Origin of the sequence: Neisseria maigaei (assembly GCF_958267405.1) — a bacterium.
Taxonomy (GTDB): Bacteria; Pseudomonadota; Gammaproteobacteria; order Burkholderiales; family Neisseriaceae; genus Neisseria; species Neisseria bergeri.
On the sequence record NZ_CATQFT010000001.1, the window covers coordinates 55,398 to 170,740 of the forward strand.

General features: G+C 53.0%; 93 protein-coding genes and 3 tRNA genes (2 of these 96 cut by a window edge). 32 read left to right on the top strand and 64 right to left on the bottom strand.

The window, feature by feature from the left end; all coding sequences use genetic code 11:
• The 9 genes from Q3O06_RS00320 to Q3O06_RS00360 form a co-directional block, all read left to right on the top strand.
• A protein-coding gene (locus tag Q3O06_RS00320) for a lysophospholipid acyltransferase family protein (RefSeq protein WP_301816943.1) crosses the window boundary here: on the top strand, positions 1 to 388 show its end. The gene continues 545 nt to the left of window position 1, outside the view; 388 of the gene's 933 nt are visible here — the last part of the coding sequence; its start codon lies beyond the left edge, outside the window; the stop codon is at positions 386 to 388.
• On the top strand, positions 385 to 825 hold the full coding sequence (locus Q3O06_RS00325; RefSeq protein ID WP_301816944.1) for an acyl-CoA thioesterase: 441 nt from the start codon (positions 385 to 387) through the stop codon (positions 823 to 825). The genes Q3O06_RS00320 and Q3O06_RS00325 overlap by 4 nt, the downstream gene beginning before the upstream one ends.
• Before the next feature lie 58 nt (positions 826 to 883).
• On the top strand, positions 884 to 1,477 hold the full coding sequence (locus tag Q3O06_RS00330; RefSeq protein WP_301816946.1) for an outer membrane lipoprotein carrier protein LolA: 594 nt from the start codon (positions 884 to 886) through the stop codon (positions 1,475 to 1,477).
• A gap of 16 nt (positions 1,478 to 1,493) precedes the next feature.
• Positions 1,494 to 3,833 (top strand): MMPL family transporter, encoded by a 2,340-nt coding sequence (locus Q3O06_RS00335; RefSeq protein WP_301817121.1) that lies wholly within the window; start codon positions 1,494 to 1,496, stop codon positions 3,831 to 3,833.
• 9 nt (positions 3,834 to 3,842) lie between these two features.
• Positions 3,843 to 4,367, top strand: coding sequence for a hypothetical protein (locus tag Q3O06_RS00340; protein ID WP_301816947.1), 525 nt, complete (start codon positions 3,843 to 3,845; stop codon positions 4,365 to 4,367).
• On the top strand, positions 4,364 to 5,566 hold the full coding sequence (locus tag Q3O06_RS00345) for a beta-ketoacyl-ACP synthase (RefSeq protein ID WP_301816949.1): 1,203 nt from the start codon (positions 4,364 to 4,366) through the stop codon (positions 5,564 to 5,566). The genes Q3O06_RS00340 and Q3O06_RS00345 overlap by 4 nt, the downstream gene beginning before the upstream one ends.
• 53 nt (positions 5,567 to 5,619) lie before the next feature.
• Positions 5,620 to 5,695, top strand: a tRNA-Ile gene (locus tag Q3O06_RS00350).
• Between the two features lie 113 nt (positions 5,696 to 5,808).
• Complete coding sequence (locus tag Q3O06_RS00355) at positions 5,809 to 7,362, top strand: glycosyltransferase family 2 protein (RefSeq protein ID WP_301816950.1); 1,554 nt, start codon at positions 5,809 to 5,811, stop codon at positions 7,360 to 7,362.
• Between the two features lie 556 nt (positions 7,363 to 7,918).
• Positions 7,919 to 9,256, top strand: a complete 1,338-nt coding sequence (locus tag Q3O06_RS00360) for a sodium-dependent transporter (protein WP_301816952.1) — start codon at positions 7,919 to 7,921, stop codon at positions 9,254 to 9,256.
• A gap of 62 nt (positions 9,257 to 9,318) precedes the next feature.
• Here the strand turns inward: Q3O06_RS00360 and Q3O06_RS00365 are convergent, their stop codons facing one another.
• Both Q3O06_RS00365 and Q3O06_RS00370 read right to left on the bottom strand, forming a co-directional pair.
• Entirely contained in the window at positions 9,319 to 10,344 is a 1,026-nt protein-coding gene (locus tag Q3O06_RS00365) for an FAD:protein FMN transferase (RefSeq protein WP_301816954.1), read from the bottom strand.
• 8 nt (positions 10,345 to 10,352) lie between these two features.
• Positions 10,353 to 11,147: a thymidylate synthase gene (locus Q3O06_RS00370; RefSeq protein ID WP_301817122.1), complete on the bottom strand. Its 795-nt coding sequence runs from the start codon at positions 11,145 to 11,147 to the stop codon at positions 10,353 to 10,355.
• Positions 11,148 to 11,530: 383 nt separating this feature from the next.
• On the opposite strand from Q3O06_RS00370, the gene gdhA reads away from it, so the two are divergent.
• Positions 11,531 to 12,865: an NADP-specific glutamate dehydrogenase gene (gene gdhA, locus Q3O06_RS00375; RefSeq protein ID WP_301816956.1), complete on the top strand. Its 1,335-nt coding sequence runs from the start codon at positions 11,531 to 11,533 to the stop codon at positions 12,863 to 12,865.
• Positions 12,866 to 13,001: 136 nt separating this feature from the next.
• Here gdhA and Q3O06_RS00380 read toward each other — a convergent pair whose 3' ends face one another.
• Positions 13,002 to 13,781: a FadR/GntR family transcriptional regulator gene (locus tag Q3O06_RS00380; RefSeq protein ID WP_301816957.1), complete on the bottom strand. Its 780-nt coding sequence runs from the start codon at positions 13,779 to 13,781 to the stop codon at positions 13,002 to 13,004.
• 345 nt (positions 13,782 to 14,126) lie between these two features.
• Between Q3O06_RS00380 and Q3O06_RS00385 the strand changes: the two genes are divergently transcribed.
• From Q3O06_RS00385 to Q3O06_RS00395, 3 genes are all read left to right on the top strand, one after another.
• Positions 14,127 to 15,770, top strand: coding sequence for a lactate permease LctP family transporter (locus Q3O06_RS00385; protein WP_301816959.1), 1,644 nt, complete (start codon positions 14,127 to 14,129; stop codon positions 15,768 to 15,770).
• 179 nt (positions 15,771 to 15,949) lie between these two features.
• Positions 15,950 to 17,917, top strand: coding sequence for a TonB-dependent copper receptor (locus Q3O06_RS00390; protein WP_301816960.1), 1,968 nt, complete (start codon positions 15,950 to 15,952; stop codon positions 17,915 to 17,917).
• A gap of 461 nt (positions 17,918 to 18,378) precedes the next feature.
• Positions 18,379 to 20,487 carry a TonB-dependent siderophore receptor gene (locus Q3O06_RS00395; protein ID WP_373323472.1) on the top strand — a complete coding sequence of 703 codons (2,109 nt, stop codon included), beginning with the start codon at positions 18,379 to 18,381 and terminating at the stop codon, positions 20,485 to 20,487.
• 111 nt (positions 20,488 to 20,598) lie between these two features.
• On the opposite strand, the gene mtrE is transcribed toward Q3O06_RS00395, so the two are convergent.
• Genes mtrE through mtrC form a run of 3 tightly spaced genes read right to left on the bottom strand, consistent with a single transcriptional unit; the run spans position 20,599 to position 26,510 of the window.
• Positions 20,599 to 22,002, bottom strand: a complete 1,404-nt coding sequence (gene mtrE, locus Q3O06_RS00400; RefSeq protein ID WP_301817124.1) for a multidrug efflux transporter outer membrane subunit MtrE — start codon at positions 22,000 to 22,002, stop codon at positions 20,599 to 20,601.
• 54 nt (positions 22,003 to 22,056) lie between these two features.
• On the bottom strand, positions 22,057 to 25,260 hold the full coding sequence (gene mtrD, locus Q3O06_RS00405) for a multidrug efflux RND transporter permease subunit MtrD (RefSeq protein ID WP_301816962.1): 3,204 nt from the start codon (positions 25,258 to 25,260) through the stop codon (positions 22,057 to 22,059).
• Positions 25,261 to 25,271: 11 nt separating this feature from the next.
• Complete coding sequence (gene mtrC, locus Q3O06_RS00410; RefSeq protein ID WP_301816963.1) at positions 25,272 to 26,510, bottom strand: multidrug efflux RND transporter periplasmic adaptor subunit MtrC; 1,239 nt, start codon at positions 26,508 to 26,510, stop codon at positions 25,272 to 25,274.
• A 247-nt stretch (positions 26,511 to 26,757) separates the two neighbouring features.
• Here mtrC and mtrR point away from each other — a divergent pair, with 247 nt between their 5' ends.
• Positions 26,758 to 27,390, top strand: a complete 633-nt coding sequence (mtrR, locus tag Q3O06_RS00415; protein ID WP_301816965.1) for a multidrug efflux system transcriptional repressor MtrR — start codon at positions 26,758 to 26,760, stop codon at positions 27,388 to 27,390.
• Positions 27,391 to 27,460: 70 nt separating this feature from the next.
• Here the strand turns inward: mtrR and recC are convergent, their stop codons facing one another.
• From recC to ccoN, 6 genes are all read right to left on the bottom strand, one after another.
• Positions 27,461 to 30,670, bottom strand: a complete 3,210-nt coding sequence (recC, locus tag Q3O06_RS00420) for an exodeoxyribonuclease V subunit gamma (RefSeq protein WP_301816967.1) — start codon at positions 30,668 to 30,670, stop codon at positions 27,461 to 27,463.
• 101 nt (positions 30,671 to 30,771) lie between these two features.
• The gene (locus Q3O06_RS00425; RefSeq protein WP_301816969.1) at positions 30,772 to 32,181 is read right to left on the bottom strand and encodes a PepSY-associated TM helix domain-containing protein; all 1,410 of its coding nucleotides are present in this window, start codon (positions 32,179 to 32,181) and stop codon (positions 30,772 to 30,774) included.
• 343 nt (positions 32,182 to 32,524) lie between these two features.
• On the bottom strand, positions 32,525 to 33,856 hold the full coding sequence (gene ccoP, locus Q3O06_RS00430) for a cytochrome-c oxidase, cbb3-type subunit III (protein WP_301816971.1): 1,332 nt from the start codon (positions 33,854 to 33,856) through the stop codon (positions 32,525 to 32,527).
• Between the two features lie 23 nt (positions 33,857 to 33,879).
• Positions 33,880 to 34,050: a CcoQ/FixQ family Cbb3-type cytochrome c oxidase assembly chaperone gene (locus Q3O06_RS00435; protein ID WP_003752303.1), complete on the bottom strand. Its 171-nt coding sequence runs from the start codon at positions 34,048 to 34,050 to the stop codon at positions 33,880 to 33,882.
• Between the two features lie 4 nt (positions 34,051 to 34,054).
• Positions 34,055 to 34,666, bottom strand: coding sequence for a cytochrome-c oxidase, cbb3-type subunit II (ccoO, locus tag Q3O06_RS00440; RefSeq protein WP_002212596.1), 612 nt, complete (start codon positions 34,664 to 34,666; stop codon positions 34,055 to 34,057).
• Between the two features lie 26 nt (positions 34,667 to 34,692).
• Complete coding sequence (gene ccoN, locus Q3O06_RS00445; RefSeq protein WP_301816974.1) at positions 34,693 to 36,126, bottom strand: cytochrome-c oxidase, cbb3-type subunit I; 1,434 nt, start codon at positions 36,124 to 36,126, stop codon at positions 34,693 to 34,695.
• 326 nt (positions 36,127 to 36,452) lie between these two features.
• Here ccoN and Q3O06_RS00450 point away from each other — a divergent pair, with 326 nt between their 5' ends.
• Both Q3O06_RS00450 and Q3O06_RS00455 read left to right on the top strand, forming a co-directional pair.
• On the top strand, positions 36,453 to 38,207 hold the full coding sequence (locus tag Q3O06_RS00450) for a M61 family metallopeptidase (protein WP_301816976.1): 1,755 nt from the start codon (positions 36,453 to 36,455) through the stop codon (positions 38,205 to 38,207).
• Positions 38,208 to 38,276: 69 nt separating this feature from the next.
• Entirely contained in the window at positions 38,277 to 38,711 is a 435-nt protein-coding gene (locus tag Q3O06_RS00455; protein WP_301816978.1) for a TIGR01244 family sulfur transferase, read from the top strand.
• Positions 38,712 to 38,775: 64 nt separating this feature from the next.
• Here the strand turns inward: Q3O06_RS00455 and Q3O06_RS00460 are convergent, their stop codons facing one another.
• From Q3O06_RS00460 to Q3O06_RS00470, 3 genes are all read right to left on the bottom strand, one after another.
• Entirely contained in the window at positions 38,776 to 39,210 is a 435-nt protein-coding gene (locus Q3O06_RS00460; RefSeq protein WP_107860225.1) for an ExbD/TolR family protein, read from the bottom strand.
• Between the two features lie 4 nt (positions 39,211 to 39,214).
• Complete coding sequence (locus Q3O06_RS00465; protein ID WP_301816981.1) at positions 39,215 to 39,874, bottom strand: MotA/TolQ/ExbB proton channel family protein; 660 nt, start codon at positions 39,872 to 39,874, stop codon at positions 39,215 to 39,217.
• A gap of 66 nt (positions 39,875 to 39,940) precedes the next feature.
• The gene (locus Q3O06_RS00470) at positions 39,941 to 40,792 is read right to left on the bottom strand and encodes an energy transducer TonB (RefSeq protein ID WP_301816983.1); all 852 of its coding nucleotides are present in this window, start codon (positions 40,790 to 40,792) and stop codon (positions 39,941 to 39,943) included.
• A 252-nt stretch (positions 40,793 to 41,044) separates the two neighbouring features.
• Between Q3O06_RS00470 and Q3O06_RS00475 the strand changes: the two genes are divergently transcribed.
• Positions 41,045 to 41,683: a site-2 protease family protein gene (locus Q3O06_RS00475; RefSeq protein ID WP_301816984.1), complete on the top strand. Its 639-nt coding sequence runs from the start codon at positions 41,045 to 41,047 to the stop codon at positions 41,681 to 41,683.
• Positions 41,684 to 41,753: 70 nt separating this feature from the next.
• On the opposite strand, the gene Q3O06_RS00480 is transcribed toward Q3O06_RS00475, so the two are convergent.
• Positions 41,754 to 42,395, bottom strand: a complete 642-nt coding sequence (locus Q3O06_RS00480; protein WP_301816986.1) for a GrxB family glutaredoxin — start codon at positions 42,393 to 42,395, stop codon at positions 41,754 to 41,756.
• A gap of 142 nt (positions 42,396 to 42,537) precedes the next feature.
• On the opposite strand from Q3O06_RS00480, the gene Q3O06_RS00485 reads away from it, so the two are divergent.
• Positions 42,538 to 44,751, top strand: a complete 2,214-nt coding sequence (locus tag Q3O06_RS00485) for a RelA/SpoT family protein (protein ID WP_301816988.1) — start codon at positions 42,538 to 42,540, stop codon at positions 44,749 to 44,751.
• Between the two features lie 88 nt (positions 44,752 to 44,839).
• Here the strand turns inward: Q3O06_RS00485 and Q3O06_RS00490 are convergent, their stop codons facing one another.
• The 6 genes from Q3O06_RS00490 to Q3O06_RS00515 form a co-directional block, all read right to left on the bottom strand.
• A complete protein-coding gene (locus Q3O06_RS00490; protein ID WP_301816990.1) occupies positions 44,840 to 45,241 on the bottom strand; it encodes a hypothetical protein in 402 nt (133 codons plus the stop codon).
• 309 nt (positions 45,242 to 45,550) lie between these two features.
• Complete coding sequence (locus tag Q3O06_RS00495) at positions 45,551 to 46,093, bottom strand: suppressor of fused domain protein (RefSeq protein ID WP_301816992.1); 543 nt, start codon at positions 46,091 to 46,093, stop codon at positions 45,551 to 45,553.
• Between the two features lie 126 nt (positions 46,094 to 46,219).
• Positions 46,220 to 46,447 (bottom strand): hypothetical protein, encoded by a 228-nt coding sequence (locus Q3O06_RS00500; protein ID WP_301817126.1) that lies wholly within the window; start codon positions 46,445 to 46,447, stop codon positions 46,220 to 46,222.
• Between the two features lie 58 nt (positions 46,448 to 46,505).
• Complete coding sequence (locus tag Q3O06_RS00505; protein ID WP_002231823.1) at positions 46,506 to 46,829, bottom strand: ribonuclease E inhibitor RraB; 324 nt, start codon at positions 46,827 to 46,829, stop codon at positions 46,506 to 46,508.
• Positions 46,830 to 46,831: 2 nt separating this feature from the next.
• Positions 46,832 to 48,481: a polymorphic toxin MafB class 1 gene (locus Q3O06_RS00510; RefSeq protein ID WP_301816996.1), complete on the bottom strand. Its 1,650-nt coding sequence runs from the start codon at positions 48,479 to 48,481 to the stop codon at positions 46,832 to 46,834.
• Positions 48,482 to 48,683: 202 nt separating this feature from the next.
• Entirely contained in the window at positions 48,684 to 48,845 is a 162-nt protein-coding gene (locus Q3O06_RS00515; RefSeq protein ID WP_301817128.1) for a DUF805 domain-containing protein, read from the bottom strand.
• A 7-nt stretch (positions 48,846 to 48,852) separates the two neighbouring features.
• On the opposite strand from Q3O06_RS00515, the gene Q3O06_RS00520 reads away from it, so the two are divergent.
• Positions 48,853 to 49,191, top strand: coding sequence for a helix-turn-helix domain-containing protein (locus Q3O06_RS00520; protein WP_118997635.1), 339 nt, complete (start codon positions 48,853 to 48,855; stop codon positions 49,189 to 49,191).
• A gap of 93 nt (positions 49,192 to 49,284) precedes the next feature.
• On the opposite strand, the gene pepN is transcribed toward Q3O06_RS00520, so the two are convergent.
• From pepN to dusB, 7 genes are all read right to left on the bottom strand, one after another.
• Entirely contained in the window at positions 49,285 to 51,888 is a 2,604-nt protein-coding gene (gene pepN / locus Q3O06_RS00525) for an aminopeptidase N (protein WP_301816999.1), read from the bottom strand.
• 210 nt (positions 51,889 to 52,098) lie between these two features.
• Positions 52,099 to 52,893, bottom strand: coding sequence for a 3'-5' exonuclease (locus tag Q3O06_RS00530; RefSeq protein WP_301817001.1), 795 nt, complete (start codon positions 52,891 to 52,893; stop codon positions 52,099 to 52,101).
• A gap of 116 nt (positions 52,894 to 53,009) precedes the next feature.
• Positions 53,010 to 53,144: a hypothetical protein gene (locus Q3O06_RS00535; RefSeq protein ID WP_301817003.1), complete on the bottom strand. Its 135-nt coding sequence runs from the start codon at positions 53,142 to 53,144 to the stop codon at positions 53,010 to 53,012.
• A 498-nt stretch (positions 53,145 to 53,642) separates the two neighbouring features.
• Positions 53,643 to 54,512, bottom strand: coding sequence for a lipid A biosynthesis lauroyl acyltransferase (locus Q3O06_RS00540; protein WP_301817129.1), 870 nt, complete (start codon positions 54,510 to 54,512; stop codon positions 53,643 to 53,645).
• 50 nt (positions 54,513 to 54,562) lie between these two features.
• On the bottom strand, positions 54,563 to 55,099 hold the full coding sequence (ruvC, locus tag Q3O06_RS00545) for a crossover junction endodeoxyribonuclease RuvC (protein WP_013448539.1): 537 nt from the start codon (positions 55,097 to 55,099) through the stop codon (positions 54,563 to 54,565).
• Between the two features lie 2 nt (positions 55,100 to 55,101).
• Positions 55,102 to 55,341 carry a Fis family transcriptional regulator gene (locus tag Q3O06_RS00550; RefSeq protein ID WP_002213092.1) on the bottom strand — a complete coding sequence of 80 codons (240 nt, stop codon included), beginning with the start codon at positions 55,339 to 55,341 and terminating at the stop codon, positions 55,102 to 55,104.
• Positions 55,342 to 55,370: 29 nt separating this feature from the next.
• Positions 55,371 to 56,381 (bottom strand): tRNA dihydrouridine synthase DusB, encoded by a 1,011-nt coding sequence (dusB, locus tag Q3O06_RS00555; protein WP_301817130.1) that lies wholly within the window; start codon positions 56,379 to 56,381, stop codon positions 55,371 to 55,373.
• A gap of 214 nt (positions 56,382 to 56,595) precedes the next feature.
• Between dusB and Q3O06_RS00560 the strand changes: the two genes are divergently transcribed.
• Positions 56,596 to 57,969: a DEAD/DEAH box helicase gene (locus tag Q3O06_RS00560; protein WP_301817006.1), complete on the top strand. Its 1,374-nt coding sequence runs from the start codon at positions 56,596 to 56,598 to the stop codon at positions 57,967 to 57,969.
• Between the two features lie 178 nt (positions 57,970 to 58,147).
• On the top strand, positions 58,148 to 59,386 hold the full coding sequence (locus tag Q3O06_RS00565) for an NAD(P)/FAD-dependent oxidoreductase (protein ID WP_301817008.1): 1,239 nt from the start codon (positions 58,148 to 58,150) through the stop codon (positions 59,384 to 59,386).
• 76 nt (positions 59,387 to 59,462) lie between these two features.
• Here the strand turns inward: Q3O06_RS00565 and lysS are convergent, their stop codons facing one another.
• Both lysS and Q3O06_RS00575 read right to left on the bottom strand, forming a co-directional pair.
• Complete coding sequence (gene lysS, locus Q3O06_RS00570; protein WP_301817010.1) at positions 59,463 to 60,974, bottom strand: lysine--tRNA ligase; 1,512 nt, start codon at positions 60,972 to 60,974, stop codon at positions 59,463 to 59,465.
• Positions 60,975 to 61,128: 154 nt separating this feature from the next.
• Complete coding sequence (locus tag Q3O06_RS00575; RefSeq protein ID WP_301817012.1) at positions 61,129 to 62,382, bottom strand: NRAMP family divalent metal transporter; 1,254 nt, start codon at positions 62,380 to 62,382, stop codon at positions 61,129 to 61,131.
• 316 nt (positions 62,383 to 62,698) lie between these two features.
• On the opposite strand from Q3O06_RS00575, the gene Q3O06_RS00580 reads away from it, so the two are divergent.
• Both Q3O06_RS00580 and Q3O06_RS00585 read left to right on the top strand, forming a co-directional pair.
• Positions 62,699 to 64,495 carry an aminopeptidase P family protein gene (locus Q3O06_RS00580; RefSeq protein ID WP_301817014.1) on the top strand — a complete coding sequence of 599 codons (1,797 nt, stop codon included), beginning with the start codon at positions 62,699 to 62,701 and terminating at the stop codon, positions 64,493 to 64,495.
• Between the two features lie 17 nt (positions 64,496 to 64,512).
• Complete coding sequence (locus Q3O06_RS00585; RefSeq protein ID WP_301817016.1) at positions 64,513 to 64,839, top strand: hypothetical protein; 327 nt, start codon at positions 64,513 to 64,515, stop codon at positions 64,837 to 64,839.
• Positions 64,840 to 65,189: 350 nt separating this feature from the next.
• On the opposite strand, the gene pntB is transcribed toward Q3O06_RS00585, so the two are convergent.
• The 3 genes from pntB to Q3O06_RS00600 form a co-directional block, all read right to left on the bottom strand.
• A complete protein-coding gene (gene pntB / locus Q3O06_RS00590; protein ID WP_127254470.1) occupies positions 65,190 to 66,575 on the bottom strand; it encodes a Re/Si-specific NAD(P)(+) transhydrogenase subunit beta in 1,386 nt (461 codons plus the stop codon).
• Positions 66,576 to 66,654: 79 nt separating this feature from the next.
• A complete protein-coding gene (locus Q3O06_RS00595) occupies positions 66,655 to 67,038 on the bottom strand; it encodes an MAPEG family protein (RefSeq protein ID WP_301817022.1) in 384 nt (127 codons plus the stop codon).
• Between the two features lie 3 nt (positions 67,039 to 67,041).
• Positions 67,042 to 68,583, bottom strand: coding sequence for a Re/Si-specific NAD(P)(+) transhydrogenase subunit alpha (locus Q3O06_RS00600; protein ID WP_301817023.1), 1,542 nt, complete (start codon positions 68,581 to 68,583; stop codon positions 67,042 to 67,044).
• A gap of 289 nt (positions 68,584 to 68,872) precedes the next feature.
• Between Q3O06_RS00600 and serB the strand changes: the two genes are divergently transcribed.
• The 3 genes from serB to purH all read left to right on the top strand — a co-directional run bounded on the left by serB (position 68,873) and on the right by purH (position 72,734).
• Positions 68,873 to 69,706, top strand: a complete 834-nt coding sequence (gene serB / locus Q3O06_RS00605; protein WP_301817025.1) for a phosphoserine phosphatase SerB — start codon at positions 68,873 to 68,875, stop codon at positions 69,704 to 69,706.
• 63 nt (positions 69,707 to 69,769) lie between these two features.
• Complete coding sequence (locus tag Q3O06_RS00610) at positions 69,770 to 70,993, top strand: chloride channel protein (RefSeq protein WP_301817026.1); 1,224 nt, start codon at positions 69,770 to 69,772, stop codon at positions 70,991 to 70,993.
• Positions 70,994 to 71,153: 160 nt separating this feature from the next.
• Complete coding sequence (gene purH, locus Q3O06_RS00615) at positions 71,154 to 72,734, top strand: bifunctional phosphoribosylaminoimidazolecarboxamide formyltransferase/IMP cyclohydrolase (protein WP_301817027.1); 1,581 nt, start codon at positions 71,154 to 71,156, stop codon at positions 72,732 to 72,734.
• A gap of 182 nt (positions 72,735 to 72,916) precedes the next feature.
• On the opposite strand, the gene Q3O06_RS00620 is transcribed toward purH, so the two are convergent.
• Positions 72,917 to 73,537 (bottom strand): L-threonylcarbamoyladenylate synthase, encoded by a 621-nt coding sequence (locus tag Q3O06_RS00620; RefSeq protein WP_301817028.1) that lies wholly within the window; start codon positions 73,535 to 73,537, stop codon positions 72,917 to 72,919.
• Between the two features lie 186 nt (positions 73,538 to 73,723).
• Here Q3O06_RS00620 and Q3O06_RS00625 point away from each other — a divergent pair, with 186 nt between their 5' ends.
• Entirely contained in the window at positions 73,724 to 74,113 is a 390-nt protein-coding gene (locus Q3O06_RS00625) for a UCP019853 family protein (protein ID WP_301817029.1), read from the top strand.
• A gap of 96 nt (positions 74,114 to 74,209) precedes the next feature.
• Here the strand turns inward: Q3O06_RS00625 and Q3O06_RS00630 are convergent, their stop codons facing one another.
• From Q3O06_RS00630 to mraZ, 18 genes are all read right to left on the bottom strand, one after another.
• The gene (locus tag Q3O06_RS00630) at positions 74,210 to 75,520 is read right to left on the bottom strand and encodes an NCS2 family permease (protein ID WP_301817030.1); all 1,311 of its coding nucleotides are present in this window, start codon (positions 75,518 to 75,520) and stop codon (positions 74,210 to 74,212) included.
• Positions 75,521 to 75,657: 137 nt separating this feature from the next.
• Positions 75,658 to 76,836, bottom strand: coding sequence for a cell division protein FtsZ (gene ftsZ, locus Q3O06_RS00635; protein ID WP_107819919.1), 1,179 nt, complete (start codon positions 76,834 to 76,836; stop codon positions 75,658 to 75,660).
• A 118-nt stretch (positions 76,837 to 76,954) separates the two neighbouring features.
• Positions 76,955 to 78,199: a cell division protein FtsA gene (gene ftsA, locus Q3O06_RS00640; protein ID WP_301817031.1), complete on the bottom strand. Its 1,245-nt coding sequence runs from the start codon at positions 78,197 to 78,199 to the stop codon at positions 76,955 to 76,957.
• Between the two features lie 85 nt (positions 78,200 to 78,284).
• Positions 78,285 to 79,013, bottom strand: coding sequence for a cell division protein FtsQ/DivIB (locus tag Q3O06_RS00645; protein ID WP_301817032.1), 729 nt, complete (start codon positions 79,011 to 79,013; stop codon positions 78,285 to 78,287).
• A complete protein-coding gene (locus Q3O06_RS00650; RefSeq protein ID WP_301817034.1) occupies positions 79,003 to 79,917 on the bottom strand; it encodes a D-alanine--D-alanine ligase in 915 nt (304 codons plus the stop codon). Before Q3O06_RS00650 ends, Q3O06_RS00645 begins: the two co-directional genes overlap by 11 nt.
• 112 nt (positions 79,918 to 80,029) lie before the next feature.
• On the bottom strand, positions 80,030 to 81,439 hold the full coding sequence (gene murC / locus Q3O06_RS00655) for a UDP-N-acetylmuramate--L-alanine ligase (protein ID WP_301817035.1): 1,410 nt from the start codon (positions 81,437 to 81,439) through the stop codon (positions 80,030 to 80,032).
• A 153-nt stretch (positions 81,440 to 81,592) separates the two neighbouring features.
• Positions 81,593 to 82,660: an undecaprenyldiphospho-muramoylpentapeptide beta-N-acetylglucosaminyltransferase gene (gene murG, locus Q3O06_RS00660; protein ID WP_301817036.1), complete on the bottom strand. Its 1,068-nt coding sequence runs from the start codon at positions 82,658 to 82,660 to the stop codon at positions 81,593 to 81,595.
• A 3-nt stretch (positions 82,661 to 82,663) separates the two neighbouring features.
• Positions 82,664 to 83,989, bottom strand: coding sequence for an FtsW/RodA/SpoVE family cell cycle protein (locus tag Q3O06_RS00665; RefSeq protein WP_301817131.1), 1,326 nt, complete (start codon positions 83,987 to 83,989; stop codon positions 82,664 to 82,666).
• Between the two features lie 125 nt (positions 83,990 to 84,114).
• Positions 84,115 to 85,452 (bottom strand): UDP-N-acetylmuramoyl-L-alanine--D-glutamate ligase, encoded by a 1,338-nt coding sequence (gene murD, locus Q3O06_RS00670; RefSeq protein WP_301817037.1) that lies wholly within the window; start codon positions 85,450 to 85,452, stop codon positions 84,115 to 84,117.
• 85 nt (positions 85,453 to 85,537) lie between these two features.
• Positions 85,538 to 86,242 carry a tetratricopeptide repeat protein gene (locus Q3O06_RS00675; protein WP_301817038.1) on the bottom strand — a complete coding sequence of 235 codons (705 nt, stop codon included), beginning with the start codon at positions 86,240 to 86,242 and terminating at the stop codon, positions 85,538 to 85,540.
• A 126-nt stretch (positions 86,243 to 86,368) separates the two neighbouring features.
• Positions 86,369 to 87,451, bottom strand: a complete 1,083-nt coding sequence (gene mraY, locus Q3O06_RS00680; protein WP_013448496.1) for a phospho-N-acetylmuramoyl-pentapeptide-transferase — start codon at positions 87,449 to 87,451, stop codon at positions 86,369 to 86,371.
• 93 nt (positions 87,452 to 87,544) lie between these two features.
• Positions 87,545 to 87,721, bottom strand: a complete 177-nt coding sequence (locus Q3O06_RS00685) for a hypothetical protein (RefSeq protein WP_301817039.1) — start codon at positions 87,719 to 87,721, stop codon at positions 87,545 to 87,547.
• A gap of 2 nt (positions 87,722 to 87,723) precedes the next feature.
• Positions 87,724 to 89,082: a UDP-N-acetylmuramoyl-tripeptide--D-alanyl-D-alanine ligase gene (locus Q3O06_RS00690; RefSeq protein WP_301817040.1), complete on the bottom strand. Its 1,359-nt coding sequence runs from the start codon at positions 89,080 to 89,082 to the stop codon at positions 87,724 to 87,726.
• A 64-nt stretch (positions 89,083 to 89,146) separates the two neighbouring features.
• On the bottom strand, positions 89,147 to 90,625 hold the full coding sequence (locus tag Q3O06_RS00695; RefSeq protein WP_301817041.1) for a UDP-N-acetylmuramoyl-L-alanyl-D-glutamate--2,6-diaminopimelate ligase: 1,479 nt from the start codon (positions 90,623 to 90,625) through the stop codon (positions 89,147 to 89,149).
• A gap of 24 nt (positions 90,626 to 90,649) precedes the next feature.
• A complete protein-coding gene (penA, locus tag Q3O06_RS00700; RefSeq protein WP_301817042.1) occupies positions 90,650 to 92,398 on the bottom strand; it encodes a peptidoglycan D,D-transpeptidase PBP2 in 1,749 nt (582 codons plus the stop codon).
• Positions 92,399 to 92,459: 61 nt separating this feature from the next.
• Positions 92,460 to 92,723, bottom strand: coding sequence for a cell division protein FtsL (ftsL, locus tag Q3O06_RS00705; RefSeq protein WP_082300428.1), 264 nt, complete (start codon positions 92,721 to 92,723; stop codon positions 92,460 to 92,462).
• Positions 92,724 to 92,746: 23 nt separating this feature from the next.
• Positions 92,747 to 93,706 carry a 16S rRNA (cytosine(1402)-N(4))-methyltransferase RsmH gene (rsmH, locus tag Q3O06_RS00710; protein ID WP_301817043.1) on the bottom strand — a complete coding sequence of 320 codons (960 nt, stop codon included), beginning with the start codon at positions 93,704 to 93,706 and terminating at the stop codon, positions 92,747 to 92,749.
• Complete coding sequence (gene mraZ, locus Q3O06_RS00715; protein WP_002222027.1) at positions 93,703 to 94,158, bottom strand: division/cell wall cluster transcriptional repressor MraZ; 456 nt, start codon at positions 94,156 to 94,158, stop codon at positions 93,703 to 93,705. The genes rsmH and mraZ overlap by 4 nt, the downstream gene beginning before the upstream one ends.
• 278 nt (positions 94,159 to 94,436) lie before the next feature.
• On the opposite strand from mraZ, the gene Q3O06_RS00720 reads away from it, so the two are divergent.
• The 3 genes from Q3O06_RS00720 to Q3O06_RS00730 all read left to right on the top strand — a co-directional run bounded on the left by Q3O06_RS00720 (position 94,437) and on the right by Q3O06_RS00730 (position 95,945).
• The gene (locus Q3O06_RS00720) at positions 94,437 to 95,654 is read left to right on the top strand and encodes a class I SAM-dependent methyltransferase (RefSeq protein WP_301817045.1); all 1,218 of its coding nucleotides are present in this window, start codon (positions 94,437 to 94,439) and stop codon (positions 95,652 to 95,654) included.
• A 131-nt stretch (positions 95,655 to 95,785) separates the two neighbouring features.
• Positions 95,786 to 95,862 (top strand) — tRNA-Met (locus tag Q3O06_RS00725).
• A 7-nt stretch (positions 95,863 to 95,869) separates the two neighbouring features.
• Positions 95,870 to 95,945 (top strand) — tRNA-Ala (locus Q3O06_RS00730).
• Between the two features lie 185 nt (positions 95,946 to 96,130).
• Here Q3O06_RS00730 and Q3O06_RS00735 read toward each other — a convergent pair.
• The 5 genes from Q3O06_RS00735 to Q3O06_RS00755 form a co-directional block, all read right to left on the bottom strand.
• The gene (locus Q3O06_RS00735; RefSeq protein ID WP_301817046.1) at positions 96,131 to 96,952 is read right to left on the bottom strand and encodes an undecaprenyl-diphosphate phosphatase; all 822 of its coding nucleotides are present in this window, start codon (positions 96,950 to 96,952) and stop codon (positions 96,131 to 96,133) included.
• 32 nt (positions 96,953 to 96,984) lie between these two features.
• Positions 96,985 to 97,629, bottom strand: coding sequence for a thiol:disulfide interchange protein DsbA/DsbL (locus tag Q3O06_RS00740; RefSeq protein ID WP_301817048.1), 645 nt, complete (start codon positions 97,627 to 97,629; stop codon positions 96,985 to 96,987).
• Positions 97,630 to 97,631: 2 nt separating this feature from the next.
• Positions 97,632 to 98,495 carry a cell division protein FtsN gene (gene ftsN, locus Q3O06_RS00745; RefSeq protein ID WP_301817050.1) on the bottom strand — a complete coding sequence of 288 codons (864 nt, stop codon included), beginning with the start codon at positions 98,493 to 98,495 and terminating at the stop codon, positions 97,632 to 97,634.
• A gap of 112 nt (positions 98,496 to 98,607) precedes the next feature.
• Positions 98,608 to 100,104, bottom strand: coding sequence for a YifB family Mg chelatase-like AAA ATPase (locus Q3O06_RS00750; protein WP_301817051.1), 1,497 nt, complete (start codon positions 100,102 to 100,104; stop codon positions 98,608 to 98,610).
• Between the two features lie 13 nt (positions 100,105 to 100,117).
• Positions 100,118 to 100,438, bottom strand: coding sequence for an accessory factor UbiK family protein (locus tag Q3O06_RS00755; RefSeq protein WP_003750274.1), 321 nt, complete (start codon positions 100,436 to 100,438; stop codon positions 100,118 to 100,120).
• 482 nt (positions 100,439 to 100,920) lie between these two features.
• Here Q3O06_RS00755 and putP point away from each other — a divergent pair, with 482 nt between their 5' ends.
• On the top strand, positions 100,921 to 102,447 hold the full coding sequence (gene putP, locus Q3O06_RS00760) for a sodium/proline symporter PutP (RefSeq protein ID WP_301817053.1): 1,527 nt from the start codon (positions 100,921 to 100,923) through the stop codon (positions 102,445 to 102,447).
• Between the two features lie 251 nt (positions 102,448 to 102,698).
• The gene (gene putA / locus Q3O06_RS00765) at positions 102,699 to 106,304 is read left to right on the top strand and encodes a bifunctional proline dehydrogenase/L-glutamate gamma-semialdehyde dehydrogenase PutA (protein WP_301817055.1); all 3,606 of its coding nucleotides are present in this window, start codon (positions 102,699 to 102,701) and stop codon (positions 106,302 to 106,304) included.
• 1,220 nt (positions 106,305 to 107,524) lie between these two features.
• On the opposite strand, the gene porB is transcribed toward putA, so the two are convergent.
• The 6 genes from porB to Q3O06_RS00795 all read right to left on the bottom strand — a co-directional run.
• A complete protein-coding gene (gene porB, locus Q3O06_RS00770) occupies positions 107,525 to 108,541 on the bottom strand; it encodes a trimeric porin PorB (RefSeq protein WP_301817057.1) in 1,017 nt (338 codons plus the stop codon).
• A gap of 516 nt (positions 108,542 to 109,057) precedes the next feature.
• The gene (gene truA, locus Q3O06_RS00775) at positions 109,058 to 109,855 is read right to left on the bottom strand and encodes a tRNA pseudouridine(38-40) synthase TruA (RefSeq protein ID WP_301817060.1); all 798 of its coding nucleotides are present in this window, start codon (positions 109,853 to 109,855) and stop codon (positions 109,058 to 109,060) included.
• Positions 109,856 to 110,248: 393 nt separating this feature from the next.
• Positions 110,249 to 111,544: a tyrosine--tRNA ligase gene (gene tyrS / locus Q3O06_RS00780; RefSeq protein ID WP_301817063.1), complete on the bottom strand. Its 1,296-nt coding sequence runs from the start codon at positions 111,542 to 111,544 to the stop codon at positions 110,249 to 110,251.
• Positions 111,545 to 111,605: 61 nt separating this feature from the next.
• Positions 111,606 to 113,483, bottom strand: a complete 1,878-nt coding sequence (locus Q3O06_RS00785; RefSeq protein WP_301817065.1) for an acyltransferase family protein — start codon at positions 113,481 to 113,483, stop codon at positions 111,606 to 111,608.
• A gap of 369 nt (positions 113,484 to 113,852) precedes the next feature.
• Positions 113,853 to 114,944: a redox-regulated ATPase YchF gene (ychF, locus tag Q3O06_RS00790; protein ID WP_301817067.1), complete on the bottom strand. Its 1,092-nt coding sequence runs from the start codon at positions 114,942 to 114,944 to the stop codon at positions 113,853 to 113,855.
• Positions 114,945 to 115,058: 114 nt separating this feature from the next.
• A protein-coding gene (locus tag Q3O06_RS00795; RefSeq protein WP_301817069.1) for a formate--tetrahydrofolate ligase crosses the window boundary here: on the bottom strand, positions 115,059 to 115,343 show its 3' portion. It continues 1,392 nt past the right edge of the window; 285 of the gene's 1,677 nt are visible here — the last part of the coding sequence; its start codon lies off the right edge, out of view; the stop codon is at positions 115,059 to 115,061.

The following is a 115,343-nucleotide window of genomic DNA, read 5'->3' on the forward strand; positions in this document are numbered from 1 at the left end:
CGCATCGCTGATGATGACGCTCAGCCGGCGCATTGAAGCAGGGGAATGGCTGGCAATCGCCGCCGACCGTATCCCCGTCCGGGGCGAAAAAACCGTAACCGTCGATTTTTTGCAACACCGTACCGAAATACCGCAAGGGGCGTGGATTCTGGCATCGCTGCTGAAAACCAAGGTCAACGCGCTGTTTTGCATCAAACAGGACGGACGCTACCGCCTGAAACTTCGCCCTATGACCGACACATCGGATTGGACGCGGGTGGAACGCACGCAAAAAATCAAAGAATCCGCGCAACATTTCGCCCGCATTTTAGAAGAAGAATGCCGTCTGAATCCGCTGCAATGGTTCAATTTTTACGACTTTTGGCACACGGAGCACCATCCCCGATGAACAAAAAACACATTTTCTGCCGCCACAGCCACACCGTCAGAGTCCCGTTTTTCGATGTCGATCCGATGCAGATCGTCTGGCACGGCAACTACGTCAAATACCTCGAAGTCGCACGCTGCGCCTTCCTTGAAAGCATAGGCTACGGCTACGGTGAAATGGGCAGGCGGGGCTTCAGTTGGCCCATCGTCAAAATGGACTTGAAATACATACGCCCCGCACGGTTCGGACAAACCATCCGCATCGATATGGCAATCGTCGAAATCGACACTTGCCTGCGTATCGACTACACTTTGTCCGATGAGCAAACCGGCGAAAAACTGACCCGCGCATCGACCACGCAGGCGGCAGTATCCTTGAAAACCGGAGAAACACAGTTCCAAACGCCGGAAAGCTGGCTCGAAGCCGTACGGAGTCATCCGACTTTTCAAGCCGCATAAGCCACCGTCCGCTTTCAGACGGCATTTTTACCCATTATTGCCACACCGACAGACAACCATGAAAAAATACCTGCTTGCCGCACTCCTTGCCGCAACCGCCCTTTCCGCCTCGGCATTTTCCACTGCCGAACTGACCCGGATACTGCAAAAACCCGACAACATCCAAGGCAGCTTTATCCAATACCGCCATCTGAAATCCCTATCCAAACCGATGGCTGCAACCGGAAAATTCGTACTGATGCCCAAACGCGGTCTGCTCTGGCAGATGCAAAAACCGTTTGCCGCCACCCTACGCGTCCGTTCAGACGGCATCAGCCAATGGAACGGCAAAGGCTGGATAATGCCCGATACTGGAAAATTTTCCGGGCAAAGCAGGCAAATCAAACTCTTTCTCGACCTGCTCGGCGGCGATACGCAAGGGCTGGAAAAACAGTTTGACCTAAAACTCGAAGGGTCGGCACAAAAATGGACGCTACAACTCACACCGAAAACCCTGCTGATGAAACAAATCTTCAACCATATCGACATCAGCGGGGACAGCGTCGTGCGCCGTATCGAACTGCATGAAAAACAAGGCGACAAAACCGATATGCAGTTTGACGGCATCACCGTCGGCAACCCGCCGGACAAGTTTGCCGAACAATCACTCTGACACCGTCCGAACCGCTATGATCCGCCTGATTTACACCCTGCTGATGTCGGTACTCTCCGCCTTTGCCTGTTACAACATCACAACGCGCGATTGGCTGCAAACCGATTTAACCGAGCTGCTGCCCCAAAGCAGCCAAGATGCCGTTTTGCAGGCGGCGGAACGCGCCGGCGACGCGCAAATCAACAGCCAAATCATCCTGCTTGCCGGCAGCCCCCGACCCGAAACCGCTTTTCAGACGGCATCGGAAATTGCCGCCTTATGGCGGCAAAGCGGACTGTTTTCCGAAGTAAACAGCCAAATCAGCCCCGACCTTGCACAAATCCGCCAAGACATCGGCAGAATCAGTTTGGCCGTCTTACCCGAAGCCCAACGGCGTTTGCTGACCGAAAAACCCGCCGACTATTTCCGCCAACGCGCCGAAGATGCCGCCAATCCGTTTGCCGTATCCCCCCTGCCCTTAGACGAGGACTGGCTGGGTTTCGGACGTTTCGTTGCCGACAAAATCAATCCCCAAACCCGTCTGCAATGGCATCCCGAAAACGGTATGCTGTTCAACGAAGACAACGGGAAAACCTGGGTTTGGATACGCGCCAAGCTGCCCGACAACGCCCTGCCTCAAGATGCCTTGGGTCATTTGTTCCAAAAAACACAGACATTGGCATCCGACAGGCACACCGAAATCCTGACCGGGGGAGGCGCACTTTTTGCAGCAGCCGCCAAAGCCGATGCAGAAAAAGAAAGCCGGATAATGGGTTTTGCCGGAATAACCCTGACCGTAACCCTCATATTGTGGGTTTTCCGCAGCGCGCGCACTTTCTGGCTGCTGCTGCCGTCTGCCGCAGGCATGCTGGCGGGTTTGGCGGCGACGCTGGCGGTATTTGGGCATATCCACGCCCTGACGCTGGTTATCGGTACGAGCCTGATCGGGATGCTGGTCGATTTCCCGCTGCACTGGCTGACCCCGTCGGTATTCTCATCATGGCAGGCGAAACCGGCGATGAGGCAGGTATTGCCCACCTTTGCCGTCAGTCTGCTGATTACCGTTTCGGGATACGCGCTGCTCTGGTTCACACCTTTGCCGGTTTTACAGCAAACTGCCGTTTTCTCCGGATTTTCACTACTTGGCGCATTCGGCGCGACTGTCTGCCTGCTGCCGCCCCTGTTTGCCCGTTATCAGGCAAAACCCGTACCTTTTGCCGCCTTAAGTGCCGCGCTCGGCAAACACATCCAAAAACAACTTCCCCCGTCCTTCACTTATCCCGCAGCAGTTTTCCTGATGGTTTTCGCCGCCGTCGGACTGTGGCGCAGCAACTGGCATGACGACATCCGCCAATGGGTGAATATGCCGCCCGGACTGTTGTCGCAAATACAAAAAATCGGCACATTGGGCGGAACCGATTTCAGCGGTCAATATCTGGTTGCCGAAGCCGCAAGCGAAGACGCGCTGCTGTTAAAAAATGCCGAACTGCGCCGCACCCTCGATCCCCTGATCAAACAAGGCAAACTGAAAGGCATCCAATCGCTAGATCAATTTATTCTGCCGACAGCCGAACAAAACCGCCTGAAACAATATTTGCGCGCGATTGCAGACAAACCTGGCAATTACCGCGCCCTGCACGAACTGGGCATTCCCGAAGACACGCTGAAATCCGCCCTGCTGCAAGCGGCCGACACGCCCGCCCTCACGCTTTCAGACGGCATCACCCTGCCTCTGGCACAGGCTTGGAAACCCCTGTATCTCGGCGAAGCCGCACCGCACCGTTATGCCTCCGTTATCCGCCTGAACGGCTTGACCGATCCGGAAACCGTCCGCAAAACGGCGGAAACCGTCCCGGGAATCAAATGGGCGGACAAGCGCGGCAGGCTCAACGAACTGTTCCGCCATACGCGCAATCAGGCGGCTTGGCTGAAATTATCGTCTTACCTGCTGGCATGGCTGCTGCTGTGGCGACTGTTTGGCGCGCGGCAGGGTGGGAAAATCCTCGCCGTACCCGTCGCTGCCGCCATCGGCACTGTTGCCGTATTGGGTTGGCTGGGCATTCCCGTCAGCCTGTTTGCCATGTTCGGATTGCTGTTGGTTTCCGCCATCGGCATCGATTATGCCGTTTACGCGCTCAATGCCGGACACAGCACCGATGCGCGGCTGGGCGGTATGCTGCTTGCCGCGCTCACGACCGGCATCTCCTTCGTCCTGCTTGCCTTCAGCGGCACACCGGCCGTCGCCGCATTCGGCATGACCGTCGGCATCGGGGTCATATTGAACCTGTGGCTGGCGGCACTGCTGATGTACTCCGTCCCCGATACGCAGCATCCCAACCGTCAGCCGCCCTGCCGCCGCTTCAGACGGCATTTTTGAAAGGAACTTATGCGCCCGACCACGACCCTGCTTGCCCTATTGACCGCAAAACTGCTCGCCGCCTGCGCCCCATATGCCCTGCCCCTGCCCCAAACCCAACCACGCCTTACCCAAGACGTACAATGGTTCAAATGGGAACGCTACAATAAGGGGCAAGAACCGGTACAAACCGGCATACTGGCGGCCGAACAGCTTGAAGACGGCATCCGGTTTGTACAAACCGACATATTGGGCGCACCGGTTTCACGCCAGACCATCAGCAGCGGCGGCTGGAAAAACGACGGGTTCGTGATGCCCAATATGCCGTCCCGCCGCCTGTTTGCCGCACTGCTCCCGCTGATAACCGCCGAAAATGCCGCGCCCCCCTATCCCGACCTCAAACAGGCAGGCGGCGGCGCGTCCTTCTGCAAAGAAGGAACATTGTTCCGCTACCGCAATCGGGACATATGGTGCGTCAACCATATTGGCGGACAGTTTCTGATTACCCTTCCCGACCAAACCCGCTGGTCGGTTACACCGATTGAAACATTATGAACACACCCGTTTACCTCGGCAGACCCGCCATCACCGGCGCGTTGGGCAGCGGGCTGCACACCCACATCGATGCCCTGCTGTCCCCTTCTTCCAAACCGGCACTGACATTTTCATCCGACCTGGTTGGCGGCAAAAACCTTGCCTTCGGTATGGTAAAAGAAACCCTGCGCCCCTTTTCAGACGGCACGCCCGCACACTGCCGCAGCCGCACCAACCGGCTGCTCTGGCACACGCTCGAACAAATCGAACCGCAAATTGATGCCGCCATACGGCGGTACGGCGCAAACAGGATTGCCGTCGTTATCGGCACATCCACCGGCGGCGCGGACGAAAACATCCCGATGTTCCGACAGGCAGTGCAGGGAAAAGCCTGGCAAGATCTCACGTTCAACCAATGCCAACACCTTATGAGCGCGCCCGCCGATTTCATTGCCGACGCTTATGGGCTGAACGGCCTGCGTTACGTCGTTTCCACCGCCTGCACTTCCGGCGCGCGCGCATTAATCAGTGCCGCCCGCCTGCTTCGCGCCGGTATGTGCGATGCCGTCATCTGCGGCGGCGCGGACACACTCTCGCCGCTGACCGTCAACGGATTCGCCTCACTGGAAGTCTTGTCCCCAAACATTGCCAACCCTTTCTCCGCCAACCGCGACGGCATCAATATCGGCGAAGGCGCAGCCGTATTCATCATGACGCGCGATGCGGATTTTTCCGGCGGTATGCAGCTTCTGGGTTATGGTTCAAGCAGCGATGCCTACCATATTTCCACGCCCCGCCCCGACGCGCAAGGCGCAATCCTTGCCTTTCAGACGGCATTGCAACACGCAGGTCTTGCGCCCGAAGACATCGGCTGGATTAATCTGCACGGCACCGGGACGCACCACAACGACAGTATGGAAAGCCGCGCCGTTGCAGCAGTTTTCGGCAACAATACGCCCTGCACGTCCACCAAGCCGCAAACCGGGCATACTTTAGGCGCGGCGGGCGCAATCGAAGCCGCGTTCGCGTGGGGCATTGCCGACCGGCAAAGCAATCCCGAAGGAAAATTTCCGCCCCAGCTTTGGGACGGGCAGAACGACCCCGACCTGCCCGCCATCAACCTGACCGGCAGCAGCAGCCGCTGGGAAACCGAAAAACGCATTGCCGCCAGCTCATCGTTTGCCTTCGGAGGAAGCAACTGCGTTTTACTCATCGGATGAAATAAGTTTGTCAATCCCACCGCTATGCTATACAATACGCGCCTACTCTTGACGGGTCTGTAGCTCAGGGGTTAGAGCAGGGGACTCATAATCCCTTGGTCGTGGGTTCGAACCCCACCGGACCCACCAATTCCCAAGCCCGGACGTATGTTTGGGCTTTTTTGCCATTTATGGCGGCACATTCAGACCGGACAGGCAACACGGCTTTTCCCTGCATCTACCTTTTGTCGGACGACCTCATTATGAACCCGAAAATTCCCGCCACAGCGGCTATATTGGTCAAAAACTCGGAACGTTATCTGACCGAAGTATTGACCGCGCTTCAAGACTTCGACGAAGTTTTGCTGCTCGACAACGGCTCGACCGACCGCACCTTTGAAATCGCCGAACGCTTCACCAACATCAGTTATCACAAACATAACTTCATCGGCTTCGGCCCGATGAAAAACCTTGCCGCCCGCCTCGCGCAAAACAATTGGATATTCAGCATAGACAGCGACGAAGTGGCAGACGGAGAACTGATTGCTGCCATCCGTAAAGCCGTGGCGGAAAACAAAGAACAAAACATCTTCTCGCTCTCGCGCCTGAACCACTACAACGGCCGCCTGATCAAAGCCTGCGGCTGGTATCCCGACATTATCCCGCGCCTTTACCACCGCCGCTTTACCCGTTTTTCCGACCGTCAGGTACATGAATCGCTGATCTTGCCGCCCGATGCAAACGTCCGTCCGCTCGAAGGTCGTCTGAAACACTATTCCTTCGAAAACGCCGAAGGGCTGATTCAAAAAATGCAGCAATACAGCTCGCTCTACGCCGAAGAAAACCGCTACAAAAAAGACAGCTCACCCTTCAAAGCCCTGTTGCACGGCAGCGTATCGTTTGTCAAAAACTACCTGCTCAAACGCGGTTGCGCCTACGGCGCGGACGGCTTGACCATTTCCATCGCCAATGCGCAAGGTTCGTACTACAAATATGTCAAACTTTACGAGCGCAACCGCAATATCAGCGTCGCCTTGATTATTACCACCTACAACCGTCCCGACGCGCTGGAGCTGGTTTTAAAATCCGCACTCGCGCAAACCCGCCTGCCCGACGAAATCATCGTCGCGGACGACGGTTCGCGCCAAGACACCGCCGAAGTCGTCGAGTTCATCCGCAGCCATACCGACATCCCCGTCAAACATTCTTGGCGGCCGGACGACGGCTTCCGCGCCGCCGAATCGCGCAACCGCGCGCTGGCGCAGGCAAAAAGCGACTACATCATCCTTATCGACGGCGACATGATACTCGACCCGTCCTTCGTCGCCGACCACCTCAAGCTCGCACGTAAAGGCAGGCTGATACAGGGTTCGCGCGTCATCCTGACCCAAGGGCGCACCCAAGAAATTTTAGATTCCGGCGAATTGCCCGATTTGTCCGTGTTCAGCCAAGGCATAGAAAAACGCCTGTCCGCCCTGCGCTGCCGCAGCCTGTCCGCCCTGATCGGCAGACAAAGCAGCCGCAAATACAAAGGCATCAAAACCTGCAATATGGGCTTTTTCCGCAGCGATACTCTGGCTGTAAACGGCTTCGACAACCGCTTTGTCGGCTGGGGACGCGAAGACAGCGAGTTCGTCGCCCGCCTCTTCCATAACGGCATAAAACGCCACAACCTTAAATTTGCCGGCATTGCCTACCATCTTTGGCACAATGAAGCCGAACGCAATGCCTTACCGCAAAACGACGCACTGTTCAAAGCCACGTTGTCCGAACAAAAAATCCGCTGCGAAGACGGTTTGGACCGCTTCTTACCATAAATTCAAATAAAAGCACCTATATCCTTATTTCTGCCATCACTCCTGAGCAGGCAGGAATCCGGTTTTTTGAATTTCGGTTATTTTAAATAAATCCTGAAACTTTAATCTCGTCATTCCCGCGAAAGCGGGAATCCAGTCCCTTCGGTTTCAGTTTTTTGTGTTTCGGATAACTTCCTATGATTTTTCGTTACCAGATTCCCACTTGCGTGGGAATGACGGCGAAAAGACGGTCGTTGTTTCGGACAAATCACCGTAGCGTTAAAATTCTGTATTCCCACTCTCGCGAAAATGACGATATGCGTATTCTCTATTTAATCCACGATAAAAACTTCAGACGGCCTATGCCGTCTGAAAGCCTTTGATGCAACAAACCGCCAAATTATATTCGTTCATTGGAAAGAAACACCCCGAATTCATCCCTCAAAATAAGAAAATCCCAATATCCCCCGATATTACGCAGCCTATTGGCAAAGTTTTGCAGCGTCTTCCCCGGCTTGTGCCGCCGCGTCAAGTGCTTTGTTACAATGCACTACCTTCACATTTCTTAATAAATTTTATGAGTAACCATACTTCTTGGTCATCCAAAATCGGTTTCGTCCTTGCTGCGGCAGGTTCGGCCATCGGTTTGGGCGCGATTTGGAAATTTCCTTATACGGCAGGCACCAACGGCGGCGCGGTGTTTTTCCTGCTGTTTTTGATATTTACCGTCTTGGTCGCCCTACCTGTCCAGCTTGCCGAATTTTATATCGGGCGCACGGGCGGTAAAAATGCCGTCGATTCCTTCAGGGTTCTGCGTCCGGGTACGCAATGGCTTTGGGTCGGGCGCATGGGCGTTGCCGCCTGCTTTGTTTTGCTGTCGTTTTACAGCGTGGTCGGCGGATGGGTATTGAATTATGTCGTCCACAGTTTTACGGGGGCAATCCATGCGGGAGCGGACTTTGAAGCCCTGTTCGGCACAACGATTTCCAATCCGGCAGGTTCGCTGTCCTATCAGGCACTGTTTATGCTGATTACGGTTTGGGTGGTCAAAGGCGGCATTTCAGACGGCATTGAAAAGGCAAACCGTTATCTGATGCCGGGGCTGTTTATCCTCTTTATTGCGCTGGCAATCCGTTCGCTGACGCTGCCGGGTGCAATGGAGGGCGTGTCTTTCCTGCTCAAACCGAATTGGTCGTACTTTAAAGCCGATACGATGATTACGGCTTTGGGACAGGCGTTTTTTGCCTTGAGCATCGGCGTTTCCGCTATGATTACCTACGCTTCGTATTTGGGAAAAGATCAGGATATGTTCCGTTCCGGCCATACGATTATGTGGATGAACCTCTTGGTTTCGCTGCTTGCCGGCCTGGTGATTTTCCCGGCGGTATTCGCCTTCGGTTTTGAACCGAGCCAGGGCCCGGGATTGATTTTTATCGTATTGCCCGCAGTGTTTATGAAGATGCCGTTCGGTACGGTTTTGTTTGCGGTATTTATGCTGCTGGTCGTTTTCGCCACGCTGACTTCGGCATTTTCGATGTTGGAAACGGTCATCGCCGCAACCATCCGCCAAGACGAGCGCAAACGCAAAAAACATACCTGGCTTATCGGCACGGCTATTTTCATTATCGGCATCCCGTCCGCGCTGTCTTTCGGCGTATGGGGTGAGTTTAAGGTTTTCGGCAAAACCATTTTTGATTTGTGGGACTATGTTATTTCCGCCGTCATTATGCCGATTGGTGCTTTGAGTGTTTCCATCTTTACCGCCTGGATTCAGGACAAGCAGTCTGTGTTAAAAGATGCCGGATCGGGCAGCACCGTACCACGGGCAGTGCTGCTGCTGTGGCTGAATACCTTGCGCTACCTCGCCCCGATTGCCATTATTATTGTTTTCATCAATTCTTTGGGCATCCTTTAAAAGCCATCCAAACAGCAAAAATGCCGTCTGAAAGCCTTTCAGACGGCATTTTTGCTTCAGGTTCAGCCTATTTCGTTCAAAGTATTGTCCGGCATCAGCAGCCAAACCTTAAGCCGCCTGCTTTCGGCAACCGACCGTATCAAAGGCAAATCCATAATGGAAAACGCCGTCGACAAGGCATCGGCAACCGCCGCATCATCCGCCATTACGCTCATGCTTTTATAACGCGGCGTACTCACGCCGGTTCGCGGATCGAACAAATGGGTAAACCTGCCCGCTTTGTCCATCACCGTCCCATAGCCGCCCGAAGTGGCAAACGCTTTGTCTTTCATCGTGATATTTGCCAACACGCCTTCTTCGTCATCCGGATTGCGGATGCCGACATTCCAAGTCCGCCTGCCATTTGTATCAAACCCCCTGATTTCGCCCATATCGACCAGCGCGGCAGGCACGCCGTTTGCTTTAAGCAGCGCAACAACCTTGTCCGTGATATAGCCTTGCGCGATGCCGTTCAAGGACAAACCCATACCCTTTTCGGCAAAACGGATTTCACGGTCGTCAAACGAGACTTTGCCGAAGCCGACCCGCTTCAAGGCTTCCTTCACGCTATTCTCCGGCGGCGGCGTTTCCGCATCGGGACGGGCGGAAAAATAATCGGCATACAGTTTCCACAACACCTGAACCGTCGGATCGAACGCACCTTCCGTCAGTGCGTGAATATCGCGGCACAGGCTCAACAGTTCCAAGAAATCCGCCGGAGGCGAAGCCAGATAACCGTCGCGGTTCAGACGGCTGATCAGACTGTCTTCACGGTAAAGGCTGAACATTTTTTCCAAACGCGCCACTTCCGCCAAAACCTTGTTGACCAAATCCGCCGCACGCCTGTCGTCCACACCGAACAGGCGCAGCTCCGCGCCGGAACCCAGCGCGACACCTTTCCAGAAAAACACATTTTCATCGCGTTTTTCATCCCTGTTGCGTTTTTCGCCGCCGGCGGCAAAAGGATTCGGCAAAAAAGAAACCGCCGCGCCCGCCGCCGCAACGGCGGCAACCGTCAAAAAACGCCTGCGCCCGAAATGCCTGCCCATACCGCCTCCTAAACCGACACTGCCGCCTTGATGTGCGGATGCGGATCGTAGCCTTCCAACTCGAAATCTTCAAATTTGAAGGCAAACAAATCTTTGACTTCAGGATTGATTTTCATCACAGGCAAGGCGCGCGGTTCGCGTTCCAACTGCAATGCGGCCTGCTCGAAATGGTTGCGGTACAAATGCGCGTCGCCAAACGTATGGACAAACTCGCCCGCCTCCAGCCCGCACACTTGCGCCATCATCATCGTCAACAGCGCGTAACTGGCAATATTAAAAGGTACACCGAGGAAAATATCCGCGCTGCGCTGGTAAAGCTGGCAGGACAGTTTGCCGTTGGCAACGTAAAACTGAAACAGCGCGTGGCAAGGCGGCAAGGCCATTTCGTCGACCAAAGCCGGATTCCATGCCGATACAATCAGACGGCGCGAGTCGGGATTTTTCTTGATTTGTTCCACCACATTGGCAATTTGGTCGATATGGCGGCCGTCAGGTGCGGGCCAGCTGCGCCATTGATAGCCGTAAACCGGGCCCAAATCGCCGTTTTCGTCCGCCCATTCGTCCCAAATGGAAACATTATTGTCCTTCAGGTATTTGATATTGGTATCGCCTTTGAGAAACCACAGCAGCTCGTGGATTATCGAGCGCAAATGCAGCTTTTTGGTCGTCAGCAGCGGAAAGCCCCTGCCCAAGTCAAAACGCATCTGATAACCGAATACGGAGCGCGTACCCGTACCGGTGCGGTCTGATTTGTCCGTACCGTTGTCGAGGACGTGGCGCATCAAGTCCAAATAGGCCTTCATCATCATCTTTCATCAAATTAAACGGAGCATATTATAACATTTCCGGATAATGCCCAAAACACAGGTTCAGGCAGGCAGGATTGTTGACAATCTCAATCCTTTTCCACAGTAAAATCAGGCGTGAAAACAAAATTACCTTGATTGGAATCAAAAAATCCAGTTTAATTACTTGAAATAAAATTCCAATAATATTTTTATTTTCAAAATTAATTTATGATTATTGATTAATTATTGGCAATAAACATCAAATATCAAAAATATGGAAAAAATAATGTCAACAATTTGTGCAAAATCAGACTTGGCATCAGAAAAAAATAGGTTTATATTGCTACCTACAAATTTGTTTTCCCATTAGTACAATATCAACCAAAAGGAGTATCCAAATGACTGACTTGAACACCTTGTTTGCCAACCTCAAACAACGCAACCCCAATCAAGAACCGTTCCATCAGGCGGTTGAAGAAGTCTTCATGAGCCTCGATCCGTTTTTGGCACAAAATCCGAAATACACCCAGCAAAGCCTACTGGAACGCATCGTCGAACCCGAACGCGTCGTGATGTTCCGCGTAACCTGGCAGGACGATAAAGGTCAGGTTCAAGTCAACCGCGGCTACCGCGTGCAAATGAGCTCCGCCATCGGCCCTTACAAAGGCGGTCTGCGCTTCCATCCGACCGTCGATTTGGGCGTGTTGAAATTCCTCGCTTTTGAACAAGTCTTCAAAAACGCGCTGACCACCCTGCCTATGGGCGGCGGCAAAGGCGGTTCGGATTTCGACCCCAAAGGCAAATCCGATGCCGAAGTGATGCGCTTCTGCCAAGCCTTTATGACCGAACTCTACCGCCACATCGGCGCGGACACCGATGTTCCGGCCGGCGACATCGGCGTAGGCGGGCGCGAAATCGGCTATCTGTTCGGACAATACAAAAAAATCCGCAACGAGTTTTCTTCCGTCCTGACCGGCAAAGGTTTGGAATGGGGCGGCAGCCTCATCCGCCCCGAAGCAACCGGCTACGGCTGCGTCTATTTCGCCCAAGCGATGCTGCAAACCCGCAACGATAGTTTTGAAGGCAAACGCGTACTGATTTCCGGCTCCGGCAACGTGGCGCAATACGCTGCCGAAAAAGCCATCCAACTGGGCGCGAAAGTGCTGACCGTTTCCGACTCCAACGGCTTCGTCCTCTTCCCCGACAGCGGTATGACCGAAGCACAACTCGCCGCCTTGATCGAATTGAAAGAAGTCCGCCGCGAACGGGTTGCCACCTACGCCAAAGAGCAAGGTTTGCAATACTTTGAAAACCAAAAACCGTGGGGCGTTGCCGCCGAAATCGCCCTGCCCTGCGCGACCCAGAACGAATTGGACGAAGAAGCCGCCAAAACCCTGTTGGCAAACGGTTGCTATGTGGTTGCCGAAGGCGCGAATATGCCTTCGACTTTGGGCGCAGTCGAACAATTTATCAAAGCGGGCATCCTCTACGCCCCGGGAAAAGCCTCCAATGCCGGCGGCGTGGCAACTTCGGGCTTGGAAATGAGCCAAAACGCCATCCGCCTGTCTTGGACTCGTGAAGAAGTCGACCAACGCCTGTTCGGCATTATGCAAAGCATCCACGAATCCTGCCTGAAATACGGCAAAGTCGGCGACACAGTAAACTACGTCAATGGTGCGAACATTGCCGGTTTCGTCAAAGTTGCCGATGCGATGTTGGCGCAAGGCTTCTAAGCAAACGCCGCCGACCCGCAAACAAAATGCCGTCTGAACCGCAAATACTGTTCAGACGGCATTTCCTTATCCGCCCGTTCGAATCGGGTGATACTACCGATACATCCGAATATGCCAGACCGTCTCTAAACGGCATTCACACCGCCCAATCCTGCACGCGCTTCAAATCGTTTTGCGCCAAAGTATCCGCATGGCGGTTACGGCTTTGATACTCCCTGTCTTTCATGATGCTGCTTGCCACATAATTCAAATGAACCTTTGCCGCTTCTGAAGCTTCGCCCGGCCGACGGTTTGATATTGCCTCATACAATACACGGTGCTGCGCCATCAGTTTCGGACGCGGATCCTCTTCCTGATTCAAATAGATGATACTGCTGCGCGTCTGCCGGTACAGCATTTTCAACAAACCGCCTGACAAATGGCTGAACAGCAGGTTGTGCGCCGCATCGGCAATCGTCTGATGGAAGCTGACATCGGCTTCGCTCTGATGTTCCAAATTGCCGCTTTCGCACGCTTCCTCAAACTTTTCAAGCCAAAACCGAATCCGCTTCAAATCGGCATCCGTCCGGCGTTCTGCCGCCAATGCCGCCATACAGCCCTCGATGTGGCAGCTGAAATCAAAAACATCCTGTTCCCAATTGGAATGTTTGCCCAAAAGCTCCTGCCAACTTTGCAAAAAATCCTGCTGCGGCTTGACCGAAACATAATAACCGTCGCCCTGCCTCGCTTCCAAAACCTGACGGGCAACCAAAACATTCAATGCCGACCTGACCGACGGGCGCGAAACGCCAAACTCTTCCGCCAAAACGCGTTCGGGCGGAATCTTGCCCCCTTCCGCGTAAACCCCTTCCACGATGCGGCCTTCCAATACCGACAATACCTGATCACTGATTTTCTGAGGCCTTATCAATTTCATAATCGCATTCTCCTTCTATCGGTTTTCTGCCAAACTTTCTCCGAAATATAAATAAAATTGGACTGACCAACAAACATAAATTCTAATAATACAACACTCCCACCGTCAACCGCATTACAGGCCCAACATGGCAACCCCCTTCAGAACTACATTCAATTACATTTTTAAATAAAATACTATCTTGATTATTAAGGAATAAAATTAATATTCTTTTAAAAATCATCATTTGTATTGAAAAATATATTGACTGGTATATTAAAGTTTCGTAAAGTAGCGTCGTATTATCTTAATTGGTTTGACCAATTTTATTATTAATCATAAAAATATTTTCGGAGATGCTCAATTATGGAAACTTGGGTTCAAAACTACACGGCAATCGGCGGCAGCCTGTATCTGACTGCCGCCGCCGCACTCTTACCCATCGTCTTTTTCTTTGCCGCGCTGACCGTCCTGAAGCTGAAAGGCTATCAGGCGGGGCTTTATACGCTGCTGATTGCGCTTGCCGTTGCCGTATTCGGCTTCGGGATGCCGGCAGGTATGGCGGTTTCTTCCGCGCTGTATGGCTTCGCTTACGGTTTGTGGCCGATTGCATGGATTATCATTACCGCCGTATTCCTGTATAAAATTACCGTAAAAACAGGGCAGTTCGACATTATCCGCGCTTCCGTGGTTTCGATTACCGAAGACCAACGCCTGCAAATGCTGCTGGTCGGCTTCTCCTTCGGCGCATTCCTCGAAGGCGCGGCAGGCTTCGGCGCGCCGGTGGCGATTACCGCCGCTTTGCTGGTGGGCTTGGGCTTCAATCCGCTCTACGCCGCCGGTTTGTGTTTGATTGCCAACACCGCGCCCGTGGCTTTCGGCGCGATGGGTATTCCAATCTTGGTTGCCGGTCAAGTGTCCAATCTCGATCCTTACCACATCGGTCAGGTCGCCGGCCGCCAACTGCCGATCCTGTCGGTTATCGTACCCTTCTGGTTGGTCGCTATGATGGACGGTATGCGCGGCATACGCCAAACTTGGCCTGCCGTATTGGTGGCGGGCGTATCTTTCGCCGTTACCCAATTCATTACCGCCAACTTCATCGGCCCGGAATTGCCCGACGTTACTTCCGCTCTGGTCAGCCTGATTTGCCTGTCCGCCTTCCTGAAAAAATGGCAGCCTAAAGAAATCTTTACATTCAACGGCATGAAAAAACCGTCCGAACGCAAAGCGGGCGAATACACTGCCGGACAAATCATCAAAGCTTGGTCGCCCTTTGCCATTCTGACCGTTTTCGTCAGCGTGTGGACGATTAAGGGCGTAAAAGAGGCTTTGGGCGTTGCCACCATCAAATTCGACTGGCCGATGCTGCACAACTTGGTACAAAAAGCCGCGCCTATCGTCAGCGAACCTACCCCATACGCCGCCGTATTCAAAATTGACTTCCTCGGCGCAGTCGGTACGGCAATCCTGTTTGCTTCCATCGTTTCCGCAATCCTGCTGAAAATGAAGCCTTCCGAAGCCGTCGGCACTTTCTTTGAAACGCTCAAAGAATTGCGCCTGTCCATCCTGTCTATCGGTTTGGTACTCGGCTTCGCATTCGTGGCAAACTATTCAGGACTGTCATCTACATTGGCACTCGTCCTTGCCGCTACCGGTGCCGTGTTCCCGTTCTTCTCGCCGTTCCTCGGCTGGTTGGGCGTATTCCTGACCGGTTCGGACACTTCCGCAAACGCCTTATTCGGTTCTTTGCAGGCAAGCACGGCGCATCAAATCGGTGTTACCCCCGAGCTGACCGTTGCCGCCAATACGACCGGCGGTGTAACCGGCAAAATGATTTCGCCGCAATCCATCGCCATCGCCTGTGCGGCAGTAGGCTTAGAGGGCAAGGAATCCAACCTGTTCCGCTTTACCGTGAAACACAGCCTGATTTTCTGTACCTTTGTCGGTCTTCTCACCCTCCTACAGGCATATGTTTTGCCGTGGACGCTGATTTTCTTTAATAAATAACCCGTCTCTCAAAATGCCGTCTGAAGCCTTTTCCGCTTCAGACGGCATTTTTTTATCGGGCCGGTACATTCATTATTGATGTATGTTAAACAAAGTACATTTTTTGATACATCGTTCAGTTTAGTTTTATATACTACTTTAGAACTAACACAACAACCCTCCATTTAAGTAGATTAAATATGAAAACTACCCACTTCTTACTCCTCCCCCTTGCAGCCGCGCTAAGCCAAGCATGGGCAGCCCCCGTTGCAGAAGAAACCGCCGAACTCTCGCCCGTTACCGTTACCGGAACACAGCAGCAGAAAGCCAACACCGTCAAATTCAACCCCAAAGCCACCCTCCAGCCCCTACCGGCAGGCGACGGCGCGGATTTGCTGCAATCCGTCCCCAATATGAGCATCATCCGCAAAGGCGGCAGCTCGGGCGATCCATTGTTCCGAGGTTTGGGCGGCTCGCGCCTTGCCATCAACGCAGACGACCAGTTCGTTTACGGCGGCTGTTCCAACCGCATGGACCCGCCAACTTCTTATATCCACCCCAGCACCTTTGACGAAGTTGTCGTAACCAAAGGTCCGCAAACCGTTACCCAAGGCATGGGTTTGATCAGCGGTTCGGTACATTTCGTCCGTAAAGATCCGACCTTCCACGAACAACCCTACTCCTTCAACGGCAGCACCACATTAGGCAACAGCGGCAGACGCGATGCCTTCTTTGAAGCAGGTGCGGGCGGCAAATACGGTTATGCCCGCCTCAATGTCTCACACAACGAATCCGACGACTATAAAGACGGAGCAGGCAACCGCGTACATTCCAACTTCAAACGCGACAGCCAAATGGTTCAGTTGGGCGTTACCCCGACCGAAAACACCACCATCGCCGGTACATACGAACGCAGCCGCGGTAAGGCCGCCTACGCCGACCGCATGATGGACGGCAGCAAATTCGACCGCGACGCGTGGAATGTCCGCATCAGCCAGCGCAATATCACACCCTGGTTGAGCGAAATCGAGGCACGCTACGGATCCAGCGAAATCGACCACGTTATGGACACCTACAGCCTGCGCCCCGTCGGTATGATGGGCAAACGTGCCATGAATCCCAAACGCCGCACCGATACCGGCAATCTGAAAGCCACTTTCGATTGGGACAACGTCAACCTTCAAACCGGCATCGACTATATGCGCGACCGCCATACCGAACGGTCAGGCGATGAAAAATTCACCGAAAAAGCATATGCTCCGACACAAAGTTTTAACCAACTGGGCGGTTTTGCCGAACTTGCATGGCAACGTACCGACAAGCAAAAACTAATTGCCGGTTTGCGGCACGATAAAGTTACTGCCGTTTACGAAACTTATCCGAACAGCGACCCCAACAGAACCATCAAATATCCTTTGACTTCCGGCTTCTTCCGTTTCGAGCAAACTGCGGGAAATACCAAATATTATGCAGGTTTGGGCGTTGCCCAGCGTTCGCCTGACTACTGGGAGCGCAATCGGGATGAAGACCTGAAAAAAGAAACCAACCGCCAAATCGATGCAGGCATGATTTGGAACAAGGGCAACCTCCACCTTGCCGCCTCACTCTTTGCCGGTAAAATCCGCGACTATATCCTGATTGAACAGCACATGATGCACCACGGCGGACATGTCATGACCATGGCGCGCAACATCGATGCCACCCGTTTCGGCGGCGAACTTGAAGCCAAATGGCAGTTTGCACCAAGCTGGAGCATCAGCAGCAACCTTGCCTACACGCGCGGTAAAAACATGACCGACAATCTGCCGCTTGCACAAACACCTCCGCTTGAATGGAACAACACCCTTGCCTTCGACAACGGCAAATTCAGCGCGGGCGCATTGTGGAAAGTCGTTGCCAAACAAAACCGCTACGCCAAAGGACAGGGCAACATCATCGGTCAGGACATCGGCGCATCCGCAGGCTTCGGCGTGCTTTCCGTCAATGCAGGTTGGAAATTCAACAAATACGCCACCCTGCAAGCTGGTGTGGACAATGTGTTCAACAAAACCTATGCCGAATTTGTCAGCAGAAGCGGAGGATTTGTCGATCCTGCCGCCGGCATCAAAACCACCCGCGTCAACGAACCCGGCCGCACCGCTTGGTTAAGGCTGCAAGCCAAGTTCTAAACGCTTGCATTTTAAAATGCCGTCTGAAACAGAGTCCGTTTCAGACGGCATTTTTTGTAAGGTGCGACAATCCGACAGCACGCCAGCATTTCCTTTTTCCCCTCCTATAATGGGTTATAGTGGATTAACAAAAACCAGTACGGCGTTGCCTCGCCTTAGCTCAAAGAGAACGATTCTCTAAGGTGCTGAAGCACCAAGTGAATCGGTTCCGTACTATTTGTACTGTCTGCGGCTTCGTCGCCTTGTCCTGATTTTTGTTAATCCACTATAATATAAATACTTATAACTAGATAACTATATATATTTTGACAACAGTCAAACTAATCCTAAATAATATTTACACTAACTAGTATAATTACAACATTTTGCTAAAATCCCGCCGCCAAACCACTATAAAAGGAAAAATCATGCATACCCCCCCCCGCCCTTCACGCACTGCGCTTGCCGTATCATCCGCACTCATGCTGTTATGCGCCGCGCACGCCTCCGCCGCAGACCTTGCCGCCCTTCCGGAAATACACGTCAAAGAACTGGGAAAACAAACGGCTTCCAACTACACCATCCCAGCTTCCTCCGCCGCGACAGGCATCAGACTGACCCAGCGTGAAACACCGCAATCCCTGTCTGTCGTAACGGCAAAACAAATCGACGACCAAGGCTTGGATACCTTGCAGGACGTATTGAAACAAACACCGGGCGTGTTCCACAGCAAAATGGGCAACAACGTATCCGGCCACAGCCAGTTTATTTCGCGCAGTCAGGCGATTGACAGCATTTCCGTAGATGGCGCGCCCAAATTCCTTTACGAGGGTAAAGCCATCCGCCGCAGTACCAACAATCTGGACAGCACGTTGTACGACCAAGTCGTCGTCGTGCGCGGCGCAAGCGGTTTGTCCAACGGCGGTATGGGCGAGCCGGGCGGTACGGTTGCTTTGGAACGTAAAAAACCGACTGCCAAGCCAGCCATCAGCGTAGAAGCCGGAGTTGGTTCGTGGAACCACTACCGCTTTGTCCTTGATGCCAATCAGCCTTTGAATGCAGACAATACCTTGCGCGGCCGCACTATTTTGGTCAGCGACCACGGCGGCGATTACTTGCCGAATACATCGCGCCACAATCATACGTTCTACGGCATTCTCTCCTACGACATTGCCCCTCAGACTCAGTGGAATATCGGTACGGAAATCCACCGTTTCCGCAATAAAGGTAGCTCGCGTTTCAGCTATCTGACGGCAGCAGGCAATAAGAAAGACGGATTCATACCGTTTGAGGCTTCGCCGCGCAGCAATTCCTCGGCAAAATGGGCTTACGGCAAAGACACCAGTGCTGAAGTATTCACTTCCCTCAGCCATGAATTTGACAACGGCTGGAAACTGACAGGCAATTACAGCTATCTGGCAGGTAAAAGCGACATCGTTTCAGGCATTGCCGGTACATACGAAATCGATACCGACTACTCCGCGCTTTTCACTTCAGACCGCGACCGCAGCAAATACCGCGACCAGAATTTTTCCCTGATTTTGGACGGCGACTATCCGGCATTGGGCCGCTCGCATGAATTTAATGCAGGCATCAGCTATCAGGACAACAAAGAAAACCTGTCTTTTTATGAAGAAGGCGAGTCGAAAATTCCTGATTTGCGCCTCTTTAACGGCAACATTGCCAAACCCGATATGCCGTATTCGCGCGATGGTTTTACCGATATGAAAAACCTGTCGGTTTACGGCTCGACCCGTTTCAAACTGACCGATAAACTCGCCTTTATCGGTGGCAGCCGTTTTGTGAATTGGCGATACCGTTACAGCACTGAGCGCAACAAATTCGCTTACAGCAGCCACAAACAAAACGTTTTCATTCCTTATTTGGGTGTAACTTATGATCTAGACGACAACCTGACTGCCTACACCTCCTATACCACCATATTCCGCCCGCAAGTGCGCTATTTGGATCAAAACGGCAAACCGCTCGAACCGCAACGCGGCAAAACATATGAACTCGGCTTAAAAGCCTCGTGGTTTGAAGGCCGTTTGAACGCTTCCGCATCCGCCTTTATGAACAAACGCGACCATTTGGGCGTGGTTGCAGGCAAATTCGCGAATGGTAAGGACAAATACTACCGTGCAGCCGACAACACTACAACAAAAGGCGTGGAACTCTCTATCGGCGGCCGCCTGAGCGACAAATGGCTGCTGAATGCGTCTTATGCACGTTCCAAAATCAAAAACAGCGAAGGCAAGCAACTGCATCCGTCTTATCCGGTTCATTTGTTCAAACTCTTTACCGCGTATGACCTAACCGACCGTTTGAACCTGGGCGCAAACGTCAACTGGCAAAGCCGCAGCCACACGCTGGACGAATATCCCGCAGATATCAACCCGGCTGCCGCCGCTGCATTGACCCAACGCCCATACGCTACGCTGGATTTGACCGCGCATTACAAAATCGGCAAATCCACCCGCATCGGTTTGGACTTTGAAAACGTGTTCAACAAACGCTACCGCACGATGCCGGATATTCACGTTTACGGCACGCCGCGTAGCCTGACCGCAACCGTCAAACATACCTTCTAAACGGATACGGCCTGCCGTCTTAAAAGGCAGGCAGGTACCGGAAACCGTTTTAAAGAAAGAAATGCCGTCTGAAACCTTATCGTTTCAGACGGCATTTGGTTGCCCGGGCGGTTATTTACCGGTTGGGGTATCCCGTTTCAATCCGCCGCCGAGCGCCTTGTACAAATCGGCAAGGTTTTCGGCGCGGGTCAGTTGTGCCGACAAAGCCGCACCCTCCGCCGAATAGCTGCTGCGTTCCGCATCGAGCAAGTCGAGCGCGCCGGATACGCCGTGTTTGTAACGCAGGCCGACCAAGCGCAACGCTTCTTTAGAGGCGCGGCTTTGTTTGCTTAAAGCGTCATAGGCTTTATCCAGCTGCTCGCGCGCCGCCAATGCGTTTGCCACATCTTGAAAGGCGGATTGGACGGCGGATTCATAGGCAACGATTTGTGCCTGTTGGCGCAGTTTCGCCACATCGAGGTTCGCCTTGTTCGTACCCCAGGTAAAAATCGGCAGGGTAATGGAAGGCGCGAACGACCAAACGCCTGTGCCGCTTTTGAACAGCCCGCCCAATTCGGCAGAACCCGTACCGACGCTTCCGGTCAGGCGGATGGATGGGAAAAAGGCGGCGCGTGCCGCACCGATATTGGCGTTTGCCTGTTTAAGCGCGTGTTCGGCGGCACGGATGTCGGGACGGTCGAGCAATACTTCGGAACTCAAACCGGCCGGCAGTTTTTCAACAAAAAACTGCTTGTCCAACGGCAAACCGGCGGGCAAGTCATTGGGTATCGGTTGGTTAATCAAGGTTGCCAAGGCATTGCGCGCCTGCTCGCGGCTGCGCGCGGCATGGGCATAATCGGCTTTGGCAGATTCAATCAAGGCTTCCTGCTGACGTAGGGCGACGGCGGAAATCACGCCTGCCTTGTACCGCATTTCGGACAGCTTGTAGGTTGCTTCGCGCGTTTTCAAAACACGCTGCGCCAAAGACATCGCTTCTTCGGCATAACGTTCGTTGAAATAGGCTTTGGCAACGGTGGCAATCAGGCTCAAATGTGCCGCATCGCGGTTGGCGACACTGGCAAAATAGCCTTGCAGTGCTGCTTCGCTGCTGCTGCGTACACGCCCGAACAGGTCGAGTTCGTAAGATGCCGCACCCAGTCCGACATTGTAGCTGCTGCTGACATTGCCGCCGCTCAAACTGCCTTGGCGCGAGCCGTTCGCATTGGCAGCAAGCGTGGGCAGGAGGTTGTTGCGCTCGATCATGTATTGTTTACGGTAGATTTCGCTGTTCAATACGGCGGTACGCAAACTGGTATTGCGCTCGAGTGCGATGTCGATCAGCTTTTGCAGGCGCGGGTCGGCAAAATAGTCGTGCCAACCCAAATCGACCGCACGGATGCCGCTGTCGGCAGTATCGTTTTTAAACGTTTCCGCAACTTCGACTTTAGGCTGCTCGTATTGGGGAATCATGGTACAGGCAGACAATGCGAAGGCTGCTGCAACAGAAGTCAAGGTAGTTTTCAATGTAGTATCCATAAAAAAGTCCTGATGCCGTCTGAAAACCCGTGGGCGTTCAGACGGCATGGTTGCTTAATGTTGGCTGTCGTCCGAACCGGTGATGCCCGCCTCGGCGGCGTGTTTCACCGCCATTTCGTGCTCGTGCGCGGTTTCTTTGAAGAATTTGCGTACCACCACATAGAAAAGCGGAACAAGGAACACGGACAAGAGCGTACCGACCAGCATCCCCCAGAACACGGTCGTGCCGATGGCGCGCTGGCTGGCAGAACTTGCACCGCCGGCAATATACAGGGGAACCACGCCCAAAATAAAGGCGAACGAGGTCATGATAATCGGACGGAAACGCAGGCGGGCGGCTTCCAAAGCGGCTTCAACCGCGCTTTTCCCTTGCGCTTGAAGGTCTTTGGCAAACTCGATAATCAGAATCGCGTTTTTCGCACTCAAGCCCATCACGGTAACGAAACCGACTTGGAAGTAGATGTCGTTGGCGAACGAGGGAACGCTGCCCAACAGTCCTTCAAACAGGTTGCGCCCGGTTACACCTGCCGCCGCCCCTGCCAAGCCTAAAGGCATCACCAGTAGGACCGCCAGCGGAATAGACCAGCTTTCATAAAGTGCGGCAAGCACGAGGAAAACGGCGGCGGCGGCAAGCGCGTAAAGGGCAACGGTTTGCGAACTGCCTTTTGCCTCTTCGCGCGACTGTCCGCCCCATTCGAGGCTGTAACCGCCGCCCATTTCGTCAACCATTTTTTGAACTGCCTCCATGGCCTGACCGGTAGAAACACCTGTTGCGGGCGAAGCGGACAGATCCATCGAGGGATAACCGTTGAAGCGTACGCTCTGTTCCGTACCCATCTGCCACGAAACGGTGGCAATCGAAGAAAGCGGAACGGCAATGCCCGAGCTGTTCGGCACAGTCAGATTCAAGATGTCGGCAGGCTGCATGCGTGCCGAAGCATCCGCCTGAACCATCACGCGCTGCAAACGGCCTTGGTTCGGAAAATCGTTGACGTAAGACGAACCCAGCGCATTTGCCAGTGCGGTACGGATGCTGGCAAAAGAAATACCTTGTGCCGCCGCTGCGGCACGGTTGATGTCGATTTTCAACTGCGGCGCGTCTTCCAAACCGCCTGCACGGACGGTGCTGGGGTTAAACAAACCGCTGGTACGCATTTTCTGAATCAACTCGTTGCGTTTGGCCAGCAATGCGGTATGGCCGGTGTTGTTGCGGTCTTGCAGGTTGATGGTCAGGCCCGAACCGTTGCCCAACTCCATAATCGGAGGCGGGACGATGGCGATGCCGAAACCGTCTTTCAGCGTCCCCATCATCATACCCGTCAGCTTGCCGGCAATCGCAACGGCATCGCTGCCCGGGGCGGTACGTTCGTTCCAATCCTTAAGCATCGCAAAACCCATCGCCATATTCTGACCGCTGCCCGAAAAGCTGAAGCCGGAAACGGTGATGATGTTTTCTATTTCAGGAATGCTTTTCGCCAATTGGGTAACTTGCGCCAAAGTCGCATCGGTGCGCTCTTTGGTCGCACCCGCAGGCAGTTGCACGCTGACCATAACGAAGCCTTGGTCTTCGGTCGGCAAGAACGAAGTCGGCAGGCGCATAAACAGGAATACGCCGACAACCGCCAAGCCGATGTAAACCACCATCATGCGCAAAGTCTTACGCAGCACTTTGGCAACCCAGCCTTCGTAGCCGTGTGTCCAGTTGTCGAATTTTTTGTTAAACCAACCGAAGAAACCTTTTTTCTCTTCGTGATGCCCTTTCGGGATGGCCTTCAACATTGTGGCACACAAAGCAGGTGTGAGTGTCAGCGCAAGGAAGGCGGAGAAGGCTATCGATGCCGCCATAGTCAGTGCAAACTGTTTATAGATATTGCCCGTCGCCCCGCTGAACATAGCCAGAGGAACGAATACCGACATCAAAACAGCAGTAATACCGACCACCGCGCCGGAAATCTGACCCATTGCTTTTTTGGTTGCAGCCTTAGGCGGCAGGCCTTCACCCGCCATAATGCGCTCGACGTTTTCAACCACCACAATCGCGTCATCGACCACGATACCGATGACCAAAACCATCGCAAACATGGTCAGTACGTTAATCGACATGCCCATATAAGAGATGAAGGCGAAACCGCCCAACAGGGAAATCGGTACGACGATGGTCGGAATCAGCGTATAACGGATGTTTTGCAGGAAGAGGTACATTACGACAAACACCAGCACCATTGCTTCGATTAAAGTGTGAATCACTTTTTCAATCGAAATTTCAACGAATTTGGAAGTATCGTAAGGGGTTTTCCAGCTCATACCCTGAGGAAAGTATTTTTCCAACGTCGCCATGCGTTCTTTAACCGCCTTTGCCGTCGCCATCGCATTGCCGCTGTTGGACAGCATCACCGCCATACCGGTGGTATTTACACCGTTCAGACGGGTTGAGGAAGAATAGTCTTCCATACCCAATCCGACTTTCGCCACATCCTTCAGGTAAACATTAGAACCATCAGTATTGGCGCGGAGGATGACGTTGCCGAATTCTTCGGCCGTACTCAACTGCCCTTGCGCCGTTACGGTAGCCGTAACAGTCTGCCCCTGAACAGCAGGAAGCGAACCGATGGAACCTGCGGAAATTTGGATATTCTGTGCCGACAGCGCACTGCCGATATCGGCAAACGACAAATTGTAGTTTTGCAGTTTCTTAGGATCGACCCAAATGCGCATAGCACGTTGCGCACCAAACAGGCGTACCTGCCCCACGCCTTCGATACGTTGCAGTTCTGGCACAATATTGCGCTGCGCGTAGTCGTTCATCTCTTCGGTTGACTGCACATCCGACGACAGCATCACAATCATCAGGAAATTGGAACGCGCCTTGGATACGGTTACGCCGTATTGCTGGACGGTTGCCGGCAGCGTGCTCAATACTTCGGAAAGCTTGTTCTGCACCTCCACCTGCGCCAAATCTTCATTGGTTTCAGGCGTAAAGGTCAGGCTCACGCTGCCGCTACCGCTCGAATCGGCGGAAGTGGACATATAATCCAAACCTTCCACGCCGTTCATATTCCGCTCGATAACGGAAAGTACGCTGTCTTCCATCACTTGTGCGGATGCACCCGGATAAGTAGCCCTCAGGGTAATATTCGGTGCGGCAACAGACGGATATTGCGAAACAGGCAGGCTTTTAATGCCGAAAATACCCGCCGCAATAATGAAAATCGAAATAACCCACGCAAAAATGGGGCGGTCGATAAAGAATTTAGCCATCGATGCCTTCCTTATTCCGCTTCAGAAGCAGTTTTGGCTTCAGATGCCGTCTGAACGGCGGATTGAGGCGCGGCGGCTTGGTTTTCAGACGGCATCCATTCTTTAGGCGTTACTTTTTTCGCACCCGTCATACCGGCGATACTGATTCCTTCCACAACCACCTTGTCCCCGTCCTTCAGACCTGACGTAACAATCCAATTCGCACCCTGCTGTTGTGCAACCGTTACCTCTCGGGGTTCCATACCACCTTGGGCATTCACAATCATCACAGTATCTTTCACACCGCGCGTTACCGCCTGCTGCGGCACAACAAATGCATTATCCACCGCCACTTGATCCATCAGCACGCGCACATACAGGCCGGGCATCAGGATATTCTGATCGTTCGGCACGGCGGCACGCAGGGTAATCTGACCGGTCGATTCGTTGACGGTCGGATCGGCAAACAGCAGGCGGCCTTTTTCAGGATAAACCGTACCGTCGTCAAATTTGATGCCGACCGCTATCGCACCGTCTGCCGCCAGCAGCTTGCCCTCTGCAACCTGTTGGCGCAGCTTCATCACTTCGGATGCAGACTGGGTAACGTTCACATACATCGGATTGGTTTGACGGATGGTCGCCAGTACGGTCGCATCGCCAGCGTTCAGCAACGTACCTTCGGAAACTTTGGACTGACCGATAAAGCCCGAAATCGGCGCGGTGATGCGCGAACGGTTCAGATTGATGCCGGCGGATTTGATTGCCGCCTGTGCCGCTTTAACGCCTGCCTCGGCAGAACGTTTCGCCGTTACCGCAGCATCGTACTCTTGTTTACTGATGGCATCGGCGGCAACCAGCGGTTTGTAACGCGTCAAGTCGGCATTGGCTTTAGCGAGGGTCGCCTGCGCGCTGGCTAATTGGGCGCGCGCGCTTTCCAGACCTGCTTCATAAGTGGAACTGTCGATCTGATACAGCGGCTGTCCGGCACGGACATAACTGCCTTCTTGGAACAGGCGTTTTTGGATGATGCCGCCAACTTGGGCGCGGACATCGGCAGTACGCAGCGATTCCAAACGCCCCGGCAACTCGACGGTCAACGCAACGGTTTGCGGATGGACGGTTACGACACCGACGACGGGTGCAGGGGCTTCCCGACCCGCAGGCTGCCCGCCCTGCGCCGCGTCTCCGCCTTTACCGCAAGACGACAGTGCCAATGCAACGGCGGCAGCCAACGCGGCCGCACACATCGCCTTAGAAGCATAAAAAGCCATTGTTTATCCTATCTGTATGATTTTATTAAAGGATTTTAGATTTAACAGAAATTCCCGTTTCAAAATACAAAACCGCCTGCTTCGGCATCCCTGTATTCAAACGGGTTGCAAAGCAGGTGGGTTCGGCACTTCGGCACTGGGAAACTGTCTCAATTTCAGGGGCGTTATTATACATACACGATTGCACGGATACAAAGTCTTTTTTATAATCCCAACCGTCAAACCGCGCCGGAACGAAAACGCCATTATGAGAAAAACCAAAACCGAAGCCTTAAAAACCAAAGAACACCTGATGCTTGCCGCCTTGGAAACCTTTTACCGAAAAGGGATTGCGCGCACCTCGCTCAACGAAATCTCCCAAGCCGCCGGTGTAACGCGCGGCGCGCTCTATTGGCATTTCAAAAATAAGGAAGACTTGTTCGACGCATTGTTCCAACGTATCTGCGACGACATCGAAAACTGCATCGCGCAAGATGCCGCAAATGCCGAAGGAGGTTCTTGGACGGTATTCCGCCACACGCTGCTGCACTTTTTCGAGCGGCTGCAAAGCAACGACATCCACTACAAATTCCACAACATCCTGTTTTTAAAATGCGAACACACGGAGCAAAACGCCGCCGTTATCGCCATTGCCCGCAAGCATCAGGCAATCTGGCGCGAGAAAATTACCGCCGTTTTGACCGAAGCGGTGGAAAATCAGGATTTGGCAGACGATTTGGACAAAGAAACGGCGGTCATCTTCATCAAATCAACCTTGGACGGGCTGATTTGGCGTTGGCTCTCTTCCGGAGAAAATTTCGATTTGGGTAAAACTGCCCCGCGCATCATCGGGATAATGATGGACAACTTGGAAAACCATCCCTGCCTGCGCCGGAAATAATCAGGCCTTGGTAAAAATGCCGTCTGAAAACCTTTTGCTGTTTTCAGACGGCATTTGCCGTACCATCCCGTCAGGCTTCTCCGTCCTCTTCCTTTTTTTCCGCTGCGGCAAGCGTATCGGCGAGCAGGCGGACGAGGTTTTCAAACAGGGGCTGTTCGAGCGGGTTTTGGCTTGCGTTGCCGAAAACGAGGGCGACTTCGGTATAGTCTTTCTGCCCTTTGCTGACTTTGTTGCCGTGGTAGGCGGTTTGGGCTTTTTTCAGGGCGGCTTCCCAATCTTGTTTTTGAGCAAATGCTTCGGCGGCGGCAAGCGAGGTTTTGGCAAAAAACGGCAAGGGGCGGTTTTGCCCGATATTGAAAAACGCCATCCATTCCGACAACAGCCGCAATGCCCTGCCTTGCGCGATTTCCGCCAATATTTCGGTTTCTCCGGATTGGACGATAAAGGTTTGCCGCGTTTCGGCTTCAGACGGCATGACGGCGCAAAATATCAGGTGTTCCAACAAAAAAGCCACACGTTGCGGCGCGTTGGGTTTGCCGTAGGCGTAAAACACTTGTCCGCATTGGTATAAATTGCCCAAGCTGCCTTTCAGGATTTGCCCGTCCGACGGTATGGCGTATGGGAACGGGGGCAGTTTTGGGCTGTTTAAAACCGCCGTGTCGATTTGTTTGGCGGCGGTTTGGAAGTCCTGCTGCCAAAGTCTGCCCAACTCTCCCGACGGCAGGAGGCTTTCCGCAACGATGCGGGCGGCGGTTTGGGCAAAATCCCGTCCTTCGCGCCGTGCTTCGATGTAGGTTTCGGCGATTTGCTCCGCGTGTTGCGGCTCGAAGGGTTCGGCAGGCTCCCAGGCTTCGCCGATATGGGGTTCGCTCCACGCAAGCTGCTGCTGAAGCCATACTTTGACGGGGTTGCGCCAGAATCGGATAAATTCGTCCTGTCCGATTTCGGCAACGGGTTCGCGGCTGTCGATGGGTGTGTCGAAAAAGGGTTGTGGCGGTTCGGGCGTTTGTCCGAGCGCGGCGGCGTAGTCGGTACGCGTGCCGAATATGCCGTCTGAACGTCCGCCTTCTTGGAAATATCGGCGCGAGAAGGCTTGCAGCGGATGCTGTTCTATCCAATTTTGTGCAAGTTGGCGGCTGTTTGTGCCGGTCATGGCGGCAACGGTATCGATAAGTTCGCCCAACAGGGAAGACGGGGCAAGCTCTTCGTCTTTGCGGATGTCGCGCCCGATGTAGGACAAATACAGGATTTCGCGCGCGCTGATGAGGGCTTCGAGGAAGAGGTAGCGGTCGTCGTCGCGGCGGGCGCGGTCGCCTTTGGCGGGATGTTTGGCAATCAGGTCGAATACGGCGGCTTTGGTATTACGGGGAAAATCTCCGTCGTTCAAACCCAACAGGCAGATGACTTTAAAGGGCAGGCTGCGCATCGGTACCATACTGCAAAAAGTGATGCCGCTGCGTAAAAAGCCCGCCTCGCTTTCACTGTCGAGGAAACGGCGGATATGGCGGATGACGGTTTGTTGCGGCAACTGTCCGGAAAATTGCGCCAATTCGGTTTCCGCCTGCCATTTGACCCATTCGTTTTCAAGATTTTGGACTGCCTTTTGGTCATCGGCTTCGGCTTGGAACAATGTTTTAAGCAAACCTCGGCAACGTCCTACCCATTCATCAACCGTCGCAGGTTGCCGCCATATCCGTACAATATCCGTCAGGGACTCGATAAAGGCGGCAAAACGTCCGAACAGGGCGGTTTGGTTCACGTCGGCATACCACGCGCTGACCCCCTGCCACATCGGGTTGCCGCCTTCAGGCAGCATCCAGCCCAATACCATACGGTCTGCCGCCTGCTTCCAGGTAAACAGTTGATCCGTGCCGCCGCGCATTGCGCCGTCCAATCCCCAATGGACATTCAAATCGGCAACCATATCGTGCAAAAGCGGCAAATCGTCCTCAGTCAGTCCGAAACGGCGCAACACGGGCGCGGTTTCCAAAAGCGCGAGCACTTTGCCGACTTCAAAACGGCTTTCCAGCAAGTCGGACACGCATTCCAACGCGTAAAAAAACGGTTGTCGGCGGCTGATTTTCACGTCCGAAACGGAATACGGCAATGCCTGCGCGCCGGGCTGCGCCTGTCCAAACACGGCTTCGATAAAAGGCGTATAGGATTCGATGTTCGGGGTTAATACGGCGATATCATGCGGCTGCCAATCGGGATGTTCATGCAGAATTTTCAACAGTTTGTCTTTGAGTATCTGCAATTCGCGCAAAGGGCTGTGTGCCGATACGATGCGTATCGAGCCGTCATCCGTACCGACGCTTCCCACATTTTCAGACGGCATTTTCAGGTTTTGAATATCGGTTTGCAGGGCGTGCAAAAGCGTATCGTGCCCGCCTTCTTCAAATACCGGCGTTTCGCCTTCTATTTCCATTTCGTTCAAAAAGTCGAAAAAGTCCCGCCCCTGCTTGCCCAATGAGGCGAGCAACGGATGCCCTGCCTGAGTTAAATCGGGATCGCCGCCGCCTTTGAGGATTTGCACCGCTTCGATGACGTTGCCCCAATACATCCCGCTCGGATTGAGTGCAAACACAAACACGTCGCAATGTTCGGACAGCTTGTGCAAAAGCTGCAAATACATCGGCGCCATCGTGGAAATGCCGAACACGAAATAGCGTTCGGGCAGCTTGTCGCTGCTCAAAGAAGCCAACAGCTTTTCCCACAACGCAACCCGGTGCGGCGCGCTCTGCCTGCCGTCGTCGAGGTAACGCCACAGTTTGGACTGCCAGATTTCGTCGTCGCCTAAACCGAGTATCCTGCCCTGCTGCCACGCGTCAATCCACTGCGGGCGATAGACGAGGTATTGGTCGAATATGTCCGCCAGTTGTCCCGCAAGCTGGTAATCCGCCGATTCGCCGCTGCCCAAATAGTTTTGCAGCACATGCCTTACGTCTTCAAATTCCGCTCCGTTTTGAAACGCTGCGCTGCGGAACAAATCCAGCAGCCGCCAGCGCATCACTTCGGGTGCAAACGGGCTGAGTTCCGGAATGCCGGGAATCAGTTTTTTCATCAGCTTCCACGTCAGACCGGCGGGCAGGCTGAACGACAAATTCGCCGCCACGCCCAAATCACGGGCGAGGCAGGTGTCGAGGTAGCGGCGCATCCCCTGACTCTGCACAACAATCTGTTCGGGCTGCAAGGCAGATTTCAGCGGTTTGACTTTTTGAATGCGGGCAAACAGTGCAGCGAGCGTTTCGAGGCGGTTGGATTGATACAGATAAAACATGATTTCAAACAGAAGCTGTGGTTAAGTATTCGGGATTATATAGCCTTTCCCCCGCCCGCCTTCAAACAAAATGCCGTCTGAACGCTTCAGACGGCATCGGGTCATTTAAACCATCTCCTCAAAACAGGAATCCGCGACAGCAGCAAGGTATCCAGCAGGCAAATCACGGCAATGGCAACCAGCGCGGTCGGGAAAAGCAATGCAATCAGCAGCAGCGGCACCGCCATCATCCACCAAACCGGCAGCTTGATTTTCTGCGCCGGAGGAACCATGCCCACCGCTCCGGCCGGACGGCGTTTCCACCACATCACGCAGCCGCTGATACCGATAAAAATGACGGCAAGGCAGAACAAGACGTTCGCCAACACGCTCCACCAGCCCAGAGTACCCATATGCAGCGCAATGCTTGCCGCCATAAATTTGCCGAACGGGTTGTAATCGTCAAAGCGGATGTCGGCAAGGATTTTGCCGCTGTATTGGTCGATATGTACCGTGCGGTCGGCAAACGGGCTGATCATGTCGTAACTCATAGAGTCTTGCGACAAAGTCCATACCCCGTCCTCGCCTTTGGGCAAATTCAACTGATAACGCCCTTTGAAACCGATTTCCCGCGCAAAACGGTCGACGGTTTCCAATGTCATCGGCTCGCTGGGGTTAATGCCGTTTTCACCCACAGTCGTCCCTGAAACAGGCATGGGCGTAAGCTCCAAAATCCACGGTACTTCTTTAACCTTGCCGTCATTCAATACCTCACCGTGGGTCGGCACGACTGAAACAGGGTTCGGTTCGACACCCCATTTGCCTGCCGGAAACTGACTCCAAGCCTGCACGAACTTGCCGCCCCAAATACCTGCCCAAGCAATACCCGACAGGCAGAACAACAGTAAAATCAACGATACCCAAGTTCCAAACGCGCCGTGCAGATTCCGCCACCAAGAACGCGCCCTGCCTTTTGGCGGCAGCAGCATCGCCTTGATGCCGCGCCATTTCACCCACCAAAGGTACAAACCGCTGATTATCATGATAATCGTCAGCGATGCAGCCGTTTCCAAAAGATAATCGCCTGCCGCACCGAGCATCATATCGCTGTGGATTTCATCCATCGTGTGATACCAACCCTGATTGCGCGGCATGGTACTGACCACTTTTGCCGTATAAGGATCGACCGCAACCATCGTTGCCTTGCCCTCATTGTTAACACGGAACACGGCAACCATATCATCGGCACGCGGTGCAATATATTGGACGACGGACGAAGTCTCCGTATTAACGGCACTGCGTGCCGCTTCTGCCTGAACAGACAGAGGTTGTACCGTTGCCTGCGGCACAACATGAATCCGCTCGCCCTCCTTGCCGGTAATATTGGCAAACAACAGCATACCCAAACCTGTAACGGCAAGCAGGGTCAAGAAGGGCATAACCAACAAACCGGCATAAAAATGCCACCGCCAAACGGTCAGATAACACCGGTTATTCTGCTGACCGGCTTCAGTTTTGATTTGTGTATCCATTAATCGTCCTGTTGAAATTAGGGCTATTGTGTTGATGCGCGATTATAAACAATAAAGACTAATTCTTTATGACTAAAATCAATATTTTTTACAACATATGAAAAAAGATTCAATTTTGAAGAAACAAACCCATATGCCGTCTGAAAGCATCAAACAATGCTGTCCGACACCCAGTTGCACCATTCTTTAAACCATACAAAAATATCAGTCGGTCTGACTGTTTAAGCATCAAAATCCCACTTTCAGACGGCATAAATCAAAAACAGGATTTCCGTTCAAAATAAAAAATCCGGATTCGATATGAATCCGGATTCCTGCGTCCGACAAAGTCGGAAAACAACGGTTAGAATTTGCCGCCTGACTGGTTGACCATATAGTCAACCGCAGCTTTAACCTCATCATCGCTCAAATCGCCGCGACCGCCTTTTGCGGGCATCGTATTGAAACCTTCGATTGCGTGTTTGTGCAACGTGTCCTTGCCTTTTTTGATGCGGTCGGCCCAGTCGGCTTTGGTGCCTACATGGGGAATACCTGGAATTGCATTGCCGTGGCAGGCGGCACAAACGGTTTCATAAACCTGTTTGCCGTCCACTTTGGCAGCAGGTGCGGCTTTTTCCTCGGCTTTAGGTTCTGCTGCGGCAGGTTTGGCTTCAGAAGCGGCTTGTGCTGCTTCTGCAGGAGCAGATGCTGCGGGTTCTGCCGCCGGTGCGGGAGTCGGTGCAGGCTCGGCTTTTTTCACAGGTGCTTTGCCGTCTTTATTGGAAAGACCCCATACATAAGCAGTCATGATATGCAGTTTGTCTTTATCCAAGAAACGTCCCCACGCGGGCATTTGGCTGCTGCGTCCGTTGGTAATGGTTTCGATAATGGATTTTTGCGTACCACCCCACAACCATACGTCATCAGTCAGGTTCGGACCCAAACCTTGAATACCTTGACCTTTGTCGCCGTGGCAGGTGAAACAGTTGGCAGGCGGACCGCTGAACAAGGCTTGTCCGCGTGCGGCACGTTCCTCATCATACTGACCTTTGGGTTTTGAAAGGGACATCACATAATGAGCAACGTCTTTCACGCCTTCTTCGCCCAAAGCGGGACCCCAGGCAGGCATAGTCGCAACACGGCCTTTTTCAATGGTCTCGTGGATTTTATCGGGATCGCCACCCCACAGCCAATCGCTGTCAGTCAGGTTGGGGAAACCTTTAGAGCCTTTGGCATCAGAACCGTGACACTGGATACAATAAGTGTTAAACAGGTTTTGGGCGATTTGCTTGGCCTGTGGGTCTTTTGCCACTTTTTCAATCGGCATATCCGCAAACTTGGCATACAGTTTGCCGTATTGCTCATCGGCTTTTTTGACCTCTTTTTCATATTGGTTATGGCTGGTCCATTTCAGCAGACCTTTGTAGTCGCCGACACCCGGATACATAACCAGATAACCGATACCGAACAGCCATGTCAAAACATACAGCCAAAACCACCAGCGCGGCAGCGGGTTGTCGTATTCGGCAATACCGTCCCACTCGTGACCTGTGGTTTGTACTTCTTCGCCTTTTTTCGGGCGTTTGACAACATTTTGAGACAGCAGCAGCCAAGCCAAAGCGATAAAGCTCAGTAAGACAATGACTGCAATATATATATTCCAGAAGTTACTGGTAAATTGGGATGTTGTGTTCATTGTTTTGCTCCGTTATCACAATATTAACGGTTTTCGCTTTTCTTATCTTGCGCATCTTGGTTTTCATCAAAAATGCTGTTTGCGGCATCATCGTAATTTTTCTTATTCCGCCTGTTGAAGACGATATAGAGTACCAACAGGAAACAGATAAAGATCCATACCGTGAAAAGAGCGCGAATACCGTTAATATCCATGATGTTACCTTACGTTTTTCAAAGCCAGACCCAATCCTTGCAGATAGGCGACTACAGCATCCAGCTCGGATTTGTTTGCCAAAGCCTCAGGCGCTTTCGCAATTTCCTCATCACTGTAAGGAGTACCTACTTTACGCAAAGCCTTCATGTTGGCAACGGTTGCATCGACATCGACTTTATTGCGTGCAAGCCACGGGAATGCCGGCATATTGGACTCAGGCACGACATCACGGGGATTCAGCAGGTGGATGCGGTGCCATTCGTCGGAATAGCGGCCGCCCACACGTGCCAAATCAGGACCGGTACGTTTGGAACCCCATTGGAACGGATGATCGTAAACCGACTCCCCGGCAACAGAGTAATGACCGTAACGCTCGGTTTCCGCACGGAACGGACGAATCATTTGCGAGTGGCAGTTGTAACAGCCCTCACGGATGTAAATATCGCGTCCGGCAACCTGCAAGGCATTGTAAGGCTTCACGCCCGGCGCCGGCTGTGTTGCCGCCTTGGTAAAGGCCAAGGGCACAACTTCAATCAACAAACCGACACTGACTACAAGCAGCGTGAACACAATCAGAACGCCGATTTTTTCTTCAGCCAATTGTTGTAATTTCATTTTGGTAGCCTATCTTTCTTAGTATTTTAGTGGTGCTGTGTTTGGGAAACCGCAGGGATTTCGGCATCGACTGCTTTACCACCGATGGCTGTGCGGTACACGTTGTACGCCATAATGCACATACCACTCAGATACAATAAACCACCTGCAAAACGGATCATGTAGTAAGGCATGGTGCGTTTTACGGATTCGACAAACGAGTAGGTCAGCGTACCGTCATCATTCAAAGAACCCCACATCAAACCCTGCATCACGCCGGCAATCCACATCGCGGCGATATACAGAACCACGCCGATGGTCGCAATCCAAAAATGCGCTTCCACCAGCTTAGTGCTGTGCATCTGTTCTTTACCGAAGAGGCGGGGAATCATGTAATAGACAGAACCGATGGTTACAAAGCCTACCCAACCCAATGCGCCCGCATGAACGTGCGCAACGGTCCAGTCCGTATAGTGGCTCAATGCGTTGACCGTTTTAATCGACATCATCGGACCTTCAAAGGTAGACATACCGTAGAAGGACAGGGAAACAATCAGGAATTTCAGAATCGGGTCAGTACGCAGTTTGTCCCACGCGCCGGACAAGGTCATAATACCGTTAATCATACCGCCCCAAGAGGGTGCGAACAGAATCAAGGACAAAACCATACCCAAAGATTGCGTCCAGTCAGGCAGCGCAGTGTAGTGGAGATGGTGCGGACCTGCCCACATATAGGTAAAAATTAACGCCCAGAAGTGAACGACGGACAGACGGTAGGAATAAACGGGGCGGCCTGCTTGTTTGGGTACGAAATAGTACATCATACCCAAGAAGCCGGCAGTCAGGAAGAAGCCCACAGCGTTATGCCCGTACCACCATTGAACCATGGCATCGATTGCACCTGAATAAACAGGATACGATTTCATCAACCCTGCCGGGATGCTGATATTGTTGACGATGTGCAAAAGTGCGACCGCCAAAATAAAGCCGCCGTAGAACCAGTTGGCAACGTAAATGTGTTTCACCTTGCGTTTGGCAATCGTACCGAAGAATACAATGGCGTATGCAACCCAAACCAAAGTAATCAGAATGTCGATCGGCCATTCCAGTTCGGCATATTCCTTCCCTTGGGTCCAACCCATAGGGAAGCTGACGGCGGCGGCAACGATTACCGCCTGCCAGCCCCAAAAGGTAAATGCCGGCAGCCAGTCGCCGAAAAGACGGGTATTACAAGTACGTTGGACAACGTAGTATGATGTGCCGATCAGACCGCAGCCGCCAAATGCGAAAATAACCGCATTGGTGTGCAGCGGACGCAGGCGGCCGAAGTGGAACCAAGGTCCGATATTAGACAAATCGAGGGCGGGAGCAAACAGTTGGGCTGCGACGATAACGCCGACCAACATGCCCACGATACCCCAAACTACAGTCATGATGGCGAACTGGCGCACCACTTTGTAGTTGTAAGTTTGTGTGTCCATGAGAGTCTCCATGAATTATGGGAATAAAAATTTTTTATCCTGCCCATCTTTTCGACCTCTTAAGGTACAACTTGGGCAAGCGTAATTTTTTCTAAATTTAACATATCTGCCTTATTACGCCAAGCGGAATTACATTTGCAACATAAAGGAAAATTTTTCTTAAATTCATTCTTATTATATATAAATCATATTGTTATAATAAATTGCAACCAGTTTGACATTGCTTTGTTTTTCAAGCCTCCTTTTTTATAACACTTTATTGATGTAGATTAAGCTGCATTTTAAAGACATTTTATCAATAATATTTAACGATATATTTAATAGCCATGATTAATTATGAAATTGCCCCCTCACCTCTAGACCATGAGTGGCACATCCTGCTGACATTCACACAAGATAATGATTTTCCTATAGAAATAAGCCTGCCAAACTGGGTTCCGGGCAGCTATCTGATTCGGGATTTTTCCCGCCACATCACTTCTATCCATGCATCCTGTAACGGCACGTCCATGCCGCTCGAACAAATTGCAAAAAACCGCTGGCACGCTGCCGCCGTACGCGGCGAGTGGCAAATCCGCTACACCGTATATGCATTCGATTTGTCGGTTCGAGGTTCTTTCCTGTCGACGGAACGAGGTTTTTTTGACGGATCGTGCCTGTTTTTGAAAGTCGAAGGAACGGAAACGCTGCCGCACCGCTTGGAATTGACGGGCATTCCACCCGAATGGCGTATTGCCACAACGCTGCCGGAAACAGGGAGGTTTGTCTTTCAGACGGCATCTTATACCGAATTGATCGATCGACCTGTCGAGATGGGCTTGATTGAATTTTTAGATTTTAAGGCGGCAGGCATTCCGCACACGATTGCCCTAAGCGGCATCTATCCCGACTTCGACCGCAACAGGCTGATTTCAGACCTCAAGAGAATCTGCGAAACTGAATTGGCAATGTTTTCCTCCCCTGCCCCATTTGAGAAATATTTGTTCCTGCTCCACGTCGGCGACCATATTTACGGCGGTTTGGAACACGCCGACAGCACCGCCCTGCTCGCCGACCGCCACAGCCTTCCGCCGTACCCGTACCGTATAACCGATGCCGACGATGCCTACACCACATTGCTCGGACTTTTCTCCCACGAATATTTTCACGCGTGGAACGTCAAATCCATCAAACCTGCCGCGTTCGCCCCTTATGACCTCGACAAAGAAAACTATACCGAACAACTATGGGCGTTCGAAGGCATTACATCCTATTACGACGATTTGTTTTTGGCACGCAGCCGCACCATCTCGCCCGAATCTTATTTAAACCTGCTGGCACAAGGCATTACGCGCGTACAACAAACCCGCGGCCGTTTGAGGCAGACCTTGGCGGAATCGAGTTTTACCGCGTGGAACAAATTTTACAAACCGGATGAAAACAGTCCCAATGCCATCGTCAGCTACTACCAGAAAGGCGCGCTTGCCGCATTGTGCCTTGATTTGCTGATACGGAACAAAAGCGGCGGCAGACATTCTCTCGATACGGTAATGGACAAACTCTATCGGGAGTGGGTGGATACGCGCGCGGGCATTCCGGAAAAACACTGGCAAATCCGCTGTCAGGAAATAACCGGCTTGGATTTGGAAGATTTTTTCCAAAAAGCGTTATACAGTACCGAAGATTTGCCGCTTGCCGAATGCCTGGCAACCGCAGGCGTGGGACTGACCTTCCTGCCTCTTCCCCGACAACACGGCGGCGGATATGCGGAACACATCTGCCCCGTCCCGCCGGCAGGCGATTTCGGCGCACGTTTCAAACAAAACGCCGACCACATCGTCCTGACCCATGTCTTCAACGGCGGCAGCGCGGAATCTGCGGCACTGTGCCCGCAAGACAAAATCATTGCTTTAGACGGTTATGCCTGCACCGACTTTGCCGCACAATGGGCCCGATACCACGTCAATGCAAAAATCAATATCCACTTCTTCCGTGCAGGCATATTGCGTCAAACCGTCTTGACGGTTCAGGCAGCGGCGGCGGATACTGCCATCCTGCATATCACAGACCGGAACCTGTTGGAAAACTGGTTGTTCGGTTAAACTTTCAGACGGCATTGCACACAAAATGCCGTCTGAAAAACAACCGCAAGGCAAAGCAAAGGAAACAAAATGGCCATTCTGAAACTTGACGAACATCTCTATATCTCCCCACAACTGACCAAAGCCGATGCGGAACAAATCGCGCAACTGGGCATCAAAACCGTCGTCTGCAACCGCCCCGACCGCGAAGAAGAATCGCAACCCGACTTCGCCCAAATCAAACAGTGGTTGGAACAAGCAGGCATTACCGGATTCCATCACCAACCCGTTACCGCCCGCGACATCCAAAAACACGATGTCGAAACCTTCCGACAACTCATCGGACAAGCCGAATATCCCGTCCTTGCCTATTGCCGAACCGGTACGCGCTGCTCCCTGCTGTGGGGCTTCCGCCGGGCGGCAGAAGGTATGCCGGTTGACGAAATCATCCGCCGCGCAGAAGCGGCAGGTGTGAATCTGGAGAACTTCAGAACCCGTTTGGAAGACGCAGCGGTCAAACCATAAAACCGACCGATACAAAAATGCCGTCTGAACAGATTTCAGACGGCATTCGTTCAAACGTCAAACTTTATTGCGCCTTGGTTTCCGTTACAAAACCGATTTTGGTAATCCCTGCCTGACGGGCAGCCTCCAACGCTTTGTTCACATAATCGTATTCCACCGCCTTATCTGCCGCAATGGCCACAATCACGTTTTCATTCTGATCCTTGGCGGCTTTCAGACGGCTTTCCACTTCCCCGATTTCCACTTTGCTTGCAGAATCTCCGCCGACATAATAACCACCGTTTGCATCAATCGTCAGGCGCAAGGGATCTTTAGGCTGTTTGTCCTGCTTGTTTGCCTGCTCGGACGCGGTTGGCAATTCCAAAGGAATGGAATGCGTCAGCACCGGCATGGTAATCATAAATACAATCAGCAAAACCAGCATCACGTCCACCAACGGCGTAACGTTGATATCGGACATCGGCGAGTCATCGCCGGAATTCATCGAACCGAATGCCATTTCATTAATCCTTTTGGTTCAACAGGCGGACATGCAAATCATGCGCCATCGCATCCAAATCCTGAGTCAGCGTCTTCGCACCGCGGTTGAGGAAGTTGTACGCCAACACAGCAGGAATCGCCACAAACAGACCCGCCGCAGTAGAAACCAATGCCTCGCCGATCGGACCGGCAACCGCCGCAATACTCATCTGTCCGCTTTGTCCGATATTGATCAGGGCATGGTAAATCCCCCAAACCGTACCAAACAGGCCGATAAACGGTGCGGTCGCACCGATGGAGGCAAGCGCGGTCATACCATAATCAAAGCGACGCATAATCTGAGCCATACTGTTGCGGATTTGAATGACCAAATACTCATTCAACGGCAGTGCCTGAGCCAATTTGGAAGCTTCATTTTGACGGTAGTTGCGGTACGACTGCAATGCCTCTTGCACCAGTTTGGACAGGGGAGCGTCAACGGCACGCACTTTTTCAAGCGCATCGTTCAAAGACAAAGTATTGCTCATATGCTGCTTAACAACCGTATTGCCTTTGCGAGCCTGATACAGCTTAATGCTGCGTAAGACAATCAGACACCATGTTACGATACTCATCAGCAACATCAACACAAACACACTGATCAGGACGACATCGCCTGATTCAAACACTAATTTCAAATCCATAATGATTCCAAAACTGATAAAAACAAATCAAAAATCCAAGCTGCCGCAAACTGCCGCGACAACAGCCTAATTCAATTCAAATTTAACGGGGACTTTAAACTCCGTCCAGGCATTGGCTTGAAAATGCCCGTTTTGCGCCGCCTTGCGTGCTGCATTGTCCAAACGGGAAAAACCGCTGCTTTTCACCACCTTGACGGACTCGACATGACCGCCCGGAGATACCATCACACTCAGGACAACCGTACCCTGTTCATCGTTTTCCATAGAAAGTGTAGGATAAGGCGGTCGCGGAATACTGCCGTTGGCACGCAGGGGATTGCCTTTACTGCTGCCGGCACCTGTTCCGCCGCCGCTGCCGCCGGTTCCTTCCCCATGCTCGCCTTTGGCTCCGCCGCTGCCTTTACCGCTGCCTTCTCCGCGCCCCGTTCCGTCACCTTTGGTACCGGTTCCCTTACCTTCTCCCCCGCTGTGCTCGCTGCCGGCTTTGGCGGAAGTATTGCCGGGATGTTCGGCAGGTTTTTCAGACGGCTTCTCTACCGTTTTCTCAACCGGTTTGGGAGTCGGCTTCACTTCCGGCTTAGGCTCTGGTTTCGGTTTTTCTTCGGGTTTCGGCTTTTCCTTGGGCTGCTGAATATCTGCATCCGCCTTTTTTGTAACCACCGGCTTCAAAACCGGTTTGGGCGGCTCGACAGGTTTGGGCTGCTCAGGCTCGGGTTGCGGTTCGGGCGCGGCAGGCGCGCCTGCGCCTTCGGGTGCGCCGTCCCCTCCGCCAAAGTCGCCCAAATCGACAAATTCAATAACATTGCCTGACTCTATCACGGGCAGCTTGTGCGCCTGCCAGAGCAATGCCACCATTGCCAAATGCAGCAGTGCGACGGAAAACACGACTGCGGGGGTTAAAATTCGTTCTTTATCCATAATTCGGGCATAATAATAGCAACAATTCCTATTTGCAACCTATTTTTATTATTTACCTTTATCTGAATACTGTTTTCATATTATTAAAATCCATATTAAAACAATATGTTATGACAAATTATCAGATACCGGCAGACAAACGGAGCGGATCTACCTGTTTTCCCATTCCAACAAAATCGGGTTAAATGATATATTGCCGCTTTCATCCGGCAGCCGGTTACGGCTGCGTACCACCTGTTTTAAAGGAAAATCATGTTTCGGAATTTTGACTTGGGCGTATTCTTGCTTGCCGTCCTGCCCGTACTGCTTGCCATTACCGTCAGGGAGGTGGCGCGCGGCTATACGGCGCGCTACTGGGGCGACAACACTGCCGAACAATACGGCAGGCTGACGCTGAACCCCCTACCCCATATCGATCCGGTCGGCACAATCATCGTGCCGCTGCTTACTTTGATGTTCACACCGTTTCTATTTGGTTGGGCGCGTCCGATTCCCATCGATTCGCGCAACTTCCGCAACCCGCGCCTTGCCTGGCGTTGCGTTGCCGCATCCGGCCCGCTGTCGAATCTGGCGATGGCGGTTCTGTGGGGCGTGGTTTTGGTGCTGACTCCGTATGTCGGCGGGGCGTATCAGATGCCGCTGGCTCAAATGGCAAACTACGGTATTCTGATCAATGCGATTCTGTTCGCGCTCAATATCATCCCCATCCTGCCTTGGGACGGCGGCATTTTTATCGATACCTTCCTGCCGGCGAAATATTCGCAAGCGTTCCGCAAAATCGAACCCTATGGGACGTGGATTATCCTGCTGCTGATGCTGACAGGCGTATTGGGTGCGTTTATTGCACCGATTGTGCGGCTGGTGATTGCGTTTGTGCAGATGTTCGTCTGACTGGTTTTCAGACGGCATAAACGTTCCAAAAAACGCGGCAGGATATATTTCCCTGCTGCGTTTTCCTGTTTTACAATGCCCTGTCAAAATAAAGCGGCACGCCTGATTTTTCACTCATCGTCATCAGATAACCCATCACCTTTTGAGGCCATTCGATTCCGCGCACCACGGTCAGATTCCTTAAAACGGGGAAAACCAAAATATCCTCCATGCCGATTCCGCCGTTGATGCCGTCTGAAGTACCGTCCATCAAATTCTCCAACTCTTGCAAATCTGCGTTTATCCGTTCGAGGTATCGGGCGGTTTTATTCAAATTGGCGGAAAAGCTGCCGATGCTTTTCTCTTTTTTGTCTGTGAAATATTTCACCGCTTCCGGCGTTGCAAATTCGGGCAGACCGATTTTAACAGTACGCGGCTGAACCAACTTGTTGTTGTAACTGCCGACTTTGTCCAGCCATGCCTGTATCTCGGGGCGGACTTCGTCTTTCAGACGGCCTTCGCGGTCGAAATGCCGCACAATGTCCAAACTCTCGCCCATAAACGAACCGTCCTCTTTTTGCAGGATGGGCACTTGTTTCGCGCCAATCATGCCAATCGGCGTTGCCTCGTCGTCGTTTGCCAGCACGGCTTCTTCAACGTCAGCACCAAACAGACCGGCAGCCATCCGCGCACGCACGCAAAACGGGCAATGGTCGTAAATATACAGTTTCATCAAAATATTCCTCGTCAACCTGTCGATACCGGCTACCTTAACACCCCGCGCCGCCCGAAACAAGTTTATCTTCCCGCCTATGCACCGTAAATAAATAAGCTGTTACAATAAACTCGTTTTTATCGGAACGGAAGACCCCATCATGACCGCCATCAGCCCGATTCAAGACACGCAAAGCGCGACCCCGCAAGAATTGCACGAATGGTTCGACAGCTACTGCGCCGCGCTGCCGGACAACGATAAAAAACTTGTCTTAGCCGCCCGTTCGCTGGCGGAAGCACATTACCCCGCCGATGCCGCCACGCCGTATGGCGAGCCGTTGTCCGACCACTTCCTCGGCGCGGCGCAGATGGTCCATGAACTCGACCTGCTCCCCGATGCCGTTGCCGCAACGCTGCTTGCCGACATCGGACGCTACGTCCCCGACTGGAACCTATTGGTTTCCGAACGCTGCAACAGCACCGTCGCCGAGCTGGTCAAAGGTGTGGACGAAGTGCAGAAACTCACCCACTTCGCCCGTGTGGACAGCCTCGCCACGCCGGAAGAGCGCGCCCAGCAGGCCGAAACTATGCGGAAAATGCTGCTGGCGATGGTTACCGACATCCGCGTCGTGTTAATCAAACTGGCGATGCGTACGCGCACCCTGCAATTTTTAAGCAACGCCCCCGACAGCCCCGAAAAACGCGCCGTTGCCAAAGAAACCCTCGACATCTTTGCCCCGCTCGCCAACCGCTTGGGCGTGTGGCAGCTCAAATGGCAGCTCGAAGATTTGGGCTTCCGCCATCAAGAACCCGAAAAATACCGCGAAATCGCCCTGCTTTTGGACGAAAAACGCACCGAACGCCTCGAATACATCGAAAACTTCCTCAATATCCTGCGCACGGAACTCAAAAAATACAACGTTCACTTCGAAGTCGCCGGCCGGCCGAAACACATCTACTCCATTTACAAAAAAATGGTGAAGAAAAAACTCAGCTTCGACGGTCTGTTCGACATCCGCGCCGTGCGGATTCTGGTTGATACCGTCCCCGAGTGTTACACCACGCTGGGCATCGTCCACAGCCTCTGGCAGCCCATCCCCGGCGAGTTCGACGACTACATCGCCAACCCGAAAGGCAACGGCTATAAAAGTTTGCACACCGTCATTGTCGGCCCCGAAGACAAAGGCGTGGAAGTGCAAATCCGCACCTTCGATATGCACCAATTCAACGAATTCGGTGTCGCCGCGCACTGGCGTTACAAAGAGGGCGGCAAAGGCGATTCCGCCTACGAACAAAAAATCGCCTGGTTGCGCCAACTCTTGGATTGGCGCGAAAACATGGCGGAAAGCGGCAAGGAAGACCTCGCCGCCGCCTTCAAAACCGAGCTTTTCAACGACACGATTTATGTCCTGACCCCGCACGGCAAAGTCCTCTCCCTGCCCACGGGTGCCACCCCCATCGACTTCGCCTACGCCCTGCACAGCAGCATCGGCGACCGCTGCCGCGGTGCGAAAGTCGAAGGGCAAATCGTGCCGCTGTCCACCCCGCTCGAAAACGGACAGCGCGTCGAAATCATTACCGCCAAAGAAGGGCATCCTTCCGTCAACTGGCTCTACGAAGGCTGGGTCAAATCCAGCAAGGCAATCAGCAAAATCCGCGCCTACATCCGCCAGCAAAACGCCGACACCGTGCGCGAAGAAGGGCGCGTCCAACTCGACAAGCAGCTTGCCAAACTCACGCCCAAGCCCAACCTGCAAGAGCTTGCAGAAAACCTCGGCTACAAAAAACCCGAAGACCTCTACACCGCCGTCGGACAGGGCGAAATTTCCAACCGCACCATCCAAAAAGCCTGTGGCACGCTGAACGAACCGCCGCCCGTACCCGTCAGCGAAACCACCATCGTCAAACAGTCCAAAATCAAAAAAGGCGGCAAAACCGGCGTGCTCATCGACGGCGAAGACGGACTGATGACTACCCTTGCCAAATGCTGCAAACCCGCGCCGCCCGACGACATTGTCGGCTTCGTTACCCGCGAGCGCGGCATTTCCGTCCACCGTAAAACCTGCCCCTCTTTCCGACACCTCGCCGAACACGCGCCCGAAAAGGTGCTGGACGCAGGTTGGGCGGCGTTGCAGGAAGGACAAGTATTCGCCGTCGATGTCGAAATCCGCGCCCAAGACCGCGCAGGGCTTTTACGCGACGTATCCGACGCGCTCGCCCGCCACAAACTCAACGTTACCGCCGTGCAAACCCAGTCCCGCGACTTGGAAGCCAGCATGAGGTTCACTCTCGAAGTCAAACAAGTCAACGACCTCCCGCGCGTCCTCGCCAGCCTCGGCGACGTCAAAGGCGTATTGAGCGTTACCCGGCTTTAAATACAAAAATGCTGTCTGAAGGTCGGATAACGCTTCAGACGGCATTTTGATTGTTGGGTTTTTAATCAGAGCTTTGTTTGATAATTTGTTATTTTGAATAAAATACAGGTTCTGTCGAGCTGATAACTTCTATTACAGAATCGCTAAAAAAGAAAATATAAGCCTTATAATATTTCTTTTCAAAAAAACCAAAACTTTCTTCTTTCAACCAGTCCATATAACTGTCATCTATTATCTCGAAAAAATAATTTGCAGTAGGATTCCCATCTGAATTATTTTCTTCTTTATTTTCAAATAAATATTCTGAAAATTTTACTTTATAAGATTCATCCGTTATTTGAAAATGAATTATATTGTCGATAAATATTTCAATATTTAATTCATAATTTCGGTCGGATGCCAAAATGTTCACATCTTGTTCGGTAACACAAATTTTATCCACATAAAATCTGTGATTATTGTTAGAAAATTGTAATGGTTTAATCTTCACAATCGTTTTCCATATCTAATTTTTGTTTTGGCAACACGACAATCGGGGTTTCAGCGACACCGAGGTATTTTACCGTCTAATCGTGGAGATTTTACCGATTTTCTTTCCTATTCCATCCGGTCTTTAAATGGTTGATGACAGTGTTTGCTTTTCAGCTACCTGCCGTTTTGACCAATGCACCGATGCCTAAGGGGTAAGGGTAGGATTTTTGAAGAACTTAGTTCTCAATATCCTGTTTCAAATGAAGGAAAGGTTGTCTGAAAGTTAAACACGGTTTCAGACGACCTTTAATCAAATTTAAGAAAGCCCTTACCAAACAAACGGTTTCCGATTCATATCCGAAAGGTTGCCAACTTCATTATCCAGCAAGAACCGTTCAAAAGCATTCCAACCTTTCTTTTCTACCAATTCTGCTTCCTGTTTATACAACGGGACAAGCAAAGGGAAAACGATATTGTAGTGTTCGCCATAACAGACCTGAAAATCATCATCGAAATAAAATGGGGCGGAAACATACAGTGCATCCATTTTTGTTGAATCAACAATGCTTCTAGGCAAATAAATAACCTGTCCTCGAAGAAGAATTTTTTTGTTCTCAATGATGGTTTCTGCCAACCATCTTAAAAATGGAAAAATCTGATTTTCATCATATTTTAAAGAACATACAAAAAGTATTTCAAATCTGCTTTTATAATTCAGATTATATTTGCTTAACCCTAAAGTAATATAAGTTTTTAAATCGCTGTCAGGGGAAGAGGGAATAGCTGCGATATTTAATTTGTACTGACTTCCCGAATCGCTTTTCGAGCCATGAGAAATAGTGCCTATATATTTTTCAATATGATTAATCATATTTTTCTTAGCTTCCCATCACTGTATCGGATAATTATAGGCCGGATTGAGACAAAACGCCTTGTTCCCATTGGTAGAAAGTCCGTCTGAAAAGTAAAAGCGTTTCAGACGGACTACGTTTGCCGACTATCCGGTCCACTTGATAATCCAATGAGATTCTTGCAGGTATTCTTTTAATATTTCTAAGTTTTCGACCCAGTCATCGTAACTGTCAAACGATGAAAATTTGTCATTTGAAGATAACAGTATCAGAAATCCCCCGGTATTTTCCCAATCGTCAATAATTTTTATGAATTTTTCTTCAGGATTGACCCCATTCAGGATAACCCCCAAAGTATTGAATTTTATTTCCATAGACATCCCCTAATCTTTAATGGGAATATGGTTATTTCAACCCAACCTACACTTTTTGTTAGTTCCCATACGAACCAAAACCTTCATAATTACAATCATTTTTTTGTGCAATACCAAATAACGTAGTTTCAATAGCTAAAATGTTTTCAAGGGAAGGGACGATATTGACGGAACAATAGCAAGTCCACATTTCTCCGAATTCATCTTGTTCAATACTGATTTGAAAATCTTGCCGATAAGAAATGAGTCGGCTTTCTATTGATTGCAGATTCTTTTGAGAACCTCCTATAAAAAACTCTATTATCATAGGTTTTGTCAAATCAAACCCTAGTTCTTGATATTGTTTCAGTACATCTGAAGTAGATTTTTCGTCAACAATCATTTTTAATCTCCATCTTGTTTTCGGTATTTTCTCCCCGGGCTTTCAATTCGATTGTAATTATTGGTACTTTTGGAACCACCGTGAGCGTCAATTCTTCTAGATTCATCTTTGAATGCCTCTCGATTATTTTTGGCAGGAGTAAAATCTGTAGCTATATGAGGGTCATTATTAACCCTAGCTTCTCTTGCTCCAGAGATTTGGGAATGTTGTCTTGTGCCCTTTCCAGAATAAGTTCGACCACTTTCATGAGTATTAGTATAAGAACCAACTTCTGTCCTATATTTTTCTCCATACGGACACGCATTATGAACCCAAACCCCTTCCGTTTCCGCCTGACTGCCCTTGACGAAGTAAGTATGCCAATCGGCAACGGTCAGGTTGTAGGCTTTGAGCGGTGTTAGTTTGACAACGATGTTGCGGACGGTTTGGGTTCTGCCGCTTTCGGCAAACAGCCTGCTTCCCGCTTTCAAATCTTCCGCCTTAATCCATTTGCCGTCCGAATAAAACGGGTGGATGCGGTTGGAAATCAGGGTTTGGTTGTTGCCGATGCCGTCTGAAACTTCAATGTAAACGGTTTCCTGGTACGGATTGCCGTATCGGGTGGTAACGGGTTTGTACCCTGTTTTCCCGCTTGCTTCGTCCTTGGAAAGGACGCTCTCGCCGGCCCGGATACGGGCGATGGCTTTGTAGCCGTCTGCCGTTTTGACCAAGGTGCTGCCGTGGAAGGAGCAGGTGTAGGATTTAGAAAAATCCCCGCTAACCGCAGCCTTCCCCGGTTTTGCCGCCTTTGCCAACTTCGCGGCTTTGGCTGCTTTTGCCACCTTTGTCAGGTTTTTGACTTTGGCAAACGGCAGGACGTTGACCAGGGCTTCGACGGTTTCGGCGGCATTGGGGTTTTCCTGCATCCACTGGTCAACGGCTTCGCCCGCGCTGAGAAAGGGGTTGAGCGCGCCGGCGGCGACGCCGTTGATAAACTCCATGCTGTTGCCCCAGCGGTCGAGCTTGGCATTGTGCCCGAACATTTTTCTGTTGGCTTCATCGGCGCGGTCGGAGAAATTGCTGCCGAGGTTGTTGTAGTTGTCGGATATGCGTTGCCGGATGCTGCGGGTGTCGGTCGGATTGAGTTTGATACTGCGGGCTGTGCCGTTGACGTGATAGGTGTATTCGTCTCGTGCGCCCGTAGGTTTGGGGTAATTGCCGCCCTTCGGGCCGTCGTAGGCATCGGCGGGATGATGTTCGTGTCCTTCCCAGTTGAGCCGGTATACGGTAAAGCCGTCGTCAACGTTGCCTTGTTCTTTGCTTGCGCTGTCGGCGGCGTGGTTGTCGAAGGGGGCGTGTTCTTCGTATCCGTGTCCGGAAAAGCGGACGGTGTAACCAAGATTGCCTTGGATTGCCGCCTGTTGGATGAGCAGGTTGCCCATCTGGTGGGTATAGTCTTGGATGACGTTGATTTGGCCGGTGCGGTCGGAAACGCTGCCGCGCGGGTCGCCGAAGAGGTGGTATTTGCCTCCGGGTTCGTAGTGCTGCCGTTGGGCGTTATCGGTAATGAACGGGTCTTGCGCCAAGTCCGCCGCGAGGGCGGGCTGTATGAGTGCGGCCGCCGCTACGGCGCAGGCGGCAAGGAGGTTTGTCAGTCTGCGCAGCGGTTTCACGGTTTATCCTCCTTTGCGGCGGTCATACCGATTGGTGTGTTTCAGGCGACGGTAATGATGGGGATGCTGTGTTTGCGACAAGATATTTGTTTGGTTTTGAATGGGTTTAAGTGTAAAGGGATTTTAAGGGTTTGTAAACGAAAGAGGCAAAAATGCCGTCTGAAAGACGAATATCGTTTCAGACGGCATTTTGATGAAAGATTTAGTCCTCAGGCAGTCCACCCCATTGGTTATCTTCGTTTACAGAAGCTTGACAACACAAAACAATCAACCAAATCGGACCAATAAGCGGAATAACCGAAATCAAATACAACCATCCCGATTTACCGATATCATGGAGTCGGCGTACACCAACTGATAAGATTCATTTCATGAACATTAGTCACGCAATCAGATTCTTAAGGAAACAAAAGGGATGGACTCAGCAGCAGCTTGCTGATTTTGCCAATACCTCAAAAAGTAATATTTCCAATCTTGAAAACGGCAACCAAGGATATAGCGAATCTATCCTAAAATATCTGTCAGAAGCCTTGGACTGCCCCGTCTCGTCTATTTTTCTATTGGCAGAAAGTTTAGAAAGACAGCAAAACAATACCGCAACAAATATGGAAGATATGCCCATCGAACTTATCTTCATGCAACTCCCCACGCCTTTGCAGCAGTCGTTCAAATCCCTCATGATTCAGACATTGAAACAGACTTCTCTATAAAAGGATTAATTACCCAATATTTCAAAATACAAAAATGCCGTCTGAAAAGCGGAACGAGCTTTCAGACGGCATTGTTTTTTCTGTTTGACGGCCTCAATCCAAAATCTTGCCGACGATTTCGCCTACGTCTTTCGACAATCCTTCCTGCGCCCGAATGCGCTGCAATGCTTGTTTTACCAAGTTTTTGCGGTGCGGCTCGAGCTTGTTGCAGAGGTTGAACGCCTGCACTAGGCGGGCGGCGACCTGCGGGTTGAAGCGGTCGATTTCGATGACTTTGTCGGCGATGAAGCGGTAGCCGCTGCCGTCTTCTGCGTGAAAATGCGGGACGTTGCGGCTGAAGCTGCCGATGAGCGAACGGGCTTTGTTGGGGTTTTCGAGGCTGAATTTCGGATGCTGCAAGGCGGTTTGAACCTGTTGCAGGGTGTCGCTGCGGTGGCTTAAGCCGACGAGGGCGAAATATTTGTCCATCACCAGCGCGTCGTCTGAAAACTTGTCGGCAAACTGCGCCAGCAGGCGGTTGCGCGTATCGCTTTCGTTGCCGTTGACGGCGGACAGGATGCCCCATTCGTGGGTCATGTTTTGTGCCATTTCGCCGTATTTTTCGGCAACGGTTTTAATGTGCGCGGGGTCGGCGCGCAGGACAAAGGCGCGGCAGACGTTGCGCAGCGTGCGCCAGCCGGCGGTTTCGGGGCTGTATTCGTAGCTTTGGTTTTCCTGCTTCGCCGCCTGACGGTTCAATTCGTGCCATTTCGGCAGGAAGTGGACGGCAAGCGTATCCAACAAGGCTTCGCGCGCCTGATGGTAGCGCAGCGGGTCGATGTTTTCCGCGCCGTCCCACAGTTCGGCTTCGGACGGCACACCCAAAAGCAGGGCTTTGAAGGCGTTATCCAAGAGGTCGTCTGAAATGACTTTTTCAACGGCGGCAAGCAGTTTTTCGTGTTTCGGCAACTCGACGCCGTCTGAAAGCGCGGCAAGGTTGGCGGCAACGGCGCGACGGTAGAGCGTTTGGGCGGCTTCCCAGCGCGTGAAAGCGTCGCTGTCATGGGCGAGCAGGAGCAGCAGGTCGTCGTCGCTGTACGGATAATTCAAATGCACCGGCGCGCTGAACCCGCGCAGCAGCGAGGGAACGACGGCTTCGGTTACGCCTTCGAGCGGGAAAGTCTGTTCGGCTTCGGTCAGCAGCAACACGGCTTCGGTCGCGCGTTTGCCCTGATAATCGAATGCCACCGCTTCGCCGTTGCGGTTCAGCAGTCCGATTTTGATGGGAATCATCATCGGCTGTTTGTCCACCATATCGGGCGTGGGCGGCACGGTTTGTTTAATGGTCAACTCAAAAACATTGTTTTTCAGACGACCTTCAGCTTCCAAAACAGGCGTTCCCGCCTGGCTGTACCACAAGGCGAACTGGTCGAGATTAATGCCGTTCGCGTCCGCCATCGTCGCGCGGAAATCGTCGCAGGTAACGGCCTGTCCGTCGTGGCGTTGGAAATAGAGCTTCATGCCTTTCTGGAAGCCCTCTTCACCGAGCAGGGTGTGATACATCCGCACCACTTCCGCGCCTTTTTCATAAACGGTCATGGTGTAGAAATTATTCATCTCCTCATAGCTGGCGGGGCGCACCGGATGCGCGGTCGGGCCTGCGTCTTCGGGGAACTGGTGCTGGCGCAAAAGGCGGATGTTTTCGATGCGGCGCACGGCGCGGCTGGCGCGGTCGCCGGAAAACTCTTGGTCGCGGAACACGGTCAGCCCTTCTTTCAGCGAAAGCTGGAACCAGTCGCGGCAGGTCACGCGGTTGCCCGTCCAGTTGTGGAAATATTCGTGTCCGACCACAGATTCGATGCCTTCGAAATCGGTATCGGTGGCGGTGCGGCTGTCAGCAAGGACAAATTTGGTGTTAAAGATGTTCAAACCCTTGTTTTCCATCGCGCCCATATTGAAATCGCCCACGGCGACGACCATGAAAATATCCAAGTCGTATTCCAAACCGAAGCGCGTTTCGTCCCACTTCATCGCGTTTTTCAACGATTCCACGGCAAAGCCGACCTTGGACTTGTCCACTTCTGTGGTGTAAAACTCGATTTTGACGTTTCTGCCGCTCATGGTGGTGAAACGATCTTCCGTTACCGCCAAGTCGCCCGCGACCAAAGCAAACAGATAACTCGGCTTGGCAAACGGGTCTTCCCATTTTACCCAATGGCGGCCGTCTGAAAACCCGCCGCCGTCGATTTTGTTGCCGTTGGAGAGCAAAACGGGATAGCGTTTTTTGTCCGCAACGATGGTGGTCGTGAACTTGGACATTACATCCGGACGGTCGATGTAGAACGTGATTTTGCGGAATCCCTCCGGCTCGCACTGGGTAAACAGATTGCCGCCGGAAGCATACAGCCCCATCAGCGATTTGTTTTCCGCCGGCAGGATTTCGGTTTCCACTTCGACGGTGAAGCGTTCGGACGGCACGCCTGCAATCGTCAGCGTCTCGCCTTCCAACATATAATCCGCCGCCGTCCCGTTGATTTTGACGGACAAAAGTTTCGCCGAACCGTCCAACACCAGCGGCTCCCCCACCCTCTGCGGCTCAACCGTCAAACGCGACTTCACGACGGTTTGCGGTTCGGCAATATCGAAATGCAGTTCGGTTTCGAGAATGCGGTAGGCAGGCGTTTGGTAATCTTTCAGATAATGGACGGTTTTGCTCATTTTTTTCTTTCAATATTGTTTGGTTTGACTGGAAAAGGCTTCAGACGGCACGGATACAGCTTTTAAAGCGGATTAACAAAAATCAGGACAAGGCGACGAAGCCGCAGGCAGTACAGATAGTACGGACTGTACCGGTTTGAATTTAATCCACCATATGCCGTCTGAACCGAAACGGCGGCACAAGCGTACCGCCTCCGGACAGCAGGTTTTCTATTTCCACGCTTGGACAAATTCTGCCCAATGCGGTTTGTCTTCTGTTTGGGCGGAGAGATAGTTTCTGATCCGTTTGATTTCCATTTCGTATTCGTCCGCGTCGAATCTGCCGCTGACCAGACAGAAACGCAGATACATCAAATACGTATTCACGGCATCGGTTTCGCAATAATTGCGGATTTCCTTCAGCCTGCCCGCGTGGAACGCCTCCCACACCTTGCTGCCGTCCATACCCAGCTTGCCCGGAAAACCGCACAGTTTCGCCATATCGTCCAGCGGCACATTCGCCCTCGGCTGGTAAAGCGCGAGCAAATCCATCAAATCGCAGTGGCGTTGGTGGTAGCGGCTGATGTAGTTGTTCCACTTGAAATCGCGGCTGTCGCCGAAATCGCCGTCGCCCATATCCCAATAGCGCGCGGCGTTGATGCCGTATATCAGGGAACGGTAATGCAGTACGGGCAGGTCGAAACCGCCGCCGTTCCAGCTGACCAGTTGCGGCGTATGTTTTTCAATCAATTCAAAAAACTTGGCAATCACAACTTCTTCGCCATCGTCCATCTCGCCGATTGTGCCGACGTGAACCTTGTCCTGACCCCAGCGCATACAGCAGGAAACCGCCACAACCTGATGGAGGTGGTGCTGCATAAAATCGCCGCCGGTCTGTGCGCGGCGTTTCTGCTGCGCGAACAGCACCACTTCGTCGTCCGGCAGGGAAGACGGCAAGTCATACAGCGTACGGATACCCTGCACATCGGGTACGGTTTCAATATCGAAAGCCAAAATCGTATTCATGGCAGTACCTTGCATTCAAAAACAGACTTGCGCCTATTGTGTCATTAAAAGGCGGATAAAAAAAGAGGCAACCCCCCACAGGATTGCCCCAATACCTCAAATCAGAGATTTACGCTTCACAAACAATACAGGCTTTCGCCTGCGGCTTTACCCGCGTAGCTCAACTCTACGCCGGCAAACTTTCGTTTCACCGTTTCCGATGAAACTCCGACCAATCGCGAGACTGACCGGAAAATCCTTTCAGACGGCATTGCTCCGCTGCGTCTGTAATTCTGTGTAGCGGAATGTACGCCTTTTTTCACACCTTGCCAAGTATTTTTTAAAACAGGGGAATCAAAATGCCTGATTTAGATTATTGCTTAAAATTATAAATAAACAAAATAAAATTCTATATATTTTTATAACTTGATATTAATTTAAATATTATATAAATTTTTGGCACAAAATATCTGAATATCTGTTTAATGAAAAAGGCTTATATGAGATACTTGTTTACAACCTTATGTTTTTAAACAAATTTAATTTTAATATGTTAACCGGGTTTTCGGCATCCGCCCCCTTTGTTCGCGGAATAAGCCCTAAAACCTGATTTTGGTTTTTTGTCAATCTTAAAAAGCGTTGTTTTTACAAACAACTGAACCGTTAAAACCGTCCGGCAAATCCTGTTTGCACGACCCGGATTTCAAATTTCCAAAAACAATCAGGAATTTCGACTTGAAACGCCTAATTTGTTTTGTAATTTTATGTAGTCAGTAAAAATCGGGGCTGCCTTCCGGACGGGTTTTGAAACGCTTGTGCAGCCAAAAATACTGCTCGGGATGTTCGCGCACCCTGTCTTCGATAAAACGGTTCATGCGCTGCGCGTCGGCCTGCGCATCTTCACTCGGAAAGGATTCCCAAGCAGGGTAGAAATGCAATGTAACCGTATTGTCCGCCTCCCTGACGGGAATGGCGGGTATCACTTTTGCATTTGCAAGCGCGGCAATGCGGCTCAAGCCGGTAATCGTTGCTGTCTGAATGCCGAAAAAATCCACAAAAACCGAATCATTGCGTCCGAAATCCTGATCGGGCAGATACAGAAACGGCGCGCTGCTTTTGCGGAACTGTTTGACGAGGGCGCGCAGCCCTTCGGTGCGCCCGATGAGGAAGACGTTATGATAGCGGTTTCGGCCTTTCAAAATCTGTTCGTCCAATATCTTGTTTTTTTGATGGGAATACATACTGATCAGCGGGACATCCTGATTAAGCGCGTACACCGCCATCTCGAACGCGGTAAAGTGCGGATACAGGATGATGACTTTTTCCCCCGCTGCCAGCGCGTCGTCCAAATAATGCTTATTGCGGTAGCGCACCAGCGATTTCAGGCGTTTGGCAGGCGCGTACCAATATAAGCCGTATTCGAGCATCAGTTTCGCCATGTGCCTGAAATGCTGCTTCAATACGGTTTTACGCTTTTCCTCACTCCATTCGGGAAAACATTTTGCCAAATTGATTTCACCGATACGGCGGCGCGGTTTGACCAAAAGGTAGGCAAGCAAACCCGTCAGGTCGGCAATCTTGTGCAGCAGCGCAAACGGCAGAAACTGCAAAACATACAGTACAAAAAATATAAATTTCATCTCGATACACATTTTCTTTTCAGACGGCAAAATACAAATGCCGTCTGAAACTATTGAAACCTTCCGCGCTTGACCTGCATCCCTGAAGGATTGAGTTTGGCAGCAAGCCCGTGGTTGCGTAAGGCGTGGGTCAGCGCGACGGCAAGACCGTCCGCCGCATCCGCCTGCGGCGTTCCCGAAAGCCCCAGCATCTGCACCACCATATGCTGCACCTGTTCTTTTGCCGCCTTACCCTTGCCGACTACCGCCTGTTTGACCTGCAAGGCCGTGTATTCCGAAACGGGCAGCTTATGGCTGACCAAAGCCGCCAATGCCGCGCCCCGCGCCTGACCGAGCATCAGCGTCGATGCAGGATTGACGTTGACGAACACCTGTTCCACCGCCGCCTGCTGCGGCTTGTAAACGGCAACGACTTCGCCGATGTGCCGGACGATGACGGCAATCCTGTCTGCCAGAGGCGCATCGGCAGGCGTTTTGATGCAGCCGGAGGCGACGTAAAAATGATCGCGCCCCCTGACATCGATGATGCCGAAACCCGTTACGCGGCTGCCCGGGTCAATGCCTAAGATACGGACGGTTGCCGACATATTCACAACAAACCGTGTTGAATCAGCTTCTTACGCAGGGTATTGCGGTTCAGCCCCAACATGACGGAGGCTTTGGACTGATTACCGCCGCATTGCTCCATCACACACACCAGCAGCGGTTTTTCCACCTGATGCAATACCATATCGTACACGCCGCAAGGTTCGGTACCGTTCAGGTCTTTGAAATATTGTTCTAAATTTTGTCTGATACATTGAGAAATATCGGGAAGGGTATGGGGCATGATTGCACTTTCAAAGGATAATCAAGTGTTCAGAAGGCATTTGGGCGGTAGGCACACGCCCAACGGTCGGTTTTTTCGGCAAGTCTTTCAAGATAACCTGCAAGCATGTCGTATTGCGCCGCCGCACTGTCCAAGCGGTTGATTTCACGCCGCGCCTGTTCGCCGTCGGGCATCTCGCCGATGTACCAGCCTATGTGTTTGCGTGCGATGCGCACACCGGCGGTCTCACCATAAAACGCGTGCATGGCTCGGATGTGGTTCAAAATAGTGGCGGTACATTCTGCCAAACTCAAAGCAGGCGGCAAAACACCGTGTTCGGCGTAATGTTTCAAATCACGGAAGAACCACGGTCTGCCTTGCGCACCGCGCCCTATCATAATGCCGTCTGCGGCGGTTTGTTTGAGGACGGCGGCGGCTTTTTGCGGCGAAGTAATGTCGCCGTTGACCCAGACCGGGATGTTCAGACGGCATTTAGTTTCGGCAATCAGGTCGTAAGCCGCTTCGCCTTTGTACATTTGCGTGCGAGTGCGTCCGTGGACGGCAAGGGCGGCGATGCCGCAATCTTCGGCGATTTTGGCGATAGCGGGCAGGTTTTTGTGGTCGTCGTGCCAACCCAAACGGGTTTTGAGGGTAACGGGAACGCCCGCCGCCTTGACCACCGCTTCCAAAATGGCGGCAACCAGCGGCTCGTCCTGCATCAGCGCGCTACCGGCTTGGACGTTGCAGACTTTTTTAGCGGGACAGCCCATATTGATGTCGATGACCTGCGCTCCAAGGCTGACGTTATAACGCGCGGCATCCGCCATCTGCTGCGGATCGCTGCCGGCAATCTGCACGGCAACGATGCCGCCTTCATCGGCAAAATCGCTGCGGTGCAGGGTTTTTCTGGTATTCCTGAGCGTCGGGTCGCTGGTCAGCATTTCGCACACCGCCCAACCCGCGCCGAAATCGCGGCAGAGGCGGCGGAAGGGTTTGTCGGTAATGCCCGCCATCGGCGCAAGTGCGATGGGGTTGTCGATAAAATAGCCTCCGATGTGCATAATGGGCCCGCGTTTCAAAAAAGTGCGCCATTGTACATTTTTTAAGCAGGATTTCCAATCTCCGGACGCGCCCGCGATTGGGGCGGGCACCGTTTTATGGCATAATCCGCACACAGATTCCCTGCCCCGCCACTCACAGGCGGGCAGTTTACTTTCCCCATCCTATCAGTTTCCCGCTTCAGACGGCATAAGGTCTGAAAGAAAGACTACAATCATGAGTAATCCATTTTCCTCTTTAGGCTTGGGTACGGAACTCGTTTCCGCACTGACCGCGCAAGGTTACGAAAACCCGACGCCCATCCAAGCCGCCGCCATTCCCAAAGCACTCGCCGGTCATGATTTACTAGCCGCCGCCCAAACCGGCACGGGCAAAACCGCAGCCTTTATGCTGCCCTCGCTCGAACGCCTCAAACGCTACGCCACCGCCAGCACCTCGCCCGCGATGCACCCCGTGCGTATGCTCGTGTTGACCCCGACGCGCGAACTCGCCGACCAAATCGACCAAAACGTGCAGGGCTACATTAAAAACCTGCCGCTGCGGCATACCGTCCTCTTCGGCGGTGTCAACATGGACAAACAAACCGCCGACCTGCGTGCCGGCTGCGAAATCGTCGTCGCTACCGTCGGACGGCTGCTCGACCATGTGAAACAGAAAAACATCAGTTTAAACAAAGTCGAAATCGTCGTTCTGGACGAAGCAGACCGCATGTTGGATATGGGGTTTATCGACGACATCCGCAAAATCATGCAGATGCTGCCCCGCCAACGCCAAACCCTGCTCTTTTCCGCCACCTTCTCCGCCCCGATACGCAAACTGGCGCAAGACTTCATGAACGCGCCCGAAACCGTCGAGGTTGCCGCCCAAAACACCACCAACGCCAACGTCGAACAACACATCATCGCGGTCGATACCATTCAGAAGCGCAACCTGCTCGAACGGCTGATTGTCGATCTGCATATGAATCAGGTCATCGTGTTCTGCAAAACCAAACAAAGCGTCGACCGCGTAACGCGCGAACTGGTGCGCCGCAACCTGTCCGCACAGGCGATACACGGCGACCGTTCCCAACAAAGTAGGCTCGAAACACTCAACGCCTTCAAAGACGGCAGCCTGCGCGTACTTGTCGCAACCGATATCGCCGCACGCGGCCTGGATATTGCCGAACTGCCCTTCGTCATCAATTACGAAATGCCCACCCAGCCCGAAGACTACGTCCACCGCATCGGGCGCACGGGGCGCGCCGGTGCGGACGGCGTGGCGATTTCCCTGATGGACGAATCCGAACAGAAAATGTTTGAGGCCATCAAAGAATTGACCGGCAACAAGCTGCTCATCGAACGCATCGAAGGCTTCGAGCCCCGATGGTGGGAACAGGAAGGCTCAAAACCGGAAAAAACCGAAACAAGCGAACCGAAACAGCGCAACCGCTACGAATCCGCTAGGGCTCAGCGCGAAAAAAATACCCGACCGGAAACCACGGCAAACGATGCGGGCGCGGCTTGCGGAAAAATTGCCGGACGCAGCCGCCGCAGCCGCCGGGAACACCAGCCGTGCGCCCTGCTCCAACCGCGTTACGGCGTAAAATAGCCCTAAAAATCAAATGCCGTCTGAACATTTCCGTTTCAGACGGCATTTTTCAAACCGGACTGACGCATTGGGAGCGACCACCCGCACCAGATAAATTTCTTCCGCAAACAGTTTCAGACGGCATTTGCTGCCTGTACAATATCATTTCCTTTTCCACTCAAACCATCAGGATTTCCCAATGTCCACCCAATTCGATGTCGCCGTAATCGGCGCAGGTCCGGCAGGCTCGGTCGCATCCGCCCTGCTCCGCAAAAAAGGTTATCAAGTCTGCGTGTTGGAAAAACAGCACTTTCCGCGCTTCGTCATCGGCGAAAGCCTGCTGCCGCACTGTATGGAAATGCTGGAAGAAGCCGGATTTGCCGATGCCGTGCGCGCTGAGCCCTGCTTTCAGTTGAAAAACGGCGCGGCGTTTTCGTGGGGCAGCCGTTATACCGAATTCGATTTCACCGATAAATTTTCAGACGGCCCCGGCACGACTTATCAAGTCCGCCGCGCCGTGTTCGATAAAATCCTGATTGGCGAAGCCGCCAAACAAGGCGTTGAAGTACGTTTCGGGCACGGCGTAACCGCGTTCGACAACAGCGGCGGCGTTGCCCGTTTGAGCGTGGAAACCGACACGGGCGAGAGCTATGAACTGACCGCGAAATTCGTCTTGGACGCAAGCGGCTACGGACGCGTGCTGCCGCGCCTGCTGGATTTGGAAACGCCCTCGCACCTGCCGCCACGCCAAGCGCATTTCACCCATATCGACGACAACATCACCCACCCGAAATTCGACCGCAACAAAATCCTGATTACCACCCATCCGCAACACCGCGACGTGTGGATTTGGCTGATTCCCTTCGGCGACAACCGCTGTTCCATCGGCGTGGTCGGCACGCCCGACAAACTTGCCGGCGAATCGGAAACCGTGTTGAAAGAATTTGTTTACGAATGCCCGATGCTGAACGAAATTTTGGACAAAGCCGTTTGGGAAAACGATTTTCCGTTCCGCTCCATCCAAGGCTATTCCGCCAACGTCAAATCGCTGCACGGCAGGCATTTCGCGCTATTGGGCAATGCCGCCGAGTTCCTCGACCCCGTGTTCTCGTCGGGCGTAACCATCGCGCTGCACTCCGCCAAACTGGCTGCCGATCTGTTGGCAAAACAACTCAAAGGAGAAGCTGCCGATTGGCAAACCGAATTTGCCGAACCCTTGATGATCGGCGTGGACACATTCCGCACCTATGTGGACGGTTGGTATGATTTCCGCTTCCAAAACGTCGTGTACGCGCCCGACCGCAGCCCGGAAATCAGCCGTATGCTTTCTTCGATTTTGGCAGGCTACGCGTGGGATACCGAAAACCCGTTCGTGGCGAAATCCGAACAACGCCTGACTGCCTTGTCAGAATGGGTCGGTCAGTTGGAAAGCGAATAAATCCGTACCGCCATACAAAATGCCGTCTGAATCCAATCGGGTTCAGACGGCATTTCTATTTCAACTGTTTTTATGATTACTCAGGACGCATCTGCGGGAACAAAATCACGTCGCGGATGGTTTGCGAATCGGTCAGCAGCATTACCAGGCGGTCGATGCCGATACCGCAACCGCCTGTCGGTGGCAGACCGAATTCCATCGCGCGGATGTAGTCGGCATCGTAGTGCATCGCTTCGTCGTCGCCCGCGTCTTTTTGCGCCACTTGCGCTTTGAAGCGTTCGGCTTGGTCTTCGGGGTCGTTCAACTCGGAATAGCCGTTTGCCAGCTCGCGGCCGACAACGAACAATTCGAAACGCTCGGTCAGACCTTGTTTCGTATCCGAAGCGCGCGCCAACGGGGAAACTTCGACCGGGTAATCGACAATAAAGGTCGGGTTCCACAGCTTGCCCTCGGCGCAACCTTCAAACAGGGCGAGTTGCAGGCTGCCGATGCCCGGGGACGACGGCAGGCTTTCGCCGTGTTTGACGATTTCTTTTTTCAGCCATTCCGCATCGTTCAACTGCTCGTCGGTATAGTGCGGATTGTATTTTTTGATGGCTTCAAGGATGGTCAGACGCTCGAACGGGCTTTCCAAATCGACTTCTTTGCCGTTGTAAGTGATGTTTGCCGTGCCGTTTACCGTGCGCGATGCGTTGCGGATGATGTCTTCCGCCATCTGCATCATACGTTCGTAGTCGGAGAAGGCTTCGTAAAATTCAATCATCGTAAATTCGGGGTTGTGGCGCACGGACATGCCTTCGTTGCGGAAGCTGCGGTTGATTTCAAACACGCGCTCCAAACCGCCGACCACCAAGCGTTTCAGATACAGTTCGGGCGCGATGCGCAGGTAGAGCGGAATGTCCAAGGCATTGTGGTGGGTCACGAACGGTTTCGCCGTCGCGCCGCCGGGAATCGGGTGCATCATCGGGGTTTCGACTTCGAGATAATGCTCGCCCACCATAAAATTACGCACGGATTGGATGATTTGGCTGCGTTTGATAAAGGTATTGCGCGATTCTCCGTTGGCAATCAAATCGACGTAGCGTTGGCGGTATTTGGTTTCCTGATCGCTCAAGCCTTTGTGTTTGTCCGGCAGAGGGCGCAGGGATTTGGACAGCAGGCGGATGTTGGACACGCGCACGGTCAGTTCGCCGTGGTTGGTTTTGAACAAAGTGCCTTCCGCGCCGACGATGTCGCCCAAATCCCAATGGTTGAAGTCGTCCAAAATTTCCTGGCTCACGCCTTTGTTGTTCAGATAAAGCTGGATTTGCCCGGACACGTCTTGAATAGTGGCAAAGCTCGCCTTGCCCATTTGCCGTTTGAGCATCATGCGTCCGGCAATTTTGACGGGAATGCCTTGCGGGTCGAGTTCTTCTTTGCTGATTTCGCCGTATTGGGCGTGCAAATCGGCGGCAAAGCTGTCGCGTTTGAAATCGTTAGGGTAGGCGTTGCGCTGTTGGCGGATGTTGTGCAGTTTTTCGCGGCGCAGGGCGATGATTTGGTTTTCGTCCAACTGCGGCTCGGTTTGCGGATGGTTTTGTTCGCTCATGGTATTTTCCGAAAAAATAAATCAGGCGCAATCTGTTTCAGACGACCTGATTGAATCACAAAATTTGCGCATATTTTACGCGATGTCGGTGTTTTTTTCTAGGAAAGGGCAATGCCGTCTGAAAATATTACAGACGGCATTCAGATTTTGAAACCTATGCCAAAAGTCCGCTAAGGTTCAACAGGAACAAAACGGCAAATCCGGTCAGGTAGAGCAAGCCGACAATGGCAAGGGCGTTCATACCGGCGGTAAGCCTGTGCCGTTTGTCTCCTTTGACCAGGCGGTAGTTGAGCCAGGCGAACACGGGGGCGGACACAAAGGCGGCAATCATGGCAAATTTGAGCAGATTCGCCATTACGCCGTCAAACCAGAAAATCACCGCCAAACCGCTGCCCGCCACCCAAATATTCCAAGCAAAGAGTTCGGCGTTGCCGGTTTTCTCACTGCCGCGCAGCAGGCGCACAGGTTCTGCAATGGCGCGTGCATAACCGTCCACAACGGTAATCGTCGTACCGTACATGCAGGCAAAAGCAATAAACGCCACCAGCGGACGCGACCAGTCGCCGATGGTTACCGCATACATATTGATCAGTTGTCCGATATATTTGCCGCCTGCCATCTGCACTTCTTCACCGTTACCGTATTGCACGTACGCACCCAGGGCAAGGAAGACGACGGCAAGCACGGCACTGGTGATGTAACCGACGTTGAAATCAAAAATCCCGTCATGATAAGAGGAAGGTTGGAGGTGCTGTTTCTCCGTAACCCACAAAGAATTGATGGCGGAAATTTCAATCGGCGCAGGCATCCAGCCCATCAGCGCGATCAGGAAGCCCAAACCGGCAAGCGTCCACGGTGTCGGCTCGATAAAATCGGGTTTCATCTGCATACCGCGCGACATGGCGATACCGGCGGCGGCAACCGTGGCAACCGTCAGGCTGACGATGATGATTTTGGAAACATTGTCCAAAGCCTTGTAGCGTCCGCTCGCCAGGATAATCAGGCAGGATGCCATAATCAGCGCGGAGATTGCGCCGATACCCAGTGTCAGCGAGGGAATCGCCATTTTAACGATGGCGGCGGTTACAATGGCGACCGCGCCCGCGTTGATGGTGGCGGAGGCGATACACAAAATCAGGAATACCCAAAGATAAACGCGGCTTTTCTCCGCATAACCTTCAATCAGGCTTTTACCCGTATCCAGCGTGTAATGCGCGCTGAAGCGGAAAAACGGGTATTTGAAGAGGTTGGTCAGAACGATAATCAACGCGAGCTGCCAGCCGTAAAGCGCACCTGCCTGTGTGGAGGCAATCAGGTGCGAACCGCCGACTGCCGCCGATGCCATCATAATACCCGGCCCCAATGCATTGATTTTACTTTTCCAAGTCGAAATATGTTGTTCGGACATGATTTTTCCGTATTGCTGATATAAAAATGTGTATTTTAACGTAATCTAAATACACACCAAACTGGCTTATTGAAACTTTACACCCTAATATTCCTGATTTTTCCCAATTATTTTCAGAAAAACATGCAATATGGCATTTTATGCCTGAAAGTTTACAACAAATAGCCTTGCATCGCTTTTTACCGTACAAAATATACTTTCAAATTCCTGAACGCGTTTTGCAGTCGGCAAACGATTTGATAAGATGGTTACGTTTCCCCAGCCGGTACGCCGCCATGCCGTCTGAAACCTTACACTTTCTCTGGAGAATCCGTTCATGAATACCGTATCGAATTACCTGTCCGCATTGCGCGAAGCCATGAAGGCGCAAGGCTTGGACGCACTCGTCATCCCTTCCGCCGACCCCCACCTGTCCGAATACCTGCCCGAGCATTGGCAGGCGCGGCGCGAATTGTCAGGCTTTACCGGCTCAGTCGGCACATTCGTCGTTACCGCCGATGAAGCGGGCGTATGGGTGGACAGCCGCTATTGGGAACAAGCCGCCAAACAGCTTGCGGGCAGCGGCATTGAGCTGCAAAAAAGCGGTCAAGTGCCGCCGTACAACGAATGGCTCGCGGCAAACCTGCCCGAAAACGCCGCCGTCGGCATCCCTTCCGATATGGTGTCGCTCACCAGCAAACGCACTTTGGCGCAATCACTCGCCGCCAAAAACATCCGCATCGAACACCCCGACGACCTGCTTGACCAAGTGTGGACAAGCCGTCCCACTATCCCCGCCGAAACTGTGTTCATCCACGACCCCGCCTACGTCTCCGAAACCGCCGCCAAGAAACTCGCCCGCGTGCGCGCAGTTATGGCGGAAAAAGGCGCGGATTACCACTTGGTTTCCTCGCTTGACGACATCGCTTGGCTGACCAACCTGCGCGGCAGCGACGTGCCTTTCAACCCTGTTTTCGTGTCCTTCCTGCTGATTGGCAAAGACAATGCCGTCCTGTTTACCGACCGATGCCGTCTGAACGCCGAAGCCGCCGCCGCGTTGCAAACCGCAGGTATCACGGTCGAACCTTATGCCCAAGTTGCCGACAAACTCGCGCAAATCGGCGGCGCACTGCTCATCGAGCCGAACAAAACTGCCGTCAGCACGCTTGTGCGCCTGCCCGAAAGCGTGCGCCTTATCGAGGGAATCAACCCGTCCACGCTGTTCAAATCCTGCAAATCGGAAGCCGACATCGCCCACATCCGCGAAGCGATGGAACACGACGGCGCAGCGTTGTGCGGTTTCTTCGCCGAGTTTGAAGACATCATCGGCAAGGGCGGCAGCCTGACCGAAATCGACGTGGACACCATGCTTTACCGCCACCGCAGCGTGCGACCGGGCTTCATTTCATTGAGTTTCGACACCATCGCGGGCTTCAACGCCAACGGCGCCCTGCCGCATTACAGTGCGACACCGGAAAGCCACAGCATCATTGAGGGCGACGGACTCCTGCTCATCGACTCCGGCGCGCAATACAAAGGCGGCACGACCGACATCACCCGCGTCGTCCCCGTCGGCACGCCGACCGCCGAACAAAAACGCGACAACACGCTCGTCCTCAAAGCTCATATCGCACTTGCCGAAGCCGTGTTCCCCGAAAACATCCCCTCACCACTGATAGACGCGATTTGTCGCAAACCTCTGTGGCAGGCGCAGTGCGACTACGGACACGGCACCGGCCACGGCGTGGGCTATTTCCTCAACGTCCACGAAGGCCCGCAGCGCATCGCCTTCGCCGCCCCCGCCACGCCCGAAACCGCGATGAAAAAAGGGATGGTAACCTCCATCGAACCCGGCCTCTACCGTCCGGGAAAATGGGGCATCCGCATTGAAAACCTCGCCGCCAACCAAGTCGTTGCCAACCCGCAGGAAACCGAGTTCGGCAGCTTCCTCTGTTTTGAAACCCTGACCCTCTGCCCTATCGATACACGCCTGATGGACACCGCCCTGATGACCGACGGCGAAATCGAGTGGGTCAACCGCTACCACGCCGAAGTCCGCCGCCGCCTCGAACCGCTGACCGAAGGCGCGGCAAAAGCGTGGCTGATCAAACGCACCGAACCACTGGCGCGTTAAACGGCACGGCGCAAAAAATGCCGTCTGAAGGCCCTTCAGACGGCATTTGTTTCCCAAAACATCCCGCACTTTTTTCATCTTGCCGCAAGCAAATACCAATCCGTTTTGTGGCAAATACACAAAAAGCCCGATGCCGTCTGAAACCCCAAACAGGCTTCAGACGGCATTTATCGCGGATGAAAACAGAAAATACCCATATCGTCATTCACACGAAAGCAGTTGCACAGGGCAGGCTTCAGCCCACCAACTCCCACCATCTTCATCCTAAAATCCCGTCATTTCCGCGAAAGTGGGAATCCGATTTGTTCGGTTTCAGTTTTTTTGAGATTTTGGGTAACTTTTAAACCGTCCTTACCGCCTACGCGGGAATAACGGGATTTCAGGTTTCTGTTTTTGATTTTCTGTTTTTGCGGGAATAACGAATTTCAAAGTTACGGTGTTATTAAAAGGTTGTGTTTTAGTAATCTGTTGATTTCAATTATTTACAAGGGAAAAAACAATTATTTTTTCGGTTAGGAAGAAACCTATCCTGTTGAATATATTGAAACCAAATACGCCTATCAACAATATATTAAAATACAGCCTATTAAAAAAACAGAAATCTCTCCACCACCATTCCTACCTTCGCAAAATAGCGCAAAATGCCGTCTGAAACCCGTGTTCCCGGGTTTCAGACGGCATTGCGCCATGCGGATTATTTTTTCAGTTCGGACAGAATGTCATCCACGGTTTTCTTCGCGTCGCCGAAACACATCACGCTGTTTTCGTTGAAGAACAGCGGGTTTTGTACGCCTGCGTAGCCGGTGTTCATCGAGCGTTTGAAGACGACGACTTCTTTTGCCTTCCACACTTCCAAAACCGGCATACCCGCAATCGGGCTGTTCGGGTCGGTTTGGGCGGCGGGGTTGACGGTGTCGTTCGCGCCGATGACCAAGACCACATCGGTTTCGGGGAAGTCGTCGTTGATTTCGTCCATTTCCAAAACGATGTCGTAGGGGACTTTGGCTTCGGCGAGCAGTACGTTCATATGACCGGGCAGGCGGCCGGCGACGGGGTGGATGCCGAAGCGTACTTCTGTGCCGTTTTTACGCAAAAGCTCGGTAATTTCGGCAACAGGGTATTGCGCCTGTGCGACTGCCATACCGTAGCCCGGGGTGATGATGACACTGTTTGCGCCTTTCAGCATTTCGGCAACATCGGCAGCTTTGACTTCTCGGTATTCACCTATCTCTTGGCTGCCGGAAGATGATGTGCCGCTGTCGCTGCCGAAACCGCCGGCGATTACCGAGACAAACGACCGGTTCATGGCTTTGCACATAATGTAGGACAGAATCGCGCCGCTTGAGCCGACCAGCGCGCCGGTAACGATGAGCAGGTCGTTGGAGAGCATAAAGCCTGCCGCTGCTGCCGCCCAGCCGGAGTAGGAGTTCAGCATGGACACGACCACGGGCATATCTGCGCCGCCGATGGAGGCAACCAAGTGCCAGCCGAATGCGAGGGCAATCAGAGTCATTATCAGTAGGATGAAGCCGCTGCCGTCAATGCCGACAAATACGAGCAGCAACACAAACGATACGGCAAGTGCCAGTGCGTTGAGCTTGTGTTTGGCGGGCAGTTGCAGCGGGCTGCTGCTGATTTTGCCGTTGAGTTTGCCGAATGCAACCAGTGAGCCGGTAAAGGTTACCGCGCCGATGAAAATGCCCAAATAGACTTCGACCAGGTGGATGGTGTGCATATCAGGGGAAACGTTGCCCGGCTCGATATAGCTGTTGAAACCGACCAAAACGGCTGCCAAGCCGACGAAGCTGTGCAGAAGTGCAATCAGTTCGGGCATTTCGGTCATTTCTACTTTTTTGGCTTTGTAGATGCCGATTGCCGCACCGATGAGCATGGCGATGATAATCCATCCCAGTCCATGGGTATTGTCGGAAAAGACCGTTACGAAGAGGGCGACCGCCATGCCGGCGATACCGGAATAACAGCCCTGTTTAGCGGTTTCCTGCTTGGACAGCCCCGCCAGTGAGAAGATGAATAAAATTGCGGCAACGATATACGCCGCTGTTACGAGTCCTGAAGACATAGAAATTCTCCGATTTTCGATAATTTGTTTCCGATGCCGTCTGAAAAATTGACGTTCGTGTTTTCAGACGGCATCTGTTTCAAGCAGCCGCGACAAACAGCCCGACGGTGCAGACAAATCCGCCCGCCCACATCAGCGAGCGCAATGCTGCTTTGTCTGCGATGTAGCAATAGATAAAGGCGAGACGGAACAGGATGAACAGACCGGCAAGCGTATTGACGGTTGCTTGTCCGGCATTGCCGGTTGCGTGTGCCGTCAGAACGGCGGTGGCAAACGGTGCAAAGGCTTCAAAACCGTTTTGCTGCGCGGCGTGGGCACGGGCGGCTGCGCCTTGCGTGTGCGCCAGAAAACCGCGAGGATTGTGGTTGTCTTTAAACCGGAATCCGCCCGCTTTTTTGGCATACGCCGCACAAAAAAGCGGCAATAGGCAGGCAATCAGGATGCACCAATAGGCAAAAGTCATGGCTTACCCTTTCTTAAACATATTCAACATCCGGCGCGTTACGAAGAAGCCGCCGAAGATGTTGATGCTGGCAATCAGGATGGCAACAAACGACAGCAGCGAAACGAAGCCGTTGCCCTGACCGATTTGCAGCAGCGCGCCGACGACGATGATGCCGGAGATGGCGTTGGTTACCGACATCAGCGGGGTGTGCAGCGAGTGGCTGACGTTCCAAACGACATAGTAGCCGATGACGCAGGCGAGGACGAACACGATAAAGTGGTTCAGGAATGCTGCGGGTGCGACCGCGCCGACCCACAGCACCAATACGGCGGCGATAACGGCGGGCGCGAGTTTTTTCCACAGGGGAACGGGTTTCGGCTCGGGCTTGGCGGCAGGCATGGCTTTTTCAGACGGCGTTTGCTGCGGCTGGGCGGAAACTTGAATCGGAGGAGGCGGGAAGGTGATTTCGCCGTCGCGGGTAACGGTCATGTTGCGGATAATCACGTCTTCGAAGTCCAGCGTGATTTCGCCGTCTTTGTTCGGGCTTAACAGCTTGGTCAGGTTGACCAAGTTGGTGGCGTAAAGCTGGGAAGACTGTCCGGCAAGGCGGTTTGCCATGTCGGTGTAGCCGATGATTTTCACGCCGTTGTCGGTTACGGACAATTCGCCCGGTCGGGTGAGTTCGCAGTTGCCGCCCGTCGCCGCCGCCAAATCAACGATGACGGAGCCGGATTTCATGCTTTCCACCATTTCTTTGGTAATCAGCTTGGGCGCGGGTTTGCCCGGAATGGCGGCGGTGGTGATGATGATGTCCACTTCTTTCGCCTGCTCGGCAAAGAGTTTCATCTCGGCGGCGATAAATTCGTCGCTCATCACTTTGGCATAGCCGTCGCCGCTGCCGCCCGATTCTTGCGGGAAGTCGAGTTTCAAAAACTTACCGCCCATCGATTCGATTTGTTCCGCCACTTCCAAGCGGGTATCGAACGCGCGCACCACTGCGCCGAGCGAGTTTGCCGTACCGATTGCCGCCAAACCCGCCACACCTGCACCAATCACCAAAACCTGCGCGGGCGGCACTTTGCCTGCGGCAGTAATTTGACCGGTGAAGAAACGGCCGAAGGCATTGGCTGCTTCAATCACGGCGCGGTAGCCGCTGATGTTTGCCATCGAAGACAAAGCGTCCAAAGCCTGCGCGCGGGAAATACGGGGCACCATGTCCATCGCCAGCGCGTTCACTTTCTTGGCGCGCAAGGCTTCCACCAAAGCCTCGTTTTGGCGTGGCCACAGGAAGCTGACAATGGTTTGCCCTTCTTTGAGCAGCGGCAGCTCGCCTTCGGACGGCGCGTTGACTTTATAAATTAAAGGGCAGGCCCAAACCGCCGCTTTGTCGGCAACGGTTGCGCCTGCCGTTTGGTAAGCGGCATCGTCCAAACTTGCCGCCAAACCTGCGCCGCTTTCGACAACGGTTTCAAAGCCCAGTTTGCCCAGCAGGGCGACGGTGGCGGGCGTGCAGGCGACGCGGGTTTCGCCGGATAATGACTCGCGTGGGATACCGATTTTCATCTCTGAATCCTTTTTCGGGTTGTTTATATGTATCGTGGGTTAAATTTAAATCGGGGCAGGGCGGAGCAACGCCGTACCGGTTTAAAGCTGATTCACTTCAAATGTTAATATATTTTAGATAATCCCCTTATAACGAATTTTCATCAGGCTGGCAATAGTTGCGGCATTTTCCCGTGTTGTCCGGCACATACTGCCGTTTGCGTTTGAAGTCATTTTCCGATTGCAGTCCCGCCCGCCGTAACATTCTTTGCCGTTTCACTATATAATCCGCATTTTTTGAGCCGCCGTTATGCCGCAAGCCCTCGTCCTCCAATTTCCCTCCGCCGAAGCCCTGCCTTCCGACTTCCCCTCACGCCTGCCCGAACCTGATTACGCCGATGAAAAACGTATGCGTTTTATCGTTGAAGAAGGGTTTCCTTTAAGCGGGGCGGACGCGGCGTTGCTTGGCAGCCGTCAAATCGATTACGCCGTGTTGCCGGATATGGATTTCGGCGAACTCGGTTTGATTGTCAGCGATATGGATTCGACGCTGATTACCATCGAATGCGTCGATGAAATTGCGGCAGGCGTGGGTTTAAAAGACAAAGTAGCGGAAATTACCGAGCGTTCGATGCGCGGCGAACTCGATTTCGAGCAGTCGTTGCGCAGCCGCGTCGCTCTGTTGACCGGATTGGACGAACAGATTTTGGCGGACGTTTATGAAAACGTTTTGAAGCTCTCGCCCGGTGCGGAATTTTTGTTGGACGAATGCAAAAGGCACGATGTCAAATTCCTGCTGGTGTCGGGCGGGTTCACGTTTTTTACCGAACGTCTGCAACAACGGCTCGGTTTCGAATACCAACACGCCAATGTTTTGGAAATTGAAAACGGCAGGCTGACCGGCCGCCTGAAAGGCAGAATCATCGACGCGCAGGCAAAGGTGGATTTATTGCGCGAATACCGCAGCCGCCTCGGATTGCAGCCGCATCAGGTGTTGGCGATGGGCGACGGTGCGAACGATATTCCGATGCTCAAAGAAGCGGGCATAGGCGTGGCTTACCGCGCCAAACCGAAAGCGCGGGCCGCCGCCGATGCCTGTATCAACTTCGGCGGTTTGGAGCGTGTACGCGGCCTGTTCGGATAGGCGGATAGGAAACGGATGCCGTCTGAAAGGTTTTCAGACGGCATTTGAACGGCAGGAACGACAGTGGGATGCAGAAAACTTTGGTTTGCCCTGGCAGCAGCGGGCGTTATCGGCGGTCTGGTCGGCATTGTGCTGACGGAACTGATGCACTTCATACAACATACAGCATACGGTTATGGCGCGGACGGTGCGTACACTTCGTTCCGCGAAGGTGTGGCACAGGCTTCCGGTATGCGGCGCGTTGCCGTGCTGACGCTGTGCGGCGCGGTCGCAGGAGTCGGCTGGTGGCTGCTCAAACGTTTCGGCAAACCACTCATCGGAATCAAGGCGGCATTGAAGCAGCCTTTGCAGGGGCTACCGTTTCTGACGACGGTTTTCCATGTTCTGCTGCAAATCATAACGGTCGGACTCGGTTCGCCGCTCGGACGGGAAGTCGCGCCGCGCGAAATGACCGCCGCGTTTGCTTTTGTCGGCGGCAGGCGGTTGGGTTTGGATGAAGACGAAATGCGGCTGCTGATTGCTTGCGCTTCGGGTGCGGGTTTGGCGGCGGTATATAACGTGCCGCTCGCCTCCACGCTGTTTATCCTCGAAGCGATGTTGGGCGTGTGGACGCAACAGGCGGTTGCCGCCGCATTGCTGACTTCCGTCATCGCCACCGCCGTCGCGCGCATCGGCTTAGGCGACGTGCAGCAATATCATCCCGCCAACCTTTCCATCAACACATCATTATTTTGGTTTTCCGTCGTCATCGGCCCGATACTGGGCGCAACCGCCGTCTTTTTCCGGCGCACCGCCCAAAAATTCCCCTTTATCAAGCGCGACAACATCAAAATCATTCCCTTGGCCGTCTGTATGTTTGCGCTCGTCGGCGCGGTTGCCGTTTGGTTTCCCGAAGTTTTGGGCAACGGCAAAGCAGGCAATCAACTGACCTTTGGCGGCTTGACCGGTTGGCAATACAGCCTTGAGTTGACCGCCGTCAAATGGGCGGTCGTTTTGATGGCGCTGGCGGCAGGCGCATACGGCGGACTGATTACGCCGTCGATGATGCTCGGCAGCACCATTTCTTTTGCAGCCGCAGCCGCGTGGAACAGCGTCTTCCTCGAAATGCCGTCTGAAAGCGCGGCAGTCGTCGGAGCGGCGGTGTTTCTCGGCGTATCGCTCAAAATGCCGCTGACCGCCATTGTGTTCGTATTGGAACTGACCTACGCGCCGCTGTCCCTGCTGCTGCCTTTGTGCATTGGCATGGCGGGGGCATTGGGAACATCGGGAAAAATGGGCTTCAAATGAATGCCGACAAATGCCGTCTGAACGGTTTTCAGACGGCATTTCTTTGTAAATTGTCAACAATATCTGCAAAAACCTACTGCCAAAAAACTGAAAATAGCGGATAATACCGCCCCGAAAAAGTTCCCCTTTCCCCATCCAACTGTCAGAAAAGGAAGCCCCAATGTCCGTCATCAAACGCGCCCTGATCAGCCTGTCCGACAAGACAGGCGCAGTCGAATTTGCCCAAACCCTGACCAAGCTCGGTGTTGAAATCCTTTCTACCGGCGGTACAGCAAAGCTCTTGGCTGATGCAGGCGTTCCCGTTATCGAAGTCGCCGACTACACCGGTTTTCCCGAAATGCTCGACGGCCGCGTGAAAACCCTGCATCCGAAAATCCACGGCGGTATTCTCGGCCGTCGCGATTTGGACGAACACGTTGCCAAGATGGAAGAACACGGCATCGGCAACATCGACCTTGTGTGCGTCAACCTCTACCCCTTCGCCGCCACCATCGCTAAGCCCGGCTGCACGCTGGAAGACGCGATTGAAAACATCGACATCGGCGGCCCGACCATGGTGCGCTCTGCCGCGAAAAACTGGAAACACGTCGCCATCGTTACCGACACAGCCGATTTCCCGGCCATCGCCGCCGAACTCGAAGCCAACAACGGCGCATTGAGCGACAAAACCCGCTTCAACCTCTCACGCAAAGCATTCAGCCATACCGCCCAATACGACGGCATGATTTCCAACTACCTGACCTCGCTTTCAGACGACGTCTTGAGCGGCCAGCCCCAAATCGGCGAATTCCCAAGCCAGTTCAACCAAAGCTGGATTAAAGTGCAAGACATGCGCTACGGCGAGAATCCGCACCAACGCGCCGCGTTCTACCGCGATATTTACCCTGCCGCAGGCAGCCTTTCCGCCTACAAACAGCTCCAAGGCAAAGAATTGTCCTACAACAACATTGCCGATGCCGATGCCGCGTGGGAAGCCGTCAAATCCTTCGACGCGCCCGCCTGCGTGATCGTGAAACACGCCAATCCGTGCGGCGTCGCCGTTGCAGCCGATACCTTGACCGCCTACAAACTCGCCTACGCCACCGACACCACCAGCGCGTTCGGCGGCATCATCGCCTTCAACCGCGAAGTGGACGGCGAAACCGTGAAACAGATTACCGACAACCAGTTTATGGAAGTCTTGATGGCGCCGAAGTTCACCGCCGAAGCCCTCGAAATCGCCACCGCCAAGAAAAACGTGCGCGTATTGGAAGTGCCGCTCGAAGCAGGCGCGAACCGCTTTGAACTCAAACGCGTCGGCGGCGGACTGTTGGTACAAACACCCGACATCCACCGCATCAGCCGCGCCGATTTGAAAGTCGTTTCCAAACGCCAACCGACCGAGCAGGAATGGAACGATTTGCTGTTTGTCTGGAACGTCGCAAAATACGTCAAATCCAACGCCATCGTCTTCGGCAAAGGCGGCCAAACCTACGGCATCGGCGCAGGCCAAATGAGCCGCGTGGACAGCACCCGCATCGCCGCCCGCAAAGCGCAGGACGCAGGCTTAGACTTAAACGGCGCATGTGCCGCTTCCGATGCCTTCTTCCCATTCCGCGACGGCGTAGATGTCATTGCCGAGCAGGGCATCAAAGCCATCATCCATCCCGCAGGCTCCATGCGCGACCAAGAAGTCTTCGACGCAGCGGACGAACACGGCATCGCCATGGTCGTAACCGGCGTGCGCCACTTCCGCCATTAATGCAGATAAACAAGGCAATGCCGTCTGAAATCCGAAAACACGGGTTTCAGACGGCATTTTGTTTGATGTTCCGAACAGACAATCCGCCTGAAACAAAATGTGCGGCGGCATTTCGAACTTCCGTAAACGGCAAAACACCCGATACGTTCGGACGGTTTATGTTTCAGACGGCATCGGTTTCCCTACAAACCGAACACCGCCGTATCGCCGCAACCTTGGCGCACCAGTTCCGTACCGTCGGTCATGTCGATGACGGTAGTCGGATCGGTTCCGCACCAGCCGCCGTCAATCACCAAATCGACGGCGTGTTCCAAACGGTCGCGGATTTCATAAGGGTCGGTCAGCGGCTCGCCGTCTTCGGGCAGCATCAGGGTGCAGCTTAAAAGCGGCCCGCCCAATTCCCCCAGCAGGGCTTGTGCAACGGCATTATCGGGAATACGCAGCCCGATGGTTTTGCGTTTCGGGTGCAGGGTGCGCGCCGGCACATCCTTCGTCGCCTGTAAAATAAAAGTATAAGGCCCGGGTGTAGCGGCTTTAAGCTGACGAAACTGTACGTTGTCGACTTTGGCATATGTACCCAACTCGCTCAAATCGGCACAGACCAGTGTCAAATGGTGTTTCTGATCGATTTTGCGGATGGAGAGTATGCGTTCCATCGCCGCCTTATCGCCGAGTTTGCAGCCCAAGGCGTAACACGAATCAGTCGGATAAACCACCACGCCGCCTTTATTGACGATTTCGACCGCCTGCTTGATGAGGCGTTCTTGGGGGTTGTCGGGATGAACAGCGAAAAATTGTGCCATAGTTTGTGTCCTTATCGTCATGTTTTCCGTTGGGTACTGATTCCAAAGGTCAATCTAAATTTATTTTTGTTGGAACCAATGAAAATGGTAGTATTACCACGATACATACAAAATCAGGAAAAGACTTTTGGAGAACTTTGAATAACAATCCAAAAAACAAAACAATTTATCCAAAGGCAAGATAAAATGTTATATAAATGTAAAATCAAAAAGTTAGATAACACCATTGAAGAGGCAGTATTGATTGAAATAAATGGTTATGAACTACATTGTTTTATATCATACTGCCCATTCAAAATATTTGAAAATCAATTTTATGAAGTGGAATTATCCTATGAAATCTTTAATGATTACATACTGGATAAATCAACTTCAAATATTGGATTTAGAAAAATAGATGATAGTTTCAAGTATGAAATAACGGCAGAATTAAAAAATAATCATCTAACCCTACAAAATATACAATTTGAAGAAGATGAGTATTTAATAAACTACTCTTATCTTGATAATTGTTTGGTTACATTAACGGTTGATAGAATAAGTGTTTTATTTATTAGAGAAATTCAGGCAACCTGAAACCTGTTGTGGATACCGTTGGCAGTTTATTGTACGCCCAAAATCCAAACAAAATGCCGTCTGAAAATTTCAGACGGCATTTGATGCTTCCAACCATCAGCCCAAATACCAGAATTTCAATGCCCACAATACGGCAACAATCCATACCATAGGCGGCACGTCTTTGGTGCGGCGGCACAAAAGTTTGACCACGGCATAGCTGATGAAGCCGAAGGCGATGCCGTCTGCAATCGAATAGGTAAACGGCATGAAGACAATGGTCAGGAATGCAGGCGCGGCTTCAGTCATATCGTCCCAATCGATGTCCCTCGCGCTGCGGAGCATCTGCGTGCCGACGTAAAGCAGGGCGGGCGCGGTAGCAAAAGCGGGAACACTTTTCGCCAATGGGGAGAACATCAGACACGCCAGCATCAATACGCCGACGGTAACCGCCGTCAGACCGGTCCGTCCGCCTGCCGATACGCCCGCCGCGCTTTCCACATAAGGCGTGGTTGAAGAAGTACCCAAAGCCGCACCCGCCACAATGGCGGTAGAGTCTGCAAGCAGTGCGCGTTTCAGGCGGGGCAGCTTACCGTCCACCAGCAGTCCGGCACGGTGGGATATGCCGACCAGCGTTCCGGTACTGTCAAACAGATCGACCAAGAAGAAGACGAAAATCACACTGACCATGCTGACGGTAAACAGGCCTTTAAAATCCATCTGCATAAAGGTCGGCGCAATGCTCGGCACTTCGCCGACCACGCCGTGAAACTCGTTCAAACCCATCAGGCTGGCAATGACGGTAATCGTCAGAATGGTGATGATGATTGCGCCTTGAACGCGGAAATGCCCCAATACGACCACCATAGCAAAACCGAACAACGCCAACAGTGCGCTGGGCTGATGAATATCGCCCAAACCGACCAAGGTTGCCGGATTTGCCACGATAATGCCTGCGCCTTTCAGGGAAATCAGTGCCAAGAACAAACCGATACCGGCAGCAATCGACATTTTCAAACCCATAGGCAGTGCGTTGACCAGCATTTCCCTGACTTTAAAAAAGCTGAACAGGATGAAAATCAGACCGGAGATGAACACCGCCCCCAAAGCCACCTGCCAAGGCACACCCATGCCTTTAACCACAGCGAAAGTGAAATAGGCATTCAGCCCCATTCCCGGTGCGAGTGCAATCGGATAGTTGCCGACAAAACCCATAACAAAACAGCCGATGGCAGACGCGATACAGGTGGCGACGAATACCGCCCCCATATCCATGCCGGTCTCGCCCAAAATCAACGGATTGACGATAACGATGTAGCACATCGTCAAAAAAGTTGTCAAACCCGCCATCAATTCGGTACGGACCGTTGTACCGTTTGCCCGAAGATTGAAAATCCTGTCCAACAGTGTTTGTTTTGAAGTGTCCATATCTGAAAGTCTGTATCAAGTGGAAAAATCTGAATCCGCCGACCGCAAACCGTACGGAATTGCAACATCTTGAAAAACATACCTCCCAAACCGGACAAACCGGTTCGGGAGGCAATGGGTTTACGGCACACGGAGCATTATTTGTCTGAATTGTACTGACGGCGCAAAATCGCAGGGATTTCAAAGTCGTCAAGTACGGACTGATTGTCGAAATCCGCTGCTGTCAGATTCATGGTGCGGATACCGCGATTGGTGCGGATCATACCTTCGACATTGTGGCTTTGCTCCTGCTTGGACGGGGCAACCGGTTCTACCTCCCTTGCCGGAGCAGGATCGACCGCGCCTTTTTCTTTCAGACCGGTAGCGATAATGGTAATCCGGATGGCATCTTCGCTCATGGTCTCGTCTTCAGCAGCACCGAATTTGCATTCCAAATCGGGATGCGCGCTTTGGTTGACGATTTTCATGACTTCAGACAACTCGGACATTTTCAGGCAACCCGGAGCAGTCGTAATATTGACCAGCACACCGCGCGCACCATCCAAAGTTACATCGTCCAGCAGCGGACTGGAAATGGCCTGGTCGGTCGCCATACGCGCACGGTCGATACCTTGGGCATAACCCGAACCCATCATAGCGATACCGCGATTGCTCATCACGGTTTTCACGTCGGCAAAGTCGAGGTTGATGATTTCGCTCGGACAGGTAACGACTTCGGAAATGCCGGCAACCGCATCGCGCAATACATTGTCGGCGGCGCGGAAGGCTTCACGCATTGTTACGTCTTCACCCAATGCGGTCATCAGTTTGTCGTTCGGGATGATGATCAGCGAATCGACGTGTTCTTTCAACTGTTCCAACCCTGCTTGTGCCACATGGACGCGTTTGCCTTCATAAGAAAACGGACGGGTAACTACGGCAACGGTCAGAATGCCCAAAGACTTGGCAATCTCAGCAACAACCGGCGCGGAACCGGTGCCGGTACCGCCGCCCATACCGGTCGTGATAAACAGCATATTCGCACCGCGAATGGCTTCTTCAATGGCCTCCCGGTCTTCCTGGGCTGCCGCACGGCCGATATCGGGATTCGCGCCCGCACCCAAACCTCGTGTCAGATTCGTACCCAATTGGATTCTCTTCGCCGCATGGTTTTTTGCCAGAGACTGCGCATCCGTATTGGCACTGATAAACTCCACACCGCGCACATTGTTGGCAACCATGTTGTTGATTGCATTGCAACCGCCGCCGCCCAAGCCGATTACTTTAATTACCGCAGGGCTGACTGCCGATTCTGCCACGTCGTAAACAAATTCCATTCAAAAACTCCTGCTCGCCCCGTTCAGAGGACGGTTTAAATAAATTATTATTTATTATATAAGAAGTATCTTGCTGCTGGCAAAATACTTCTCACCTGTCAAACGGCAATCCACCTGTTCAGAGGTTGTTTTCAATCCACCGCTTCAATCTTGCCAACAAACCGCCGCCCTCTTCCCTCTCTTGCACTGCACCGTTTTCCGGCTGCGGCAAGTTTCCTTCCAGCTTGCGTGCTGCATGAAGCAGCCCGATAGCGGTAGAAAAACGCGGTGTGCGGACACGGTCGGACAAACCGCCCATTTCTTGGGGCGCACCGGTGCGTACAGGCAGATCGAAGATTTTTTCGGCAAATTCCACAATCCCGGTCATCATGGACACACCGCCGGTCAGAACGATACCCGCATTCAGCACTTCCTTGGGGAAACCCGATTTTTGCAGCTCGCCCAGCACTACGCCAAAAATCTCCTGAATGCGTGCGCTGATGATTGCTGTCAAAACCTTACTGGAAACCTGACGCGATGTCCGGTCACCCACGCCCGGAACTTCAATCATCTCACCCAAGCCTTCCGTATCGCATGATGCCACGCCATAATGGATTTTAATGTACTCGGCGGCATCGAGAGGTGTTCTCAACGATTTGGACAAATCTTTGGTAATCAGATTACCACCGGCCGGAATGACGGACGTATGGCGGATGGCGCCGTTCATATAAACGGCAATATCGGTCGTTCCGCCACCAATGTCGATGACGCATACGCCGAGGTCTTTTTCATCTTCAGTCAGCACCGCCTGCCCACTTGCCAACGGCTGAAGCATGATTTGATCGCTTTTCAAGCCGCACCGCTCGATACATTTTTGGACATTCTGCACTGCCGTACTTGCACCGGTAATGATGTGCACCCGCGTATCCAGACGCACACCGCTCATACCGATGGGCTCCCTCACGCCAAGTTGGGTGTCGATAATGTAATCTTGAACCACGGCATCGAGAATTTTTTGATCGGGCGGGATATTGATTGCCTTTGCCGTTTCAATGGCGCGGTCGATGTCTGCCTGCGTTACTTCCCCGTCTTTGATTTTAACCACACCTTGCGAATTGAGGCTGCGGATGTGGTTGCCTGCGATACCTGTGGTAACGTGGGTAATTTTGGTATCCGCCATCAGCTCGGCATCATTGACCGCCTGCCTGATGGCTTGGACGGTGGCATCGATATTGGTTACCATGCCCGCGCGCAAGCCCCGTGAAGGAGCCTGCCCCAAACCGACGATGTTGATTTTGTCGTCATCTTGAACTTCCCCGATCAGTGCGAGGACTTTAGACGTACCGATATCCAGTACGCTGATATATCTTTTCTGCTGTTCCATTGTTCGTCTGCTCTTAAAACTGATTGAAATTTGCGTCGCACCGTTTCAGACGGCACGGCCGTAATCTGTCCGATACCTGTCCCCACTATTCTTCGGTTTCTTTTTCGGGTAAACCGTCGGAAGCATAGCGGACTGAAAATCCGTCCTTATACCTCATATCCACATAGGATAACCGATTTTTATTTTTACGCAACAGATGTTGCCACGCTTCGGTAAAAAGCCGGAGGCGTTTCATCTCGTTTTCCCGTCCGAGCCTGACAGTGATGCCGTTGTCTAAAACGACAACCCACGCCGAACGCGCCGTATAGGTCATCTCTTTGATGCCCAAACCCTGTTTTGCCAAAACAATCGAAAATTCGTCATAACGGCGGAGCATTTCGGCAGACGTTCCCTCACCGCCTCTGAATACCGGCATTCCGGGCCTGTCCAAACGGGCTTCAAAAACATTGCCTTCGCTGTCCACCAGTGCACGGTCGCCCCAACGTGCAACCGGCTTGCGCTCGGTCAGGACGATTTCAACCGTATCGGGAAAACGGCGGCGCACCATGACCGACGCAATCCACGGATACCGGCGGTAGGCTTCCTGTACACCATTGATGTCCGTCCTCAAAATATTCCCATGGATGTATTCTTTCGCCAAACTGCCCAATGCCTTCTTATCGGAATAAACCAGGTTGCCCTTCAGCGACACCTGCTTGACGGGCAGATGATTCGAATTGTAAAACCAAACCAGCCCGGACGCGGCAAGCAGCATCGCCATCATGACAAGCAGCCAGCGCGTCAGCCGTTCCATCGCTTCGGCATTATCCCACATGTGCGGTCTTCAAAATTTCAATACATAAATCGGCAAAACCCACGCCCGTAACGGCAGCGGATTTCGGTACTAAACTATGGCCGGTCATACCGGGCAGGGTGTTGATTTCCAACAGATAGAGTTTGCCGTCGGTATCTTTGAGGAAATCGACGCGCACGCAGCCTTCCGCACCGATTGCCTGTGCGCCGCGAACCGCCAGTTCGCGCATCAGGCTTTCTTCGGCTTCGGTCAGATCTTCCGAAGGACATTGATAAACAGTGTCGTCTCGGTTGTACTTGGCTTCGTAGTCATAAAACTCGGTTGCTGGAATGATGTGTATGCCGGGCAGGCCTTTGCCGTTCAAGACGGGGCAGGAATATTCGCCGCCGCCGATGAATCGCTCGGCGATGATTTCGCCCTGAAGGTGTTTCAATTCTTCGTAAACGCTTTTCAGACGACCTTTTTCTTTGACTTTTACCACGCCTACGCTGCTGCCTTCGGCTGCCGGTTTAACAAACATGGGCAGGCCCAATTTTTCTTCGACGGCATCGAAATCGGTATCGTCGTATAGGACGGCAAACTCGGGGACTGGCAGTCCCAATGCCTGCCAAATCAGTTTGCAGCGGTATTTGTCCATGCCGATGGCGGAAGCGGCAACACCACTGCCGGTATAAGGAATGCCCAACAGTTCCAACGCGCCCTGAACAGCCCCGTCTTCGCCGTAAGTACCGTGAAGGATGTTGAATGCCGTCTGAAAGCCCCGCTCCTTCAGTTCGGATAACGGCGTTTCTTTAGGATCGAAGGCGTATGCGTCTATGCCTTTGCTTTTTAAGGCGTTCAAAATGGTGGTACCGCTGTCCAGCGAGATTTCTCGTTCGCTGGAAAAACCGCCCATCAATACGGCCACTTTGCCAAAATTCTGCATTGTTTTTGTTCTTTCCTGATTGCTTTATGCTTGTTGTCAGAGGTCGTCTGAAACCTGATTTGCGGTTTCAGACGACCTTTATATGATGTTCCGTCTGTCAGGCGGGTGTGCCTCAAATCTGTTTCGACAATTCCAGCAGCGCGGCGGGGACGCGGTTGATGCTGCCTGCACCCATGTTCAATACGATGTCGCCGTCCTGCAAAACGTTCAACAGCATTTCGGGCAGGTCGGCAACGTTTTCACAGTAAATCGGCTCAAGTTTGCCCAATACGCGGATGGCGCGTGCCAAAGCGCGGGAGTCGGCTGCGGCAACCGGCTCTTCACCGGCGGCATAGACTTCGGTCAGCACCAGCGCATCAACGGTATTGAGGACTTTGGTGAAGTCTTCAAACAAATCGCGCGTGCGGGTATAGCGGTGCGGTTGGAAGGCGAGCACCAGTCGTTTATCGGGATACGCGCCGCGTGCGGCGGCGAGGGTTGCCGCCATTTCGACAGGATGGTGTCCGTAATCGTCCACCAAGAGCGCGATCCCGCCGTTTGGCAACTTGATGTCGCCGTATTTTTGGAAGCGGCGGCCGACACCCTCAAAGTCAAGCAGCCCTTTTTGGATCGCTTCAACCGATGCGCCGACTTCCAGCGCCACGCCGATGGCTGCCAATGCGTTCAGCACGTTGTGTCTGCCGGGCATATTCAGCACGACTTCAAACGGCTCTTGCTCATGTCCTTTCATTTGCACATGAACGGTAAATTTCATTTGCGCGCCAACACTTTCGATGTCGGTCGCGTAAATATCGGCGGTATCGTCCAAGCCGTAAGTGGCGTAAGGTTTGCTCACTTTGGGCAGGATGGCGCGGACGTGTTCGCTGTCGATACACAAAAACGCTTTGCCGTAGAACGGCATACGGTGGATGAAGTCCACAAACGCCTGATGCAGTTTTTCGACGCTGTGCCCGTAGGTATCCATGTGGTCTTCGTCGATATTGGTGACGACGGACATAATCGGGGTCAGGTGCAGGAAAGAGGCATCGGATTCGTCGGCTTCGGCGACGATGTATTCGCCTTTGCCCAAACGGGCGTTGGTACCTGCGGCATTGAGTTTGCCGCCGATAACGAAAGTGGGGTCGAGACCTGCCGCACCGAGGATGGAAGCGGTCAGGCTGGTGGTCGTGGTTTTGCCGTGCGTGCCGGCAATGGCGATGCCGTCACGGAAGCGCATCAGTTCCGCCAGCATCAGGGCGCGCGGAATAACGGGAATTTGCTGCTCCAACGCAGCGACAACTTCGGGATTTTCTTTTTTGACGGCGGTAGAGGTAACGACGACATCCGCGCCATTGACGTGTTCTGCGGTATGACCGGGATAAACTTGAATACCCAGGCTGCTCAAATGCTCGGTAGCAGCATTTCGCGCCTGATCCGAACCGGAAACTTTAAAGCCCAAATTGTGCAAGACTTCGGCGATACCGCTCATGCCGACGCCGCCGATACCGACAAAATGGATGTTGCTTACTCGATTTTTCATCATAATGTTGCGTTCCGGTGGATTTCGATGCGTAAAGGCGTTATTTTAAAGGGCTGACCGTTTGCGCGCCATAGTTTTCTGACAAATATATAGCGGATTGAAATAAAAAACATCCATGCCGTCTGAACAGCTTTTCAGACGGCATGGTTCGGCAGTTTACGCCGCACACGCGATGGCGGCTTCCGCCACGTCGTCTGCACTGTGCGGCAGTGCCAATGTGCGGGCGTTTTCCGCCCATTTGAGGCATTTTTCGCGGTTCAGGCTGCCGAGGATTTCAGCAAGTTTTTCCGCTGTCAACTGGGCTTGCGGCAACAGCAGCCCTGCCTCCGCCTGCACCATAAAACGCGCGTTTGCGGTTTGATGGTCATCGACGGCGTAAGGATACGGCACCAGCAACGCGCCCAGCCCCGCTGCCGTCAACTCGGCAATCGTCAGCGCGCCGGCACGGCAAATCACCAAATCGGCATCGCGGTAGGCGGACACCATGTCGGTAATAAATTCCACGCATTCGGCCTTCACACCCAGTGCGTCGTAATCCGCCTGCAAACTGCCCAGCTTACCCCGACCCGATTGGTGATACATCTGCGGACGCTCATTGTCGGGCAGCAAAGCCAATGCCTGCGGAACGGTTTTGTTCAAAACGTCTGCACCCAAACTGCCGCCGACCACCAAAACTTTCAGACGGCCTTCACGCCCTTGGAAGCGTTCGGCAGGCACGGGCAGGTTGGCAATATCGGCGCGGACGGGATTGCCGACCAAACCGCCTTCATGGCTGAACGCTTTGGGGAAAGCGTACAACACCCGTTTCGCCCAGCGCGACAGGTGGCGGTTGGACAAGCCTGCCACGGCGTTTTGCTCGTGAATCACAATCGGCACGCCTAATAGCTTCGCCGCCAAACCGCCGGGGAAGGTAACGAAGCCGCCGAACCCGATGACGCACTCGACACGGTGTTTGCGGATAATCCGCTGCGCTTCGCGGACAGTTTGATACAAAGTAAACGGCAGCATCAGCTTGCGTTTGATGCCGTTGCCGCGAACGCCTTTAATCGCCAGCGTTTCAAGCGGAATATCGTATTGCGGCACGATACGCTCTTCCATCGAATCCTTACTGCCCAGCCAAATCACATGATGGCCGCGCGCGCGCAACGAATCCGCCACCGCCAGCGCGGGGAAAATGTGTCCGCCCGTTCCGCCCGCCATCAGCATAAAGGTTTTACCGCCCATGATTTACTCCACCGGGTAACCGCGCATTTTTTGGCGGTTTTCATAATCGATACGCAACAGCAGCATCATGCTGATCAGCATGAAAAAGACTGACGAACCGCCATAGGACATCAACGGCAGCGTCAGACCTTTGGTCGGCAAAGCACCGATGTTCACACCGATATTGAAGAAACTTTGGATACCGATCCAAATGCCGATACCCGAAGCGATATAGGCGTTGAAAGTCAAACCCAAATCGCGCGACTGCTTGCCGATGGAAAACGCCCGCACCACCAGCCAGCCGTAACAGAATATCAGCACGCACATGCCGAAGAAGCCGAATTCTTCGGCGATGATGGCAAAAATAAAATCGGTATGCGCTTCCGGCAGAAAGCCGCGTTTGCTCAAACTCGCACCCAAACCCATACCGAACCACTCTCCGCGCCCGATTGCCATCAGAGAGTGGGTAAGCTGGTAGCCGGCACCCTGCGGGTCTTTCCACGGGTCCAAAAATGCCACTACCCGCTGCACACGGTAGGGAGCGGCGGTAATCATCAGCACCATCCCACCCAAGACGCTGCCTACCAGGACGAAAAAATATTTCCACGGCAATCCTGCCAGAAACAGCATTCCAACGGTAATGACGGTAATGACGACAAACGAACCGAAATCCGGCTGTACCATTATCAGCACCAAACCGAACGCCACCAGCATAATCGGCAGGATGATCGCCCGGAAACGGCCGTACATTTCTAATGTTTCACGACGTGCCTGCGGATTGGTGGCGGACATAATCAGGTTTGCCGTCCCCCGCCAAATCGACTGCCAACCCAAACTTTCCATGCTGCGCAACACTTCTTCACGGCGCGTGAACAGGCTTGCCAAATAAAGGATGACCGCCAGCTTGAACAGCTCGGTCGGCTGGAAATTCAACGGACCCAAAGGTATCCAACGGGTCGCGCCATTGATTTCGCGCCCGGCAATCAATACGACTATCAGCAACAGGCCGGATAAGGCAAAAATCCACGGCACAAGCCGCCGCCATGTCCTCATCCTGCAAAGAAGCCATAAAAAACCGCTCACTATCAGGCCGGCAACGACGAACCCCGCCTGTCTGGTCAAATAGAAAAACTGATCGCCGCCTTCCTTCGATGCCAAATACACCGAAGCCGAATAAATCATCAGCAGGCTGAACGCCGTCATCAGCACCACCATCCACAAAAGCGGTGCGTCGAATTTCCTGCCGTCGCGCACAATCTGCCTGTCGAGCAGCAGAGTGTGGACACCGTCGCCCACTTTTACCAATACTTCCGAAATCTTCAAAAAAACCACCTGCCAGTCTGTTTGCACCTGCCGCAAAGGGCAAAAATTTCAGACGGCAGACAATGCCGTCCGAACATACGATACATCCCAAATCGGTATTCTAAATCTTTACTTGCCGCCCAACAATGACGGCGTTTGCGTTTCAGACGGCATCACAAAACCTTGAACGCCCCGATAAACACTTCCGAACGGTGCGCATAGCCTTTGAACATATCGAAACTCGCGCAGGCGGGGCTAAGCAGCACGATATCGCCCGCTTCGGCTTGGGCATATGCCGTCTGAACCGCTTCTTCCAAAGTGGCGCAGTCGGTCATATTCAAGCCGCAGCCGTCCAAATCGCGTCGGATTTGCGGCGCATCGACACCAATCAGGAACACGCCTTTTGCCTTGCCGGCAAGCGCATCGCGCAGGGGCGTGAAGTCCTGCCCTTTGCCCATGCCGCCCAAAATCACGAAGAGCGGATTTTGCAAACCGGCAATCGCAGCAGCGGTTGCGCCGACGTTCGTGCCTTTGCTGTCGTCGATGAACACCACGCCGTTTTTCTCGCCGATTTTTTCCACGCGGTGCGGCAGACCTTGGAAGGTTTTGACGTGTTTGAGCAATGCTTCGCGCGGCAAACCGACGGCTTCGCACAAGGCAACGGCAGCCATCACGTTGGCGGCATTGTGCAAGCCTTGCAGCGGAATATCTTGCGTGGCAATCAAATCTTCATTGCCTTGTTTTAAACATCCCGTCCCGCGTTCCAACCAAAAATCGGCTTCGTGTTCCAAGGAAAACCATTTTACCTCGCGCCCTGCCCGTTTCATCGCGCGGCAGAACGCATCGTCCGCATTCAAAACCTGCACACCGTCGCCACGGAAAATCTTATCCTTGGTATGCGCATAGTCGAGCAGGTCGTCGTAACGGTCGAGATGGTCTTCGGAAATGTTCAGCACCGTCGCCGCAGTCGGGCGCAGGCTTTCGGTGTTTTCCAATTGGAAGCTGGAAAGCTCCAACACCCACACGTCCGCCTTTTTGCCTGCGCGCTGCCATTCCGCCTCCAAAACCGGCGTGCCGATATTGCCCGCGATAACGGTATCCAGCCCGCACTTGATGCAGAGATAGCCGACCAGGCTCGTTACCGTGGTTTTGCCGTTGCTGCCGGTAATCGCAATTACCTTGTCGCCGCGGCGGTTCACAATGTCCGCCAGCAATTCGATATCACCCAACACGCGCCCGCCGTTTTGCTTGAACGCCTCGATATCCGGCTGACGCTCGCTGATGCCGGGGCTGAGCGCCAGAATATCGAAACCGTTGGAGAGCGCATCTTTCAGACGACCCGTGTAAAACACCAGCCCGTCAAACATCTTACCGATTTGCGCCACGCGCTCCGGTTTCAGCTCCGCATCATAAGCGGCAACCTCCGCGCCGTTTTTGCGCAGATAGGCAATCATGGAAATACCCGTACCGCCGAGTCCGGCGACGAGGATTTTTTTGTTTTGGAAAGTCATTTTGGTTTTGTCCTAAAACAAATCATATTGAACAGAGAGATGTCCGCCCCTGCCCAAGCCGCTTTCAGACGGCATCGCGAGCTGTTCAATAACCCGCCTTCAGGCGTTGGTCATTGTCGCAGCCGTTTTGGTCTCCGTTTTGACAAGCCTTGCCGTACCATTCTTGTGCAAGGGCGAGGTCTTGGCGCACGCCGCGTCCTTTGTAATACATTGCGCCCAAATTGTATTGGGCTTGGGCTAACCCCTGATCCGCCGCCTGCCGAAACCATCTGACCGCTTCGGCATCATCTTGGCGCACGCCGCGTCCGTTAGCATACATCACACCCAAATTATATTGGGCTTGGGCTAACCCCTGCTCCGCCGCCTGCCGATACCATCTGACCGCTTCGGCATCGTCTTGGCGCACGCCACGTCCACCGTAATACATATTGCCCAAATTGGTTTGGGCTACGGCATACCCCTGCTCCGCCGCCTGCCGAAACCATTTGACCGCCTCGACGTAATCTTGGCGCACGCCTTGTCCTTCGGCATACATCACGCCCAAATTGAATTGGGCTTGGGCATCCCCTTGTTCTGAAGCCTTGCGATACCACTGCACTGCCTGTACATAATCTTGACGAACTCCTTGTCCATTTTCATACATCACACCCAAATTGAATTGGGCTGCTGCATTTCCCTGTGCTGCCGCCTGCAAGTTTTCCCGAAAATCCGATACGTCATCCGCCCACGCCGCTTGGTTCAAGCCCAAGGCAATCAGGGCGGCGGCAAGCCATTTGACTGTCTGTTTCATGGTTTCTCTCCTGTTTCAGTATAAGGCGAGGTTTCAGCCGCCGTTAACGATAAGGCGGGGCGGATTGCCGCCGCAGGTTTATTGCGCGTTCAAATGCCGTCTGAAAGGTGTTCAGACGGCATAGGTTCAGCGGATTTTGAGGGTACTCAAGCCGATCAATACCAAGACGATGGTAATAATCCAAAAGCGGACGACGACTTGGGTTTCTTTCCAGCCTTTTTGTTCGTAATGGTGGTGGATGGGCGCCATCAGGAAGATGCGTTTTTTGGTTTTTTTGTACCAGCCGACCTGAAGCATAACGGACACGGCTTCTACGACAAATAATCCGCCCATAATGACGAGGACAAACTCTTGGCGGACGATGACGGCAACGGTACCGAGCGCGGCACCCAATGCCAGCGCGCCGACATCGCCCATAAAGACTTGCGCGGGATAGGCGTTGAACCACAAAAATCCGAGGCACGCGCCGCACATGGCGGTGCAGAATATAGCGACTTCGTTCGCACCGGCGACATAGGGAAGCTGGAGGTATTGGGAAAATTGGTAGTGTCCGCTGACGTAGGCGAAAATGGCAAGTCCGGCGGCAACGAGGACGACGGGGAAGGCGGCAAGGCCGTCCAAGCCGTCGGTGAGGTTGACGGCGTTGGATGTGCCGACGATGGTCAGGTAAGACAACACCAAAAAGCCGGCCACGCCCAGCGGCAGGGCGATTTGTTTGAAGAACGGGACAATCAAAATATTGTTGGCGGAATTGGCGGCAAGGTAAAACAATGCCAAACCGGCGATAACGGCAACGCTTGACTGCCACACCATTTTGAATTTGGCGGACACGCCGTTGGGGTCTTTATAGACGACTTTGCGCCAGTCGTCGTAAAAACCGAGTGCGCCGGTAGCAAGCAATACGCCCAAGAGAATCCAGATATACGGGTTCGCCCAGTTGCCCCACAACAGGGTGGACACGGTAATGGCAGTCAGAATCAGCGAACCGCCCATCGTCGGCGTGCCGTTTTTGACGAGGTGGGTTTGCGGGCCGTCGGTACGCACTGCCTGCCCGCATTTGAGCGCGGTCAGCCTGCGTATCGTCCACGGGCCGAACATCAGGGAAAACGCCAAGGCGGTCAACGCCGCCATGACGGCGCGGAATGTGGTGTATTGAAAAATATTCAGGCCGGTTAACCAGTTGCTGAAATGTGCGAGCCATAAAAACATGGGGCTTCCTTTTTTTGTTTTTGTCGTTACATGGGCTTGCGCCCGTTTAAGGTTTGCTTGCCGTCCGACAAGGTTTCGGACGGCTTTTGCAGATTAACGTGCAGGGACTTTCTCAATCACGCAAATCGGGTAACTCCCCGGATTTTTACCGCCGCCCAAGTCTAAACATAAATCTTCATAAAGATACGCCTGCGTCCGCATTCCGGCATAAAACGCACCGACCAGCGCGGCAATCAGCAATAAGGCTTTTAAAAAACGTCGGTTTTTCATTTTCACTTATCCTCCAATGCCTCGACCACTTCTTCCATCTGCATAAAGCGCGAACCTTTCACCAACACGGTGGCGCGTTCGGGCAAATCGTGGCTCAACACTTGAATCAACGGGTCTTTGGCGGCGAACCACAAACCGTCCGCACCAAATTTTTCCGCCGCTTCGACGCTGTTGTCGCCGACAAAATAAGCTGCTTCGATGCCTTGGTCGCGGGCGTACGCGCCGACTTCGGCGTGCATGGCGGCGGCTTCATCCTCACCCAGTTCGCCCATATCGCCCATCACAAAAATGCGCGGCGCAGGCATACGCGCCAACACGTCAATTGCTGCCCTCATGCTGTCGGGGTTAGCGTTGTAAGTATCGTCAATCAGGGTCGCACCTTTGATGCCCAACTTGACGTTCAGACGGCCTTTGATATTGCTAAAGCCTTGCAAACCTTCCGCCACATCGTTCAAACTCAAACCGGCAGCCAAAGCCAGCGCGGCGGCAGCGGCGGCATTGTGGACATTGTGGCGGCCGGGAACAGGCAGCACCACGGCTGCGCGCTCGTTGCCGCACACCAAATCAAATTCGCACGACAAAGGTTTCAGCACGATGTTTTCCGCGTGGACATCGCCGCTATCGATGCCGAAAGTGCGCGTATTCAAATTAAGCGTTGCCGTTTTGAAAACAGCCATATTGGCATCTTCTTGAGGAATCAGCGCAATGCCGTCTGAACATAAACCTTGGTAAATCTCGCTTTTCGCTTTGGCAATATCGCCCACTCCGTCGAAACCGCAACCGACATGGGCGCGCATGGCGTTGTTGACCAATGCGGCATCGGGTTTGGCGATTTGTGTTAAAACCGCCAGTTCGCCGAAATGGTTCATGCCCATTTCAATCACGGCATAGCGGTGTTTTTCGTTTAATTTCAACAAAGTCAGCGGCAATCCGATATGGTTGTTGAAATTGCCTGCCGTCGCCAAAACGGCATCATCGCCGAAACGGCGGCGCAATACCGCAGCCAGCATCTCCTTCACCGTCGTCTTGCCGCCTGAACCGGTAATGCCGAACACAAACGGGTTCACATTTTCACGCCACACCTTCGCCAGCGTTTGCAACGCGGCAAGCGTGTCATCGACTTTCAACGCGCCATCCATTGCAACGCAGTCTTCGCGCGAAACCACAACCGCCGCCGCACCAGCAGCCAATACGTCTTCAACAAAATCATGCGCATCAAACCGCCCGCCCGCCAATGCGAAAAACACATCGCCCGCGCGGATGTCGCGGCTGTCGGTTACGATGCGCGACACGGATTTGTTTTCAGACGGCATTGCAAGGTTGAGGGCTTGGCAGATGAAATTTAGATCCAGTGGTTTCATGGTTTCTTCCGTTTGTTTTTTCAGATGGTTTTAATTAAGACCGTCTGAACATTTGTGATATGGTCTATCCGCGCTCTGCCAATACTTTTTCTGCGATTTCAAAATCGGAGAAATGGTGCTTCACGCCTTGTACATCCTGATAGTTTTCATGCCCTTTACCGGCAATCAGAATGATGTCGTTCGCGGCAGCCTGCTCAACCGCATAACGGATGGCAACGGCACGATCAACTTCGACGCGTTCAGGATTAGGGACGGCAGGCAAAATATCGTTGATGATGTCTTGTGGATTTTCCAAACGCGGGTTGTCGCTGGTTACAACAACTTTATCCGCGCCCTGTACGGCTGCTGCGCCCATCAATGGGCGTTTGCCACGGTCGCGGTTGCCGCCGCAGCCGAATACGCACCACAAAGCCGCGCCCTGCGGTTTGATTTCCTGCAAAGTGGCGAGTGCTTTTTCCAATGCGTCAGGTGTATGGGCGTAATCGACGATGACCAAGGGCTTGCCGCTGTTCATAATGCAGTCCATGCGGCCTGAGGCGGGACGGATTTTTGCCAGCACATCCAATACCTTATCAAGCGGATAACCGTTGGCACACAGCAAGGCGATGCAGGCGGCGAGGTTTTGCGCGTTGAACCGTCCGAGCAGGCGGGTGCGGCATTTCCCTTCGCCCCAAGGGGTTTGAAATACGGCTGCTATGCCGTCTGAAGAGGCGGTGAAGTCGGTAATGCGGATGTCGGCTTGCTCGCTGAAGCCGTAACTGTAAACGGCCAAATCAGGACAGTCTTTTTTCAGACGGCATACAAGTTCCGCGCCGTATCCGTCATCTACATTGATAACGGCGTGTTGCAGGCCGTGCCAGTAAAACAGGCGCGACTTGATAGCGCCGTAGGCTTCCATCGTGCCGTGATAGTCGAGGTGGTCTCGGGTGAGGTTGGTGAAGATTGCGCTGCAAAACGGCACACCGTTGACGCGCGACTGGTCAAGACCGTGGCTGGAGACTTCCATCGCGGCGGCTGTTGCGCCTTGTTGACGGAAACGGTAGAGCAGGGTTTGGACATCGACGGGGGCGGGGGTGGTGTGTGTGGTTTCTTCCAATGCGCCCCAAAAGCCGTTGCCGACCGTGCCGATGATAGTAGTTTTTTCGCCCAACAAATCGGCGGCTTGCGCCAGCCATTGTGTGATGGAGGTTTTGCCGTTGGTGCCGGTTACGCCCCAGACTTTGAGGCCGTCTGAAACGTTGTCGTACACTTGCGCCGCCAACATGCCGGCACGGTGTTTCAAATCCTTAATCCCTTGATTGGGGACTTTCCATTCGGGATTCCACGCGAATTTACCGTCGTCGTCCCAAAAAACAAAAGCCGCGCCGTTGGCAATGGCTGCGGGGATATAACTGCGGCCGTCCGTATATTCGCCCTGACAGGCAACGAAAATATCACCTTGTTTAATTTGACGGCTGTCTGAATGCAACAAACGCCCTGCTGCGTTTGCACACAGCAGAGGCGGAATGTTGGTTTCAGCTAAAGGGGTTAACTTGCTGAACATAAAATAATCTCGTTGATACTCGGATTAAGACGGTGTTTTGACGGCTGCAACATTGGTCAAAGGTTTGGTCGGGGAAACGCCCAAGATGTTCAGGCTGCCGCCCATGACTTGTTTGAAGACCGGACCTGCCACTACGCCGCCGTAGTAACCGTTTGCAGTCGGCTCGTCGATGGTTACCGCCACAATCACACGCGGATTCTTAGCAGGTGCAAAACCGATGAAAGTGGCAACGTGTTTGTTATCGACGTAACGACCGTTAACCAACTTACGCGCCGTACCGGTTTTTGCGCCGACGTCGAAACCATCTACCGCACCCGCCGTACCCGTACCGCCGGGTTCGGTTACAGAAACCATCAACTCACGCACCTGACGTGCGGTCGATGCTTTAAATATACGTTTGCCTTGCGGCGCAACCGCCTGCTTCTCAAAACTGACCGGCAACAAAACACCGTCATGTGTCAACACGGTATAGGCCCGTGCCAATTGCAGCAGGCTCAACTGCAGACCGTAACCGAAAGACATGGTCGCCTGTTCGATAGGCCGCCATTTTTGCCAATTGCGCAACGCGCCCGCACTTTCTCCCGGGAAACCGGAATGCATACGCACACCGATGCCCAACTCATGATACAAATCATACATTTCTTTCGAACTGAATCGTGCAGACAGTTTGCTTGTACCAACATTGGAAGATTTCTGCATAATACCGCGCACATCCAAAGAGGGGTAAACGTGGGTATCGCGCACGGGAGACGGTCCGATTTTATAAGGCTGCGTATTCAGCCGTTCGTTCAAATCGGTTTTGCCCGCATCCAATGCCTTCGCAATCACAAACGGTTTGATTGCCGAACCGGGTTCGATCATATCGGTTACTGCACGGTTGCGCCGCTGTTCGCTGTCTGCATGGCCGGGCCTGTTGGGATCGTAGGCGGGCGTATTGGCCAAGGCGAGGATTTCCCCCGTGCGGGCATCCAAAACCACCACCGTTCCGGCTTTTGCCTGATGGTATTCGACCGCCTTGTTCAACTCTTCATAGGCCAAGGTCTGAATCCTCTGATCGAGGGAAAGGATGATGTCTTTGCCGTTTTGCGGGGCTTTATTGCGCGGGGAGTCCAAGCTGTCCACAATATTGCCCTGCCGGTCCCGCAAAACGACTTCCGCGCCGTCTTCGCCATGCAGGCTGTCTTCAAGCGAAAGTTCCAAACCTTCCTGACCTTTGCCGTCAATATCGGTAAATCCGATGACGTGTGCAAACAGGTTGCCCATCGGGTAATGGCGTTTTAATTCTTTTTCAAATACAAAGTTTTCCAAACCCAAGGCTTTGACCTCTTCGGCAACCTTGGGATCGAGCTGCCGCTTGATCCAAATAAACGACTTGCCTTTCTGTTCGAGTTTGTTCCTCAAAACATCAACCGGCACATCGACAAGCTCGGACAGGCGTTCCAATTGGGCGGCAGACGGCATTTCCTTCATATCTTTAGGCACGGCAAACAGGGACTCCGTCGGCGCACTCAACGCCAAAACCGCACCGTTCCGATCCGAAACCGTACCGCGTGTAGCCGGCAATGTTTGAGTCCGCACAATCCGGTTGTCGCCCTGTTCTTTCAAAAATTTATACGTTACCGTCTGCAGATACAGTCCGCGGGCAATCAGACCGGCAAACAAGACCGCCATTGCCATCAGGACGAAGCTGATTCGTCCGTTACTGGTCATCGGCTTTTTGGCCTGCTCTTCTTTGGGCAGCATCCGGGGCTTATATTCGCTCTTAATCAACATTTTTACTTCTCGTTATTATTATCCTGGACGCAGGAATCCGATTCCGGCACACAGGCTGCTTCTATCTTTGATGTTCCACCATAAAGGTATTGCCTGAAACCGGCGGATGGAGGTTTTGTTTTTCTGCCGCCGCCCTGATCGCTTCGTGGTTCGCCAAACGCGCCTGTTCGAGCCTCAGTTGCGCATAGTTCTGTTCCAAGGCGATTTCCTGTTTTTTCGCCTTGTCCAAAGCTGTGAAGTTGAGCCTGTACTGGTTTTGCTGCATCACAACGGAAAAAGCGGAAACGCACACCGCAAGCAGCAGAAGGAAATTCAATTTGTTCATTGCCGTTCAGACGTTTTTCTCTGTTATTGTTCCGGTATCGGACCGGCAGTCCGCTCCGCCACACGCAAAACCGCACTTCTCGCCCTCGGATTGGCGGCAATTTCCGCCTCACCCGGCTTTAATGCCCTGCCCACGATTTTCAGAGGAGGCTCGGGCAAATCCGCTTCTCTGACCGCTGCCCAGCGCGGCAGGGGCACGTGTTGCGAATATTTTTTGACAAACTGCTTCACAATGCGGTCTTCCAACGAATGGAAAGCAATGACCGCCAAACGTCCGCCCTGTTTCAGACGACACATGACCTGCGGCAATACTGCCCCTACTTCTTCAAGCTCGCGGTTAATAAAGATGCGGACCGCCTGGAAAGTACGTGTTGCAGGATCTTGCCCCCGCTCACGAGTACGGACGTTTTGTGCCACGATCTGCGCCAGCTTGCGGGTTGTATCGATTGGACTTTCCGCCCGTTGCGCAACAATGGCGTGCGCAATCTGGCGGCTAAACCGCTCTTCACCATAATTCTTGATTACCTCGTGCAAATCCTGTTCCGACGCAACCGCTATCCACTCTGCGGCAGACATACCGCGCGTCGTATCCATACGCATATCCAAAGGGGCATCGAAACGGAAGCTGAAACCGCGGCTGCCGTCATCGATTTGCGGAGACGAAATCCCCAAATCAAACAGCGCACCGTCCACCTTGCCGATACCCAAATCATCCAATGCCGTCTGAAACGAAACAAAACCGCCATGCACGACACTGACCCGTTTGTCCGAACGCGCCAGCTCTTCTGCCACAGCAATCGCCTGCGGGTCTTTATCGAAAACAATCAACCGCCCCGCATCGCCCAAACGCGACAAAATCAGCCGGGAATGCCCTCCCCTGCCGAACGTACCGTCCACATAGACACCGTCTTCGCGCACGGCAAGCGCATCCACCGCCTCATTCAGCAAGACCGTGATATGCCGGTAACTTTCTGCTCCACTCACAATTGCAAATCCGTCTGACTCAACTGGAAGGCAAGTTCGTCAGGATCGTCATCCAAAGCCTGAACCATCTCAGCCTCCCACTGCTCGCGACCCCAGAGCTCCAAACGGTTGGCACGACCGACCAAAACGACTTCACGGTCGAAATCCACCCTTTTCCTCAGTCCGGCAGGAACCAGCACCCGACCGGCGCTGTCCCATTCCAAAATTTCCGCGTTATGCAGCAAAAGATTTTGAAACCGCCGCAAAACAGGGTTATCCGCCACTTTTAAGTTTAAAAGTTGCGCCGCAACCTTTTCCCACTCCGCAACAGGGTACATCAACAGCTTATGTTTCGACTCGAGCGTTACCACTACGGCAGGCGTATAGAGGCGCGACAGAATGTCGCGGAATTTGGCAGGAACAGCCAACCGCCCCTTACTGTCGATGCTTAATTCGTGTGCGCCGCCGAACATGACATGTCCCAAGCCGAAATCAAAATCACAAGGGTAAAAGAGACACTTTGCCCCACAATTCCCCACCAATCGACACTATAAGAAATTTTAAACACTCGGTCAAATACGGACGGAAAATTTCATTAATATATCAAGTTTTTTAAATTCCTTTAAAAACAACAAAATAGAAAAATCCAATTGCAGGCAGCCAACCGCAAGGCATAGTAATAAAGGTAAATAATTACCATATATGCTATTTATTTTAAATAAAAAGCAATATATAGCATTAAAATAAAGCCATGACAGCATCTATACCAACGTGTAATATGTCGGGAAATCCAATAAATTTACACAAGATAACATTTATCATGCCCCTCCCCCTCCCCTCCCCCGAAGCACGGCAATCCTCGCTCAAGCTGCAAACCCTCATTGCCGAAGAAATCGGCAAACACGGCAATTGGATTCCATTTTCACGTTTTATGGAATTGGTTTTATACGCTCCGCAATACGGCTACTACACCGGCGGCAGCCATAAAATCGGCAATAACGGGGATTTTATTACCGCACCGACCCTCACTCCTCTGTTTGCACAGACACTGGCACGCCAACTTCAAGAACTCCTACCCCAAACGGCAGGCAATATCTATGAATTCGGCGCGGGAACCGGACAGCTTGCCGCCGATCTGTTGGGCAGCATTTCAGACGGCATCGACTGTTACTATATTATTGAAATATCGCCGGAGCTGGCCGCGCGTCAGAAAAACCTGATTCAGACCCGCGCACCGGAAGCATCTCAAAAAGTTGTCCACTTGACCGCACTTCCCGAAGCGTTTGACGGAATCGTCATCGGCAACGAAGTGCTCGATGCCATGCCTGTCGAAATCGTCCGTAAAAATGAAGGCGGATTATTCGAGCACATCGGCGTTTGCACGGATAACGGCCGTTTCGCCTATTCTGCAAGACCCTTGCACGACCCGTCGCTTTCCGCCTCTGCTTCCCTTTATTTCCCTCAAACGGATTCCCCCTACACCAGCGAACTGCACCCGCAACAATATGCCTTTATCCGCACCCTTGCCTCAAGGCTTGAACGCGGAGGTATGATATTCATCGACTACGGTTTTGATGCGGCGCAGTATTACCATCCCCAACGCAGTCAAGGCACATTGATCGGACACTACCGGCATCACGTTATCCACAATCCTTTCGACTTCATCGGGTTGGCCGACCTGACCGCCCACGTCAACTTTACCGACATCGCCCAAGCCGGTACGGATGCAGGACTGGATTTGACAGGCTATCTGCCCCAGTCCCATTTTCTGCTGAATCTGGGTATAACCGAACTGTTGGCACAAGTGGGAAAAACAGACTCTCCCACCTACATCCGTGAAGCTGCTGCCGTTCAGAAACTGATTGACCAGCACGAAATGGGCGAACTGTTTAAAGTCATCGCATTCGGAAAAAATATCGGCACTGATTGGACAGGATTTTGTTTCGGCGACATCTGCCACAAACTCTAACCCTTATGCCGTCTGAATCTGCTTCAGACGGCATAAACTTTTTAACATTTAAAAACAGGAAACTAATTCAAAATTAAAAAATACGGCTTGTCAAAAAAACAAAAAAACATATAATAGCAACTTCACGAAACGGCGAATTAGCTCAGTCGGTTAGAGCAGAGGAATCATAATCCTTGTGTCCGGGGTTCGAGTCCCTGATTCGCCACCAGATTTTCGGGGGTATAGCTCAGTTGGTAGAGCGCTTGCATGGCATGCAAGAGGTCAGCGGTTCGATCCCGCTTACCTCCACCAGATAAAAAAGCACAGACCGTAAAAGGTATGTGCTTTTTTATTGCCTGATTGCCGGAAAACAAAGAACAAACCACTGCCTTCAAAACAGACAATCGACTTTAAACCTATTGCCCTGCCCGTCCCGATTTTATCAGTCCGCCAAACAAACCCGACCCGAATAATGTCTTCAGGCTGGGTTTATGGTTTCATTCCCAACTTATCCAGCCCGACAGCCACAATATAATGATGGCAATACCAAAAACAATACGGTAATAGGCAAACGGGATATAGTTTTTCTTGGAAACAAACCTCAGCAATGCTTTTACCGCCACCAAACCGGAAACAAAAGCGGCAATAAAGCCTATCAGAATCAAACCGACATCATGCAGGGTAAAAAATCGGTAATGTTTCAGGACATCATAAACCGTTGCTGCAACCATCATCGGAACGGCCAAGAAAAATGAAAACTCCGTTGCCGTTTTCCGCTCGATTCCCCAAAGCATCCCGCCCATAATCGTACTGCCCGAACGGGACGTACCCGGAACCAGTGCAAACACTTGGGCAACTCCGATCATCAACGCATCAATCGGACGCAATGCATCAACATCGGCAATTTTAGGCTCTGCCCGGCTTTGGCGTTTCTCCACCCACAAAATAAAAAAACCGCCCAAAACCAGCATGACCGCCACACTCAAAGGATTGAACAGATGTTCTTTAATCTGTTTGCCGAACAACAGCCCCATCACGGCGGCAGGTATAAAAGCAATGGCAAGATTGAGGACGAAGCGGTTGGCTTTCCGGTCTTTTCCCAAACCGTGCAACACATTGTTGAAACGCTGCCGGTATTCAAACACTACCGCCAAAACCGCACCGAGCTGGATGGCAATTTCAAAAACCTTGTGATTGCTGTGAAAATCAATCAGATTGCCGAACACAATCAAATGTCCGGTGCTGGAAATCGGTAAAAATTCGGTAAAACCTTCTACCAAGCCCATCATCAGGGCTTTCAGGACAATCAGAAAATCCATTGCTTGTGCTTCTTTCGGATACGGGAGTTCGGCTATTTCTGTACAGCAGGGGTCTGACGCTTGCGTTCTTCCCTGACTTTGGCAACCAATTCTTTAATCGTATGAACGCCGCCGTCAAAGCCGTTATTGAAGATGACGCGGTATTTTCCGCCGACAATAACGTTCGGCGTGCTGTCAATACCGTATTGTTCCGTCAGTTTCTGCATTTTTAATGCGGCGGCGGCAGCTTCGGGGGAATCATAGGCGCGCATCAGTTTTTTGCCGTCAAAGCCTTTTTGGGACAAAGCCCATTTTCCGGCAACCGCCCTGTTTTCCAAGCGGATTTTTTGTTCGTAAACTGCTTTAAACACAGCAGGGTTTGCCTGATATTTCAAACCTGACAAATTGACGGCGGCCGCCATTCTTGCCAGACCGAGCATTTCAGGCTGCCAGACCACGTGTTCCGTCCTTAAATAGGCATCAGACGGCAATGCCTTGCCCAGTTTCAATAACAAAGGATCGAAATGATGGCAATGTACGCAGAAATAGCCGAAAAATTCCAAAACCTCAATTTTGCCCGACTGTTCTTGAGGAATGGGTTTATCCAACACAAGATAGTCTTCCCCTTCCGTCAGGGCATATGCCTGCGCGGACAACACTGCCGACAGCAGCAGCGGCAACAGATGTTTGAGCTTCATAATTATTTGCCTTCAATCGCACGGACCAGGCTGGCAACTCCGTGTTTTTTCAACTCGTCCTGCATTTTTTTCACCGCATCGGCAGACATATTGCCGCTTTGCACGCGGTAAAGCGTTTTACTTCCTGCCTGATAGCCGACCACTTTGGAAGATATGCCCAAGATTGCCAGCTTGGCACGCTGCCCTTCCGCGCTCCGGCGGTCGGCATACGCGCCCATTTGCAGATAATGCGTTGCTTCCGCCTTGTCGGACGTTTTCATTTTCTGCACTTCTTTGGCGGCGGCACTGCGCGCTTTTTCGATGCTGCCGCTGTTGAGGATTTGTTCCGGGGTCGGTTTGGGTGCAACTTTTTCCTTCGCCGCCTTTTTCTCTTCTTTTGAAGCTTTTCTCTCTGTTTCTTTAGACGGTTTTACCGCTTGTTTTTTAACCGTTTCGGCATCTTTTTTCTGCGCTTTTTCCCTGACGGTTTGTTCACGCTCTTCCGTCAGTGCTTTCTTGCGCACTGCCTGTCCGTCCGGCTCTTCCCGTTCCGGCTCGCCCGCCTTTTCTTCAACCTCGTCGGCTTTGTCGGCAACGGGCTGCTTGTCGGCAGTTTTTTCCGCATCCGACTGCTCTGACTCTTTCGCAGCATCCGGTTCGGACAAGGCGTTTTGATCGGCCGGTTCAGGTCGGATGTCTTCCTTAGGCTGGTTTTTCGGTTTCAGGATTTCCGTTTCTGTAGGCTGCTTCGACGGAGCCGGGATTTTGAACGCATTTTGACCGCTCTGGTTCAGATAAAACAAAATACCGGCAATAATGACCGTTGCCAGTATCAAACCGAAGAAGAAACCGGACAGACCTTTTCCGGATTGGGAAAATTTGTTCATAAACATACCTTAATGTGTTTCAGACGGCATTAACGCCGTTTGCTTACGGGCGGATATTCTAACAATATCGCCATATTTGGGCAAAACCCGCCCCGATGCCCTTTTATCAAAGTTATAAAGCGCGACGGAAACCTATGGCTTTCATGACGTGGCTTCTGCCGACTTCTTCATCGCCCGCCAAATCCGCCAATGTACGTGCCACGCGCATGATGCGGTGAAAACTGCGGGCGGAAAGAGACAATTTTTCCAGCAGGCTACCCAAGGCTTCCTGCGCTTCTTTTTGAATGCGGGCTTGGGAATCGAGTTCGCTGACGCTCAAGGCGGCGTTGACTTTGCCCTGCCGTGCGTATTGTTTGTCTCGGGCGGCGATGACGCGTTCCAAAACGGACGCGCTGCTTTCGCCCACTTCCTGCTGCATCAGTTCGGCGGCGGACAGGCTGGGGACTTCGATGGTCAAATCGATGCGGTCGAGCAGCGGACCGGAAATCTTGCTGCGGTAACGCGCGACGCTTTCTGGCGTGCAGCGGCAGGGTTTGACAGGATGCCCGAGATAACCGCACGGACAAGGGTTCATGGCGGCGACAAGCTGGAATTTCGCCGGATAGACGGCTTGACGCGCCGCGCGGGAAATGTGGATTTCTCCGTTTTCCAAAGGTTCGCGCAAAACTTCCAAAACTTTGCGGTCAAACTCGGGCAGCTCGTCCAAAAACAAAACGCCGTGATGCGCCAATGAAATTTCGCCCGGACGCGGATCCGAGCCGCCGCCGACCATGGCTGCCGAACTCGCGCTGTGGTGTGGGCTGCGGAAAGGACGGTGGCTGTCAAGTTGTTGTTGGTAGTTGGGCAGGAGCGAACGCAATGCCCACACTTCGACCAATTCGTCTTCGGTCAAAGGCGGCAGGATGCCGGGCAGCCGTTGGGAAAGCATAGATTTGCCCGTTCCCGGCGGGCCCATCATCAACAGGCTGTGTCCGCCTGCGGCGGCAATTTCCAAAGCGAGGCGGGCGGTGTGCTGACCTTTCACATCGCACAAATCAGGTTGTCCTCCATGTTCAGACGGCATTTGCGGTACGGAACATTCGGTTTGCGCCAAAGGTTCGATGCCGTTGAGATGGGCTGCAACCTCACCCAAAGAGCGTGCGCCGTAAACGGTAATGCCGCGCATCACGGCGGCTTGTTCTGCGTTTTCCTGCGGCAAGACGAAGGAACGCCCCGCCTGCATACCCTGCCACGCCATCGCCAACGCGCCGCGCACGGGGCGCAACAGCCCCGACAGTGCCAATTCCCCCGCAAACTCGTATTCCGCCAGCTTTTCGGGTGCAACCTGCCCCGATGCGGCAAGGATGCCGATTGCAATCGGCAGGTCGAAACGCCCTGATTCTTTGGGCAGGTCGGCGGGGGCGAGGTTGACGGTGATTTTTTTGGCCGGGAACTCGAAACCGCTTTGGATAATGGCGGCGCGGACGCGGTCGCGGCTTTCCTTTACTTCCGTATCGGGCAGTCCGACGATGTTGAAATGCGGCAGGCCGTTGGCAAGGTGGGCTTCCACTTCGACCAACGGCGCATTCATACCGCTCAAGGCGCGGCTGTAAACCAAGGCAAGCGACATATTTCAGACGGCCTTATTCGCCGGCCGCGGTTTGCTGCCTGATTTCGGCGACGGCTTCTTCGGCAGCGGCTTCAGCCGCTTCCAATGCTGCCCGTTCGGGATTTTGCGCGGCTTCGAGTTTCGCCAGACGCGCTTCCAAAGCCGCCAGTTTGGTACGGGTTTTAATCAAAACCTGCTGCTGGATGTCAAATTCTTCGCGCGTAACCAAATCCATACGGTTGAACGCGCCGCCCAGCATCGCCTTAATATTTTTTTCCACATCTTTGGCAGGGCTGTTGGCGATGGTTTCGCTGATTTTCGAGCCGACTTCTTCAAAAAGCTGCTTGCCGAACATAATCTGTATCCTTCCTGAACATATCAAATTCAAGCGGCTATTGTATAAGGAAAAATGCCGTCTGAAAACGGGCTGCCGGCCATCTGTACAAAATGTTCCGCCACCCACTTCCGTTGCTAAACTACACTTCAAAACATAAGCAGGCGGAAAGCCGGTTTCACAACACCATCCCTTTTCAATTACAAGCAGCTACAAAATAATATGTTGTTTTAGATAGATTTTATGTTAACGACCTGCTTTTCTCCGCCTTTTTTGGACGGCAAGTGCTTTGCAAACAAAAAAATTTGGGTTATGCTGAACCAAATTATTTACAATTTCATATAGTTTCATTACATATCTTATTGTGATTGAAGATAATTTATCCGAATCCCCTTTCGGGTATCCGGATTTTCCGTTGTACTTTTATTAGAAAAACATTTCAGGCGCAAGTTGCTTGCAATTTCAAAGCCTGTAATTCTGAAGTTTTAGACGAGGAATAGCACATGAATCCCATGTACATCACTTTTGCAATCTATCTGGTTGCAGTCCTTCTCATCGGGCTTGCCGCTTATTTTTCCACGCGCAATTTCGACGATTATATTTTGGGCGGGCGCAGCCTGGGTCCGTTTGTTACCGCGATGTCGGCAGGCGCGTCCGATATGTCCGGCTGGCTTTTGATGGGTCTGCCGGGCGCGATTTACCTGAGCGGTTTGAACGAAGCCTGGATTGCCATCGGCCTCTTGTTCGGCGCGTATTTCAACTGGCTCTTGGTGGCGGGCCGCCTGCGCGTGCATACCGAATATGCCAACAATGCGCTGACGCTGCCGGATTATTTCTTCCACCGCTTCGGCGCGGGCGGACACTTGATGAAAGTGGTTTCCGCGCTGATTATCCTGTTTTTCTTTACGATTTATTGCGCTTCGGGCATTGTGGCGGGCGCAACCCTGTTCCAAAGCCTGTTTGAAGGTATGACTTACAATCAGGCAATGTGGCTGGGCGCGGGCGCGACCATCGCCTATACCTTCTTGGGCGGCTTCTTGGCGGTAAGCTGGACGGATACGTTGCAGGCTTCTTTGATGATTTTCGCCCTGATTTTAACGCCGGTGATGGTCTATTTGGGCTTGGGCGGCGCGGAACAAATGTCTGCCGCGATTCAAAGCGTCGCCGCAGGCACGGGCAAAGAATACGGCAGCCTGTTTGCCGGTACGACCGTCATCGGCATCATTTCTACCGCCGCATGGGGCTTGGGCTATTTCGGACAGCCGCACATTTTGGCGCGCTTTATGGCCGCCGAAAGCGCGAAATCGCTGGTATCCGCACGCCGCATCGGCATGACTTGGATGGCGTTGTGCCTTGCGGGCGCGGTAGCGGTCGGTTATTTCGGCATTGCGTATTTCGGTGCAAACCCCGACAAAGTTTCTTCTATGAGCGGCAACCACGAACGCATCTTCATCGCGCTTTCCACCCTGCTGTTCAACCCTTGGATCGCCGGCATTATTTTGAGCGCGATTTTGGCGGCGGTGATGTCCACCCTGTCCTGCCAGCTTTTGGTTTGCTCCAGCGCGATTACCGAAGACTTCTACAAAGGCTTTTTGCGTAAAAACGCGCAACAGTCGGAACTGGTATGGGTCGGCCGCCTGATGGTCTTGGCGATTGCCGTGATTTCCATCCTGATTGCTTCCGATCCGAACAGCAAAGTATTGGGACTGGTTTCCTACGCGTGGGCAGGTTTCGGTGCGGCGTTCGGTCCGATTGTGATTCTGTCCGTATTGTGGAAACGCATCACTGCCTACGGCGCGTTGTCGGGTATGGTTGCAGGTGCCTTAACCGTAGTCGTATGGGCGGAATGGGTAAAAAAACCGGCTCAAGCGGCAGGAGAAAGCGGCTTGTTGACGATGTACGAAATCGTGCCGGGCTTTATTGTTTGCTTGATCGTTGCCGTATTGGTTTCCCTGTTCAACAAAGAACCTTCGCGCGAAATCCAAGAACGCTTTGAAAAAGCCGACGCAGATTACCGCGCCGCCCGATAAACCCCTTTCAGACGGCACGGCATCCCGGTTCGTGCCGTCTGAACCCGTTTCCGGGTCAAACACAAATAAACCTTGCCTGCATACAGGTCTTATTTGTGTTTTACCCGTTTCATTTTCAAAGAAACGGAAGCACCTACCCTGCCCGCATTTGAAGCCTTGTATTTCATCTGTGGATTTATTACGATATTACCGTATTCAGGCCGCACCGATGCCGTCTGAACCCCCCCGAAAAACTTTGGAGAATCCAAAAAATGTTTCATTTTGCATTTCCGGCACAAACTGCCCTGCGCCAAGCGATAACCGATGCCTACCGCCGTAATGAAATCGAAGCCGTACAGGATATGTTGCAACGTGCACAGATGAGCGACGAAGAGCGCAACGCCGCCTCCGAACTTGCCCGCCGTTTGGTTACCCAAGTCCGTGCCAGCCGCACCAAAGCCAGCGGCGTCGATGCACTGATGCACGAATTTTCACTCTCCAGCGACGAAGGCATCGCACTCATGTGCCTGGCGGAAGCTCTTTTGCGTATTCCTGACAACGCCACCCGCGACCGTCTGATTGCCGATAAAATCTCCGAAGGTAACTGGAAGAGCCATCTGAACAACAGCCCTTCCCTCTTCGTCAACGCCGCCGCCTGGGGCCTGCTGATTACCGGCAAACTGACCGCCACAAACGACAAACAAATGAGTTCCGCACTCAGCCGCCTGATCAGCAAAGGCGGCGCACCGCTCATCCGCCAAGGCGTAAATTACGCCATGCGGCTTCTGGGCAAACAGTTCGTCACCGGACAGACCATTGAAGAAGCCCTGCAAAACGGCAAAGAACGCGAAAAAATGGGCTACCGCTTCTCTTTCGATATGTTGGGCGAAGCCGCCTACACCCAAGCCGATGCCGACCGCTACTACCGCGACTATGTCGAAGCCATCCACGCCATCGGCAAAGATGCGGCAGGCCAAGGCGTTTACGAAGGCAACGGTATTTCCGTCAAACTCTCCGCCATCCACCCTCGCTACTCGCGCGCCCAACACGAACGCGTGATGAGTGAACTCTTACCCCGCCTGAAAGAATTGTTCCTTTTGGGTAAAAAATACGATATCGGTATCAACATCGATGCCGAAGAAGCCAACCGCTTAGAGCTGTCTTTGGATTTGATGGAGGCACTCGTTTCCGATCCCGATTTGGCTGGCTACAAAGGTATCGGTTTCGTTGTTCAAGCCTACCAAAAACGTTGTCCGTTCGTTATCGACTACCTGATCGACCTTGCCCGCCGCAACAACCAAAAACTGATGATCCGTTTGGTCAAAGGCGCATACTGGGACAGCGAAATCAAATGGGCGCAAGTGGACGGACTGGACGGCTATCCGACCTACACCCGCAAAGTCCACACCGACATCTCCTACCTCGCCTGCGCGCGCAAACTGCTTTCCGCGCAAGATGCCGTGTTCCCGCAATTCGCCACCCACAACGCCTACACCTTGGGCGCAATCTACCAAATGGGCAAAGGCAAAGACTTTGAACACCAATGCCTGCACGGTATGGGCGAAACCTTGTACGACCAAGTCGTCGGCCCGCAAAACTTAGGCCGCCGCGTGCGCGTGTACGCCCCGGTCGGTACGCACGAAACCCTGCTCGCCTACTTGGTGCGCCGCCTGTTGGAAAACGGCGCGAACTCGTCTTTCGTCAACCAAATCGTTGATGAAAACATCAGCATCGACCGCCTGATTAAAAGCCCGTTCGACACCATCGCCGAACAGGGCATCCACCTGCACAACGCCCTGCCGCTGCCGCGCGATTTGTACGGCAAATGCCGTCTGAACTCGCAAGGCGTGGACTTGAGCAACGAAAACGTATTGCAGCAGCTTCAAGAACAGATGAACAAAGCCGCCGCGCAAGACTTCCACGCCGCCTCCATCGTCAACGGCAAAGCCCGCGATGTCGGCGAAGCGCAACCGATTAAAAACCCTGCCGACCACGGCGATGTTGTCGGTACGGTCAGCTTTGCCGATGCCGCGCTTGCCCAAGAAGCGGTTGGCGCAGCCGTTGCCGCGTTCCCCGAATGGAGTGCGACACCTGCCGCCGAACGCGCCGCCTGCCTGCGCCGTTTCGCCGACCTGCTCGAACAGCACACCCCCGCGCTGATGATGCTTGCCGTGCGCGAAGCAGGCAAAACGCTGAACAACGCCATTGCCGAAGTGCGCGAAGCCGTCGATTTCTGCCGCTACTACGCAAACGAAGCCGAACACACCCTGCCTCAAGACGCAAAAGCCGTCGGCGCGATTGTCGCCATCAGCCCGTGGAACTTCCCGCTCGCCATCTTTACCGGCGAAGTCGTTTCCGCATTGTCGGCAGGCAACACCGTCATCGCCAAACCTGCCGAACAAACCAGCCTGATTGCCGGTTATGCCGTTTCCCTGATGCACGAAGCCGGCATCCCGACTTCCGCCCTGCAACTCGTCCTCGGCGCAGGCGACGTGGGTGCGGCATTGACCAACGATGCCCGCATCGGCGGCGTAATTTTCACAGGCTCGACCGAAGTGGCGCGCCTGATCAACAAAGCCCTTGCCAAACGCGGCGACAATCCCGTCCTGATTGCCGAAACCGGCGGACAAAACGCCATGATTGTCGATTCCACCGCACTTGCCGAACAAGTCTGCGCCGACGTATTGAACTCCGCCTTCGACAGCGCGGGACAACGCTGCTCCGCCCTGCGCATTTTGTGCGTCCAAGAAGACGTTGCCGACCGTATGCTCGACATGATCAAAGGCGCGATGGACGAACTCGTCGTCGGCAAACCGATTCAGCTCACCACCGATGTCGGCTCCGTCATCGATGCCGAAGCGCAGCAAAACCTGCTTGCCCACATCAACAAAATGAAAGGCGTTGCCAAGTCTTACCACGAAGTCAAAACCGCTGCCGATGTCGATTCCGAAAAATCCACGTTCGTTCGCCCCATCCTGTTTGAATTGAACAACCTCAACGAACTGCAACGCGAAGTCTTCGGCCCCGTCCTGCACGTCGTCCGCTACCGCGCCGACGAACTCGACAGCGTCATCGACCAAATCAACAGCAAAGGCTACGCCCTGACCCACGGCGTACACAGCCGCATCGAAGGCACGGTACGCCACATCCGCAGCCGCATCGAAGCCGGCAACGTTTACGTCAACCGCAACATCGTCGGCGCAGTCGTCGGCGTACAGCCCTTCGGCGGACACGGTCTGTCCGGCACAGGTCCCAAAGCAGGCGGTTCGTTCTACCTGCAAAAACTGACCCGCATCCCCGAATGGGTTGCCCCGACCCTGAGCCAAATCGGACAGGCGGACGAAGCCGCGCTCAAACGCCTCGAAGCCCTGATTCACAAACTGCCGTTCAACGCCGAAGAGAAAAAAGCCGCAGCGGCCGCTTTGGGACACGCCCGCATCCGCACCCTGCGCCGTGCCGAAACCGTCCTTACCGGCCCGACCGGCGAGCGCAACAGCATCTCATGGCACGCGCCCAAACGCGTTTGGATACACGGCGGCAGCACGGTTCAAGCCTTTGCCGCACTGACCGAACTTGCCGCCTCCGGCGTACAGGCAGTGGTCGAACCCGACAGCCCCTTGGCTTCCTACACCACCGACCTGGAAGGTCTGCTGCTGGTCAACGGCAAACCCGAAACCGTCGGCATCAGCCACGTTGCCGCCCTGTCGCCTTTGGACAGCGCGCGCAAACAGGAACTTGCCGCCCACGACGGCGCACTCATCCGCGTCCTCCCTTCGGAAAACGGACTCGACATCCTGCAAGTTTTTGAAGAAATCTCTTGCAGCGTCAACACCACAGCCGCCGGCGGCAACGCCAGCCTGATGGCGGTTGCCGACTGATTTTGCCAAAACCGCCCGGGCGCGGACCGTGAACAAATGCCGTCTGAAAACCTTTCAGACGGCATTTTTATAGTGGATTAACAAAAATCAGGACAAGGCGACGAAGCCGCAGACAGTACAAATAGTACGGAACCGATTCACTTGGTGCTTCAGCACCTTAGAAAATCGTTCTCTTTGAGCTGAGGCGAGGCAACGCCGTACCGGTTTTTGTTAATCCACTATATTTCGTCATTCGCACAACTTAACGTTGATTACCTGCACAAGCCCAAATCGCATCACCATCACGTTTTTTGCTTCGTTATTCCAACTTCTTTTATTCCATCGTTCCCACGAAAACAGAAAACCAAAATAGAAACCCAAATCCCGTCATTCCCGCGCAGGCGGGAATCCAGTCCGTTCGGTTTCAGTTGTTTCTGATAAATCTTGCAGCGTTGGGTTTTTAGATTCCCGCAACCTTTCGTCATTCCCGTGAAAACGGGAATCTAGAGCGTAGGGTTGAAGAAACTGTTTTATCCGATAAGTTTCCGTGCCGACAGGTCTGGATTCCCACCTGCGCGGGAATGACGGTTCAGTGATTGTCGAAAGGTGAGGATTCGATGGATTCGATGAAAACGGTGGAAATGTGGGATTGATGGAAATGGCGGGCTGAAGCACACCCTACGGCTCGCTGATTCCCCGACACCGATGCCGTCTGAACCTTCAGACGGCATTTTTGATGCACTTACCGTTTACAGGCGTGGGACGGGCGTAAGGAAATACCCGAACCGTCATTCCCGATAACACCGTCATCTTGAAACCCGTCATTCCCGCGCAGGCGGGAATCCAGGCCTGTCGGTGCAGAAACTTATCGGATAAAACGGTTTCTTGAGATTTTGCGTCCTGGATTCCCACTTTCGTGGGAATGACGGAATGTAGGTTCGTAGGAATGATGTGGTGCAGGTTTCCGTATGGATGGATTCGTCATTCCCGCGCAGGCGGGAATCTAGGTCTGTCGGTGCGGAAACTTATCGGGTAAAACGGTTTCTCCAACCCTGCGTCCTGGATTCCCACTTTCGTGGGAATGACGGAATGTAGGTTCGTGGGAATGACGGGATCAGGTTTCCGTGCGGACAAATGCCTGCGCGGGAATGACGGCATATTTTTGCATTTTTTAAAAAAGACTAAAAATAGAAAAAAGCCTGTCTGACGACAGGCTTTTTGTTGATACCAATCTTTGCAGATTAGAATTTGTGGCGCAGACCGACAGTGCTGGCAGTCGATACGGTTTTGTTTGCGCCTTTGCCTTCTTGTAACCAGCCGGCAGAAACCAAGGCAGAAGTGCGTTTGGAGAAGTCGTATTCCGCACCGACGATAACTTGGTCGTAACGGTTGTCGCCGTCTGCTTTAGCAACAGTGCCTTTGAAGCCGTGGGCGTAAGAAACGCGGGGCGTTACGTTGCCGAAGCGGTATGCCACGGTAGCGGCAACTTCGGTTTGAGAGTTGTGCGAATTGGAAGTATCAGCCAATTTCGCATCTTGTTGCTGTACGGCTACGGAAGCGTACAGGGCATCGTTGTCGTAACCGCCGACCAAACGGTGAACTTGCAGTTTTTCAACAGGCTGACCAACTTTTTCTGCGCTAGTGCCTTCGCCGTATCTTTGGAACAAGCCGGCGTATTGTGCGAAGAAGCCGCTGTTTTGGTAGTTCAAACCGACGTGGTAAGATTCGCCGTTTTTGCCTGAATTGTCTTTAGGCGCGTATTGCACGCTGCCGCTGAAGCCGGCAAATTCGGGAGAATCGTAGCGTACGGATGCGTAGCGGTGTTCCGGAGCGGAGATTTTGCTGACTTGCAGTACTTTTTCGGTGTTAGAACCGGAATCCCAAGCGTTGACGTTGTCGCCGGCGTCTTTCAGGACGCTGTTCAGGTGACCGGCTCGGACGGTACCGAAGCCGCCTTTCAAACCGATGAAGGATTGGCGGTTGCCCCAGCCGCTGTCAGTACCGGCGATGGAGGCTTTTTGTTCCAACTGCCAAATGGCTTTCAGTCCGTTGCCGAAATCTTCTTGACCTCTGAAGCCGATTTTTGAACCGAAGTCGGCGATTTCGCTGCCGGTTTTTACTTCAGTTACTTTGCCTTCTGCATGTTTTACAGCGCGGTAAGTTTCTACGCCGGCTTTGATGGTGCCGTACAGGGTAACATCAGCCATTGCTGCAACAGGCAGGGCAGCCAGTGTCAGGGCAATCAGGGATTTTTTCATTGCTGTATTCCTTTTCATAGTTAAGAAATTTAAGCAGACCAAACTTTCCAATCCGCTTAGGCTTTACTTCTACCGCCGATGTCGGCGATTCCATTTCTGAAACTATAAATGTTCCTGTCTGAAAAAACAAACTTCTGCCTGTTTTTGTGTGGAATCCGATGTGCATTTTGAAGGACGGATAGAGATATTATGGGTATTTTTTGTTTTATAACATATGGTTATTTAAAATTTTTAAGATTTGCATTTTTACAACACTTGCTCGGGAAGGCATTGGAGGGCATTGCAAACCGGGGGTTATAGTGGATTAACAAAAACCAGTACAGCGTTGCCTCGCCTTAGCTCAAAGAGAACGATTCTCTAAGGTGCTCAAGCACCAAGTGAATCGGTTCCGTACTATTTGTACTGTCTGCGGCTTCGTCGCCTTGTCCTGATTTTTGTTAATCCACTATAGTGTCAACATTGAAAAAGATTGCCTGACAGTTTGTCCGATTTCAAAATCTCCGCGACAAGAATGTTTTAAAGCCATTCGGGGATTTGGGGACGGATGATGCCGTATGCCTCGGGATAGTCGACGCCGGTCAGGTAGAGTCCGTCGGGCATGAAGGTCGGTGGGGCTTTGAGGCGGCTGCGTTCTTGAATCAGTGCGGCGAAGCCTTCGACGCTGAGTCTGCCGCTGCCGACATAAACGAGCGCGCCCATGATGTTGCGTACCATGTGGTGCAAAAAGGCGTTGCCGTGCAAATCGAGGCGGACGAGTCCTGCGCTTTGGGTAAGGTCGGCGCGGTAAATGGTTTTGACGGGGGATTTTGCCTGGCACTCGGCGGCGCGGAAGCTGGAGAAGTCTTGTTCGCCGATCAAATAGGCGGCAGCCTGCCGCATCTGCCCGATGTCGAGTTTGAGGTGTGTCCAGCCTGCCCTGTTTTTGAGCATGGGGGAACGGACGGGGGCGGATTCGAGCAGGTAGCGGTAGTGCCGTCCGTATGCGTCGAAGCGGGCGTGAAATTCGGGTGCGACCTGTTGAGCGTGCAAAACGGCAATGCCTTCGGGCAGGTGGGCATTTACGCCGCGCACCCATGCCTGAACCGGACGGACGGCGGCAGTATCAAAATGAACGACTTGGGCGGTGGCGTGCACGCCGGTGTCGGTTCTGCCGGCAACGGTGGTGGCGACAGATTCTCCTGCGATTTGGGCGAGCGCGGTTTCCAATGCCGTCTGAACGGTCGGTACGCCGTCAGCCTGTTTCTGCCAGCCGTAAAAGCGGCTGCCGTCGTAGGATAGTGTCAGTGCCCAGCGTTGTTTTTGTGCGGTATCCATCGGGTTGGGGATTCGGATAAATGTTCAGACGGCATTGTATCGCAGATTTTGCAGGGAAACGGCAAATGCCCGGGGCGCGCGGCGTTGTTTGGGGAGATGTTCGGGGGGGGGATACAGGGTGTTGCGTAGCAACTGTATTTTTCACCCCGTCGGGCAAAAATACAGTTGCTACGGTTTGCCGAATCATCAGAAATACCCGCATCGTCATTCCCGCGCAGGCGGGAATCTAGACCTGTCGGCGCAGAAACTTATCGGGTGCAACGGTTTCTTGAGATTTTACGTCCTAGATTCCCGCCTGCGCGGGAATGACGGCATATCGGCAGGCGCAGGGTGTTTTGCATTTGATAAAAATGCCGTCTGAAGGCTTCAGACGGCATTTCTGCGGCAACCGGATTATTTCCAAACCAAAAGCGCGTGGTTGCGTTTGCCGCGCCGGAGGATGGTGTATTTGCCGAAGCGTTTGTGCGCGTCGGTCAGCAGGCAGGCGTCGTCGGGGCGTTCGGCGGCGTGGTCGGGGTTGTTGGCTTCGGCAGGTTTGCCGTTGAGCAAAACCGCTTTGCTGTTCACAAAACCGCGCGCTTCTTTGTTGGAAGATGCTAAGCCGGTTTTGACTAAGGCTTCGACGACATTGATGCCGTCTGAAACTTCAAATGCGGGCAGACCGTCGAGGGCGAGCTGTTCGAAGTCGCTTTCCGTCAGGCTGCTTTGGTCTTCGGCAAACAAGCTTTCTGAAATACGCTGCGCGGCTTGCAGGGCGGCTTCTCCGTGAATCAGGCGGGTCATTTCTTCGGCAAGGATGCGTTGCGCTTCGGGCTTGCTGCCGCTTGCCTTGTCTTTCGCTTCGACGGCATCGATTTCTTCAACCGACAGGAAGGTAAAGTATTTCAGGAATTTATACACATCGGCATCAGCGACTTTCAGCCAGAACTGGTAGAACTGGTACGGCGAGGTTTTTTTCGCGTTCAGCCATACTGCGCCGCCTTCGGTTTTGCCGAATTTGGTGCCGTCTGATTTGGTAACCAAAGGCAGGGTCAGACCGAACACTTGTTTTTGGTGCAGGCGGCGGGTCAGGTCGATGCCGGCGGTGATGTTGCCCCATTGGTCGGAGCCGCCGATTTCCAAAACCGCGCCGTGGCGTTTGTTCAACTCGGCAAAGTCGTAGCCTTGCAGCAGGGAGTAGGCGAACTCGGTGAAGGAAATGCCTGCGCCGTCGCGGTCGATGCGCTGTTTGACGGACTCTTTGTTCAGCATGGCATTGACGGAGAAATGCTTGCCGATGTCGCGCAGGAAGTCGAGGCAGTTCATGCTGCCGAACCAGTCGGCGTTGTTCGCCATAATGGCGGCATTTTCGCCTTCAAAGCTCAAAAACGGTTTCAGTTGGTTGCGGATGCTTTCTACCCAGCCGGCAACGGTTTCGGCGGAATTGAGGCTGCGTTCGGCGGCTTTGAAGCTGGGGTCGCCGATCATGCCGGTCGCGCCGCCCACCAGTGCAATCGGCGTATGCCCCGCCTGTTGGAAACGGCGCAATGCCAATACGGGCAGCAGGTGTCCGATATGCAGGCTGTCGGCGGTCGGGTCGAAGCCGCAATAAAGGGAAATTTTTTGTTCGTTCAACAAAGCGTCTAAGGCTTCGATGTCGGTCGTTTGCGCGATTAGGCCGCGCGATTGCAGGTCTTGGATGACGCTCATCGGTCTCTTTCAAAAAAATTAGCGGTTTTGCAAACCGCCGATTGTAACAAATTTAATCGGATCAATGGTTATGGCGCGTATCGAGAAACCGTTGTTTTTCGGAAAAACGCTTCGCCAATTCCGTGCCGCCGTAAGGGTTGATGTGGTCTTTGTCCGAGTAAACCGGCAATCCGCCTATTTGGAAATCTGTGGGGATATAGGCGGCGGCATCAATAATATAGACGTTGGGGTATTTGGCTGCCAATTCCCTGATGCGGGCATTGGCTTTCAGGGTGCTTTCGTCGTCCGGGCGCAGGGTTTGGCGGTAGCCCGGTATGCGTGAAGACAAGATATAGGCGCGCTGGACGTTGTAAGACGAGGCAAGGTTGTCCGCCATCAGGTAAACGGCTTGTTTTTCGGATGAGAGCTTGTGCAGCATACGGTCGAATTTTTGGAAAAAACCGGCATCGTAGGCAAGGGAGCGGCTGTTTTCGGGCATCTGGCTGCCCCAGCGCATCGCCAAAACCACTTTTGAATACCGGGGCAGGTGTTCTTCGGCATAGCGGTAAACGGCGCGGCAGGCGGCCCAGTTTTGGAACACGCGGGACGCGTAGCCCTCAACATAGGCGCAAGCGTCGGCGGAAACCATTGTGGCGGACCATTTTTCTTTTTTGCCCACGGCATCGAAGAATGTTTTGTAATGGTCGGCGTGGGAATCGCCCAAAACCAGCAGTTCCGGCTGTTTTTCCGTATCCCCCCACCGGCATTGTTTGCCGGTATTGTTGTGGCAGGAGGTGTTGGAACGCGTCAGCCCCAAGCGGTCGTATTGCGCCATAAACGGCAGCCTCATCGCGAAAAACGAGCCCGCGCCCAAAATGAGCATAGGCAAGGCATAAATCCATAAAACGGATTGTGCGAACGAACCTTTCCATTTTTTAAACGGCTTTTCGATGCAGTGATAAGAAACCAGGGAAAACGCCAAGGTCAGAACGATTGCTGCCGCTGTCGAATAAGGCGGCAGGTTGTCCGGACCGATATAGCGCATAAAGGCCAATATCGGCCAATGCCACAGATAAAGCGAATAGGAAATCAAACCGACGGCAACGGTGATTTTCCATTGGAAAAATTTTTTAAGCGGGTGTTCGTAATGGTTGAAATAAATCAGCGCGGCAACGGCCAGACAGGGAAACAGAGCGGCGGGCCCCGGGAAGTAGGCGGTTTGTTCCGAATAGGCAAACAGGCAGACGGACAGTATGCACACGGAAAACAATGCGCCGGCGGCGGCATACCGTTTGCCGGCGACGAGATTCCGCTGTTGCCGGTACCGCATCCGCACGGCGGTCAGCGATCCGACCAGCATTTCGCAGGCGCGCAGGTGGGGCAGGTAATATTTATCGAGCGCGGAAGGCATAAAGGAAGCGGCAAGGCTTAAGGCGCACAATGCGGCGAGGAAGCCGAACTGTACGCGCGGGCTTTTGCGGGCGACGAGCAGCAGCAACATCGGAAAGACAAAGTAAAATTGTTCTTCGACCGACAAAGACCAAATGTGCAGCAGGGGCTTTTCTTCCTGCGCGGGATCGAAATAATCCTTCCCCCTTGCAAAATACAGGTTGGAGGCGAAACCCAAGGCGGTCAGCGCGGATTTCCACAAAAGAAAGAAATCATCTTTGGTGAATAAAAAGAAGCCGCCTACCAGCGTTGCGGACAATACGGCGAAAAATGCGGGCAAAATCCGTTTGATGCGGCGGATATAAAATGTCTTGAGGAAGAAACGCCCCCCCCCGGACATTTCGCGGAGGAGGATCGCCGTCATCAAAAAGCCTGAAATCACAAAGAAAATATCGACACCGAGAAACCCGCCCGGCAACCAATCCTTTTCGATATGGAACACGATGACGGACAAAACGGCGGCGGCACGCAATGTGTCGATGTCCGGGCGGTAAGGTAAGGCTTGGCTCATAATGTTTTTATAGCGGATTAACAAAAACCAATACGGCGTTGCCTCGCCTTGCCGTACTATCTGTACTGTCTGCGGCTCGCCGCCTTGTCCTGATTTAAATTGAATCCACTATACTTGAAACGCGGCGGCGCAAATGCCGTCTGAAAGGTCATTTCGTATCGGGGCTCGGGATATTCGGAATGTCGGACGGCTTCCCGTAACGGCGGGGCGGCTTGTTTTTGGCAAGCCGTCAGACGCTTGCCGATCGGGCGGGATTTTATTTTGATGCGGCTTTATTCCTGCGGCACGGGAAACGCCGGAACCGTCAAAAACCGGCTTCAGACGGCCTTAAGCTGAAAAAAAGGCCGTCTGAAAAGCGTTTTGCCGTGTTTACACGTTAAACAAAAAGTGCATCACATCGCCGTCTTGCACGACGTATTCTTTGCCTTCCACGCGCATTTTGCCGGCTTCTTTGGCTTTGGCTTCGCCGCCGAGCGAGACAAAGTCGTCGTAGGAAATGACTTGGGCGCGGATGAAGCCGCGTTCAAAATCCGTATGAATCACTCCGGCGGCTTGTGGCGCGGTGTCGCCTTTGTGGATGGTCCAAGCGCGGACTTCTTTGACACCGGCGGTAAAGTAGGTTTGCAGGCCCAAGAGGTCGTAACCCGCGCGGATGAGGCGGTTCAGACCCGGTTCTTCCAAGCCCATTTCGGCGAGGAATTCGGCTTTTTCATCGTCTTCCAATTCGGCGATTTCGCTTTCCATCGCGGCGCAGACGGCGACGACGGGGGCGTTTTCTTTTTCAGCCAATTCTTTCAGGCGGTCGAGGTGCGGGTTGTTTTCAAAACCGTCTTCGGAAACGTTGCCGACGTACATGGCAGGTTTGGCAGTCAGCAAGAACAGCGGTTTGAGCATGGCAAGTTCTTCTGCGTCCAAACCGAAGGAACGCACGGGTTTGCCTTCGTCCAGATGCGGCAGCAGTTTTTTGCACAAATCGACCAGCTTTTGCGCGTCTTTGTCGCCTGAGCGTGCGCGTTTTTCTTCGCGGACGATGGCTTTTTCGACGCTGGCCAAGTCAGCCAGTGCCAACTCGGTGCCGATGGTTTCGATGTCGGCAATCGGATCGACTTTGCCTGCAACGTGGACGATGTTGTCGTCGTCAAAGCAACGTACGACGTTAACAATCGCGTCAGTCTCGCGGATGTTGGCGAGGAACTGGTTGCCCAAGCCTTCGCCTTTGCTCGCGCCTGCGACTAAGCCGGCAATATCGACAAACTCGACGATGGCGGGCTGCATTTTTTGCGGATTGACGATTTTCGCCAGCTCCGCCATACGCGGGTCGGGCACTTCGACGATGCCGACGTTGGGTTCGATGGTACAGAAAGGATAGTTTGCCGCTTCGATGCCCGATTGGGTCAGCGCGTTAAAAAGGGTGGATTTGCCGACGTTGGGCAAACCGACGATGCCGCATTTCAAGCTCATGGTTTTTCCTGAAAATAGAGAAATTTAACGGCGGATTATAGCATACCGCCGCCTTCCTTCCGAAAAAATGCCGTCTGAAACGGCTTCAGACGGCATCCGGTTTCAGAAAACCGCTCAGAACAAGCCGTGAATCACGCCTTCTGCATCCACATCGATTTTCTCGGCAGCGGGGACTTTGGGCAGACCCGGCATTTTCATCATATTGCCGCACAGCGCGACGATGAAGCCTGCGCCGGCGGAAACGGTAATGCCGCGCACGGTGATGCGGAAGCCTTCGGGGCAGCCCAAAAGTTTGGCGTTGTCGCTCAAAGAATATTGGGTTTTCGCCATACAGACCGGCATTTTGTCTAAGCCCAGTTTTTCCAGCGAGGCGATTTCGGCAGATGCTTCCGCGCTGAA

Coding starts and splice junctions, on each gene's coding strand:
- Q3O06_RS00450 (WP_301816976.1), top strand. CDS start 36,453: ATGATTAATTATGAAATTGCCCCCTCACCTCTAGACCATGAGTGGCAC.
- murC (WP_301817035.1), bottom strand. CDS start 81,439: ATGATGAAAAATCGAGTAAGCAACATCCATTTTGTCGGTATCGGCGGC.
- Q3O06_RS00465 (WP_301816981.1), bottom strand. CDS start 39,874: ATGGATTTGAAATTAGTGTTTGAATCAGGCGATGTCGTCCTGATCAGT.
- Q3O06_RS00755 (WP_003750274.1), bottom strand. CDS start 100,438: ATGTTCGGCAAGCAGCTTTTTGAAGAAGTCGGCTCGAAAATCAGCGAA.
- mtrR (WP_301816965.1), top strand. CDS start 26,758: ATGAGAAAAACCAAAACCGAAGCCTTAAAAACCAAAGAACACCTGATG.
- ccoN (WP_301816974.1), bottom strand. CDS start 36,126: ATGGACACACAAACTTACAACTACAAAGTGGTGCGCCAGTTCGCCATC.
- mtrE (WP_301817124.1), bottom strand. CDS start 22,002: ATGGATACTACATTGAAAACTACCTTGACTTCTGTTGCAGCAGCCTTC.
- murG (WP_301817036.1), bottom strand. CDS start 82,660: ATGGGCGGTAAAACCTTTATGCTGATGGCGGGCGGAACGGGCGGACAC.
- Q3O06_RS00550 (WP_002213092.1), bottom strand. CDS start 55,341: ATGCCCCATACCCTTCCCGATATTTCTCAATGTATCAGACAAAATTTA.
- murD (WP_301817037.1), bottom strand. CDS start 85,452: ATGACTTTCCAAAACAAAAAAATCCTCGTCGCCGGACTCGGCGGTACG.
- Q3O06_RS00720 (WP_301817045.1), top strand. CDS start 94,437: ATGACAGCATCTATACCAACGTGTAATATGTCGGGAAATCCAATAAAT.
- purH (WP_301817027.1), top strand. CDS start 71,154: ATGTCCGTCATCAAACGCGCCCTGATCAGCCTGTCCGACAAGACAGGC.
- Q3O06_RS00685 (WP_301817039.1), bottom strand. CDS start 87,721: ATGAAAAACCGACGTTTTTTAAAAGCCTTATTGCTGATTGCCGCGCTG.
- Q3O06_RS00520 (WP_118997635.1), top strand. CDS start 48,853: ATGAACATTAGTCACGCAATCAGATTCTTAAGGAAACAAAAGGGATGG.
- Q3O06_RS00355 (WP_301816950.1), top strand. CDS start 5,809: ATGAACCCGAAAATTCCCGCCACAGCGGCTATATTGGTCAAAAACTCG.
- Q3O06_RS00690 (WP_301817040.1), bottom strand. CDS start 89,082: ATGAAACCACTGGATCTAAATTTCATCTGCCAAGCCCTCAACCTTGCA.
- Q3O06_RS00645 (WP_301817032.1), bottom strand. CDS start 79,013: ATGTGGGATAATGCCGAAGCGATGGAACGGCTGACGCGCTGGCTGCTT.
- pntB (WP_127254470.1), bottom strand. CDS start 66,575: ATGTCTTCAGGACTCGTAACAGCGGCGTATATCGTTGCCGCAATTTTA.
- Q3O06_RS00585 (WP_301817016.1), top strand. CDS start 64,513: ATGCCGTCTGAAGGCCCTTCAGACGGCATTTGTTTCCCAAAACATCCC.
- ftsA (WP_301817031.1), bottom strand. CDS start 78,199: ATGGAACAGCAGAAAAGATATATCAGCGTACTGGATATCGGTACGTCT.
- porB (WP_301817057.1), bottom strand. CDS start 108,541: ATGAAAAAATCCCTGATTGCCCTGACACTGGCTGCCCTGCCTGTTGCA.
- Q3O06_RS00475 (WP_301816984.1), top strand. CDS start 41,045: ATGTTTCGGAATTTTGACTTGGGCGTATTCTTGCTTGCCGTCCTGCCC.
- Q3O06_RS00365 (WP_301816954.1), bottom strand. CDS start 10,344: ATGGGCAGGCATTTCGGGCGCAGGCGTTTTTTGACGGTTGCCGCCGTT.
- Q3O06_RS00785 (WP_301817065.1), bottom strand. CDS start 113,483: ATGAGCCAAGCCTTACCTTACCGCCCGGACATCGACACATTGCGTGCC.
- ruvC (WP_013448539.1), bottom strand. CDS start 55,099: ATGTCGGCAACCGTCCGTATCTTAGGCATTGACCCGGGCAGCCGCGTA.
- Q3O06_RS00750 (WP_301817051.1), bottom strand. CDS start 100,104: ATGTCGCTTGCCTTGGTTTACAGCCGCGCCTTGAGCGGTATGAATGCG.
- Q3O06_RS00540 (WP_301817129.1), bottom strand. CDS start 54,512: ATGAAATTTATATTTTTTGTACTGTATGTTTTGCAGTTTCTGCCGTTT.
- Q3O06_RS00380 (WP_301816957.1), bottom strand. CDS start 13,781: ATGAAATTGATAAGGCCTCAGAAAATCAGTGATCAGGTATTGTCGGTA.
- ccoP (WP_301816971.1), bottom strand. CDS start 33,856: ATGAACACAACATCCCAATTTACCAGTAACTTCTGGAATATATATATT.
- penA (WP_301817042.1), bottom strand. CDS start 92,398: ATGTTGATTAAGAGCGAATATAAGCCCCGGATGCTGCCCAAAGAAGAG.
- Q3O06_RS00500 (WP_301817126.1), bottom strand. CDS start 46,447: ATGGAAATAAAATTCAATACTTTGGGGGTTATCCTGAATGGGGTCAAT.
- ychF (WP_301817067.1), bottom strand. CDS start 114,944: ATGAGCTTGAAATGCGGCATCGTCGGTTTGCCCAACGTCGGCAAATCC.
- Q3O06_RS00335 (WP_301817121.1), top strand. CDS start 1,494: ATGATCCGCCTGATTTACACCCTGCTGATGTCGGTACTCTCCGCCTTT.
- putA (WP_301817055.1), top strand. CDS start 102,699: ATGTTTCATTTTGCATTTCCGGCACAAACTGCCCTGCGCCAAGCGATA.
- Q3O06_RS00695 (WP_301817041.1), bottom strand. CDS start 90,625: ATGTTCAGCAAGTTAACCCCTTTAGCTGAAACCAACATTCCGCCTCTG.
- Q3O06_RS00495 (WP_301816992.1), bottom strand. CDS start 46,093: ATGATTAATCATATTGAAAAATATATAGGCACTATTTCTCATGGCTCG.
- serB (WP_301817025.1), top strand. CDS start 68,873: ATGCCGCAAGCCCTCGTCCTCCAATTTCCCTCCGCCGAAGCCCTGCCT.
- Q3O06_RS00345 (WP_301816949.1), top strand. CDS start 4,364: ATGAACACACCCGTTTACCTCGGCAGACCCGCCATCACCGGCGCGTTG.
- Q3O06_RS00480 (WP_301816986.1), bottom strand. CDS start 42,395: ATGAAACTGTATATTTACGACCATTGCCCGTTTTGCGTGCGTGCGCGG.
- Q3O06_RS00740 (WP_301817048.1), bottom strand. CDS start 97,629: ATGAAGCTCAAACATCTGTTGCCGCTGCTGCTGTCGGCAGTGTTGTCC.
- Q3O06_RS00435 (WP_003752303.1), bottom strand. CDS start 34,050: ATGGATATTAACGGTATTCGCGCTCTTTTCACGGTATGGATCTTTATC.
- ccoO (WP_002212596.1), bottom strand. CDS start 34,666: ATGAAATTACAACAATTGGCTGAAGAAAAAATCGGCGTTCTGATTGTG.
- gdhA (WP_301816956.1), top strand. CDS start 11,531: ATGACTGACTTGAACACCTTGTTTGCCAACCTCAAACAACGCAACCCC.
- Q3O06_RS00455 (WP_301816978.1), top strand. CDS start 38,277: ATGGCCATTCTGAAACTTGACGAACATCTCTATATCTCCCCACAACTG.
- Q3O06_RS00630 (WP_301817030.1), bottom strand. CDS start 75,520: ATGGACACTTCAAAACAAACACTGTTGGACAGGATTTTCAATCTTCGG.
- mtrD (WP_301816962.1), bottom strand. CDS start 25,260: ATGGCTAAATTCTTTATCGACCGCCCCATTTTTGCGTGGGTTATTTCG.
- Q3O06_RS00485 (WP_301816988.1), top strand. CDS start 42,538: ATGACCGCCATCAGCCCGATTCAAGACACGCAAAGCGCGACCCCGCAA.
- Q3O06_RS00460 (WP_107860225.1), bottom strand. CDS start 39,210: ATGGCATTCGGTTCGATGAATTCCGGCGATGACTCGCCGATGTCCGAT.
- Q3O06_RS00340 (WP_301816947.1), top strand. CDS start 3,843: ATGCGCCCGACCACGACCCTGCTTGCCCTATTGACCGCAAAACTGCTC.
- Q3O06_RS00360 (WP_301816952.1), top strand. CDS start 7,919: ATGAGTAACCATACTTCTTGGTCATCCAAAATCGGTTTCGTCCTTGCT.
- Q3O06_RS00600 (WP_301817023.1), bottom strand. CDS start 68,583: ATGAAAATCGGTATCCCACGCGAGTCATTATCCGGCGAAACCCGCGTC.
- Q3O06_RS00625 (WP_301817029.1), top strand. CDS start 73,724: ATGTTATATAAATGTAAAATCAAAAAGTTAGATAACACCATTGAAGAG.
- Q3O06_RS00325 (WP_301816944.1), top strand. CDS start 385: ATGAACAAAAAACACATTTTCTGCCGCCACAGCCACACCGTCAGAGTC.
- Q3O06_RS00470 (WP_301816983.1), bottom strand. CDS start 40,792: ATGGATAAAGAACGAATTTTAACCCCCGCAGTCGTGTTTTCCGTCGCA.
- tyrS (WP_301817063.1), bottom strand. CDS start 111,544: ATGAGCGTCATCCAAGACCTGCAATCGCGCGGCCTAATCGCGCAAACG.
- mraZ (WP_002222027.1), bottom strand. CDS start 94,158: ATGTTCGGCGGCGCACACGAATTAAGCATCGACAGTAAGGGGCGGTTG.
- Q3O06_RS00370 (WP_301817122.1), bottom strand. CDS start 11,147: ATGAAGGCCTATTTGGACTTGATGCGCCACGTCCTCGACAACGGTACG.
- Q3O06_RS00390 (WP_301816960.1), top strand. CDS start 15,950: ATGAAAACTACCCACTTCTTACTCCTCCCCCTTGCAGCCGCGCTAAGC.
- ftsZ (WP_107819919.1), bottom strand. CDS start 76,836: ATGGAATTTGTTTACGACGTGGCAGAATCGGCAGTCAGCCCTGCGGTA.
- putP (WP_301817053.1), top strand. CDS start 100,921: ATGAATCCCATGTACATCACTTTTGCAATCTATCTGGTTGCAGTCCTT.
- Q3O06_RS00330 (WP_301816946.1), top strand. CDS start 884: ATGAAAAAATACCTGCTTGCCGCACTCCTTGCCGCAACCGCCCTTTCC.
- Q3O06_RS00530 (WP_301817001.1), bottom strand. CDS start 52,893: ATGAATACGATTTTGGCTTTCGATATTGAAACCGTACCCGATGTGCAG.
- Q3O06_RS00650 (WP_301817034.1), bottom strand. CDS start 79,917: ATGCAGAATTTTGGCAAAGTGGCCGTATTGATGGGCGGTTTTTCCAGC.
- Q3O06_RS00620 (WP_301817028.1), bottom strand. CDS start 73,537: ATGGCACAATTTTTCGCTGTTCATCCCGACAACCCCCAAGAACGCCTC.
- dusB (WP_301817130.1), bottom strand. CDS start 56,381: ATGCACATCGGAGGCTATTTTATCGACAACCCCATCGCACTTGCGCCG.
- truA (WP_301817060.1), bottom strand. CDS start 109,855: ATGGATACCGCACAAAAACAACGCTGGGCACTGACACTATCCTACGAC.
- mraY (WP_013448496.1), bottom strand. CDS start 87,451: ATGTTTTTATGGCTCGCACATTTCAGCAACTGGTTAACCGGCCTGAAT.
- pepN (WP_301816999.1), bottom strand. CDS start 51,888: ATGAGCAAAACCGTCCATTATCTGAAAGATTACCAAACGCCTGCCTAC.
- Q3O06_RS00575 (WP_301817012.1), bottom strand. CDS start 62,382: ATGTCCGAACAACATATTTCGACTTGGAAAAGTAAAATCAATGCATTG.
- Q3O06_RS00735 (WP_301817046.1), bottom strand. CDS start 96,952: ATGGATTTTCTGATTGTCCTGAAAGCCCTGATGATGGGCTTGGTAGAA.
- Q3O06_RS00560 (WP_301817006.1), top strand. CDS start 56,596: ATGAGTAATCCATTTTCCTCTTTAGGCTTGGGTACGGAACTCGTTTCC.
- Q3O06_RS00385 (WP_301816959.1), top strand. CDS start 14,127: ATGGAAACTTGGGTTCAAAACTACACGGCAATCGGCGGCAGCCTGTAT.
- ftsN (WP_301817050.1), bottom strand. CDS start 98,495: ATGAACAAATTTTCCCAATCCGGAAAAGGTCTGTCCGGTTTCTTCTTC.
- Q3O06_RS00565 (WP_301817008.1), top strand. CDS start 58,148: ATGTCCACCCAATTCGATGTCGCCGTAATCGGCGCAGGTCCGGCAGGC.
- ftsL (WP_082300428.1), bottom strand. CDS start 92,723: ATGAACAAATTGAATTTCCTTCTGCTGCTTGCGGTGTGCGTTTCCGCT.
- Q3O06_RS00535 (WP_301817003.1), bottom strand. CDS start 53,144: ATGCCGTCTGAAAGGATTTTCCGGTCAGTCTCGCGATTGGTCGGAGTT.
- lysS (WP_301817010.1), bottom strand. CDS start 60,974: ATGAGCGAACAAAACCATCCGCAAACCGAGCCGCAGTTGGACGAAAAC.
- Q3O06_RS00505 (WP_002231823.1), bottom strand. CDS start 46,829: ATGATTGTTGACGAAAAATCTACTTCAGATGTACTGAAACAATATCAA.
- Q3O06_RS00675 (WP_301817038.1), bottom strand. CDS start 86,242: ATGAAACAGACAGTCAAATGGCTTGCCGCCGCCCTGATTGCCTTGGGC.
- recC (WP_301816967.1), bottom strand. CDS start 30,670: ATGTTTTATCTGTATCAATCCAACCGCCTCGAAACGCTCGCTGCACTG.
- Q3O06_RS00580 (WP_301817014.1), top strand. CDS start 62,699: ATGAATACCGTATCGAATTACCTGTCCGCATTGCGCGAAGCCATGAAG.
- Q3O06_RS00425 (WP_301816969.1), bottom strand. CDS start 32,181: ATGGATACACAAATCAAAACTGAAGCCGGTCAGCAGAATAACCGGTGT.
- mtrC (WP_301816963.1), bottom strand. CDS start 26,510: ATGGCTTTTTATGCTTCTAAGGCGATGTGTGCGGCCGCGTTGGCTGCC.
- Q3O06_RS00395 (WP_373323472.1), top strand. CDS start 18,379: ATGCTGTTATGCGCCGCGCACGCCTCCGCCGCAGACCTTGCCGCCCTT.
- Q3O06_RS00595 (WP_301817022.1), bottom strand. CDS start 67,038: ATGACTTTTGCCTATTGGTGCATCCTGATTGCCTGCCTATTGCCGCTT.